Here is a 115,343-nt window from a genome sequence, read left to right as displayed (position 1 = left end):
GCGCCGGCATGGCGGTGGAGGTAGAACCCACGCGGCCCCAGGCGCCTAAGCCGAAGGCCGACGAGGCCGCCGAGGATGCCCCCGCCCCCCAGGAGGAGGCCGAGGAGCCGGCGCGCGATCTGGCCGTGCCCTCCACGGCCGGTGCGCTGCAGGTGCAGGGTTCCCAGCTGGTGGACGCTGCGGGCAATCCCGTGCAGCTGCGCGGCGTTTCCACCCACGGTTTGGCGTGGTTTCCCCAGTACGTGAACCAGCCCCTGTTCACCGAGCTGCGGCAGGACTGGGGTGCCAACGTGGTGCGTCTGGCGATGTATTCCGCCGAGTCGGGCGGCTACGCCACGGCCGACGGCAAGCGCTCGGCCCTGCGCGATCTGGTGATGCAGGGCGTGGAATACGCCACGGCGGCCGATATGTACGTGGTGGTCGACTGGCATTCCCTGTCGGACGCGAACCCCTGGACCAACGAGTGGGCCGCCTCCGACTTCTTCGCCATCGTATCGCGCGATCTGGCCGACCGCAGCAACGTCATTTACGAGATATGCAACGAGCCCAACGGCGACACCACCTGGGCCGACATCAAGTCCTACGCCGAGACGGTCATCCCCGTCATCCGCGCGAACGACCCCGATGCCGTCATCATCGTGGGCACTCCCACCTGGTCCCAGGATGTGGAGGCGGCCGCTGCCGACCCGCTGGCGTTCGACAACGTCATGTATGCCATGCACTTCTACGCCGCCACCCACCAGGACGACCTGCGCAACCGCCTGCGCACGGTCGTGGAAGGGGGGCTGCCGGTGTTCGTGTCGGAGTTCGGCATCTGCGAGGCCACGGGCGACGGCGAGATCGACTACGATTCGGCCGATGCCTGGGTGCGTCTGATGGACGAGCTGAACGTCAGCTACATCTGCTGGAACCTGTCCAACAAAAACGAGGCCGCAGCCCTGTTCAAATCGGACGTGGGGAAGACCTCGGGCTTCTCGCTGGACGATCTGACCGACGAGGGCCTGTGGCTGGTGGACACGTTGCGCGGCCCCGGCTTCGACCGTAAGGAGGTGCAGCTGGCTCGGGCCGACAAGAAGCCCAACGCTCAGGGCTCGGCCATGATGGCCTTCGCCGAGGGCACCATCCAATGGCAGCTGGATATCGCCGAGACCTGGGAGCAGGACGGCCGCACCTTCTTCAAGTACGAGATGCTGGGCAACAACTACGGGGCCGGCGTGGAATCGTGGGCGGTGACCATCCCCTTCAGCGCCGATGTGACGTTGGAGGACAGCTGGAACTGCAAGGCCTCCACCACGGGCAACGAGCTAACCTTGACGAGTGATGCCAACAGCGGCAAAGTGGCCGCCGGCGCCTATGTGCGCGACGTGGGCTTCATCGTCAGCGGCCCGGCCAACCTGGCCGTGGTTGACCTGTAGGCTACGGCGGGCCCCGGGCGCAGCGGCACCACGGCCCTGGACGCAGCGGCACCACGGCCCTGGATGCGCTTACCTTCGGGCCTCTGCTGGCTTTTCTGCTGTTTCGCCGCTCCGTCGATTGGCCGCGCCCCGTTTCTCGTGTATGGTAATCCACGAGAGATATCGGTGTGGGAATGCGAGGCAGTATGGCGTTCGTCGAATTTCGCGATGTGAGCAAGATATACCAGATGGGCGAGGTGGAAGTGGCGGCCGTGCGCGCCATGAGCTTCCAGATCGAGCAGGGCGAGTTCGTGGTCATCGTGGGGCCCTCGGGCGCCGGCAAGACCACGCTTTTGAACATGCTCGGCGGCATGGACAGCTGCACCTCGGGCACCATTACGCTGGATGGCGCCGAGGTCAGCTCGTTTTCCCGCAAGCAGCTGACGAAGTATCGCCGCTACGACATCGGCTTCGTGTTCCAGTTCTACAACCTGGTGTCGAACCTCACGGCGCGCGAGAACGTGGAGCTGGCCTCCCAGATTTGCAAGAACCCGCTGCCGGCCGACGAGGTGCTGGCCTCGGTGGGCCTGGCCGACCGCGTGCGGAACTTCCCCGGGCAGCTTTCCGGCGGCGAGCAGCAGCGCGTGGCCATCGCCCGCGCTTTGGCGAAGAACCCCAAGCTGCTGCTGTGCGACGAGCCCACGGGCGCGTTGGACTATGAGACGGGCAAGGCCATTCTGAAGCTTCTGCAGGACACCTGCCGCGAGACCGGCCGCACCGTGGTGGTGGTCACCCACAATTCCGCGTTCTGCTCCATCGCCGACCGCGTCATCCACGTGCGCGAGGGCTCGGTGGCCGCTGTGGAAGTGAACGAGGCCCCGCTGTCGGCCGAGGTGCTGGAATGGTAGCGTGGTAGCGTGAAGGCGTTCAACAAGGACATCGCGCGCTCGGTGCGCCATTCGCTCGGGCGTTTCATTGCCATCGCCGCCATCGTGGCCCTGGGCACCGGCTTCTACGCGGGCCTGCGCATGACGGCGCCCGATATGAAGATGGCCGCCGATGCCTATTACGACGGCACGGCGCTGATGGACATCCGCGTGGTGTCCACCCTGGGGCTTACCGACGACGACATTCAGGCGCTGCGCGCGGTGCCGGGCGTGCAGCATGTGATGCCGGCCTACTCGGCCGACGTGCTGGCCACGCTGAACGGTGATCAGTACGTGGTGCGCGCGCACTCGCTGCCCGCGGCCGCGGCGACCAGCCAGAAAACTGGCGACGCCGCCATTGCCTCCGACGACGGCGACTATCTGAACCGTCTCGACCTGGTGGAGGGGCGCTGGCCCGAGGCTCCTGGTGAGTGCGTCGTGTTCAACGACAGGGTGATGAGCGGGCCGTCAGAATTGGGCGACACTATCACCGTGGACACCACGGTGGGCGATGTGGACGACACGCTGACGCGCACCGAGTTCACCATCGTGGGGCGGGTGCACTCGCCGCTGTACGTCAGCTCCACCTCCATGGGCACCACCACCATCGGCTCGGGCACCATTCAGCAGTTCATGTACCTGCTGCCCGAGGATTTCGGCCCCGATCTGCCCTATGTGGAGGCCTACGTGACCGTGGACGGCGCTGCCGAGCTGCCGGCCGACAGCGACGCCTACGAGGCGCGCGTGGCCGAAGTGGTCGAAGCCATCGAGGCCATCGCCCCCGAGCGCGAGCAGGCGCGCGTGGCGGGTCTGCAGGCCGAGGCCCAGGAGGATTTGGACGAGGCCCGTGCCGAATACGAGCAGGAGGAGCAGCGGGCCCAGACCGAGCTGGCCGACGCCCGCGCCCAGCTGGACGACGCGAAGGCCCAGCTGGACGAGGGGCAGCGCAAGCTGGATGCGGCGGCGGCCACGCTGGCCAAGAGCGAGCGCGACATCAGCGACGGCGAGAAGGAGTACGTGCAGGGCGGGGAAGATCTGAAGGATCGCCGCGCCCAGGCCGACGCCCAGTTCGCCGAGGCCCAGGCCGCCATCGACGCCAACGAGGCCAACCTGAAGGAGGCCCAGGCCGCCTTGCCCTCGATGCAGGAGGCGCTGGCCCAGGTGACGGCTGCCCTGGCGTCGCCCGATTTGCCCGCCGACCAGCGCGCGGCCCTGGAGGCCCAGAAGGCCGAGCTGGAGAAGAACATCGCCGATATCGACCAGGCCGCCACGGCTCTGGCCGAGGCCAAGCAGCAGATGGCCGCCGAGCGCGCCCAGGCCGACGCCCAGTTCGCCGCGGCCCAGAAGAAGCTCGATACCGCCCAGCTGGATATCGAGGAGGGCAAGAAACGCCTGGAAGAGGGCAAGGCCACCTACGAGCAATCCAAGGCCGACCTGGAGGCCGCCCGCGCCGAGTACGAGCAGGGCGTGGCCGACTACGATGCGGCGGCCACCGAGGCCAACGAGCAGCTGGACGCCGCCGAGCGCGAGCTCGCCGAGGCCCAGCAGAAGATCAACGACATCGAGCCGCCCGATTGGCTGGTGATGGATCGCAGCAAGAATTTCGGCGTGGTCAGCTTCGAGAACGACACTGAGCGCATCGATGCCATCGCGTCGTTTTTCCCGTTCATCTTCTTCCTGGTGGCCGCTTTGGTAGCGCTCACCACCATGACGCGCATGGTGGAGGAGGAGCGCATGCTCATCGGCACCTTCAAGGCCCTCGGCTATTCGCGGGCGCGCATCACGTCGAAGTACCTTATCTACGCTGCCCTCGCCGCCGGCGTGGGCAGCGTGGTGGGCATCGCGGTGCTTTCGCAAGTGCTGCCCTGGGTGATTATGGAGGCCTATTCCATCGTGTACTACGTGCCGCGCGGCGCCATGCCCGTGGACGCTCCCATCGCCGCTGCGGCTGCTGGTTTCGGTGTGGGCATCACGCTTTTGGCCACCTGGGCCGCCGCCGCGGCCACCCTGCGCGAGACGCCGGCGGCGCTCATGCGCCCTCCGGCGCCGAAGGCGGGCAAGCGCATTCTGCTGGAACGCGTGGGGCCCCTGTGGCGGCGCCTCTCGTTCTCGTGGAAGGTCACCTTCCGCAACATCTTCCGCTACAAGCGCCGCCTGGTGATGACCTGCGTGGGCATCGCGGGCTGCACGGCGCTTCTGCTGACGGGTCTGGGCCTGCAGAATTCCATCAACGACATCATCGACGTGCAATACGGCGAGCTGGTGGACTACAACGTGGTTATCACCGAGAAGGACGAGGCCACCGAATCGCAACGTGCCGAGGCCGCGGCCCTGATGGATGATCGCGGCACGTTGCCGGTGTGCGTGCGCGCCACCGAGGAGTCGATGATCGCCCAGGGATCCGACGGCACCGAGGCCATGACTACCATCGTTGCACCGGCCGACACCTTGGCCTTCGAGGGGCTGTGGACCTTCCGCACCCGCGAGGGCCGCGAGGCGGTGCCGCTTACCAACGACGGAGCGGTGATCACCGAGAAGCTGGCATCGAAGTTGGGTCTTAGCATCGGCGGCATGCTCACCTTCGCCGAGCAGGACGACCTGGGCAACGCCACAGCGAAAACCTACCAGGTGCCAGTGGCCGGCATCATCGAGAACTACATCGGCGACTACGCCTTCGTGACTTCGTCCACCTTCCAGCGCGTGTTCGGCCACGCGCCCGAAAACCTGACGGTGTACGCCCAGGTCACCGATGACGAGGCCGCGCGCCAAGCGCTCAGCGAGGCGCTGCGGGCCACGGGCGCCGTGGACACGGTGGCCTACAACGACGAGGTGATTTCCTCGTACAAGCAGATGCTGAGGTCGGTGAACATGGTGGTGATCGTGCTGGTGGTGGCCGCGGCGGCGCTTGCCTTCATCGTGCTGTACAACCTCACGAACATCAACATCACCGAGCGCGCCCGCGAGATAGCCACGCTGAAGGTGCTGGGCTTCATGCCGCGCGAGGTGAACGCCTACATCTTCCGCGAGATCGTGCTGCTTACGGTGCTGGGGGCGCTGGTGGGCCTGGGGCTCGGCGTGGTGCTGGAGGGCTTCGTGGTGGTCACCGCCGAGGTGGACCAGGTGATGTTCGGTCGCGCCATCCATTGGGACAGCTTCGTCATAGCGTTCGCGCTCACCATGGTGTTCACCGCCGTGGTCATGCTGGTCATGCGCCCCAAGCTCGCCCACATCAACATGGTGGAAAGCCTGAAGAGCAACGAGTAGAACTTCGCCGGACAACACCCCGTCATACCCGAGCTTCTCGTAGGGGCGGCCTTCAGGCCGCCCGGTAGTCGGGGAGCGCTCCCCGGGTCTGTTGGGGCCGACGGGCGGGGTGAACCCCGCCCCTACGGTTCGGCTCGTTCGCCACGCCCGAACCTCCTCGTAGCCGGAGCTCATCCACCGACCCGAGTCTCCCGTAGGGGCAGCCTTCAGGCCGCCCGACAACCGGCCCGCGCTCCTCGGGTCCGTCGCGACTGACGGGCGGGGTAAACCCCGCCCCTACGGTTCGGCTCGTTCGCCACGCCCGAACCTCCTCGTAGCCGGAGCTCATCCACCGACCCGAGTCTCCCGTAGGGGCAGCCTTCAGGCCGCCCGACAACCGGCCCGCGCTCCTCGGGTCCGTCGCGACTGACGGGCGGGGTAAACCCCGCCCCTACGGTTCGGCTCGTTCGCCACGCCCGAACCTCCTCGTAGCCGGAGCTCATCCACCGACCCGAGTCTCCCGTAGGGGCGGCCTTCAGGCCGCCCTTTCCCGCGTCACGTGGCTTCCGCCGCGAATCTGGCGCTGTTTCGCTTTGCCAGAAACCCAACGCCGTTAAGAATTGGGAAAGATTCGGGTAAGGGAAACTAAGGATTCCAAGCATGGTGATTAATAGTTGTGGTAAGTACTCTTTGTCTCGTATTCGAAGCATTGGCTTCGAGGGGAAGGCGAGAAGAAGGAGGAACCATGACGGGCTTGCTCGATAAAGTTCGCGCATCATCGGAGGTGAGTCGTCGCAGCTTCGTGAAGGCGTCGGCTGTGGCGTCGGCTGCCTTGGCAACGGGGGCGATGGCCGGCTGCTCGAACAAGGTGGGGATGGCCGATACGGGCGTTGTGACCGGCGACGAGAACACGTCCGAGACCGACTACGGCCGCAATCTCACCGAGGGCGCGTGGGTCAGCGCGGCCTGCTGGCACAATTGCGGCGGTCGCTGCATGAATAAGGTGCTCGTGCGAGACGGCGTGGTCATTCGCCAGAAGAGCGACGACACCCATGAGGACAGCGCGGACTACCCCCAGCAGCGCGGCTGCGTGCGCGGACGTTCCCAGCGCATGCAGGTGTTCGGGGCCGATCGTTTGAAGTACCCCATGAAGCGCAAGAACTGGAGCCCTGAAGAGCCCCATGGCGAGCTGCGCGGCAAAGACGAGTGGGAGCGCATCAGCTGGGATGAGGCTTTCAAATATGTGGGTGACCAGTTGAAACGCGCCTACGATACCTATGGTCCGCGCAGCATTTTGGCCCATTCCGGCAGCTATGTGAGCTACAACGCCATGCGTCCGCTGCTGGCGCTGGGCGGTTATGTGGGCATTACCGATACCACTTCCATGGGCACCTACAACCTGGATACCACCAAGTTGGGCCTGCCCTCGAAAGACGGCGGCGCCGCCTCGTCCAACGACCGTTACGACATGCTCAATGCCGAGACGATCGTGTTGCAGGGTTGCAATCCTGCTTGGGCCTCGGCAGGTTCTACGTGCCTGAGTTTCTTGAACGCCAAGGCGGCCGGGGTGTCGTTTGTGGTGATCGCCCCCAGCTACAACGCCACGGCGCAACTGCTGAATGCCCGTTGGATTCCGCTGCGCGCCGGCACCGATACCGCCTTTATGATCGCAGTGGCCTATGAGATGGTGAAGTTGGACGAGGAGCGCGGCGATGTGGTGGACTGGGACTTCCTGAACACCTACTGCGTCGGATTCGACGCCGAGCATATGCCCGCGGATGCCACCACCAACGAGAATTTCAAGGACTATATTCTAGGCGCCTACGATGGCACGCCCAAGACGGCCGAGTGGGCGAGCGAGATCTGCGGAACGCCTGTGGAGGACATCCGCTGGTACGCCGAGGCCATCGGCAAGCAGCATAAGGTGATGCTGCTGCACAGCTACAGCTTCGCCCGCTGCCACGACTCCGAGGACGTGCCTCAGATGTTCATGACCCTGGGTGCCATGGGCGGTCACTTCGGCAAGAGCGGCCATGCGTGCGGCACCGCCTACTACGCCCAGGCGGGCAACGGCGGTCCCTCGTTGGTGGCGGCCGGCATGGCGAATGTGCCGCCTATCGACAACGGCGTGGACGACCTGGTGGCCGGTCCTATTCTGTGGAAGAGCGTTCTGGAGAAGAAGTACCCCTTCGTGGGCAATATCTGCGCCGTGACCCAGCCGCGCGAAGAGCGCGATTTGGATATCCATGTCATCTTCTGGGAGCATTCCGCCCGTCTGCAGACCACGCCCGACCTGGTTCGCGGCATCGAGGCCCATCGCGCGGTGGACTTCGTGTTCTGCAACGCCCAGTTCCTCACGACCCAGGCCAAGTACTCCGACATCGTCCTGCCGGTGACCACCGAGTGGGAGCGCCCGGGCCGGTTCGGCCAGCTGAGCAACCGCGAGACTCTGCTCATCTACTCCCAGGTGATCGAGCCCCTCTTCGAGGCCAAGACCGACCAGGAGATCGGCCGCGGTATCGCCGAGGCCTGCGGGCTCGATCCCGATGAGGTGTACCCGCTTTCCGAGAAGCAGCAGTTCATGAACGAGATTCTGGGCGCTACGGTCGCCGAGGGCGGCGAGATGGTGCCCCTGGTAACGGTAACGGCCGACGATCTGGCAAGCTGGGAATGCGAGGGCGAGCCCCAAGAGGGCAAGGTGCCGCTGGCCGAGTTCATGGAGCGCGGCTCCTATCAGGTGGAACGCTCCGCCGGTGACGAGCACAGCTTCATCGCCTACGCCGATTTCGTGGCCGATCCGGTGGCCAATCCGCTGCCGAGCAACTCCGGCAAATTCGAGATCTACTGCCAGTGGAAGAAGGACACGCTGGATTCCCTGGGCTTCTCAAGCAACTTCAAGCCCTATCCGTCTTACCATCCGGCGGTGGAAGGCTGGGAGACGCGCAGCGACGAGTATCCCTACGTGGTGTACAACCCCCATTACTACCGTCGCTCTCACAGTGTCTACGACAATGTTACCTGGCTGCGGGAAGCGTGGCCGAACCCCGTGTTCATCAGTGCTCAGGATGCGGCCGACAAGGGCATTCAGACGGGCGACGACGTGGTGGTGTATAACGCCTACGGCAAGATCGTGCGCACTGCCAGCGTGCTGCAGACGCTGATGCCCGGCATGGTGGGGCTGCCCCACGGCGCTTGGGTCGACTTCGACGAGAGCGAGGAGTACGACCTGGGTGGTGCCGACAACGTGCTGTGCGGTCCCACCGTCAGCGGCATGGCCGTTTCCGGCTACAACAACTACAACTGCAATTTCGAAAAATACACTGGCGAGCCTTTGGTGCCCGACTGCGAGCAACCGCAGCGCATCATCGAGCTGTAAGGAGGAATGAGCCATGGCAAACGAGACTGCTGCGCGCAAGGGGTTCTTCTTCAATCAGGATAACTGCATCGGCTGCCGCACCTGCCAGATCGCCTGCAAGGACAAGAACGACAACGAGATCGGCGTGATATTCCGACATGTCGACGACTACGAGGTGGGCGCCTATCCTGCGGTGAAGGGCTTCCACTATGCCGCCACCTGCAACCACTGCGAGAATCCCGCTTGCGTGGAGGTGTGCCCCAACGGGGCGACCTATGTGAACGAGGCCGACGGCACCGTGCAACACGATGACAGCAAGTGCATCGGCTGCGAGTACTGCGTGAAGGCGTGTCCCTACGGCCATCCGCAGCTGGTGGAGAGCCTGCATGTCGTGCATCGCTGCAATGCCTGCATTCAGCTGCGCGAGGCGGGGGAGAAGCCGGCCTGCGTGGCGGCATGCCCCATGCGCGCCCTCGAATTCGGCGATATCGAGGAGCTGCGCGCCGCCCACCCCGAAGGCGTGAACGAACTTCCCTTCCTGCCCAGCGCCTCCCAGACCAACCCGTCGGTGGTGATTGCTCCCAAGGAGGCGGCCACCGAGGCCGGCGCCGTGCCGGTGGTTCTGTAAGCGAAGCGGCTCTAACGGGCGGCGGCAAGTCCCTCCCCTCGGTTGCCGCCGCCCGCGTTCACAAGAGAGGTCCAGGATATGGGATACAGTCGAGAGGTTGCCGCGGACGATACGCGCGATGCCGTGGCGGAGTTGCTCGCGTTGAGGCAGCTGCTTTATGCGCTCACGGCGCGGGTCTTCGCCGCCGAGCCCGACGAGGAACTTGCGACATGGTGTGCGACCGACGAGGTGGGTGCAGCGTTGGCGTTCCTGGCGGAGGCGATGGCCGACGCCGGCGGCGGAGCCGAGCTGATGGACGGAACGGCGATCGCCGCCGCGGCCGCCTCCGGTATTGGGGATGGAGCGCTGGCCGCCGAATACATGAAGCTGTTCGTGGGGCCCGCCACACCTCTGGCCCCTCCGTGGGAGTCGGTGTACCGTAGCGCCGACGGCCTGCTGTTCCAGGCTTCCACGCTGGCGGTGCGCGACGCTTACCGGGCGGCGGGTTTCGCTGCGGCGGGCTACCCCCACGAACCCGACGACCATCTCGGCACTGAGCTGGGATTCATGGCCGCGTTGGGGGAGCGCGCGCTGCGGGCATGGCAGGTGGGGGATATCTCACGGGCCCTCGATGATATGCAGCATCAGGCGGCGTTTCTGGAGGAGCATCTGTCCCTGTGGGCGTCCGCTCTTCGCGACCGCTTGATGGCGGCGCATGCGGCGGCATCGGCGGGGTCGTTCTATGCCGCCTTTGCCGATATTGCCTGCGTCTTGGTCGCATGCGATGATGCTATGATCAACGAGTTGATGGCAGAGATGGAACGGCATCTCGGTGCAGCTGAGTGACGCTGATCGCATGCGGACGGGGGAGCGTATGGGCGCAAGGGGACTGGGAAATATCAGGTTGAAGACGAAATTCGGCCTGCTGATCGGGTTGCTCATCGCCGTGTCGCTGGTGACGAACATCGGCTGGACGTCGATGAACGCCCGTGCCCAAATGGAAAACGAGCTGCGCGAGAAGGGGCAGGTGCTGGCTCAGCAAATGGATGCCGTGTGGGAGTTCATGGCCTCCAACCAAGAGCGCCTGGAGCAGATTTCCTATACGAGCGAAGGAGTCTACCAAGGCCTCCATTGCGCCATCGTGGGCCGCAGCATCGGCGCGCTGTTCACCTCCCAGTCCACCTATTCCACGAAGTTCGTCAACTTCAACCCGCGCAATGCGGCCGACGAGCCGGATTCCTTCGAGGCGGCGGCTCTTACTGCGTTTAACGAGGGGTCGGCGGCCGAGTACTACGAGATCGCCTCGGTAGACGGCGAGGAGGTATTCCGTTACGCGGCGCCCATGCGCATCGAGGAGAACTGCCTGGAATGCCATGGTGAGCCGGCGGGCGAGATCGACGTGACCGGCTTTCCGAAGGAAGGATGGCAACTGGGCGATGTGGGCGGTGCCATTTCCATCGTCATGCCGTTGGACGTGTACACCGAAAGCGAGCGCTCCTCGGTGGTGCAGGACGTTATCTTTTTCTCGGGTATGTTGGTGGTGTGCCTGCTGGTGGTCTACCTGGCGCTCACCTATCTGGTCACCCGCCCCCTGGCGCGCATTCAGCGAGGTGTGGAGAGCATCCAGCACGGCAATCTGGACGTGCGCTTCGCCTACTCCCAGTCGTCGCGCGAGATGAACGACCTTATGCAGGAGTTCAACGCCATGGCCGCCGAGCTGTCCGACAGCTACGAGCATCTGGAAACGCAGGTGGCCGATCGTACCGAACAGCTGGCCCGCACCAACGAGGTGCTGGAGCGCCAACGCGCCCAGTTGGAGGAAGTGAACCAGCGCCTTCGCGAGGACAACCAGTACAAATCGGACTTCCTGGCTATGATGAGCCACGAGCTGCGCACGCCTCTGACGAGCATCATCGCCTTTACGGAGCTGTTGAACAACGAGAGTGCGCCGGCGAGCGAGGAGGAGGCCGAGACGCGACGGGAGATCGAGGCTAACAGCCGGGCGCTTCTGCTGATGATCAACGACATTTTGGAGATGAGCCGACTCGATGCGGGAAGGACGGAGATGGCCGTCGAAGTGACCGATTTGGGGGACGTGGCCGGTATCGTGGCCGACGTGGTGCGCCCCCTGGCCCAGCGCAACGGCATTGCGTTCATCTGCGAGATTGAGCCCGATGTGCCCTTGGTACGCGCCGACTTCGAGAAGATACGCCATGTGGTGGAGAATCTGTGCGGCAATGCCATGAAGTTCACGCCGGCCGGCGGCACGGTTCGTCTGTCTATTGAACGCGCACCCGAGGAGAGCGCGGTGCTCATTCATGTGGCTGATACCGGCATCGGTATAGCCGAGCAAGATCAGGAGCGCATTTTCGAGCGGTTCGTGCAGGTCGATTCCTCGGTGTCGCGCAAGTACAGCGGCACGGGGCTGGGGCTGGCCCTGGCCCGGGAGTATGTGGACATGCACGGGGGCAAGATTGAAGTGGAAAGCGAATTGGGCCGGGGCAGCGTGTTCACCGTGACGTTGCCTGTGCGGGCGAAGGAGGCGTGATATGGATCAGGCGGCTACGGCGGGCGCGCGAGGCGCGGCTAAGGTGATGCTCATCGACGACGACAAGAGCCTACATGTGCTCATGCGGCGCATCCTGGAGAACGCGGGCTACCGGTTCTGCGGCGCGATGGACGGAGCCGCGGGCCTTGAGCTGTTGGCGGCCGAGAAACCCGACTTGCTGCTGCTGGATGTGATGATGCCCGGCATGAACGGCTTCGAGGTGTGCCGCACCATGCGCGAGAGCGGGCGGCGTATCCCCGTCATCTTTCTGTCGGCGAAAGGCGACATCGTCGATAAGTCCATCGGGTTCAACGCCGGAGGCGATGACTATGTGGTGAAGCCCTTCAGCTCCGATGAGCTGCTTCTGCGGGTGCAGGCGCATCTTCGGCGCCATCGGGACGATCTGGCTTTCGCCAAGGCCATTAGTCGCGAAGGTGCCAGTTGCACGGGCGATCTCGAGATACGGTTCAACCAGTACGAGGCCTATCTGCGCGGCGAGCCGGTGAACCTGACGGCCAAGGAGTTCGAGATCCTGGCGCTTCTGGCGGCCAACCCGGGTCAGGTGTTCACGCGCGCCCAAATCTACGAGCATATCTGGGGCGAGGACTCGTCGGTGGACGAGAACACCATCACTGTGTTCATGCGCAAGATTCGCGAGAAGATAGAGGACAATCCCTCCCAGCCCAAATATCTGCTCACCGTTTGGCGCGTCGGCTACAAGTTCGTGGAACGCGTGTAGGGGCGGCCTTCAGGCCGCCCGACAGCCGGGGAGCGCTCCTCAGCTCAGCGCGCGGTGCAGCAGGGGTGGCACGCATAGCTCGGTGAAGCGTGCCAGCTCGTGGGGCGGCGTGGCGTAGCACTCCTTGAGCCAGCGATGGAAGGCGGCACGTTCCATGACAGCGCACATGTGGGCGAATCCTCGGTACTCGTCGGTGAAGTCAACCCCGCGTTCCTTGAAGGCCGCTTGGAATGCGCTTATGCGCTGTTCGGCAATTCTCCTCTCTCCCTCATCGTTGAACCTGCTCTTTGAGGCGTTTTCGAAGAGCAGCCGCTGCTTTCCTAAAAGGGTGTACCATCCTTCGTAGGCTTCGCGCCAGCCGAGCGACCGACCGATAAGATCGAGAGTGAAGGTGTCGCAATGCGAGGCATACCATGGTCCGATGGCGTACTTCGACTCGAAATAGCTGTAGAAGGTTTGCCGAGATATGTCGGCTCGGCGGCATATCTCGGCAACAGAAAGCTCCCCGATGGGTTGCGTGATGGTCTGCACGACGCGCATCCGCACATCGAAGCCTGCCGGCTTCTCCACATATTGTACCCTCATGTGCATCTCCCTCCTGCGGGGGCCATCATACTTGCGGATCTAAAAGGCTGTCCAGTCGCGCTTGACAGAACGGCATTTCTGTCAGTCTATATTTGACACTCCGTTAAAACTGCGAATCAGACGCCGAGACCGTTCGTGCCATTCTCTTCTTGTCTTGCAACGAGCAGAGAGGAAAGGGGATGGCTATGGACGATGCCACCATGCTCGACGACGGTTCTGTCGGATGTTCCCGGCGCAGTTTCCTGAAGGGCGCCAGCGCTGCGGCTGGCTTCGCTTTCCTGGCGGGCGCCGGCTTGAGTGCGGCTGGTTGCACGCCGGCAGGTGAGGAGGCCTCGCTGGCAGCAACTGGGCAGGAAGTGGTCACGCCGAACGGTACCTACGAGGTATACGAGACCGACCTTCTGGTGTGCGGGTGCGGTTATGCGGGTATGTCCGCGGCGGCCAATGCTGCCAAGAGCGGCTTGAACACCATGGTGGTGGAGAAGGGACCCTTCGGTTCTGGCGGCGTTGCCGGCATGAACTTCGATTTTCTGACCACCTGGATTTACGATCCTAATTTCTATCAGTTCGACTCCCAGGTGGGACCCGTGCTGAACCAAGAGGTGAACTTGGCGGCCCGTCGCTATGCCGAGCAGTGCAACGCAGCCGATCCGTCTCGTTCGGGCCAGGGCCATCAACTCGACTTGGAGGTGCTGAACAAGGGGCAGATGTTCCCCGAGCGCAACGAGGATGGCAGTTACCACGTCTTCTCAGATATCGAAGCGATAAAAATGTACATGGTAGAGGGCTCGTTCCCGCGTCACGAGATGGATGCCCTGACGGCGTCGCCGTGGCTGAGCATCGTCGATCAGACCATGCTCACCGATCTTCTCGTTAAGGACGGCGTGTGCCAGGGTGCTATGGGCATCCACTTGCCCACCGGCGCATTTCGCGTGTTCCGTGCGAAGGCGACGGTTCTGGCCACGGGCGGTACCTGCTGGCTGAACGGCTGGAACACGGTGGCGCCCATGTCGGGCAGCGTGCCGGACAACACCTCCGATCTGGAGATGGCTGCCTTCCGCCACGGCGCCCCCATTGTGGATTCCGAATGGGCCGACTACGATCTCATCACCGTGTATCCCACGGGCATCGCCTGCGGTTACCCGGCTGGCCTGGGCGCCGACAGTATGTCGGTGGGCTATATCAAGGACCGAAACGGCGACTTGTTCCTCGTAGATGAGGAGAACCCACTGAAGTACCAGGAGAGCCGCACCCTGTTCCTCCAGACCGTCGGTCAGGCCATCGCCGAGGGCCGCGGATCCGACGCCGGCGGGGTGTACGTCGACTACACGACTGATGAGGCGCGCTCCCAGATTCGCTATTTCTACCGCCGCAACATCGACCTGTTCCGCGACACCTTCGGCATCGATCCCACGAGTGATGTGATCGAATGCGGCTTGGAGATGATCGAGCACCAGGGCAGCGTGCTCACCGATGAGAAGGCCATGAGCCGTGAGTTCGCGGGTCTGTTCTGTGCACGTGGCGGTGGTATGACTGGTGCGGCGGGAAGCCCCGGTGTCGAACACAATTATCTGTATGGAAATTACGCCATGGACTGCGCCATCCAGTATGCGCGCATGGCCGAGCTCGGCGAGCTGGACCTGTCGCTGGTCGATGCCGAGAACGCGCGCCTGACCGCCATTCGCACCAATGCCGAGGGCGGCGACATGCGCCCCGTGACCATCCGTCGCGCCATCCAGAAGGCGGCGGGCTCCGCCATGGGCATCATTCGCACCACTGAGGCGCTGGAGGCAGCCCGCGACGAACTGGCTCGCATTCGCAAGGAAGATTTGCCGCGCCAGGCCGTGGGCAGTCCGACCCTCGCCTACAACATGGAGTGGAAAGAGGCCATCGAGAACTACAACCTGCTCACCATTTCTGAGCTTTCGGTGCTGGCTTCGCTCACCCGCGAGGAGAGCCGCGGCAGTTACTTGCGCCCCGAGTTCCCCGAGAAGAGCGATGAGTGGGCTTGCTCGTTGGCCATTGGCGGTGCCGAGGGCAGCTACGAGATCGAGAAAGTCGAAATGCCCGCTGTCGATTGGGAGTCCATCGACTGGACGCCGGCGGCGTAGATTCCAAAGAGGAGGATTCAATGAAGATTACCGTCACGCGCTTCGATCCGTCTCAGGACGCCGCGCCCTATGACCAGACGTTCGAGGTTCCCCATACTGATAAGATGACGGCGCTCGAGGCCCTGATGTACATCTACGAGAACGAGGAGCCCATCGCGTTTGATTACGCGTGCCATGGTCGCAGCTGCGGTCGATGTGCTATGTTGGTGGACGATGAGCCGAAGTTAGCCTGCATCACGCCAATCGACGACTCCGATCATACCATGGCCCCGCTGCCGGGATATCCCGTGCTGCATGATCTTATCGTCGACAAGACGCGGCGCCATTTGGCCACGTCGGCGCGATACAATCGCGTGCGTTTCGACGACATGAATCGCGACGAGATCAACCAGTTCGACATGGCAAATCAGGAGAAGGTGTACTCCATCGAGTGGTGCACGCGCTGCGGTCGCTGCAGCTCGGTGTGCCCGGCTATGGAGGTGAACGCCGACTACGTGGGTCCTATGACCATGCTGGCCACGGCATACCGCCACTATGATCCCTATGATCAGGCCGACCGCGTGGTGGAGGCGGTGCGCGACGGATTGTACCGCTGCATTTTGTGCGGCCAGTGCACCGAGATCTGCGATTCGACCGAGGTGGACCACCTGACCTATTGGAATGATTTGCGCGCCGCTGCTGAAGAGCGCGGGTTGAAGCCCCGCTACGCGAAGTAGCTATCGCGCAATCAGTCATCGCCCTCCCTTTCATGGCGCGTTCCGTCCTTCGCGGCGGGGCGCGCCATGCTTGTGAATTGTGGGCTTCCCGCTGCGTGGCGAAGGCCTCGCAGGCAGCGGGAGACGGCTGTGCTACCATAGCGCCCAAACCTTTGAGGGCTCGCAGAAGGCGGGCCCCATTCATGAAGAAGGAGCACCGAACCCATGAGAGTAACCGAGAAGAAGCTGGCTGACGGCGTTATCAAGCTGGACTGCGAGGCCACGGCCATCGAGGTAAACAACGCCCTGAAGGAGGCCGGCGAGGCCTTCGCCATGCAGATGGGCGTGCGTCCGCAGCCGGGTAAGACCATCGAGCAGCTGTGCCAGGAGTCTCTGGGCATCGCCGATCTCGACAAGGTGGTTGAGGCCAGCGCCATCGAGGTGCTGATGCCCCGCGCCCTAGACCGGCGCAACCTGGTGCCGGCCTTCCCGCCGAAGGTGGTGCCCACGGTGAAGTTCGAGCGCGGCAAGAAGTTCACCTTCACCATGGATGTGACGGTGAAGCCCGCCTACGAGCTTTCCTCCTATGAGCCGGTGGAAGTGACCGTGCAGCCCTTCGTGTTCGACGAGACGCCCATCAACCAGCAGATGGAGGATCTGGCCGCCAACGCGGTGGTGTACGAGGTGTGCGACCCGCGTCCGCTGCAGGAGGGCGACGCGTGCTCCATCGCCATGAAATGCATGGACGGCGACGAGGAGATAAAGGCGCTCACTTGCGACGATCGCACCTATCCTCTGGGTCGCGGCTATATGCCCGAGGGCTTCGATGCCGCGCTGATCGGCATGGAGCCGGGCCAGACCAAGGAGTTCACGTTCGACGCACCGATGGGCGTGGAAGACGGCAAGCCCGTTATGAAGCCCATCCAGTGCACGGTGACGGTGAACAACGTGCAGAAGGAGGTCACGCCCGTCATCGATGACGCGTGGGTGAAGGCGAACATGCCCATGTTCGCCAGCGTGCAGGCTCTGCGCGACGACATGCGCCGCGTGTTCGAGGCTCAGCAGCGCGAGGCCTACGAGGGCTATGTGCAGCAGATGGTGGTGGGCAAGCTGACCAGCCGCTTCAACGGCCGCATCGCCGACGAGATCTACGAGGCAACGCGCGATCACTTGGTGCAGAACCTGCGTATGGAGCTGCAGCAGCAGGGCATGACCTGGGAGCAGTTCATCGCGGCCAACGGCGGCGAGCAGCAGTTCGGCATGATGCTGATGATGCAGACGCGCGAGGTGCTGGTGCAGGGCTTCTGCCTGGACGCCGTGTACCGCCACGAGCGTCTGACGCTGACCGACAAGGATATGGAAGACGCCTGCTATGGCATGAATCCCCAGGCGAACCCGAAGATGATGCGCCAACAGCTGGAGGATTCGGGCCGCGGCTTCGCCCTGCGCGAGACTGCCGAGCGCCTGAAGGCCGCCCGCTACGTGACCGAGCACGCGAAGATCACCACGGCCGAGGTGCCCGCAGATGCCGCCGATGCTCCGGCCGCCGAGGCTGCCGCGGACGCCGATCCTCAGGCCGAGTAGCGTTTTGCAGGGCAAGGGGCTCTGTCCCTGCCGCTTGATGTCAGATTTGCAACCAGGGCGGGGAGCTTCCCCGCCCGTTTCTATGAAGGACGTGTTACCTGTGTCGAAGAAGCCCGCGTCGAAATCTCCGAAGAATCGCGCCGCCAAGGCGCCCCAGGCTGCGCTGCCGGCTTCAGCCTTCCTGCCCACCACGCGTGAAGAGGCGCTCGCGCGCGGCTGGGACCAGCTCGACTTCGTTTACGTGTCGGGCGACGCCTACGTGGACCATCCCTCCTTCGGCAGCGCCATCATCACGCGCGTGCTGGAATCGCACGGCTACAAGGTGGGCTTCATCGCCCAGCCCGACTGGAACGACCCGGAGAGCATCGCCGTCTTCGGCGAGCCGCGGCTGGGCTTCCTCGTGTCGGCGGGCAACATGGATTCCATGGTGAATCACTATACGGTGAACAAGAAGCGCCGCCACGACGATGCCTATACCCCCGGCGGTGCGGGGGGTGCCCGGCCCAACCACGCGGCCGTGGTGTATTCCAACCTCATCCGCCGCATCTTCAAGAAGACTCCCATCATCTTAGGCGGCATCGAGGCGAGCCTGCGACGGTTGGCCCATTACGACTACTGGTCCGATTCCCTCAAGCGCTCCATTCTGCTGGATTCCGGGGCCGACCTCATCTCCTACGGCATGGGGGAGCGCTCCATCGTGGAGATTGCCGACGCGCTTGCCGCGGGCCTTGCCGTGGAGGACCTCACGTTCATCGACGGCACGGCGTTCCGCACCCGCTCGCTCGAGCATGTGGTGGACTATCGGATGCTGCCGAGCTGGGAGGACGTGAGCGCCAGCAAACGCGCCTTCGCGGAGAGCTTCGCTGTGCAGTATCGCGAGAGCGACCCCGTTACGGGCGGCCGCCTGGTGGAGGAGTACCCGCACGGCGTGTACGTGGTGCAGAACCCGCCGGCCGCGCCCCTGACCCAAAACGAGATGGACGCGGTCTACCGCCTGCCCTACACCCGCACGTGGCATCCGAGCTACGACGCGGCCGGCGGCGTGCCGGCGCTTGCCGAGGTGAAGTTCTCGCTCACCTCCTGTCGCGGCTGCTTCGGCGAGTGCGCCTTCTGCGCGCTCACCTTCCACCAGGGTCGCATCGTGACGGGCCGCTCCCACGAGTCGCTGCTGGAAGAGGCGCGCCTTATGACCGAAGAGCCCGACTTCAAAGGATACATCCACGACGTGGGCGGCCCCACGGCGAACTTCCGCGGGCCGGCCTGCGCCAAGCAGCGCACCCGCGGCGCCTGCGCCGACCGCCGCTGTTTGGGCACGAGGCCCTGCCCGGCGCTGAAGGCCGACCATCGCGATTACACGGGCCTTCTGCGCAAGCTGCGGAAGCTGCCGGGGGTGAAGAAGGTGTTTGTCCGTTCCGGCATCCGGTTCGACTACGTGATGGCCGACCCCGACCCCGAGCGCACCTTCCTGCACGAGCTGGCGGCCCACCATGTGTCCGGCCAGCTGCGGGTGGCCCCCGAGCACGTGTCCGACACGGTGCTTTCCGCCATGGGCAAGCCGCCGCGGGCCGTCTACGACGCCTTCTGCGAGGCATTCGACGAGGCCAACCGCGCGGCGGGGAAGAGCCAGTTCGTGGTGCCCTACCTCATGAGCTCGCATCCGGGCAGCACGCTCGCCGAGGCGGTGGAGCTTGCGGAATACGTGCGCGACATGGGCTTCAACCCCGAGCAGGTGCAGGACTTCTACCCCACGCCGTCCACCATCTCCACCTGCATGTACTACACGGGGCTGGATCCGCGCACCATGGAGCCCATCTACGTGCCCAAGTCGGCCCGCGAGAAAGCCATGCAGCGCGCGCTCATCCAGTACCGCAACCCGGCCAACTACGACCTGGTGCGCGAGGCCCTGGTGAAGGCCGGCCGCACCGATCTCATCGGCTGGGACGAGCAGTGCCTCATCCGCCCCATCCGCCCGAAGAAGCGCGACGAGGACGGCGGCGCCCCGCGTAAGGGAAAGGGCAAAGCCAGCGCCTTCAAGCCCGCGAAGGGCCGCGGCCCGGCCCCGAAGCCCCAACGAGCTGGCAAGCCCCCAAAGGCCAACGGCCGCAAAGGCGGTATCCGCAAGGGACGCTAGCGCTGCCGGGCGTACTCTTCGAGCGACGCGCGCAGGGCGCTCACCGTTTGGCGGAATGTCGGGCTGCCGTAGTCGTCGGCGAAGAGCCGCGCGAGCATGGAGTCGGTTTCCTCGGCGAGGCTCGAGGCGCACTGTAGGCCGCTTGCGGTGAGCGCGACGTTCGTCTCTCGGCGACTGGCGCCCTCGACGCGCTTTGCGAATCCTCGCTCGACGAGGCGCGAGACGGCGCGGGAGAGGGTAGGGGCGTCCAGGCACAGCTTCTTGCGCAGCGCTTTCATTGAAGCGCATTCGCTCTGGCCGATGGCGAGGAGCGTGTGGCCCTGAATCTCGTTGAGGCGGTACTGCCGGCAGAGGTGACCGAATTCGACGGCGATTTGCTGGCAGGTAATGATGAAGACGCTGTCTCCGCGCACCAAGTTGCCCGCCATTCGCTTCTTGCCGAGTCGGACGCATACCTCGTAGAAGAGGCGCAGCCCCTGCACGCGCCTTTCTCCCTCGAGGGGAGCGAGGGCGTCTTTCGCAACTGACACGAGGCATCGATCCAGGGTGTCCATCAGATGCTCGCCCGCCTTGGTTGTGGTGATGAGAGCGCAGCGACTATCGTCTTCGGATTTGGTTTTCTCAAGAGCTCCCACGGAAACGAGCTGCGCAGTGCACTCGGCAATAGTCGTGTAGTTCAGTTCTAGTATGTTGGCCGCTGCGGCTACAGGCATTGCTGGCTTACCGCTAGTGACAAGAAGCATCCAGAACTGATTTATGGTAGATTCGCGTTCCGCTCTCAATCGGCTTGTGATAATTCTCATCCACCGATCGAACACCAAAGCCGCATCGCTGCCGTCGCTCCAACCCTCTCCCGCACGCTCCATCGTTGCCCCCCGTCTCCTCCGTTGCATCATATGATACGCGCGAGTATCTCGCGCCTGACGATATTCCAAATGCGCAACAATTATCAGGCGCATTGTCGGGCATAAGAAGGTCAACGATTGTTCCGATAACGCAACTTTTGCTGCCGACGTTGACGATGCGTAATCTCTTCCTCGTCTGATCCCTATTTGAAAGGAGAAAGAGGGATGGGGAACACGCAAGGAGAGAAGGCGGTTCGCAGCATGGACCGACGTTCGTTCTTCAAGCTGGGCGGTCTGACGGCCGGCGCGGCGGCTTTGGCGGGCGGTGCGCTTGCAGGTTGCGCGCCGACGAGCCAGAGCGAGATGGCGGATACTGGAGCTGAGAGCGCCGGCACCGTTGCCGCGGCGGAGGTTACCGCGAGCGTTTTCGATACGGACATCTTGCTCATCGGCGGCGGTTTCGGCGCATCGTTTGCTATGGAGCAAGCCTGCCGAGCGGGTCAGAACCTTATCGTGGTGGATAAGGCGCCCTATGGCTTCGGCGGCGCGTTCGGCATGAACTTCGACATCATGCACACCTGGACACCCGAGGCCTACTACGAGACCGCCGACGAGGTGCCCGAGGGCACGTTCGTGCGTGACTGGAGCCTGTTCAAGCAGATGAAGGTCCAGGACAAGGATGAGATGTATCCCGAGGTGGCCATCGCCAATATGGGCGAGATCCTCTCGCCGCGCAACGACGACGGCACGCCGTTCTACCTTTACGACTTCCCGACGACGCGCGGTATCGAGCATTCCATGACACGTCATTGGTCCGACTATTTCCGTTCGAAGGACTACGTCACCGTTCATGACAAGACCATGATCACCGACCTCATCATCGAGGACGGACGCTGCCTGGGCGCGGTGGGCATCTACCTTCCCACGGGTGAATACCGCGTGTACCACGCCAAGGCGACGGTAAGCGCCACGGGCGGATCTACCCAGTTTTTCGGGTGGAATTCCACTTCCTGCACTTCGAACAACTGCCTCGACAACACGGCTGAGGTGGAGATGTCCATCCTGCGTCACGGCGGCCGCATTGCCGACAACGAGTTCTGCACCTATGACCTCATGACCGTCTACCCGCGGAGCTTTGCAGCTTCCGAGGGCGCCATGATGGGCGCCGACTCGGTACACTCGGGCGATTTGGCCGACGCCGACGGCAACCCGCTCACCGCCTACGTCGATCCTGAAGTTCTTACGACCCAGGAGGGCGTCATTCAGGCGATGGCCCTGGCCAACGATGCCGGCAAAGGGTCGGAGAACGGCGGCGTGTACCTCACTGTCACTGAAGAGTCCATGCCCACCATGCGCTGGATGTACCAGCGTAATGCGGCCCTGCTCAAGCGAAACTTCGGCTTCGATTTCCTGAAGGAGACTGTGGAGGTTGTTCCGGAGATGTACGAGCATGGCGGACAGCCCCTGGTGGACGAGAACGCCATGTGCCGCGACTTCGAGGGCCTGTTCGTCGTGCGAGCCAATTCCGGCAGCCAGGGCGGCAACGTGAACAACACCAACCGCGGCATGGGTCGCTACGCTATGAAGAAGGCCATGGAGTACGTGCAGTCCTACGAGCCTCTAGAGGGAGCGACTTACGCTTCCGTTGCTGACGAGATTTCTCGTCTCGAGGATCTGCGCATGCGCGAGATCGACGATCCTCTGCGGCCCATCACCGTACGCCGCAATGTTCAGTACGCCTGCGCCGAGGCAGGTCGTCCCGTTCGTCCCGTTGCGACGCTGGAGGCTGCGCGAGACGAGCTCGAGCGTATCCTCGCCGAGGATGTGCCGCGTATGGCCTGCGCCGACAAGTCGCGCACTTACAACCTCGACTGGAAGGATGCCATCGAGACGCTGAACCTTCTCGACGAGGCGCGTTTGTTCGTTGCCGGCTCGCTGGAGCGCGAGGAGAGCCGCGATTCCCTCATTCGACCGGAATTCCCAGATGTTGATGACGTTAACTGGAAGTGCTCGCTGGCCTACACGCGTGCCGAAGACGGCACCCTGACGAGTGAGAAGATCACGTACTAGCAAGAATGAAGGAGAGTTCCAATGAAGATAACCGTCAAGCGCTACGATCCCGAAAAGGACGCGCAGCCCTACGAGGCCACCTATGAGGTTCCCCACGACGACGAGTACATGACCCTGCTGCAGGCGCTCGTGTATATCCACGAGAACGAGGAGCCGCTGGCTTTCGACTACTCCTGCCGTGGACGCATGTGCGGCCGCTGCGCCATGATGCTCGACGGCGAGCCCGTGCTCGCTTGCGTGGTTCCGCTTGAGGACGGCTCCCATACGGTCGAGCCGCTCGCCGGCGTGCCGGTGGTGAAGGACCTCGTGGTGGACAAGAGCCAGGTGCAGGAGAAGATCGCCGAGACTTACAAGCGCGTGCGCGTGGCTCCGCTGACTATCGACGACGTTCAGACCTACAACATGGAGGACGCCGACGAGCTGTTCGGCATCAACTACTGTGCCCGCTGCCAGGTGTGCACGGCCGGCTGCCCGGCTCGCGCCATGAACCCGGAGTACATTGGGCCCTCCCATATGCTGGCTGTGGCCTTCCGCCACTTCGATCCCTATGACCAGGCCGACCGCATCGTGGAGGCCGTCCAGGGCGGCCTGTGGGACTGCACCATGTGCGGCACCTGCACGGCCCACTGCAACCAGCTGGAGATCGATCACCTGGCCATTTGGCAGAAGCTGCGCGACGCCGCCGCCGAGCGCGGTCTCGTGAAGCAGGACTAGCCGTTTCGGGAAGGCGCCCCGCACCCCTCCCTCCCTTCGCGGTTGCGCCTTCGTCTTCTTGCAGCGTCCCTCGGGCACGCAGCCTCGTCTGCGGCCGAGGGGCGCTTTTCGTTTGCCAGCGTCGCGCTCGCACCATTCAGGCCTCTCGTCAGAATAGTGAGGTTTGGTACCCCAAAACTGGTGGGTTTGGTACCCTGGCCCGAAGAAATACCAGGTGGGAATTTTGGAGAAAGCGCGCTCAGGGTACCAAACTCGCGATTTTTGGCGACGAGAGCCGATGGCTTAGGCAAGATTGTCTGGTTTGGTACCGAGTCGCAGGTGTCATTTCTGCTATTGCCTTGATCATGCTCGCAGCGGGATAAGCGCGAAGTCGGCTGCGGAGCGAAGCCTCATCCCCGCGGATGCTCAGATGCCTGCGGAACGGGACTCTCATCCTTCCCGGTGGTCCTCTATTCGCCCCGTATGTGCGGGAAATGTGAGGGCGCAGCCGTCGGCGAAAAACTTCTTGAACCCGCCCAAACCCACGCCTATAATGCATCTTTGCGTCTGTGTGACCGTCGATGGATACACCCGGGCGCGTGGTTAGACGGCGTCGCGGCCCCGAGCCTCCATCGCGGCCGATCGGCAATCGCCTGACCACCAAGGCAAGGGAGCTTCCGGTGTGCGGAGAGGCGCGCGAGCGGAAGATCCGAGGTAAGGGACGGATCCCGGTGCAGGTTGCCCTACCAACCGGCAGTGGGAAAGGTCCGAAGTCAAGAAAGGTTGTTACTGTGGGAATCAAACAGTACAAGCCGACGAGCCCCGGCCGACGTTTCCAGACGGTCTCCGACTTCGCGGAGATCACCACGTCCAAGCCGGAGAAGTCTCTGCTGGCCCCGAAGCCGAAGAAGGCCGGTCGCAACATGTATGGCCGCATCACCACCCGTCACCAGGGCGGCGGCAACAAACAGCGTTACCGCATCATCGACTTCAAGCGGAACAAGGACGGCGTGCCCGCCAAGGTCGCCACGATCGAGTACGATCCCAACCGTTCCGCCCGTATCGCTCTGCTGCACTATGTTGACGGCGAGAAGCGCTACATCATCCACCCGAAGGGCCTGAAGGTGGGCGACATCGTGGTCTCCGGTCCCGATGCCGACATCAAGCCCGGCAACGCGCTGCCCCTGGCCAACATCCCGGTCGGTACGCTGATCCACAATGTGGAGCTGCAGCCCGGCAAGGGTGCCGCCATCGCTCGTTCCGCCGGCACTTCCATCCAGCTCATGGGTAAGGAGGGCAACTACGCCATCCTGCGCATGCCCTCTTCCGAGATGCGTCGCGTGCTGATCACCTGCCGCGCCACCATCGGCGAGGTGGGCAATGCCGAGCACTCCAACATCAAGATCGGTAAGGCCGGCCGCAAGCGTTGGATGGGCGTCCGTCCGACCGTTCGCGGTACCGTCATGAACCCGGTCGACCATCCGCACGGCGGTGGCGAGGGCAAGAACAAGTCCGCCGGTCGTCATCCGGTTACCCCGTGGGGCGTGCCGACTAAGGGCCATCGCACCCGCAACAAGAAGAAGGCCTCCAGCCGTCTCATCATCCGTCGTCGCAAGAAGTAGCGGAATAGAAGGAGTCTTAAGTGAGCAGAAGTTTGAAAAAGGGTCCTTTCGTAGAGCCGCGCCTGCTTGCCCGTATCGAGGCAATGAATGCGGCTGGCGAAAAGAACGTCATCAAGACCTGGTCCCGCGCCAGCACCATCTTCCCGGAAATGGTGGGTCACACCATCGCCGTGTACGATGGCCGCAAGCACGTGCCGGTCTACATTACCGAGTCTATGGTTGGCCACAAGCTGGGCGAGTTCTCGCCGACCCGTACCTTCAAGGGTCACGCGGCCGACAAGAAGAAGCGATAGGGCATAGGTGAGAAGTTACATGGAAACTAAAGCAGTATCGCGTTACGTCCGCATCGCTCCCCGCAAGGCCCGCATCGTGGTCGACCTGGTGCGCGGCAAGTCCGTCGCCCAGGCCCGCGAGATTCTGGCCTTCTGCGAGCGCGCTGCCGCCGAGACCGTCGCCAAGACGCTGAACTCCGCCGTGGCCAACGCCGAGCACAACAACCACCTTCGCGCCGACAACCTGGTCGTGAAGACCGCGTTCGTCGACGAGGGTCCCACCCTGAAGCGCATTCGTCCCCGCGCCAAGGGTTCCGCGTCGCGCATCAACAAGCGCACGTGCCACATCACCATCGTCGTCGCACCCCGAGAGGAGGCATAAGGTAATGGGTCAGAAAGTCAGCCCTACCGGATTCCGCCTCGGTATTACCGAGGATTGGCGCAGCCGCTGGTACGCCGGCAAGGACTACGCCGCCACGCTTGAGAACGACATTGCCATCCGCAAGTTCCTCGACAAGCGTCTCGCCCGCGCCTCCGTCTCCAAGGTGGAGATCGAGCGTGCCGGCGACAAGATCAAGGTCGTCATCACCACCGCCCGCCCCGGCGTGGTCATCGGCAAGAAGGGCGCCGAGATCGACGCTCTGCGCAAGGACCTGGAGAAGGTCGCTAACGGCCCGGTGTCCATCGACGTGGTGGAGGTGAAGCGTCCCGAGCTGGACGCCGAGCTGATCGCCCAGTCCGTGGCCGAGCAGCTGGAGGGCCGCGTGGCCTTCCGTCGCGCCATGCGCAAGGCCGTGCAGTCGGCCATGAAGTCGGGCGCCAAGGGCATCCGTATCCAGTGCTCCGGCCGTCTGGGCGGTGCCGAGATGAGCCGCCGCGAGTGGTACCGCGAGGGTCGCGTGCCGCTGCACACCCTGCGTGCGAAGATCGACTACGGCTTCGCCACCGCTGCCACCACCATGGGTTCCATCGGCGTGCAGGTGTGGGTGTACCACGGCGAGGTGCTGCCGGGCCAGAAGGCTCCCCAGCCCGCGCTCGAGGGCTCTTCCCGCCCGAACCGTTCCCGTCGTAACGATCGCCGCGAGAGGGGTGACAAGTAAATGCTCGTACCTAAGCGCGTGAAGCACCGCAAGGTGCAGCGTGGTTCCATGAAGGGTAAGGCCAAGGGCGGCACCCGCCTGAACCACGGTGAGTACGGCATCCAGGCCCTGGAGGCTCACTGGATTACCAACCGTCAGATCGAGGCTGCTCGTATTGCCATGACCCGTCACATGAAGCGTGGCGGTAAGGTGTGGATCACGATCTTCCCCGACAAGCCCATCACCTCCAAGCCCGCCGAGACCCGCATGGGTTCCGGTAAGGGCAATCCCGAGGGCTGGGTCGCTGTTGTGAAGCCGGGCCGCATCATGTTCGAGATCGCCGGCGTGGACGATGAGACCGCCCGCGAGGCACTTCGTTTGGCCATCAACAAGCTGCCCATCAAGTGCAAGATCGTCACTCGTGAAACGGAGGGGCAGCAATAATGAAAGCAGCAGAGATTCGTGAACTTTCTGCCGAGGACCTGCAGGTGAAGCTGAAGGAGGCCAAGGCTGAGCTGTTCAACCTTCGCTTCCAGATGGCCACGAGCCAGCTTGACAACACCGCCCGCGTGAAGCAGGTTAAGAAGGACATCGCGCGCATCATGACTGAGATGCGGGCTCGCGAGCTGAGCGCGTAGATCAAGGAAGGTGCAAACAATGACTGAAGAGCGCAATTTGCGTAAGGTTCGTCAGGGCATCGTGGTGAGCGACGCCAATGACAAGACCATCGTGGTGGCCGTGGAGGAGCGCAAGCCCCATCCCATCTACAAGAAGATGATCACCTCCACCAAGAAGTTCCATGCCCATGACGAGAACAACGAAGCCGGCGTCGGCGACACCGTTCAGATCATGGAGACGCGCCCGCTGTCCAAGATGAAGCGCTGGCGTTTGCTGAAGATCGTCGAGAAGGCCAAATAGTTTTGGTGCCCTGGCACGAAAGCTATTGATAAGGAAAGTAGGAACATCACATGATTCAGATGCAATCCATGCTCGCCGTGGCCGACAACTCCGGCGCTCGCAAGGTGCAGTGCATCAAGGTCCTGGGCGGCTCGAAGCGCCGTTACGCGGGCCTCGGTGACGTGATCATCTGCAGCGTCAAGGAGGCGATGCCCAACGGCAACGTCAAGAAGGGCGAGGTCGTGCGCTGCGTGATCGTGCGCGTGAAGAAGGAAGTTCGTCGCAACGACGGCTCCTACATCCGCTTCGATCAGAACGCCGCCGTGCTGATCAACCAGGACGGCTCCCCGCGCGGTACCCGTATCTTCGGGCCCGTCGCCCGCGAGCTGCGCGACAAGAAGTACATGAAGATCGTGTCTCTGGCACCGGAAACGCTGTAGGGGAGGTGTCAGAATGGCTCAGAACAAGATGACGATCCGCAAGGGCGACACCGTGAAGGTGATCAGCGGCAAGGATCGCGGCAAGACCGGCAAGGTGCTGCGCTCCGTTCCCGAGAAGTCCCGCGTGGTGGTGGAGAAGGTGAACATGGTCAAGAAGGCCATGCGCCCCACTCAGCAGAACCCGCAGGGCGGCATTTCCACCGTGGAGGCCCCCATTCACGTGTCCAACGTGATGCTGGTGTGCCCCTCCTGCGGCGAGGCCACCCGCGTGGCCCGTCGCCGCGACGAGGGCAAGCTCGTCCGCGTGTGCAAGAAGTGCGGCAAGGACATTCCCGCTGCCGAGTAAATGCCACCGTTGAAATCCGCTTCCTGTGAAGGAAGCGGATTTCTTCTTGGATAAAGGCCCGTACTGTGGGACAATATCCAATCGCGCGCGTGCGCGCTATGGCCCCGGGAAGGTCCCGGGGACGCGGGGTCGGAAATCCCGCGTTTAATCCATCGAAGAAAGGCAAAGACTGATGGCTGAAACTCCTCGTCTGAAGGTCAAGTACCAGACCGAGATCGTGCCGGCGCTCGTTGAGCAGCTCGGCATCAAGAACATCAACTGCGTGCCCCGCCTCGAGAAGATCGTGGTGAACATGGGCGTTGGCGCCGCCGCCGGCGACTCCAAGCTGCTCGATGCCGCCATGAACGACATGCGCATCATCACCGGCCAGCAGCCCTGCGTGACCCGCGCCAAGAAGTCCATCGCCGGCTTCCATGTGCGCGAGGGCCAGGCTATCGGCTGCAAGGTGACCCTGCGTGGCGACCGCATGTGGGAGTTCCTCGATCGTCTGCTGGCCACCGCTCTTCCCCGTGTCCGCGACTTCCGCGGTATCTCGCCGAAGAGCTTCGACGGCCGCGGCAACTACACGCTCGGCATCACCGAGCAGCTGATCTTCCCCGAGATCGAGTACGACAAGATCGACCGCACCCGCGGCATGGACATCACCTTTGTCACCAATGCCGGCGAGAACGAGGGCGCCTTCGCGCTGCTGACTGCGCTGGGCTTCCCGTTCAAGAGCAAGTAAAACGACAGGCGCAAAGCCTCGTCGCGTAACCTCAGGTTTTAAGTCCGCGAAAGGAATGCGGGCTTGAAGGCATAAGAAAGAAGGAATGCATGGCTAAGAAATCGATGATCGCCAAAGCCAAGCGCGAACCGAAGTTCTCGACGCGTCAGCACAACCGCTGCACCCGTTGCGGACGTCCCCGCGCCTACTATCGCAAGTTCGGCCTGTGCCGCATTTGCGTGCGTGAGTTGGCTAACAAAGGCGAGCTGCCCGGCGTGACCAAGGCTTCCTGGTAGGAAACCCGCCCACGTTTCAGGGTGTGCCCACGTTACAGGCGGAGGCGCTATGGGCGCCGACGAACCGGACGTGCGGTTCATCACGGATCAAAGGAGAAACACAACATGACAATGACCGACCCCATCGCAGACATGCTGACGCGCGTGCGCAACGGCCAGTCTGCCGGCAAGGCGACGGTTTCCATGCCGTCGAGCAAGAAGCTCGTCGAGATCGTGCGCATCATGGAGCAGGAAGGCTACATCCAGCGCTTCGACGTGATCGACGGCGAGCCCCGCGCCACCCTTGAGATCACTCTCAAGTACGGCCCGAAGAAGGCCAAGACCATCCGCGGCATCAAGCGCATCTCCAAGCCCGGCCTGCGTATCTACGCCGGCAAGGACGAGCTGCCCCGCGTGCTCGGCGGTCTCGGCACGGCCATCATCTCGACGTCCCGCGGCGTTATGACCGACCGCGATGCCCGCAAAGAGGGCATCGGCGGCGAGGTCATCGCCTATCTGTGGTAGGAAAGGAAGGTAGAGCATATGTCTCGTATCGGTAAGATGCCCATTCCCGTTCCTGCCGGCGTCGATGTGACCATCGACGGCCAGACGGTGACGGTGAAGGGCCCCAAGGGCGAACTGACCCGTACGTTTTTGCCGTCCATGACCATCACCCGCGAGGGCGATGAGCTTATCGTGACCCGTCCCGACGACACTCGTGAGTCCAAGAGCGCTCACGGCCTGACCCGTACGCTGCTCGCCAACATGGTTGAGGGCGTGTCGGCCGGCTTCTCCAAGAAGCTGCAGCTCGTCGGCGTCGGCTACCGTGCCGCTCTCAAGGGCAAGGACCTTGAGATGCAGCTGGGCTATTCCCACCCGGTGCTGGTGGAGGCTCCCGAGGACATTACCTTCGAGGTGCCGTCCCAGACCGAGATCGTGGTCTCCGGCCCCAGCAAGGAACAGGTCGGCCAGGTTGCCGCGAACATCCGCAAGTGGCGTAAGCCGGAGCCCTACAAGGGCAAGGGCATTCGCTACGAGGGCGAGCATGTCCGCCGCAAGGCTGGCAAGGCCGGCAAAGACTAAGCCTATTCGGTAGCTGATTGAAGGGATTAACCTATGAATAAGCAACAGGAGAAGCAGGCCCGTCTTGCCCGTCGCCATCGTCGCGTGCGCGGCAAGATCTCCGGCACTGCAGCTCGTCCGCGTCTGTGCGTGACGCGCAGCAACAGCAATATCTACGTGCAGGTCATCGACGATGTGGCTCACACCACCATCTGCGGCGTTTCCACCCTTGGCGAGGCCTTCAAGGCCACCGGCAAGAGCGGCTCCACCGTGGAGGGCGCGGCCGAGCTCGGCACCATCGTCGGCAAGTTGGCTCAGGAAAACGGCGTGACGGAAGTTGTGTTCGACCGTGGCGGCCACCTGTATCATGGGCGCGTGAAGGCTCTGGCCGAAGCTGCCCGTGAAGCAGGTTTGAAATTCTAGAAGGAGTTTTAGCTTATGGCTCGTAACAACAACCGTCAGCAGGAGAGCACTACTCCCGAGCTGCAGGAGCGCGTTGTATTCATCAACCGCGTGTCCAAGGTCGTCAAGGGCGGCCGCCGTTTCGGCCTGACCGCGCTGGTGGTCGTGGGCGACGGCAACGGTCGCGTGGGCGTGGGCATGGGCAAGTCCCAGGAAGTGCCCACCGCCATCAAGAAGGGCGTCGAGGACGCGAAGAAGAACATGTTCACGGTTCCGCTGACCGCCGAGGGTTCCGTGCCCCACGAGATTCTGGGCGAGTACGGTGCCGGCCGCGTGCTGATCAAGCCGGCCGTTCCCGGTACCGGCGTGCTCGCCGGCGGCCCGGTGCGCGCCATCATGGAGCTCGCGGGCGTGCAGAACGTCATCACCAAGTCGCTGGGCACCGACAACGCCATGAACATCGTTAAGGCTGCCGCCGAGGGCCTGAAGGGCATGGAGAGCCCCGCCCAGGTTGCCGAGCGTCGTGGCATCTCCGTGGCCGAGATGTTCGGTGGGAAGGAGAACTAATGGCTGAGACTAAGAAGACCCTGCGCCTCACCCAGGTGAAGAGCCCCATCGGCCGCAAGCCGAATCAGGGTCGCACCCTGCGCGCCCTGGGCCTGCATCGCATTGGCGACAGCGTCGAGCAGGTGGACAACGAGAGCGTGCGCGGTATGATCTTTACCGTCAAACATCTGATTGAAGTGGAAGAAATTTAAATTTCTCCCACTTCGGAGCCTCCGCTGCGGCTCCGACAGGCACCTGGCAGTTCTGATCAGCTGCGCTGCTCAGAACGCGCCCTCTCGGGCGCCTAGGCAGTGCTCAACAATCCGCTGGATTGTTGACTGTTCGGGGCGCGGCGCGGCACGAAGGCCGCTTGGCCCAAAGGCGGGCCAATTGCAGGCACCTGTCGAACCCTCGCTGTCTTTTCCCCACCTGGGGTAAAAAGATAAAGAGGAATTAGGATGACAATCGGCGTGGACCGTGGGGTTCGCGCCGTTGCCATGATAGAAGGTAGTTGCTAGCGGCGAGCTGCTAGCACTGGCTGGCGAGAAGAAAAAGCGCCGGTCAGAGAGCGAAAAGGAGATTTACGTACATGGAACTCAAGGATCTGCGCCCCGCTGAGGGCTCCACGAAGAACCGCAAGCGCGTGGGTCGCGGCCCCGCCTCCGGTACCGGCAAGACCGCCGGTCGCGGCATGAACGGCCAGAAGTCCCGTGCCGGTGGCGGCAAGGGCGCCGGCTTCGAGGGCGGCCAGACTCCGCTGGCCCGTCGTCTGCCGAAGCTGCCCGGCTTCCGCAACATCAACCGCGTCGAGTACCTGCCGGTGAACGTGAGCCGTCTCGAGGCCAAGTTCGAGGCCGGCGACGTGGTGGACGGCGATTCCCTGAAGGCCAAGGGCATCATCAAGCATGCCGACGCCCTGGTGAAGGTGCTGGGCGACGGTGAGATCACCAAGGCCCTCACGGTGCGCGTCGACAAGGTGTCCGCTTCCGCCAAGGCGAAGATCGAGGCGGCCGGAGGAAAGGTCGAAGAGCCTTGCTAAGGTCAATTCTTGACGCATTCAAGGTTCCGGAGCTGCGCAAGAAGATCCTCTTCACGCTGGCTATTCTTGCGCTGTACCGCTTCGGTGCCTACGTGCCGGTGCCGGGCATTCCCTTCCATGAGTTTGCCTCGGCCTTCCAAGACACCGGTGTGGCCATGACCATGCTGGACTTGTTCACGGGCGGCGCGCTTTCGAATTTCTCGGTGTTCTCGCTGGGCATCATGCCCTACATCACGGCATCCATTATCATGCAGCTGATGCAGGGCGTTATTCCCGCCGTGGGACGCTGGGCGCGCGAAGGCGACACCGGCCGTCGCAAGATCACCCAGGTGACCCGCTACCTGACGTTGGGCCTCGGCCTCATCAACGCCATCGGCTACCTGCTGCTGTTCAAGTCGCCGGCTTACGGTGTGCAGTTCTCCACCGAGGTGCCCGAGCTTCTGACCGACGCCATCATCGTGTTCACGCTGGTGGCCGGCACTGCCTTCATCATGTGGATGGGCGAGCTCATCACCCAGCGCGGCATCGGCAACGGCATGTCGCTCATCATCTTCGTGAGCATCGTGTCGCGTGTGCCGTCCGCTATCTTCTCGTCGGCCACGCTGACGAGCGACCTGGGTACGGGCATCGCGCTGACCCTCGTGATTTTGGCGGTGGTGCTGGTGTGCATCCCGCTGATCATCTTCGTGGAACGCGCCCAGCGCCGCATTCCGGTGAACTACGCCAAGCGCGTGCAGGGTCGTAAGATGATGGGTGGCCAGTCCACCTACATCCCGCTGAAGGTGAACGCCGCGGGCGTTATCCCGATCATCTTCGCGAGCTGCATCATTTACTTCCCGGCTCAGCTGGCCGCCATCTTCAATGTGGGCTGGCTGACCACGTTCGCCGATTGGTGCTCCACCGGTTGGCTGAACTGGGTGCTCACCATCCTGCTCATCGTGTTCTTCGCGTATTTCTACACCTCCATGGTGTTCAATCCCGAGGAGACGGCGGACAACATCCGCAAGCAGGGCGGCTTCATTCCGGGCGTGCGTCCGGGCACGGCTACGGTGCAGTACATCAAGAACGTGATCAACCGCGTGACACTGCCTGGTGGCATCTTCATTGCACTGATCGCCGTGGTGCCCACGATCATCTTCTTCTTTACGGGCAATCAGCTTATTCAGGCGTTCGGCGGCACGTCCATTCTCATTATGATCGGCGTTGCCCTCGACACCATGAGCAAGATCGAGAGCCAGTTGAAGATGTACAACTACGAAGGCTTCTTCAAGTAGGGAAGTGCATTCGGCGCATGTCGAAGGGGCGGGAGCAATCCCGCCCCTTTTTGCTTGTAAGGCGTTGAAGTGCTGCGGGAGGGGATCGTAATGCGTCCCCGTTCCGCCACGAGTGCGCCGTTCTCTTGAAATCCTCGGCGGGTCTTGGGCTGGTTTGCTACAATGACCCCATCGACGAGAGCGAGTATCTTTGAAAGGAAACAACATGAACATCGTGCTTCTGGGAGCTCCCGGTGCTGGCAAGGGTACCCAGGCGGCTAAGCTGGTGCAGGAGTTCAGCTTGCCCCACATCTCCACAGGCGATATGCTGCGCGCTGCCGTGGCTGCCGGTACCGATCTGGGGCTGAAGGCCAAGTCCTATATGGATGCCGGCGATCTGGTGCCCGACGATGTGATCATTGGTCTGGTGACCGAGCGCCTGCAGGACGGCGACACCGCGAACGGCTTCATCCTGGACGGCTTCCCCCGCACCTCGGCCCAGGCCGTGGCGCTGGATGCCGAGCTTTCCAAGCTGGGTCGCCCGCTGGATGCCGCTCTGCTCATCGATGTGGATCCCGAGGTGATCGTGGGCCGTCTCACGTCGCGTCGCATGTGCCGCGCTTGCGGCTACATCGGCAGCGCCGCCGACGGCGACACCTGCCCGAAGTGCGGTGGCGAGATGTACCAGCGCGACGATGACAACGAGGCCACCGTGCGCAACCGCCTCGATGTGTACGAGACGTCCACCAGTCCGTTGATCGACTACTATCGCGGTTGCGAGCTGCTGGTCACCATCGACGGTGATCGCGATCCGGAAGTGGTGTACGCCGACGTGAAGGAAGCGTTGAAGCTGTAATCCCAAGGCGCTTTGCGCGCCATTCCGGGGCGCGTGATGGGGTTCATGCATTGGAGCCCGTAGGGGGCGGCTTGAGCCGCCCCTTTTTCATGCGGTCCATTTCCACTTAATCGGGCGGTCTAAAGGCCGCCCCTACGATCGGGGTATGACCGTTTTCGCTTTCGGGGCAGATTGAAATTCGCTCTGGCGGAATAATGTTCTGCGGCGTAATTCCCTACGGTATAATTCTCCTCATGCCCACCGTGCGCGAGAACATAGCCTATACCTTCGAGCATTTCATGCTGGTGTACCGCGGCACCCTGCTGCGGGTGGCGCGGGTGGTGGCCCTGCTGGTGCTGGTGGCCGCCTTGCTGGAAGTGTTCGTGTTCAACTACAACTTCTTCGCATCGGCGGGATACCAGACCATCAATCTCGAGAACCGCCTGGATATGCCGGCGGAGGACGGGGCCTATCCGCTCACCTCCATCGACCATGTGCTGGAGTTCTCCCACCTGAATACCGAGATCCACAACATCAAGGTGGACTTCGCCGCAGATCAGCCGGCTCAGAACGTGACGCTGAAAATCCAGTTCACCGATGCGGCGCACCAGACCTACTTCGATTCCACCGAGTATACGGTGGGGGTGCCGCTGGTGGATGTATCCACTCATGGCGAGCGCACGAAGTACATCAACCTGCAGACGGCGGGCCTCGTGGAGAATCTGCGCATCGAGGTGGTGGGCGACGATGTGTCGTATCCCATTATGCTTGACGGCATCTACTTGAACGCGCACCGCCCCTTCGAGTTCAGCTTGCTGCGCTTCGGCACGGTGCTGGGCATCATGCTTTTAGGTTACGCCTTCCGGCCGAAATCGGCCATCTACCGCATCCGCATCGTGGAGAATCCCCGCAAGTCGAAGGTGGGCATCGTATGCGCCGTGGCCGTGGAGGTGGTGCTGCTTACGAGCTTCCTGCTGTTCGGGTCGAATCTGGTGGGGGTGGCCACGGCGTCCTACAACTACGGTTCGTGGGATGGCACCTCGCTGGTGAACACCTTCGAGGTGGGCGGCGACAACGCCCAGCAATATGCCGAGCTGGCCCGGTCGATGGCCGAGGGCAAGCTGTATCTGGAAGAGGAGCCGCCCCAGTGGCTGCAGGACATGAGCGATCCCTACGACAAGGGCGCCCGCGATGAGCTGCAGAAGGAAACGGGGGAGAAGTACCTGTTCGATGTGGCTTACTACGACGGACGCTACTATGTGTACTTCGGCGTGGTGCCGGTGCTGCTGTTCTACCTGCCCTTCTATTTGCTCACGGGCGCGAACTTTCCCACGGCCATCGGCGTGCTGATCATGGCCATCGCCTTCGTGCTGGGGGCCACGGCCTTGCTCGATCGCTTCGCGCGCTATCACTTCCGCGCCGTCAGCCTGGGTGTGTATCTGCTGCTGCAGATACCCTTGGTGGCCTGCAGCGGCATCTTGTATCTGGTGAAGTTCCCCACGTTCTATTCGCTGCCCATTATGTGCGGCCTGGCCTTCTCGGTGTGGGGCCTGTACTGCTGGACGCGCTCGCGCCTGTCGAGCCACCGTTGCGCGTGGCTGTTCGCGGGCTCGCTGTGCATGGCGCTCGTGGCCGGCTGCCGTCCGCAGTTGCTGGTGCTGTCGCTTTTGGCCTTCCCGCTGTTCTGGCGCACCTACATCACCGAGCGCCGCCTGCTCACGGCGGCGGGCGTGCGGGAGTTCGCCTGCCTGGCGGCTCCCTATGTGCTGGTAGCTGCCGGTATCATGGCCTACAACTACGCGCGGTTCGGCTCGCTTACCGACTTCGGCGCCAACTACAACCTTACGGTGAACGATATGACCAAGCGCGGTATGAACGTGGGGCGCCTGGCACCGGCGTTCTTCGCCTATTTCCTGCAGCCGCCGTGCATGACGGGCGTGTTCCCGTTTTTGCAGCCGGCACCCTTCGACACCACCTACATGGGGCAGACCATCAAGGAGGTCACCTTCGGCGGCATCTTCGCCTGCCTGCCCATTCTGTGGATCATCGCGTTCTCGCGCCGCATTCTGGGCATGCGCGCCCGTCAGCGCTTCACGCGCACCATCATGGGCGTTATCGTGGTGTTGCTGGCGTCGGGCGTCATCGTGGCTTTGGCCGATGCCGAGCTGGCGGGCATTCTGCAGCGCTACTATGCCGACTTCAGCTTCATGTTCCTGGCCGCCGCCATGTTGCTGTGCTTCGTGGTGAACGAGCAGGTGCCTGCCGAGGGCACGGCGCGCCAGCTGATGCTCAGTGTGTTTCTGGTGTTGGTGGGCGTGTCGGTGATGTACAGCACGCTGTTGTGCTTGGTGCCCGAAACAGGTTGGTACGCCGATGTGTACCCCTGGGCTTACCAGAACGTGCTGGATACCTTCCTGTTCTGGAAGTAGCCCCCGCCGCCCTCGGCCGAACGCGGGGCCTCGGCCGGAGTTGCGCCGCTCCTACAGGGTGTCGGTTTCCTTCATGGGCGTGGTGCCCAGGAACAGCAGTCCCGTGGCCGAGATGGGATCGTAGCCGTCAAGCTGCGCCTCGTAGTAGGCGGTGGCCGTCTCGCGGTGGAACAGCGGGTACAGCGGGGCCTCGGCTGCGATGAGGTCGAAGCATTGGTTCCACAGTTCCTGCTGCTCGGCTTCGTCGGTGGTCACACGCGCATCCTGCACCAGCTGCGTCAGCGTGGCGAACGGCGTTGAGGCGGCCCAACAGCTGCGGGCGCGCGTCCACACGTTGTCGCCGTACCACCAGTTGATGAGCAAGTCGGGGTCGTTGCCGAAGCAGGACGGATCGCCCGGCGACAGCACCACATCGAAGGGCAGCACGGCATCGGCTTCGGGTGCGGTGGAGATGTCGGCGAACAGCTCGGCGGTGTCGTAGGGCACCACCTCGGCGGTCACGCCGATGGCTGCCCAGTCCTCCGCGAGCGCGGCCGCCAGTTCGCTTACCCAGTTGTCGTTGCAGCGCAGGGTGAGGGCCAGCTCTTCTACCCCCGCATCGGTCAGCAGGGCGCGGGCCTTCTCCTTGTCGTAGCTGTACACGGTGGAGGCGCGGTGGTAGCCGCGGAAGTAGTCGGGCAGCAAGCTCGTGCAGGCCCGGGCGTGCCCGGCGGTGATCTGCGCGATGAGGGAATCCACGTCCAGGGCGTACAGCAGCGCCTGGCGCACCCGCACGTCGTCGAAGGGCGCTTTCAGGCAGTTGAACATGAGGAAGGGGGCCGCGAAGCCCGGTACGTACTCGATGGTGGCGCCCGCGGCGGTGATCTGGTCGGCCAGCACTTCGGGGGCGGCCTCGATGCACAGGGCGCGCTTTTCGGTGAGGGCGGCGGTGCGCTTCTCGTCGTCCAGGATCACCGACCACTCCATGCGCTCGCAGGTGGCGGGGAAGGCGCCGGCGTAGTAGGGGTTTGGCGTGAATGTGATGCGCCCGCCTTCCACGAGGTCGATGGCATCGTAGCGCCACGGGCCGCTGCCCACGGGCGCGGTTTCCAGTTCCTCGGGGGTGAGGTGCGCGGGGAACACCCGCACGAGGGCCAGACGCTCGCGCAAGAGCGAGCCCATAGGCGAGCTGAGGGTGAACCGCACCGTTTGCTCGTCTTTGGCGACCACCGCCTGGATGAACGACAGCAGGGCGCCGTAGGTGTCGCTTTCCATGTTCAGGCGGAAGGCATTGCACACGTCTTCCACGGTGAGCACGGAGCCGTCGGAGAAGCGCAGGTTGTCGCGCAGCGTCACCTCGTATTCCAGCTCGGACACCTGCATGGGAATGTCGGCGGCCAGCCCCAGCTCCGGGCGGTAGGTGTGCAGATCCAGCTCGTAGAGGCCCTCGTACACGTGCCACCCCGCCGCGATGAACAGTGCCGAGGAGGCGCCCACCGGATTGCAGCTGCCGCCCTCGTAGGGCAGCACGGCCGTCAGCGCCGCGGCCACCCCGCTGTCGGGCGGCGTGGCACCCGGCTCCGGCTCGCCGGATGCCGCGGAGCCCGCCTCGTCGCGCGCGCACCCGCCCAGAGCGAGCGTCGCGGCGATGGCGGCGCTGCCGGCTACGAAGGCGCGTCGGGACAGGGACGGGCGGGCGGTGGGCTGCATGGATATCCTCCTGAGGGCGTTGCGACTTTCGCTTCATTATAGGGAAAGCCGCGCCCCGCATTCCGCTTTCCAAAAAACGCCTCGATTTCCCGATTTCCACCGTATCTCGCATCTCGTCGGGCGAACGCGCTTTCTTATGAGACCGTGACCAGGCGTTTTACCGGTCACACCGCAGCACACCCGTGCTTCCCCGTCCTCAAACGGTGGAAAACCGGAAATCGAGGCAGGTTTTCGCTGCGGCCGGCGTCTGGGAGTTCAGGTATTCTTTCAAGCATGAGAGGGGAATGCTCTCGTTGTCTTTCTTGAAAACAAGGTAAGTGGGGAGGAGGATCTCCTGCTTCTTCCTCGGGTGTTTTTTGCTGTGGCCTTGTTGCTCGATCCGATTACGAGCATAATCATCTTGCTTGTGATTCCTAAGCGGAACGATTCTGCAGAGAGTGTTTCTACCGCCGCGAATGAGTGTGGCGATGCGGGCGTGTCCTCTGTGCACTAGGCTGAGAGGCCGAGAGTCTGGTGGATTCATAGGGGGCGCCCTGGGTGCATCGCCTGGCGTGTTTGGTGCGGAGCGGGATCGCTTTCGGGCGGCCCCGCTTTTGCATTGATGCTAGGAGGATGGCACAAGGGGGATGGTGCGGTTGCTGCCGGCGGTGGAGTCGGATGCCTCGAGGGCGGCTGCCGTCTCGGAAAGAGCGGCTGGATCGCAGGTGAGACGAGCGAATTCGTTGGTAGTTCTGATTTCAAACATCGCCGATGCCAGCATCTCAAGGAATGCCTGCTGCGGTTCGCCGGGATGGTCTTTGTTTGTTACGTAGGATTCCACGATGTCCGTTGCGACAACCTCGTAGCTCACTATTTGGGTCGCGTCCGCTGCATCTTTGGGGCCACGGGGCTCTTCTACCTTGAGATTTGGAGCGCCTTCTACGGCAAGTTGAGGCCATTGCCTTGTGCTCGCGGGCAGCTCAATCATGATGGTTCCAACAGACCACCGCTTGTGTCCTCCCTCTTCGGTAAGGTGGGGCTGAAAGAACAGCTCTGCGGAAATGGCAACCCCTTCCGCCTCGTTGCTGGATTCTGCTGTGGTGCCGGCATCGGGTACTTCGGATTCGCTGATGGCCCCGGCCGCGCTATCGGTGCCTGACATGCCGGTTGTATCAATGGCCCCGGCCGATATGTCTTCGTGGACGGGTGTCGCTGGCTGTGCGGATAGAGAGGCCGCAGTGGCGATGCCGGCGAGGACAATGCAACAGGCGGCCGCACTGCTGATAATGATGCGTTTTCGTCGTGTGGACGGTGTAGTTCGCGCTCGTACGTGCGGTTTTGTGTCGGAGGGCATCGTGGCTTGCGGACAGTCCATTCCTTGGAACAGCCGCTCCTCCTTAAGGCGCTCCATGATGCGCTTCTCAAGGTCGTCGGGCGTGCGAATCGATCGCATTTGCTCGCGATAGACGCTAAAGTCAAGCTTGCTCATGAGGCAACTCCCTTCAAGGAGCTCCGCAGGTGCGCACGGGCGCGAAAGAGACGGGCGTGGACGGCTCCGGTCGAGATGCCGCAAATGGCGGCGATGCTTTTCGTGTCCAGGTCTTCTACGTACTTAAGGTGTATGACTTCGCGCAAGTCAAGGGGAAGTCGTTCGACGTGCTCCCAAAGGATCGCTTTTTGCGCCTGGTCTTGCTCGCGCTGCTCGAAGGCGGCATGGCGCATTTCCTCAATGGACGCGCGTGACTCGTCGAACGCGAGGGAAGGGTGGCGCGTTCGGCTGCGAATGATATTGCGGCACCGGTTGGCCGCCACCTTCAAAAGCCAGTTTCTCACATGAGCGTCGCTTGCGAAGGTGAGTTGGCTTTGATAGAGAGCGATAAACGCTTCCTGGGTTACATCATCAGCCTGGTCGGTGGAGCCGAGCATACTGACGGCGAGGCGATAGACGGCCTCTTTGTGGGCGGCGATGGTCTTTGCTATGTTCGGCGATCCGCGAATCGGTTCCAGCCCCTTCCTCTTGGTGACGTTAAGCATAACGGGAGGACGGGGCTGCTGGCAAAAACTTTTCAAAAATTTTTTGGAGGATCCTGTAAGAAAGAGGGGCTTTGCGGTGTATAGCAGATGAAGGGCGATGCAGTGAGGGGGCGAGGAGGGGCTGTCAGTGTGTATTGCGACGGTTTGAGGAGTTCGTCGCTTGTCGTCGCGATATCGTGATCGGGGCGGATGCGGTTTGCGGCATCGGTGTGGAGTATGGAGGTGCGTCGGGGGCCGACCCCGTGACTCTGTCCGGGAGGATTGAATCCGCGGCCGTGCTGGCGCGCATCCTCTCCGAGGTGGAGGTCTCCGACTCCTCGGTGTACATTCCGTTCACGTTGGAGGGCTAGCTTTCTGACGGAGAGTATCACGGTCCGTTTCGCCGCTCGTTTTGCTCGAGGATAGTGAAGAGGCGAAGGCGAGCGGCTGAGTATATGCGAAAAAGACCACGCCACGATGTGGAGGGCCAGAGAGTGGGAGGATGGTAGGAGGGGCGTGGCAACGGGTGATGTTAATCGAATCGGCGTGTTGGAGTTGGCGAAGGAGGGAAAGAATGATAAGAGGTGGTGGTAGGGCAAAAGGTCGCTATAGGGCATTTTTTATAGTGGTGGTCTTTCTGATGACGCTGACGATTCTTGGTTGCTCGGGATCAAAGGTACGAGAAGAGCCGACGGGACAATTCGATTGGTGCTATGACAAATATGGTGAGTACGTTTTAAGCGATGTTGAATCCAGGGAATTCGCGTCTTCTCTTGCCAAGGAGGAGGTTTCGCAGGCGACCTTGCCGGAGTATTGCCTGGGAAACCCTATACCCGCTTATCGCATTTTGCCAGATGGCGCTATTGAGGAGTATGTTGCGGTTTACCCCCGGTTCAGGGGAGATACACTGACTGCGCTGATTTACGTATCGAAGGTTATGCATCGGGGAGCTGCGGGGGAGGCTTTCATTCAGGTGAATGGCTTGGATCGATTTGCTGATATTCTTGAGAGGGGGGATCCGTGTTATCTCGTGGAATGCGATGCCTGGGATGTGGGAGGGCTTTTGGTATCCCGCAGGGGTGAAATGCGCGACGTTGGAAACCTGGCGGCGTCAGACAGCGCGTTCGATGCCGCCCAAAAGGATTGGGGAAGCAAAATGGGCGAATATGCCGACAAGCTTTCATGGTGGGAGCCCATTGGGCGGACTTGTCTCTTGGCGAAGTGAACTGGTAGTAATGATAGAAGAGAGGAGCTGTCATGAGGGGTTTGAAGAAGCTCATAGCGATCATTTGGCTGTCAGTGATGGTGGCGTGCGCAGTAAGGATACCCGCGGTTGCGGATGACTTCGCAGCAGATAGAGAACGGTCGGATATTGTAGCGGCTGCCTCCATGGTGGAGGCCATGATGGGAGATGCAAATTACCAAGAGGATTACAATTTCCCCGATGTCAGTATTGACTTGTTGCGGCTGGGGAGCCCCATTCGTGCTTATGGCGGTGACCCTTCCGACTACTCTATAATTTGCAGGCCTATTTATGCTGAGGGGAGCGTGGTAGCTTGTTTGCTGGCGTTTGATGACGGCCAAGATATCTTGTATCGTCTAACAACTGCCGAGATCGGAGAAGTCGATCGGCTTATGAAAGAGGACAGCGCCTATCTAATTTCGTTGAGCGATTCAGGCGCTCATTTGCGTGCAATAAACGGAACAAGTGCAGATGTCAGTTCATTGGTTGATACTCGTCTTCTAGGTGGCGTCTCTTCTGTTTCTGAGTTGCGATCATTTGCCGAGCAAAATCAGTTTCAGAAATATGGTGATGATAGCTTTTTGACTCAAGCTTCGAAAAACGAGATCCCTTTCTTGTTTTCTGACGAAAAGGCCGGAGAGCCTCTTGCTGCAGGGGTTAACGCAAGTGTGCGCACATGGAGGGTGAAGCAGCAGGGGAGTCTTACTTGTTGGGCTGCCTGTTCCTCGTCCGTGGGCGGCTATCTCACAGGTGTAAACCGGTCTGATACGCAAATTTGTCGTCAAGTTCTTGGCGTTGATAATAAGGCCGGAACAGATGCAAATGTGGTGACTGCTCTCGGATTATTTTGCTATTCAGGTGGCTCAACAAAGGTTGATGGGTTTGTTGTAAGTGGGACTATGACAGATTTAAATGTGCGCAATTGGGTCGGTAGCGGAATCCCGATAATTGCTCATTTGGCTCGCAGCGGAGGAGGGACTGGGCACGATGTTGTAGTTTGCGGGTATTCTACTGACAGCAGCGGTAAACAGTCGGTTACCATAATGAACCCTACGACTGGCTCTTACGAGGAGATGAGAAAAGATTCGATTGGGGTGCCTGCAATTGGAAGTAGTCCCTCTTATCAATGGAGGTATAGCTCCATTGTGCCTATACGCTGGCAAAAGCCCTACGGTGGCTCAAGCTGGGCCTACATGAACTCGAACGGTACGAGGACTACTGGCTGGAAGCAGGTGGGCGGCTCCTGGTACTACTTCAGCTCCTCGGGGTACATGCTGACCGGGTGGCAGAAAGTCGGAGGGAAGTGGTACTACCTCCAGGCCAGTGGTGCGGCTGCTGCGGGTTGGCAGAAAATAGGGAGTTACTGGTATGCCTTCGACTCCAGCTGCGCCATGCGCACCGGCTGGTTTAAGGACGGCAGCACCTGGTACTACTTGCGGCCGGCCAAGGATGTGCCCGGCGCTGGCCCAGAGGGCTCGATGCTTGCTGGCGGTACGTGGACGATCGGCGGGAAGGCCTACCGCTTCAATTCCTCTGGAGCGTGCCTCAATCCTTAGGAGCGCTGCCGCCGTGGCTCATCGGCTTCGACGGCTTCAAATGCTGACTGGCCGTGTAAACTGAACAGGCGATTGACGGCCGTGCGCGCGATCCGAGAGGGAGCCCTTTGCTCGAGGGCTCCCTCTTGCGTGTGCCCGCCGACCGACTGGTCGGGCCGTGTCGGGGGCGGGGAGGGGGTGACGCGGTGTCAGCCGGTGCGGGGCTGCTAATATTCAAAAGGTATTTCTGTTCGCAGAGCAAATCCGACCCGCGTCGGGTGCGCTTCGTCCCTCGACTCTCCCGCGACAGTACCACCCCGCGCGACGAGCGACGAGGGCCGCGAAGCCGGTCGCCATCGGTGCGGGCCACTGCAAAGGAGAGGAACATGACGAGAGAACTCAAGTCGATGGACGGCAACAACGCCGCGGCGCACGTGTCCTACGCGTTCACCGAAGTTGCCGGCATCTACCCGATCACTCCCTCGAGCCCCATGGCCGACTTCGTCGACATCTGGGCAGCCCAGGGCCGCAAGAACATCTTCGGCACCACGGTGAAGGTGTGCGAGATGCAGTCCGAGGGCGGCGCAGCGGGTGCGGTGCACGGGTCCCTCGCCACGGGCGCGCTGACCACCACCTATACGGCCAGCCAGGGCCTGCTCCTCATGATCCCCAACATGTACAAGATTGCCGCTGAGTCGCTGCCGAGCGTCTTCCACGTGTCGGCCCGTACGGTGTCCACCCAGGCGCTGAACATCTTCGGCGACCACTCCGATGTTATGGCCTGCCGCCAGACCGGCTTCGCGATGCTGGCCGAGGGCAACGTGCAGGAAGTCATGGACCTGTCCGCGGTGGCACATTTGGCCGCCATCAAGGGTCGCGTTCCCTTCCTGAACTTCTTCGACGGCTTCCGCACGTCCCACGAGGTGCAGAAGATCGCCGTGTGGGATTACGACGCTCTGGCCGACATGTGCGACATGGACGCCGTGCGCGCCTTCCGCGAGCACTCCCTGAACCCGGAGCGCCCGGCCATGCGCGGTTCCCACGAGAACGGTGACATCTTCTTCCAGCACCGCGAGTCCTGCAACCCCATCTACGACGAGCTGCCCGCCGTGGTGGAGGAGTACATGCAGAAGGTGAACGAGAAGCTGGGCACCAACTACCAGCTGTTCAACTACTACGGCGCTCCCGACGCCGACCGCGTGATCGTGGCCATGGGCTCCATCTGCGACGTGGCCGAGGAGGTCATCGACTATCTGAACGGCCAGGGCGAGAAGGTGGGCCTGGTGAAGGTGCGCCTGTACCGTCCGTTCGTGACCGCCAAGTTCGTAGAGGCGCTGCCGGCCACGGTGAAGAAGATCGCCGTGCTCGACCGCACCAAGGAGCCCGGTTCCATCGGCGAGCCGTTGTACATGGACGTGGTGAACGCCCTCTCCGTGGAGGGCCGCGACGGCATCGTGGTGACCGGTGGCCGCTACGGCCTGGGTTCCAAGGACACCCCGCCGTCTTCCGTGTTCGCCATTTACACCGAGCTGGCCAAGGACGAGCCGCGCCGCCAGTTCACCATCGGCATCGTGGACGACGTGACGAACCTGTCGCTGCCCGAGGTTCCCGCTCCCAACACCGCCGCCCCCGGCACCATCGAGTGCAAGTTCTGGGGCCTCGGCGGCGACGGCACTGTGGGTGCGAACAAGAACTCCATCAAGATCATCGGCGACCACACCGACAAGTACGTGCAGGCCTACTTCCAGTACGACTCGAAGAAGACCGGCGGCGTGACCATCTCGCATCTGCGCTTCGGTGATGCCCCCATCCGCAGCCCCTACTACGTGAACAAGGCCGACTTCGTGGCCTGCCACAACCCGTCCTACATCACCAAGGACTTCCCCATGGTGCGCGACGTGAAGCCGGGCGGCGCCTTCCTCATCAACTGCCAGTGGACGCCGGAGGAGCTAGACGAGCACCTGTCGGCGGCGGCTAAGCGCTACATCGCCGAGAACGACATCAAGCTATATCTCATCAACGCCATCGACCTGGCCATCGAGATTGGCATGGGCAAGCGCACCAACACCATCTTGCAGTCGGCGTTCTTCGCCCTGGCTGGCGTGATGCCCCAGGCCGAGGCTATTCAGTACATGAAGGATGCGGCCACGAAGTCCTACGCCTCCAAGGGCCAGGACGTGGTCGACATGAACCATAAGGCCATCGATGCCGGTGCCACGGCCTTCGTGCGCGTCGAGGTGCCCGCGTCGTGGAAGGACGCCCAGGACGAGACGGCGGCCGTGACCATCGAGGGCCGTCCCGAGACGGTGAAGCTGGTGGAGGACATCATGTTCCCCGTGGGCCGCATGGACGGCGACTCGCTGCCCGTGTCTGCCTTCGTGGGCTACGAGGACGGCCAGTTCCCGCTGGGTGCGGCGGCCTACGAGAAGCGCGGCGTGGCCGTGTCGGTGCCGTCGTGGACGCCCGACACCTGCATCGAGTGCAACCAGTGCGCGTTCGTGTGCCCGCACGCCACCATCCGTCCCTTCGCGCTGACCGACGCCGAGATGGCGGCAGCGCCTGCTCAGACCAAGCACATCCCCGTGAAGGGCAAGGTGGGCGCCGACATGCAGTACGTGCTGGCCGTGTCGCCGCTCGACTGCATGGGCTGCGGCCTGTGCGTCATCCAGTGCCCGACCGACTCGTTGGCCATGCAGCCCATCGCTGACGAGCTGGATGAGCAGCCGGTGTTCGACTACTGCGTGAACGAGGTTGCCCGCAAGGAAGAGCTGGAGGGTACTTCGGTGAAGGCCAGCCAGTTCAAGCGCCCGCTGCTGGAGTTCTCCGGTTCCTGCGCCGGCTGCGCCCAGACTTCCTACGCGCGCCTGATCACCCAGCTGTTCGGCGATCGCATGTACATCGCCAACGCCACGGGCTGCTCGTCCATTTGGGGCGGCCCGGCGGCTACGTCGCCCTATACGGTGAACGCCGACGGCCACGGCCCGGCGTGGAGCAACTCGCTGTTCGAGGACAACGCCGAGCACGGCATGGGCATGCTTCTGGGCTACGAGGCCGTGCAGGACAAGGTGGTCGTGGACACCGAGGCCCTCATCGAGTGCGGAGGCGCGGCCGGCGAGCTGGCCGATGCGGCGCGCGCTTGGCTTGAGGTCCGCACCGACGCCGAGGCTTCCAAGGGCGCTGCAGCGGCCTACATCGCGGCCCTGGAGGGCGCGGCCGAGGGCACTGGCGAGGTGGCTGAGCTTGCTGCGGGCATCCTGGCCAACAAGGAGTATCTGACCAAGAAGTCCGTCTGGATCTTTGGCGGCGACGGCTGGGCCTACGACATCGGCTACGGCGGCCTGGACCATGTGCTCGCCTCGGGCAAGGACGTGAATGTGTTCGTGTTCGACACCGAGGTGTACTCCAACACCGGCGGCCAGGCCTCGAAGGCCTCGAATCTCGGCCAGGTGGCGCAGTTCGCCGCCGCCGGCAAGGATGTGAAGAAGAAGAGCCTCGCCGAGATCGCCATGACCTACGGCTACGTGTACGTGGCGCAGATCGCCATGGGCGCGAACCTGAATCAGACCATCAAGGCCATCACCGAGGCCGAGGCTTATCCGGGTCCCTCGCTCATCATCGGCTACAGCCCCTGCGAGATGCACTCCATCAAGGGCGGCATGGCCAACTGCCAGACCGAGATGAAGAAGGCCGTGGACTGCGGCTATTGGAACCTGCTGCGCTTCAACCCCGAGGGTGCGCCGGGCAAGAAGCTCGTCATCGACTCCAAGGAGCCGGTAGAGGGCGAGTACCAGAACTTCCTCATGAACGAGGCTCGTTACAGCCGCCTGACCCGCGAGTTCCCCGAGCGTGCCAGCGAGTTGTTCGCCGAGAACGAGCAGGCTGCCATGGACCGCTGGGATCACCTGCAGAAGCTGAAGGATCTCTACGCCGCTGAATAACGCGTTTCAGGAATCAGGTTGTTCGAACGGCTTGGTTCGACCGGTATCGTTCAATGGAGGAGGGGACCTGGATTTAGTCCAGCCCCCTCTTTTTTGCCCTGAGACCCCCTTGTCTCGTGATCCCCCTCGCCCCCCGCGCCCCTCTGACCTCCTTGCCCTGGGCTCTCCCCCGACCCCTTGCCCCGCGACCCCCCCCTGATCCCCCTGTCCTCCGACCCCCCTGATCCCCCTGTCCTGCGACCCCCCTTGCCCTGTGACCCCCTTTTTTGCCCTGTATTCCCTTCCTGTAGTCCTCTCTATGGGTGATGGTGGTCAAATACGCACAGATTTATAAGTGTTTTAATGACCAAGAGGCCGGTTGTGGCCAAAAACGGATACGTTTATAAGAAAAAACGAACCGACTTGGTGCTGCTGGCTGGTTTTTCGCCTTCAGAAGAGGTGAAACTTGCGAAAATTCCCGAACCGTTCCGGAGAACGCGTATAGATCTTCGTTTGATTGACCATTATTTGGCTCATAGAGTGAGAAAGCCTTAGACAACGTTGGTTTTTTGGCCATTGGTGGCGACGGCGCCCCGATGTCTGCGCTTGTGCGTCATCTCGAAACGCAGGGACTTCACGCGCTGCCTGCCGCATTGACGGCCGAAGGGGGGGTGAGGGGTGGATGAACGGGGTCTTCGGCGTTGGGTGCCTCCAGATCGCGATTGGAGGTGCGAAAGGCGGCGGCGTCCCACTCGGATACAAATAAAACCTGAGGGAGCCTCGGCGGCCTTTGTTATACAGGGCGTATTGACGCTGGTAACCTTGGCTATGGGAAAAGAAACCGATTGAAGGAGGGCTCCCATGACCGAGGAGAAGGGCATTGTCGAAGAGGCTATCAGCGAGGGTATGTCCCGTCGTTCGTTTTTAGGCCTGGGCGCGTTGGGCGCCGCGGGTCTGGCGGCACTGGGGCTGGCGGGCTGCGCCCCGCAGGCGGGGAATACGGAAGAGGCCGCATCGGATGCTCCGGCCATCGAAGAGCTGCCGCCGGCCGATGCAGAGGAGACGTGCGATGTCGTGGTGGTGGGTCTGGGCACCAGCGGCCTGGTGGCTGCCTCTGCTGCCGCGAAGGAGGGGGCGAAGGTCATCGGGCTTGACCGCTCCTCATCCATGGGCGCCACGAATGCTTCCATGGTATCGGGTGTGTGGGCCGTGGAATCGAGTCCCGAGCTTGAGTGGGACAACCACTTGACGACCAAGGACATGTTCGATTTCATCTGGACGGGCACGCACTACCAGACCAACGCTCCGCTGCTGCGCAACGTGCTGCCGGCCTCGGGCAAGGGCATCGATCTCATGATCGAGGGCGGCGTGCCCTTCATGTTCGCCTTCGAAGGCGCCGACGAGAACACTCTGATGCTGAATCGCGGCGGCCATATTTACGCGACCAGCGGAGCCGAGCGCGCCGAGGCCCTGCAAGGGATGCTGGACATGTTCGGCGTCGACTCCCGCTGGGATGCCAACGTCACCAACCTCTTGATTGAGGACGGCGCTGTGGTGGGCGTGCGCTACGAGGACGGCTCCTCGGTGGTGGACGTGAAGGCCAAAAACGTCATCGTCGCCACAGGCGGCTTTATTCAGAACGAGGACATGCTGCGCGAGTACTATTCCGGTTCGGTCATGTATGGTACCGGTAACCAGTACAACGACGGCGCGGGCATTAAGCTGGCCCAGTCGGCGGGTGCCCAGATGGGCAAGAACTTCAGCACGTCTATCAACGAGTCGGGCGCCTGCAACATGAAATCGAGCGCGCGCTTCGTGAGCCTGGAGGACTGCAACGCCACGCCCGTGTTCAGCCTGCCTCTGTTCGGCGGTTTGATGGTGAACAAGCAGGGTCTGCGCTTCATGGACGAGGGCACTATGGCCAAGCACACCATGTACTGCGGCGAACCGCTTTTGCGCGAGGGCGTGTACTACATGGTGATCGACGACGGGCTCATCGACGCGCTCGCCACGACGCCCATCATGGATTTCATCTCGGAAGACGCCTTCGGCAACATGGCCCCGGGCGTGCAGATGGGCTTCATGGGAAAGACGCTGACCGCTCTGCCCGACATGGTGAAGCAGGGTATCGACGAGGGCTGGATATGGAAGGCCGACACCGCCGAGGCCTTGGGCGAAGCCTGCGGCATGGAGCACCTGGCTGCCACGGTGGAGACCTACAACGGCTATTGCGCCGCCGGGGTCGACGAGGAGATGTTCAAGGAAGAGCAGTTCCTGCGCGCGGTGGACACGGGCTCGCTGTACGTCGTGGAATTGGACATTGCCGCCTGGGTGACGCTGGGCGGTATCAAGACCGATGGCTTCTGCCGTGCGGTGGACGCTGACGCCAACCCCATTCCCGGTCTGTTCGTGGCCGGTGTGGACGGGGATTTCTGGGCTGTACCCTATTTCGAGGGCGGCTCGGCCCAGGGATTCTGCGTGGGTTCGGGCTATCTGGCCGGCGTGACGGCCGCCCAGGGTTAGCTTGCGAACTCGGGGCTGACTTCACTGCAGGATCGGCTTGGCTTATTGTGCCTCCCCTTCACGGAAGGGCGTTGCCTTCGGGTGGCGCCCTTTTGCGTGTTGGACGGCAGCGCGCGAGAAGGTATCATAGACGGGAAAGGGGAGAGGAGCGCCTGTGGATTTGCGACAAATCGAGTATTTCTGCCTGGCGTCGAAAGCAGGTTCGTTCTCGGCGGCGGCTAAGAGCGCCTTTGTTGCGCAACAGACTTTGTCGGCATCGGTGGCGGCGCTTGAGGGGGAGCTTGGAATGCCGCTTTTTCACCGCCGTCGCCAGGGGATTCAGCTGACCGACTTTGGCGGTGCGTTTTTACCTAAGGCCGTGGCAGTGCTTGAGGCGGCTCGCTCTGCTGAATCTTTCGCCGCTCAGTGGAAGGAAAGCACCCATGGCGCTGTAGCCTTTGCCTACGCCACGGCCAGCCTGCAGGATGAGGGGACGGGTTTCACGCTGGCTACACTCAGAGACTTTAGGGCGACCCATGCCGGGGCGGATCTGCGCGTTTTCGAGCTAACGAGCGATTCCTGCTTGGCGGCCGTCGAGCGTGGTTCGGTGGACATGGCTTTTGTGGTGGGGCGTCCCGATCCATCGGTGTTCGAGTTCGAGCAAATAGCCGAGGGCAGCTTGCTGGTGGCGGTACCCGCGTCCCATCCGCTGGCCGAGCGTCAAGCGATTAGTTTTGCTGATTTGGCCGAGGTAGATTTGTTTCCCGTTCCCGACTTGAACATTTCCTACCATCGCATCGTGGAAGGGTTTGCCCGTTACGGGCTGGCGCCGCGTTATGCCCCGGTGCCCTTCAGTCTCGATCACGCGCGCGAGTTCGTGAGATCGGGCCGAGGGGTTGATTTCTCGCCGGCGCACAATGCCGAGATGCCCCACGAGGGCATTGCGTACGTGCCGCTGACGGAGGAGGATTCCTTTACCTTGCCCTTGGGGTTGGCGAGCAAATTGGGTGTTCCCGAGAAGCCTCTGGTCGGGGAGCTGAGGGAGGCCATCAGAAGAGCGGCTTGCGAGGAGAATGGCAGGGCAGGGAAGCGATAGAGTTGCTTCATCCCGAAAACGCAGGGGCTTCGTGGGAGGCCCCTGCGTTTTCAGTCGGTGGGGAATGTTAGGCGGCGGCCGATTCCAGGTCGAGGTCGGCGGTGCGGGCGGCAGCGGTGCTGCCGGCTCGATCGCCCAGCGCCTTGGCCACGCGCAGCACCGCGTAGGCGCTCACGATAACGGAGTACACCGCGATGCTGATGACGGCCACCTGGTTGCCGGCCAGGGCGCTGGGCATCAGCAGCAGAGCCAAATGCACGTACATCAGCAGGTAGAAGGGATAGGCGAGGCGCTGCACGCGTTTCCAGGCCGCCGCGCTCATGCCGTGCTTGACGATTTGGAACGAGGTAACGCACAGCACCGCCATGAGTGCGGTGATAAGCGCCGCCAGCCCTAGCGAAAAGGCGAGGTTGCCGCTGAAAGCGCTGCTGAGCCGCGGAACATAGGAAGACCCGTAGAACACGATGTGCCCCGCGGCGAAAATGCAGCCCAGAATGGACAGCTGGCGTCGAATGGGCATCAGCCGCACGCGCAGGGCCGATTTCTCGCCGAGCACGCCCACGAACACGACGATGGAGAACAGCAGGAAGGCCAGGGCGCAGCGCTGCATCAGCGGCTGGAACATCGACCACATCTCGCCGCGAACACCGACGGACGTACCCCAAATGTACAGGCCCACCAGCGCGATGGCGCCCACGTAGAACGGGGCGGGATGCTTTTTCAGGGGTTTAGCACATGCCCAAATAAGGGCAAAAGACAACACGAGGGCTACGATAAATCGCATAAGGTTCCTCCAAAATAGATAGATCGATTACAACGACTATCTCCCTCTGCTATCACCGTACCACAGGATGGAATGTGCAGCAACGAAAATTATCCTGGGCGGAGGTTGATTCAGGACGCGTCGCCGGTTTGTCTGTCCGTGGTTTTCGAGGTAGGGAAGAGGCGGTGCGAGGGAGCAACCTGTGACCCTTTCGTGAACCTTTTCAAAGCTGAGACAAACCGTTCGCAAGTCTGTATAATCCCACTTGAGGCGGGTACCGGACAGATTCATCCCCCCTCCCTCCCGATTTGCCCGGTGCCCCGCCCTTTTCTTTTTTGAGACATCCTCCCTTTTATTTTTTGCAGCTTGGCTTGATGCGTTTGCGCATGATGCAAAGTCGCTCTCTCAGATGTGGCGGTCAATCCCACCCTCGATAGCCTTAAAAGTAAGACGGGTCCCTCCAATTCTTACCAGCTGGTAATCGACCTTACTGGATTACCACGGAGGTTACCTTCGTGGTATCTTGTGGCGGGAAATTTCGCTCCGTATATTTGATCTTGTCAGAGGTCGGTCGCGTACGGTCGGCCGCAGTCGATAAGATGGAATGAGGGGGATGCAATGAGCGATTCTCGCAACGTCTTGAAATCCGGTGCCCTGACCCGCCGCCGGTTCCTGAAGGGGAGCGCCGCTGCGGCTGTGTCCGCCGGGGCGTTCGCGTCCCTTGCGGCCTGTACACCGCAAGGAGCAGGCGATGGGGAGCTGGCTGCCACCGACGGTGGCGCCGTCGACGGGGGCACGTGGATATCGGCGGCTTGCTGGCATAACTGCGGTGGCCGCTGCGTCAACCGCGTGCTGGTGAAAGACGGCAAGCCCGTGCGCCAGGGCAGTGACACCTCGCACGAGGACAGCTTCGAGTGGTTGCAGCAGCGCGGTTGCCCGCGCGGACGCTCCCAGCAGCAGCAATGCTTCGGCGAAGACCGCCTGAAGTACCCCATGAAGCGCAAGAGCTGGCAGCCTGGCGGCGGCGAAGCCTCCCACGGCGATCTGCGCGGCCGCGACGAATGGGAGCGTATCAGCTGGGACGAGGCCATCGACCTCATCGCCGGCGAGGTGGAGCGTATCTACGGCACCTACGGCCCGCGCGCGGTTATCGCGAACTACGGGCCCGGCGTGGACACGGTGCTGGCCAAAATGGGCGGCTACATCTCCATTTCCGACACCAGCTCGTGCGGCGTGTATGCCTTCAACATGACCTCGCTGGGCCTGCCTGGTTGCGATTTGGGCGAGACGAACGACCGCTTCGACAACAAGAACGCCGAGACCATTGTGCTCATGGGCGGCAATTCTGCGTGGTCTTCGGGCGGTTCCACCATGAACAACTTCAACGAGGCGAAGGACGCGGGCGTGCAGTTCGTGTACGTCGGTCCTTCCTACAACGCCACCGCCGCCTACTTCGACGCCCGCTGGGTGCCGGTGTATCCCGGAACTGATACGGCGTTTCTGCTCGGTGTTGCCTACGAGATGATCCAGCAGGGCGTGGTCGACCAGGAGTTTCTCGACAAGTACTGCGTCGGCTTCGATGCGGCGCACATGCCGGCGGACGCCAAGCTGGACGAGAACTTCAAGGACTACCTGATGGGAGCCTATGACGGCACGCCCAAGACGGCGGAGTGGGCGAGCGTCATCTGCGGCACGCCGGTGGACGATATCAAGTGGTTTGCCGAGACCATCGGCAAGGATCATGCCGTCATGCTGCTGCACAACTACGCCCTGGCCCGCTGCTCCAGCGCCGATAACGTTCCCCAGCTGTTCATGACCGTGGGTGCCATGGGCGGCCACATGGGGAAGTCGGGCCATGCCTGTGGTGGCGCCTACAAGACCTTTGCCGGCACCAACGGGCCCGAGCTTGCCTACTATGGCGATTCGGGCGGGGCTTGGGTGGAGAACCCCATCACCGACAGCATTTCCGCGCCGCTTCTGTGGCAGAGCATTTTAGACGGCTCATTCAACAGCACAGGCTTCGCCTATTCAGAGGAATTCCACGCACAAGACATCAAGCAGGCCGATATCAAGTACCTCTCCTTCGAGGGAAGCTCCATGGTGCAGTGCACGCCCGACGCGACTACGGCCATTGAGGCCATTCGCTCGATGGAACTCGTTACCTGCTCCAGCCACTTCTTCAACGCCCAGGCCAAGTACGCCGACATCGTGCTGCCCATCACCACGGAATGGGAGCGTGTGGGCGGCTTCCCCGGCCATCAGCGCAGTCGCGAGACCGTGATCGTATACACCCAGGTGACTGATCCGCTGTTCGAGGCCAAGACCGATCAGGAGATCGGCATGATGCTGTCCGATCGGTTGGGTCTTCCCACGGCGGAGATGTGGCCGCTCAGCGAGAAGCAGCAGTTCTTCAACCAGATTCTCGGCGCCGGCTACATGGACGAGACGGGCGAGTACGTGCCGCTGGTTACGGTAACCCAGGAAGACATCGACCAGTGGGGCTGCGAGGGCGAGCCTCAGGAGGGCGCCGTGGAGCTGGCCAAGTTCCTCTCTGACGGCTGCTTTACCGTCAGGCGCTCGGAGGGCGACAGCTATGGCTACATCGGCTATGCCGACTATATCGCCGACCCCGAGGCCAATCCGCGGCCGAGCGCGTCAGGCAAGTTCGAAATCTACTGCCAGTACAAGGCCGACACGTTGAACTCCATGGGCTACAGCCCCGATGGCACGTTCAAGCCCTATCCCACCTATGTGGAGGCACCCGAGGGTCGTGAGGGCATGTTCGCCGATCGTGCGGTGGGCGGTGCGCCCAGCGAGTATCCCTTCATCGTGTACAACCCGCATTACCTGCGCCGTGCCCATCCTGTGCTGGACAACGCACCCTGGCTGCGCGAGGCGTGGCCGAATCCGGTGTTCATCAGCGCGACTGACGCGGCGGCCCGAGGCGTGGCCGACGGCGACACGGTGCGCGTGTACAACGCCCACGGCTCCACGTTGCGCACTGCCTCGGTGACCGAGATTCTCATGCCCGGCTGCGTGGGCCTGCCCCATGGTGCCTGGATGGACTACGACGAGGACGAGGGCGTGGACCGCGCCGGTATGGACAACATGTTGTGCGGCTCGGTGACCAGCGGCATGGGCACCTCGGGCTACAACAATTACAACTGCAACTTCGAGAAGTACGACGGCGAGGCGCTGGTGCCCGACTGCGAGCTGCCCCAGCGAATCGTGAACGTGGGCTAAGGGGGCACTCATGACACAGATCGGTTTCTATTTCGACCAAACGCGCTGCGCCGGCTGCAAAACCTGCCAGGTGGCCTGCAAGGACAAGAACCGCCTGGGCGTGGGCCCGGTGTTGCGGAAGGTGGCGAGCCGTCAGGTGGGCAGCTTCCCGGCTGTGAAGATGTACCATGTGTCGGCCTCCTGCAATCACTGCGAAACGCCGGCTTGCATGGCGAAATGCCCCACCGGCGCCCTTACCAAGACCGAGGACGGTGCGGTGGTGCGCGACGCCGAGGCGTGCATCGGATGCTCTAGCTGCGTGGGGGCCTGTCCCTTCGGCCATCCGCAGATCGATGAGGTGTCGGGCTTGTCCGTGAAGTGCGACGCCTGCTCCGAGTGGCGCGAGGCGGGATATCTTCCCGCGTGCGTGGAGGCTTGTCCCTACCGTGCCCTCGACTTCGGCGATGTGGACGAGTTGCGCGAGAAGTACGGCGACAACCTGGTGAGCATCTTGTCTGTCATTGGCGAGGACACCACGGGGTCGCACACGCTGATTCGGGCCCGCGCTGTGGCCATGGAAGACGAGGGCGTGCCCATCACGCTGTAGTTCGGCGACCCTCCCGCGTGCGGTGCCGCAAGCCCGATTCGGGCTTGCGGCCCGCTGTGGTTTGGGGGTAGGCTGACAAGGTGTCATCGGAATGCGGTCGATTGTTCGGGAGGCATGCATGGGGGAGGGGAAAGCGCACCAAGGCCGTCCTCTGGTGGTGCGCTATATCGTTCTCATGACGGTGGTGGCCGTGGTGCTTATCGGCCTGTTCGGCGAGCTGTCGTACCGCGAGCAATCGCGGCAGATGGAAGCCCAGATGCTGGCCGAGGCCCGGGTGCTGGAGAAATCGGTGCGGGCCACCTGGGACTTCATCGATTACGAGCAGCCTAATATCAACTACGACCGCGACGGGTCCTACAATTTCAAGGGGCTGTACTGCTCGCTGGTGGGCAAATCGGTGGGCAAGCTGTTCACCATGAGCACCGACAACCAGTACGTGCTGCGCTATACGCGCCTCGATCCCCGCAACGCTCTGGACGAGCCCGACGCGTTCGAATCGGCTGCCCTGGATGCCTTCTACGACGAGGGCGTGTCGGAGTATACCGGCTTCGTGGAAAACGAGGCGGGCAAGCGGGAGTTCCGCTACGTGGGCGCCATCTATCTGACTGAGAGCTGCCTGGATTGCCACGGTGGCCCGGCAGGCGAGCTGGACGTGACGGGCTTTCCCAAAGAAGGCCTGCAAGTGGGGGATATTGGCGGGGCCGTCAGCATCAGCATGCCCACCGATTTGTACCAGGCGGGCATCAACCGCAACACGCTGCTCATCATCGGGTTCTTCGTGCTGTTCCTCACTGTGACGTTCGGTACGAGCCTATTGTTCTTCCGCCGCCGGGTAACCGGCCCACTGGCCGGCCTGAAGATGGCTGTGGGACAGATGGGTCGGGGAAATTTTCGGGCACCCGTGCCCGAAACGGGCCATGTGCGCGAGATTGACGAGCTGACGCGCGGCGTGAAGGCGATGGCAGGCGAGTTGGAATCGCTGTACACCACCCTGGAGGAGAAAGTGGACATGCGCACGCGCCTGTACCGCGAGACCAACCAGATGTTGGAGGAGCAGCGGGAGGCCCTGGCACGCGCCAACGCGCTTTTGGAGGAAACGAACGGCAAGCTGGCTCAGGAAAACGAGTACCGCACCAACATCGTGGCCATTTTGAGCCACGAGCTGCGCACACCCCTCACCTCCATTCTGGCTTTCGTGGATCTGTGGGAGACCTCGGGCGAGGAGCATAGCCGCGAGAGCCGGGAGTGCCTGGAGAAGATAAAGACCCAAAGTCAGGTGCTGTTGGAGATGGTGAACAACGCGCTGGACATGGTGCGCGTCGAATCGGGTGCCGTGGAAGTGGCACGCGAGCCAATCGACGCGGTGGACCTGGCCGCGGCGGTAGTGGGCGCGATCGAGCCGGTGGCCCAGCGCAAGGGGGTGGACGTATCCTTCGAGGTGTCGCCCGATGTCCCCCTCATTCGGGGCGATTGGGCCCAGATGGAGAAGATCCTGGGCAATCTGTTGAGCAATGCGGTGAAGTTCACCGATGCGGGCGGCAACGTGCGCTTCGAGACGACGTTTCAGAGCGAGGGCGCACGGCTGGTGTTCACGGTAGCGGATACGGGTATCGGCATTGCTTCCGATCGCCTGGAAGGCATTTTCGATCGCTTCGTGCAGGCCGACGCCTCCATTTCCCGGAAGTATCGCGGCAGCGGGTTGGGGCTTTCCCTGGTGAAGAAGACGGCCGAGGCCCTGGGTGGCACGGTGTCGGTGCAAAGCGAGGAGGGACGCGGCAGCACCTTCACGGTGAATCTGCCGGTGGAGTTGCTGGAAGAGGTGGACGATGAAGATATTGATTGCCGATGACGAACGCGACATTTGCGAGGCGGTGCGCAAGATCGTGGAGCGGGCCGGGCATACCTGCTTTGCGGTGTTGGACGGCGCTTTGGCCCTGGAGGCCTTCGAGCGCGAACAGCCCGACGTAGTCATTCTGGATGTGATGATGCCCGAGGTGAACGGGTTCGATTTGTGCCGCCAGCTGCGCGAGCGCGATACCCGAGTGCCCATTATCATGCTGTCGGCGAAAAGCGATATCGTGGACAAGAGCGTGGGGTTCGCCGCCGGTTGCGACGACTACATAGCCAAGCCCTTCAACAGCCAGGAACTGGCCATGCGCATCGAGGCCCAGCTGCGTCGCGCTCGCTTGCAGGCGGCCCCCGAGGAGCCTCGTCGCAATCGGTCGGTGGTGAGGCTGGGCGATATGGAGGTGCGCCTGAAGCGCAACGAGGTGCTGGTGCACGGGAACTACGTCAACCTTACCCCGAAGGAGTTTCAGATCGTCGCCTTTCTGGCCAACCATGTGGGCGAGGTGTTCTCAGCCCAGGATATCATCGAGAACGTGTGGGGTGAGGCCTATGCCCCCGATGCGGCGAGCATCGCCGTGTTCGTGCGTAAGATTCGCGGCAAGATCGAAGACGATCCGGCCAAGCCGCGCTATCTGCAAACCGTCTGGCGTGCCGGCTATCGCCTCGGCGACGAATCGATGATCGAGACGCCTGACGACTAGCCGCGCAAAGGGCGCTCGGCGTGGGTGATGACGGCTTCGACGAGTACTTCCAGCGGGTCGACCACGGCTATGCGGTGGTGGGCGGCGTCGCTGCCGAAGGCGAAGGACAGCTCGGTGCACCCCAGGATGAGGGCCGTGCAGCCCTCGTCGGCAAACAGGTCGGCCAGCTCGTCCAGGGCGGCGGGATCGGTAGGGCGCCCGGCCTTCACCTCGTCGTAGATGATGGCGTTCACGCGCTGCTGCACCGGCAGCGACGGATATACGCAGTCCACGCCCCAGTGCGCGCCCTCGCGGCCGAAGATGTCCACCTGCATGGTGCCGATGGTGCCCAGCACGCCCACGCGGCGATGGCCGGTGTGGGCCAGGTGTTCCATGGTCGCGCGCACCATATTCACGATGGGCACGTCCACGGCGGCCTGGATGTCGTCGAAAAAGTAGTGGGCTGTGTTGCAGGGCAGCGCCAGCACATCGCAGCCGCAGCGCTCGAGGGTTTGGGCGCAGGCGCGCAAAGGACCCACGGGCGACACATCGCTCTCGCCCAGGATGAAGGCGGTGCGGTCGGGGATGGAGGCGTCGTTGAACACCAGGGTGCGCACATGGTCCTGATCGCGGTCGGCGTCCGTGCGTTCCACGAGCCGCTGCTCGAAGTACACGGTGGCCGCCGGGCCCACGCCGCCCAGAATGCCTACGAGATGCGCCGGGGCCTCGCTCATTGCAGCGACTCCGCCGCCTGGTTGTTGGCGAAGGCCTCGGTGAAGGCCTTGCGCTGCTTGCGCGCGAAGATGCGCGGGTAGATGCGGCGCAGGAACTTCTTCTCGGCGTCGTAGTCCAGCGGGTCGTGGGCCTTGCCCTCGGCGAACAGGCGCTTCACCTCGGCGCGCAGCTGCGGGTCGGTCACGTAGTCCAGAATGACGCTCTCGGGCACTACGGTGTACAGCGAGTCGGTGTTGTCGGCGATGACCATCTCGCCGTCGAACTCCTTGTGGCGCACCAGGTCGTCCACAATCCAGCGCACGGTGTTGAATCCGCTGGAGGTGACGTAGAAGTTGCTGCGGCCCAGACGCGTGTTGATCTCGAAGAAGCGGTGACTGCCGTCGCGCGGGTCGGTCTTGATGTCGAAGTTGGCGAAGCCCGTGTAGCCCACCGACTCCAGCAGCTTCACGGCCTCGGCCACGATCTGCTCGTCCACACGGTTCACGATGGCCACGGGGTTGCCCACGGCCATGGGGCGCTTGTCTTCCAAAAGCGTCTGGCCGAACGAGGCGAGGCGCACCTTGCCGGTGCGGTCGGAGTAGGTGGTGAGGATGCGCATGGCGGTGTCGTCGCCGGGAATGAACTCCTGAATGAGGAAGGCATCCTGATAGTTGGAGGTGCGCAGGTTGGAAAGCACCTCTTCCAGCTCTTCGCGGGTCTTCAGGAAGAACACTTTTTTCTTGCCGGGGAACTGGGCGTAGTGATAGGCCGCCGACGAGGCCGGCTTGGCCACCACGGGGAAGTTGAAGGGCAGCTCCAGGTCGGCGGGCTCTTGGTCGACGTGGTAGTAGGCCGTGCGCGGGTAGGGGACGCCCACCTCGTCGCAGATGGCGTAGAAGCTGTCCTTCAGCACCAGGCGGTTCAGCAGATCCTCCTGAATGTAGGGGAGGATGTAGTGCTTCTCCAGTTCGGCCCGGTTCTCCACAATGAGGCGCACGTACCAGTCGCCGCAGGCCATCAGGATCAGCTTCTTGCCGGGATGCTCCTCGGCAATGCGGGCCAGAGCCGGCAGGAACACGTCCAGATTTTCCATGCCTTCCACGATTACGTTGTCGAGGATAGTGGAATCGGCGCACATATGAGACGACACCTGGCTGACCACGAGCGACTTAATGCCGTACTCCTCATGGAAGGTGCGGGCGAGGCTGTAGGCCGTGATGTCGCCGCCCAGGATGACGGGCAGAAAATCCTCTTCCTTGTATTCCATTCGTTCCTCCTGATGGGGCTATGGCACAACGACCAAAATCATAGCAGAAACCGCCGCGCGCCCTCGGCGCTTCACGAAATACTCCTTGTACCGCGCGCGATGGCGGCCGATTGTCGCCGGTCTTTGCGCCGCTCGCGGTCCGATGCCACGGGTGGAGCCGAAACGTTATCTGGAAGCATGACTTACTGTATCTTGTATGCGGCGGCAGATGAGGGGGCGCTCAGGTCGCTTATGTTGATTTTCCTGGTCATTCTTCCCTCGCGGTGGCTTGTGAAGCCTGTTTGGAAGGAACGTGGAGACGACTTCCCGCATGCTATTATGCCAAGACGAGTTTGCACTGAAACGCACCCAATGCTCAACCCAGGAGGATACACTATATGAGTGAGCATACACGCCATCTCAGCAGACGGACCTTTGTCGGCGGTGCCGCTGTTCTGGGCGCATCATTGTGCCTGCCCGCCGTTACCCCCTTCGAAGCCCACGCGGTTACGGCCGCCGAGAAGCAGGCCGAGGCCAACGCCGCCCTCGAGAAGCTGAACGCCCTTGAGGAGAAGCAGAACATGGCGTCGGACGCCTACTACACCGCGCTCGGCGACCAGGAGGCCGCCCAGAAGCGCATGGACGAGGCCCAGGGCCGCATTGATGACGCTTCGGCGCGCATCGGCGAGTTGCAGGATCATCTGGGCACCCGCGCCCGTTCCATGTACCGCTCCGGTTCCTCGTCGTTCCTCGATCTGCTGCTGGGTGCCACGTCCTTCCAGGCGTTCGCTTCCAACTGGGATCTGCTGAACGACATGAACGAGAACGACGCCGATATGGTGGAGGAGACCAAGAGCCTGCGCTCCGAGGTGGAATCCGAGAAGGCCGTCTACGAGGAGCAGCGCAACGTGGCCGCGCAGAAGGCCGAAGAGGCCGAGGCCACCAAGAAGGAGGCCGAGAAGCTGGTCGAGGAGACCCAGGCGGTGTACGACTCGCTGTCCGCCGAGGCCGCCGAGCTGCTGCGCCAGGAGGAAGAGGCCCGCGAGGCCGCTGCCCGCGAGGCCGCCCGCCGCGCCGAGGAAGAGGCCCGTCGCCAGGCCGAGGAAGAGGAGCGCCAGCGCCAGCGGGAGGAGTCTCGCAACAACAACTCGGGTTCGAACTCGGGCGGCGGTTCCTCGTCCTCCAGCGACAAGAAGAAGCCCTCCGGCAGCTCTAACAACTCCAAGCCGCAGACCGTCACGGGCAATACCGTGGTCGATCGTGCCTATGCCCAGCTGGGCAAGCCCTACATCTGGGGCGCCGCCGGCCCCGACGGCTTCGACTGCTCGGGTCTGGTGGGCTACTGCCTCACCGGCAAGATGGGCAACCACTGGTGCACCACCAGCACCATCGAGGGTTGGACGCGCGTGAGCAATCCCCAGCCGGGCGACATCTGCATCCGCCCCGGACACACCGGCGTCTACATCGGCGACGGCCAGATGATCCACGCGCCCCACACCGGCGACGTGGTGAAGATTTCCAGCGTGAAGTCGAACATGTGGTACGTGCGCTACTAAGCGCGCGCAAGTGATCTGATGTTCCACGAAGAAGGGCTCCCCGCGGGGAGCCCTTCATACTGTGCGAGCGGGGGAGGCTAGGCGCCCAGCAACTGCTCCAGGGCGGCCAGCTTCACGCAGCAGGTGAATACGTCCATGGCCTCGTCCAGCTCTTCCAGGGGAGGCAGCGATGGCGCGATGCGGATGTTGGAATCGGCGGGGTCGTCGCCGTAGGGCCAGGTGGCACCGGCGCCGGTCATCACCACGCCGGCGGTGCGGGCCAAATCCACGATGCGACGCGCCGTACCGGCCGGTCCCTCGAAGCTGACGAAGTAGCCGCCGCGCGGATTCGTCCAGGTGGCAATGCCGGCACCGCCCAGCTCGGCTTCAAGTCGTTCGGTCACCAGGCGGAACTTCGGCTCCATGAGGGCCCCGTGGCGCGCCATGTGCTCAGCAAGGCCCGCGCCCTCGTTCAGGAAGCGCGCGTGGCGCAGCTGGTTCAGTTTGTCGTGGCCGATGGCCTGGGCGTTCATGTGGCGCTTGATCTCGGCCACGTTGGCAGGGCTTGCCGCCGCGGCCGCCACTCCGGCACCGGGGAAAGTGATCTTCGAAGTTGAGCCGAACTTCAGGTAGCGATCGGGGTTGCCCGCGTCGCGGCAGGCAACGGCGATGTCGAGCACGGCGTCCTGCTCGGCGGGATCGTCGGAGAAATGGTGCACGGCGTAGGCGTTGTCCCAGAAAATGCGGAAATCAGGGGCGGCGCATTCCATGGCCGCCAGGCGGCGTACCACCTCGTCGGAGTAGGTGGCGCCCGTAGGGTTCGAGTACTTCGGCACGCACCAGATGCCCTTCACGGCGGCGTCGTTGGCCACGAGGCGCTCCACCTCGTCCATGATCGGGCCGTTCTCGTCCATGGGTACGGGAATCATCTGGATGCCCAGGGCCTCGCAGATGGTGAAGTGCCGGTCGTAGCCCGGCACGGGGCACAGCCACTTCACCTCCGGCAGCTGGGCCCATGGCGTGGAGCCCTGGGTGCCGAACAACATGAGGCGCACCATGGCGTCGTACATGGCCGTGAGGCTGGCGTTGCCCAGCACGATAACATTTTCGGGCTCATCGTCCAGCAGCGTCGCCATGAGGCGCTTCGCTTCGGGAATGCCGTCGAGCACGCCGTAGTTGCGGCAGTCGGTGCCGTCCTCGGCGGTCAGGTCGGCGGCGGCATCCAGAATGTCCAGCATCGGCAGCGACAATTCTAACTGGGCCGCCGACGGCTTGCCGCGCGCCATGTTCAGGGAAAGCCTGCGGGCCACCATCTCGTCGTAGCGGGCGCGCACCTGCGCCAGCTCTGCCTCTAATTCCGCTTTCGACATATCTGCGTAGCGCGGCATGTCCCATCCTTTCGCCGTTAAACTGTTCGCCCGCACAAGATGCGGCCGCCTACTCCAGTACGGTAAAGTATAATCCCGAAGATCGGAGGAATATCCGTCAATGTGGGACTTCAGCACGATCAATGGTTGATCGGAGTCGGAGTTGGCGGAGGGGTTCGCGCGGAGTTCCGCAGCGAACGGAACAGTCCGGTGGGCTGTTCCGCCGAGCGAGGACTGTTTGAGCGCGATGCCCCTCCGCCAACTCCGACCCCCGGGGAGTCGCAAGAAGAACCTGAAAAGGGGGAAACATGATCGAAAGCGATATGCAAGTCGTACTCGCCATGCTGCTCTACTTCGTCGTAGTAGTGGTCATCGGCTTCGTGTACGCCAAGCGCTCCAACTCGTCGAGCGAGGAGTACTTCCTCGGCGGCCGCGGCCTGGGCCCGTGGCTCACGGCCCTGTCGGCCGAGGCCTCGGACATGTCGGGATGGCTTTTGATGGGCCTGCCCGGTGTGGCCTACTTCACCGGCGCGTCCGATGCCATGTGGACGGCCATCGGCCTGGCCATCGGCACGTACCTGAACTGGAAGTTCGTGGCGCGGCGCCTGCGCAAGTACTCCGAGAAGGCTGGTAACGCCATCACGGTGCCCGACTTCTTCAGCAACCGCTTCCACGATACGAAGCACATCCTCATGACCATTGCGGCGGTCATCATTCTGCTGTTCTTCACCATCTACACGGCGTCGTGCTTCGTCACCGTGGGCAAGCTGTTCGCTACGCTGTTCGGCTGGGACTACGGCGTCATGATGGTCATCGGTGCCATCATCGTGTTCCTGTACACCTTCATGGGCGGTTATCTGTCGGTGTGCACCACCGACCTGGTGCAGGGTACGCTCATGTTCCTGGCCCTGGCCACGGTGTTCGTGGGTTCCGTTACGGCGGCTGGCGGCGTGGAGAACACCGTCACGTTCCTGCAGAACATTCCCGGCTTCCTGTCGGGCACCGAGATCGCCACGCCGTTGCTCGATGAGGCGGGCAACCAGCTGGTGGAGGGCAACGAGCCTCTGTTCGGGCCGGCCGGCACCTACGGCCTCATCACCATCGTGAGCGGCTTGGCGTGGGGCCTCGGCTATTTCGGCATGCCCCAGGTGCTCATCCGCTTCATGTCCATCCGTCACTCCGACGAGATCAAGAAGTCGCGCATGATCGCCATGATCTGGCTCGTGGTGTCGCTGTCCTCGGCGGTGTGCATCGGCCTTATCGGACGCGCGGTCATTCCCACCGAGTTCCTCAGCCAGTCGGCGGCCGAGAGCGTGTTCATCGTGCTGTCGCGCATGCTTCTGCCCAGCTTCTTCTGCGGGCTGGTGGTGTCGGGCATCTTCGCGGCGGCCATGAGTTCGTCGTCCAGCTACCTGCTCATTTCCGGTTCGGCCGTGGCCACCAACATCTTCAAGGGCCTCATCAAGCGCGATGCCACCGACAACCAGGTGATGATCGTGGCCCGTCTGACCCTGACCGCCGTGCTGCTGCTGGGTATTTTCCTGGCTATGGACCAGAACTCGTCCATTTTCGACATCGTGTCCTACGCCTGGGCCGGCTTCGGCGCGTCGTTCGGCCCGCTTATGCTGTGCTCGCTGTACTGGCGCCGCACCACCCTGCCCGGTGCCATTGCCGGCATGCTGACCGGTGCGGCCACGGTGGTCATCTGGAAGAACCTCATCGCGCCTCTGGGTGGCTGGTTCGCCGTGTACGAGCTGCTGCCCGGCTTCGTGCTGGCGCTCGTCGTCATCATCGTGGTGTCGAAACTGACCAAGGAGCCTTCGAAGGAGGTCACCGACGACTTCGACACCTATATGGAGTTGGACGTGTAACGAGCGCGTTAAAGCAGGGGCGTCGGAGTGTCCGGCGGTGCCCGCGCGCAGGTTGCGCAGCGAACGGAACAGGACTAAATGTCCTGTTCCGCCGAGCGAGCCATTGCTTGAGCACGGGCGTTGCCGGACACTCCGGCGCCGCGGACAAAACGATTTCTCAACGAGGCATCCCGAGCAGAGGGTGCCTCGTTTGCGTTGGAGCTACCATGTTGTCGTAATCCGTACAGGCGAGGAGACATTATGCTGAAAGCAGTCGAGATCAAGCCGGATGTGTTCTGGGTGGGCGGCGTCGATTGGAACGAGCGCAATTTTCACGGCTACACGACCGAGCGCGGCAGCACCTACAACGCCTACCTGATTCTGGATGAGAAGATCACCCTCATCGATACCTGCAAGCGGCCCTTCGTGGACGAGCTGGTGGAGCGCATCCGCACCATTGTCGACCCGGCCGCCATCGACTACATCGTGTCGAACCATGTGGAGATGGACCATTCCGGCGGCCTGCCCGCCCTGGCCGCCATCGCGCCCAACGCCACCATCATCACCGGAGCGCCGAAGGGCGTGCAGGGTCTGGTCGCCCATTACGGCGAGGGGTTGAACCTGGCGGGCGTGAAGACGGGCGACACCCTGGACATCGGCAAGCGCACGCTTTCCTTCGTGCAGACGCCCATGGTGCACTGGCCCGACTCCATGGTCACCTACGACGAGTACGACCGCATCCTCTTCTCCAACGACTCCTTCGGCCAGCATTACGCTTCCTCGAAGCGCTTCGACGATGAGGTGGGGCTGCCCGAGGTGCTGGTGCAAGCGCAGAAGTACTACGCGAACATCGTGATGCCCTACGGCAAGAACGTGGAAGCGGCTCTGAAGGCCCTGGCCCCGCTCACGTTCGACATGATCGCTCCGGCTCACGGCATCATCTGGCGCAGCCACGTGCCTGAGATTCTGGAGATGTACCGGAAGTGGAGTTCGGGCACGCCCGACGAGTACGCGCTCGTGGTGTACGACTCCATGTGGCACACCACCGAGGCCATGGCGGTGGAGATCACCGAGGCCTTCGTGGAGATGGGCATTCCGGCGCGCCTGTTGGATTTGAAGGTGAACCATATCTCCGACATCATGGCCGAGGTGCTTTCCGCCCGCTACATCGCCGTGGGCTCGCCCACGTTGAACAAGACCATGATGCCCACGGTGTCGGCTTTCCTGTGCTATATGCGCGGGCTGGCGCCGGCCGGGCGCGTGGGCATTCCCTTCGGCAGCTACGGTTGGGCGCCCATGGGGCCCAATGAGGTGTACCAGGCCTTGGAGAGCTGCAAGTTCACGCTGCCCGAGGCTCCCTTCACCCATCAGTGGGTGGAAGATACCGAGGGCCTGAACCGCCTGCACGATGCCGTGGTGGAGTATGTGAGCCTGTTCCACGAGAAGGAAGCGTAAGCGTACATCTCGCGAGCCTGCGATCAGCTGTAACGAAAAGGGGAATCCCCGTCGGGGATTCCCCTTTTTCCTATCAAGCGTTTGAGATGGTCGGCTCTAGTAGCGCACGTACCACATGTTCGACTTCACCGATCCGACGATAACGCCGGTTTTGGGCGTGGAGGCGTGGATCATCTGGCCGCCTCCGATGTAGACGCCGGTGTGGCCAGGACGGATGCAGATGTCGCCCGGCTGGGGGTTGCTCACGCGCGTCCAGCCCTCGATGGTGCCCGTGGTGCACCAGCGCTTGTGCTCGCCGGTCAGGCAGTAGCCCACCAGACCCGAGCAGTCGTAGCTGTCGGGGCCCACGCCGCCGCGCACATAGGGTTTGCCTAGCTGGGCCTGGGCGCGGCTGACCACGGTACCGCCGGAAACCGACTGGGGCTTGGAGTTGTTGGAGCTGCCCGAGCTGGAGCTTCCGGAGCCGGAGCCGGAGCTGCTGGAGTTGGAGCCGCCGGAGTTCCCGGAATTGCCGCTATTGGAATTGCCGCCGTTGCCCGACGAGGAATTGCCGTTGTTGTTGCCGCCGTTGCCGCTGCTGGAGTTCGAATTGGAGCTGGAGTTGGAATTCGAGTTCGAATTGCCCCGGTTCGCCTCCTCGGCAGCCGCTTGGCGGGCCGCCTCCTCCTCGGCGCGGCGCGCAGCCTCCAGGGCGGCGGCTTCGCGAGCGGCCTCCTCCTCGGCTAGCAGCTGGGCCGCCTCGGCGGACAGGGAGTCGTACACGTTTTGGGCTTCTTGCACGAGAGCGTCGGCCTTGGCGGCGCTCTCCTCGGCCTCCTGAGCCTTCGCGGCGGCCACGTTGCGCTGCTCCTCGTACACGGCCTTCTCGGATTCAACCTCGGCGCGCAAGGTCTTCGTCTCGCTGACCATGGAGGCGTCGTTCTCGTTCATGTCGTTCAGCAGGTCCCAGTTCTGGGCGAAGGCCTGAAACGACGTGGCGCCCAGCAGCAGGTCGAGGAAGGTGGTGGACCCGGAGCGGTACATGGAGCGGGCGCGGGTGCCCAGATGGTCCTGCAGCACCCCGATGCGCGCCGAGGCCTCGTCGATGCGGGTCTGGGCCTCGTCCATACGCGATTGGGCCGCCTCTTGATCCATCAGCGCGGCGTTGTAGGTTTCCGTGGCGTGGTCGAACTGCTCGTTGAGGGCGTTCAGCTTCTCCAGGGCCGCGCTGGCCTCCGCCTGCTTCTCGGCGGCGGTAACGGCGTGGGCCGAAAGGGGAGTGATGGCCGGCAGGCACAGCGAGGCGCCCAGCACGGCAGCCCCTCCCACAAAGGTGCGGCGGCTCAACAGATGGTTTTGCTCGGTCATAGCGTATATCCTTCTGCCCCGTCGGGCATGGGCGATGAATTTGCCCTATCATAGCACGCGCGGAGGGAATTAGATGAGGCGCCCGACAGCTATATATAAGGTAAGCGCAATTTTGGGGAGGAATGATGGAGACACGCCCGGGGGCGTGTAAACGGTTGACACGTTCGTTGCCGTAGCGTATTATTCCGTTCGCTCGCTTTTCACGGGATTCGTGAGCAGCGAGTGGCAGCTTGAAAAGTACACATGAATTCAGCGCCGAAATGGGCGTGTGCCCGAGTGGTTAAAGGGGACGGGCTGTAAACCCGTTGGTTATGCCTACCTAGGTTCGAATCCTAGCGCGCCCACCATTTCTCGCCTGTGTAGCTCAGTCGGTAGAGCACTTCGTTGGTAACGAAGAGGTCACCGGTTCAAGTCCGGTCGCAGGCTCCACTTGGCGGTGTAGCTCAGTTGGTCAGAGCACACGGTTCATACCCGTGGCGTCACTGGTTCAAATCCAGTCACCGCTACCATTAGATTTACCGCGTCCTTTTTGGGCGCGTTTATTTTGTTGAAATTCGTTTCGCAATCACCCTTGAAGGAGGATGAAACATGGCTAAGGAGAAGTTCGAGCGTTCCAAGCCGCATGTTAACATCGGTACCATCGGTCACGTTGACCACGGCAAGACGACGCTCACCGCCGCCATCTCCAAGACCCTGTCTGAGAATGATGGCTCCCACGGCACCGCTAACGCGGACTTCACCGCCTTCGACATGATCGACAAGGCTCCCGAGGAGCGCGAGCGCGGCATCACCATCTCCATTGCTCACATCGAGTACGAGACCGATACCCGCCACTACGCTCACGTGGACTGCCCCGGTCACGCCGACTACGTGAAGAACATGATCACCGGTGCTGCTCAGATGGACGGCGCTATCCTGGTCATCGCTGCTACCGACGGCCCCATGGCCCAGACCCGCGAGCACATCCTGCTCGCCCGTCAGGTGGGCGTGCCCTACATCGTGGTCTTCCTGAACAAGTGCGACATGGTCGACGACGAGGAGCTCATCGAGCTCGTCGAGATGGAGGTTCGCGAGCTGCTGGACTCCTACGAGTTCCCGGGCGACGACACCCCGATCATCCGCGGTTCTGCTCTGAAGGCCCTGGAGGGCGACAAGGAGTGGCAGGAGAAGGTCTGGGAGCTCATGGCTGCCGTCGACGACTACATCCCCACCCCCGACCGCGACGTCGACAAGCCGTTCCTGATGGCTGTCGAGGACACCATGACCATCACCGGCCGCGGCACCGTTGCCACCGGTCGTGTGGAGCGTGGCGTGCTGCACGTGAACGACCCGCTGGAGATCGTGGGTATCCGCGAGACCCAGAACACCGTTTGCACCGGCATCGAGATGTTCCGCAAGCTGCTGGACGAGGCTCAGGCTGGCGACAACATCGGCTGCCTGCTGCGCGGCATCAAGCGCGAGGAGATCGTGCGTGGCCAGGTTCTCTGCAAGCCCGGTAGCGTGACCCCGCACACCGAGTTCGAGGGCCAGGTCTACATCCTGACCAAGGAAGAGGGCGGCCGTCACACCCCGTTCTTCGATGGCTACCGTCCGCAGTTCTACTTCCGCACCACCGACGTGACCGGCGTGGCTCACCTGCCCGAGGGCACCGAGATGGTTATGCCTGGCGACAACGTGACGATCAAGGGCGAGCTCATTCACCCCATCGCCATGGAAGAGGGCCTGAAGTTCGCTATCCGCGAGGGTGGTCGTACCGTGGGCTCCGGTCGTGTGACCAAGATCTTCAAGTAAGTTCAGCTTACTGATTGATTTGACGGAAGGGGCTGTTCCTTCACCGAACAGCCCCTCTCCTTCCTGCGTTTCATGTGTATGATCAACCCTGCGTTTTCGTTTTATAGGTAAAAGGAGAATTCATGCGTACTCTGGTCACTCTGGCCTGCACCGAGTGCAAGCGCCGTAACTACACGACCAAGAAGAACAAGCAGAACAATCCCGACCGTATCGAGCTCAAGAAGTACTGCAAGTGGTGCAACAAGCACACGGTGCACAAAGAGACCCGATAAGAGGTTAGGTTCGAAACAGGCATAGGCCAGTAGCTCCAATTGGTAGAGCGGCGGTCTCCAAAACCGCATGTTGGGGGTTCGAGTCCCTCCTGGCCTGCCAGCTTGTTTACGTGAGCAGCCAATGGCTGCTTTTTTGGCGATTAGACAGAGAATGTCTTGTAAGGAATTCCATGGCTAAGAAATCAAAGACACAGAAGGCAAAGGCTTCCGCTGCTCGCCAGCAGCGCAAAGCCGAGCGCGAACTTGAGGCGGCCAACCCGCAGGCAGCTCAGGCTGCTGCGGCCGAACCCGAGAAAAAGGGCCTGTTCAAGAAGAGCGCCGATGCTGCCTCTGAGTCCTCCGATAGCGGCAAGCCCGCGAAGAAGGCCGATGAGAAGCCGAAGAAGAAGCGCTTCCAGTTCTTCCGCGATGTGAAGGCCGAGATGAAGCGCGTCACGTGGCCGACCCGTACCGACGTGCTGCGTTGGAGCGGTGTGGTCGTGGTGGCCCTGCTGTTCTTCGGCGTCTTCGTGGCAATTCTCGACAACGCGATCATCACGCCTCTGCTCGTGCTGATCTCTGGGATTGGGGCGTAATCGATGGCTAAGAAGTGGTACGTTCTGCACACCTACTCGGGCTACGAGAACAAGGTGAAGTCGAACCTCGAGCAGCGCATCGAGGCTATGGGCCTGGAGAACAACGTCTTCGGCATCGAGATCCCCACCGAGATGGTCACCGAGATCAAGGAGGGCGGCCGTCGCGTCGAGAGCGAGAAGAAGGTATTCCCCGGTTACGTGCTGGTGCGCATGGAACTTGACGACCGCAGCTGGGCTGCGGTGCGCAACACGCCCGGCGTGACCGGTTTCGTGGGCAGCCAGGGCAACCCCCAGGCGCTGACCCGCGACGAGTACAACAAGATCATGAAGCGCACGAGCCGCGAGGCCCCCAAGAAGACCTCCTCCAACCTGGAAGTCGGCCAGTCGGTGAAGGTGACCCACGGCCCCCTCGCCGAGTTCGACGGCACGGTGGCCGAGGTTATGCCCGAGGCCGGCAAGGTGAAGGTCATGGTCTCCATCTTCGGCCGCGAAACCCCCGTCGAGCTGTCGTTCGACCAGGTGGCGAAGATCTAATTTTGCAAGCACTTTGACTCGAGGGGCTGTGCCCGCGTGGACCGGGGCTTCTCGCGAACCTCGAGTTTTTAGTGATAGAGAAGTAGTAGTCGATACATCTGAAAGGTAGTCACAGATGGCTGACAAGAAAGTCACTGGATTTGTAAAGCTGCAAATCCCCGCCGGTGCCGCGAACCCGGCTCCTCCGGTCGGTCCGGCCCTTGGCGCCCAGGGCGTCAACATCATGCAGTTCTGCCAGGCGTTCAACGCCCAGACGCAGGACCAGTCCGGCACCATCATCCCCGTCGAGATCACCGTCTACGAGGACAAGTCCTTCACCTTTGTGTGCAAGACCCCTCCGGCGGCCGTGCTCATCAAGGAGAAGCTCGGCATCAAGAGCGGTGCCGCCATCCCGCAGATTCAGGTGGCCGGCACGCTGACCGAGGATCAGCTGCGCGAGATCGCCGAGATCAAGATGCCCGACCTGAACGCGAACACCATCGAGGCCGCCATGGAGATCGTGGCCGGCACCGCCCGTTCCATGGGCGTGCGCATCGAGGGCCGCGAGATGAAGAAGAAGTACGTGCCCAGCCGCAAGGTGGCCGCGATGCTTCAGGGCAAGGCCGTCGATTAATCGCGAGTAAGTTAACAGTGGAAGGGTGAGAAGCGCCCGCCATTACCACGAAAGGAACGTTCAATGACTAAGCATGGCAAGAAGTACGACGCGGCTGAGAAGCAGATCCCGGCTGAGCCCGTGGCCCCGCTGGCGGCCATGGAGCTGCTGAAGGAGATCTCCACCGCCAACTTCGACGAGACCGTGACCGGCGACTTCCGCCTCGGCATCGACACCCGTCAGGCCGACCAGCAGCTGCGTGGCACCGTGAGCCTGCCCAACGGCTCCGGCAAGACCGTGCGCGTGGCCGTGTTCGCCGAGGGCGAGGCTGCCCGTGCCGCCGAGGAGGCCGGCGCAGACATCGTGGGCACCGACATCCTCATGGAGCAGATCCAGGCCGGCGAGTTCAACTTCGACGCTGCCGTGGCTACCCCGGATCAGATGGGCAAGGTCGGTCGTCTGGGCAAGATTCTCGGCCCCCGCGGCCTTATGCCGAACCCGAAGCTGGGCACGGTGACCAACGACGTGGCCAAGGCCATCGGCGAGCTGAAGGGCGGCCGCGTGGAGTACCGCGCCGACCGTTACGGCATCGCCCATGTTATCCTCGGCAAGGTGTCCTTCACCGCCGAGCAGCTGGCCGAGAACTACGGTGCTGTGTACGACGAGATTCTGCGCATGAAGCCGTCGGCTGCCAAGGGCAAGTACGTGAAGTCCGTGACCGTGTCGGGCACCATGACCCCTGGCGTGCCGGTGGACTCCTCGGTGACCCGCGCCTACACCGAGGCTGCCGAGTAGCGACTCGCTTCTCTATCAAAGGCAAGGCCCCGCGATCATCGAGATCGCGGGGCCTTTCTCCTTTTGAAGAAGGAGAGGGGCTATTCGCCGAAGAAGTCCCGCGAGATGCGCTCGTAGAAGCCGGCGCCGCTCGCACGCAGCAGGGTGACGGGGAAGGGGGCCACCTGCACGTAGAGCTTCTCGATGGAATGCTCGAAGGGCACGATCTCGCCGTCGACGAACAAGGTGGCATCGCGGTAGTCCTCGGTGTCGTCGAAGGTGATCTCGATGACGTCGCTCGTGTCGGTGACAATAGCGCGCGAGCGCAGCGTGTGGGGCGCCAAGGGCACCGCCACCATGCCGCCGAAACGCGGCGAGATGAGGGGGCCTCCCGCCGAGAGCGCGTAGGCGGTGGAACCGGTGGCGGTGGCCACCACCAGGCCGTCGCCGCGCATACGAGCCACGTGTGTGCCCGAGATGTCCAGCGAAAGCTCGATGATGCGGCCCAGGGCTCCGCGGGTGATGGCGATCTCGTTCAGGGCGATGAACCGGCGGATGCCCGCCATACCGCGCAGGTTCACCCCGAACTTGTCGGGCGGCATCATGGTTCCGCCCACGAAGGCCGCATCGGGGTCGATGGTGGCCGCGTAGTCCTCCTCGGTGACGATCTGCGGATAGTCCACCTCCACCGCGTCGTCGCCGTAGGGGTCGGGCTCTCCCTCGCAGGCGATATCGATGGACAGCAGGCTGCGGCGTTCGGCGGTCAGCTCGTCGGCCAGGGCTTCGGCCACCAGCGATATGAGGCCGTCGCCGTCGGCATTCGCCAGAAAGCCCAGGCGCCCGAAGTTCACGGGAAGGATGGGCACTTGGCGGTTGTTCAGCAAATGCACGGTGTGCAGCACCGTGCCGTCGCCGCCCAGCACCACGACCATATCCAAGGTTTCAGGCAGCTGGGCCCGAATGGCCGCCCGTCCTTGGTCGTTGCCGAGGGAGGCCGAATCCACCACCAGCGCGTTAATGTTCTGGCTCGTCAGATACGTGACCAGCAGCAGTGATGCGTCGATGGCCTGGGGATTGGAATTATTGCGTACGACCAGTGTGTTCATGGGGCCTGACTTTCCGACTTTGCTATGATTATCGATTATACCCGAACCTGTGCGAGGCGCATCCATGCCAGATAAGCTCGAACGAGCCCGACATATTCGCCGAGAGATCCCCCGCGAGCATCCCGGCACGGGCCCGACGGCGCAGCCTGGGCGACCCGAACCTGGCGGGACCTCTGCAGATTTCCGTGGCCAGGGGGCACAGCGTACCCGTACGGGCTCTGATGCCCCGGTGCTGCCCGACACCAACAACCCCCGCTGGCTGAAGGAAGCGAGCGAAGTGGTGCGCGGCCGTCATGGCGGCGTGGACAAAACCGTGCTGAATCCGCCGCCCGACCCCGGCGCAACGGGCCTTATTCCCGTGATGGGGTCGCATGTGGGCGTGGACCGCACGGCGCCCGCGGCCCTGGTCGATCCGTCCCAGCAGCAGGCGTCGCCCGTCGGCGAGGTGGAGTCGGTGGAGTCGCGCGTGGAGTCGGCGGGGGCTTCCGCCGCTCTCATCAGCATCTGCGTCATCATCTCCCGCATCACCGGTTTCGCTCGCACTTGGGCCATGGCCTTTGCCCTGGGTTCCACCTTCGTGTCCAGCTCCTACCAGGTGGCCAACAACCTGCCCGACATGCTGTACGAGATGGTGATCGGCGGCATGCTGGTCACCGCGTTTCTGCCGGTGTACCTGTCGGTGAAGAAGAAGCTGGGCCCCGAGGCCGGCAACGCCTACGCGTCGAATCTGCTGACTATCGTGGTGGCGATGCTGACCGTGGTTTCGGTTCTGTGCATGGTGTTTCCGGCTCAGATCATCTTCACCCAGAGCTTCTATTCCGACCAGGAGCAGATGGCCCTGTCGGTGTTCTTCTTCCGCTTCTTCGCCGTGCAGATTCTGTTCTACGGCGCATCGGCCATCGTGTCGGGCCTGCTGAACGCGAACCGCGAGTATTTCTGGTCGTCATTTGCGCCGGTGTTCAACAACATCATCGTTATCATCGCCTTCGTGAGCTACGCCTTCATTGCCCGCTACGATCAGAATCTGGCCTACTACGCCATTGCCATCGGCAATCCTCTGGGCATCCTGGTACAGCTGGCCTTCCAGTTGCCAGCCCTGCGTCGGGTGGGCATTCGCCTGCGCCCGCGTATCGATGTGCACGACCCGGCTCTGCGCGACACGGTGCGCCTGGGGGCGCCGGCCATCTTCGTCACGTTGTGCTCGTTCGCCACGGTGTCGGTGCAGAACGCCGCGGCTTATTGCCTGGCCGACAACGGCCCCTCGGTCATCGCCTACGCGCGCCTGTGGTTCACGTTCCCCTATTCGTTCATCGCGGTGTCGGTGACCACGTCGCTGTTCACCGAGTTGGCCGATATGCACGCCGATGGCAATCGCACCGGTGTCATTCGCGGTGTGGTGGAAGGCACGCGCCAGATTCTGTTCCTGATGATTCCGTTCGCCATGTACCTGGTGGTGTTCGCCACACCTCTGGTCACCCTGTACCACATCGGCGCCTTCACTGAAGACGCCATCGGCCAGATTGCCCGCTACCTGGCGGTGATGGCCATCGCGCTGCCGTTCTACAGCCTGAACTCCTACATGAACAAAACCTTCAGCAGCATTCGTCGCATGGGCGTGTTCTCGATTATCTACTCGTTGGCCGTGGTGGCTCAGATTGCCGTGGCCATGGGCGCCGCATGGGCCTACCAGCACGGCATGCCGGTGACGCTGGAGGCCATCGCCGCCAGCACCATCGTGTCCTACGTGCTGGCGAACACGGTGTCGTTTATCTACCTGCGCTGGCACTTCGGCCCCATGGGTTTGGGGCGCGTTCTGCTGTCGCTGGTGCGCGGTCTTTTGCTGGGAGGCGCCGGCGCGTTGGCCGGCTGGGGAGTGCTGACGGCCCTGGGCCTGTTCGCGGGCCCGTTGAACGGTGGCATCGGCCAGGCCTTCGCTTATTTGGTGGCCGGCGGTTTGGTGGCCCTGGTGGTCACCTTCGCCCTGCCCATCGCGGCGCGGTGGCCCGAGGCGGTGTTCATTACCAGTGCCGTGCAGAAGGTGAAGCGGAAGCTGGGACGATAGGCCTCCGTGCTGTCTCGGCTGGTGCGCTGCTCGGCGATCCGGGGTTGGCTCGGGGGAGTGCTCGGTCGGACGCGTGCTGCTTTAACTCAGGCGGCCAGGCGAGCGGGTCGCCGCACGCGAGGTACGCAGCGCGAAAGCGAGAGTTTTCCGGACGCGACAGGGCAACAGGGCGATAAAGGGAAGTGTGATGCCATGGCAGTGAAGTTGAAGTCTCCAGCGCAGATAGACGCTATGCGGGAAGCGGGTCGCGTTTCGGCCCTCGCGTTGCGGTGCGTAGGCGAGGCCGTGGAGCCGGGTATTACCACGCGCGAGCTGGATGCTATTGCCGAGCGGGTCATCCGCGCCGAGGGGGGCATTCCCGCTTTCAAGGGCTACGGCGGGTTCCCGGGCAGCATCTGCGCGTCGGTGAACGATCAGATCGTGCACGGCATTCCCTCCAAGAAGGTGCGCCTGCGCGAGGGCGACATCATCTCCATCGACACCGGAGCCATCGTGGACGGTTGGGTGGGCGACAACGCCTGGACCTATCCGGTGGGCGCGGTGGCGCCCGAGGTGCAGCGTCTTTTGGAGGTGGGGGAGCGCTGCATGTGGGAAGGGCTCGCCCAGGCGGTGCCGAAGAAGCGGCTGGGCGACATCGGGCATGCGGTGCAGTCGCTGGCCGAGGCGGCCGGCTACGGCGTGGTGCGCGAGTACGTGGGGCACGGCATCGGACGCGATATGCACGAGGAACCCAACGTGCCGAACTTCGGGCGCCGCCGCACGGGGCTGAAACTTCTGCCCGGCATGGTGCTCGCCATCGAGCCCATGGTGAATATGGGCACTCGCAAGACCGTGCAGGGCTCCGACGGTTGGGAGGTGCGCACGCGCGACGGCAAGCCCTCGGTGCACTTCGAGAAGACGGTGGCCGTCACCGAGGACGGCCCGGTGATTCTCACCACCGAGGAAGGCCACGAGCGACCGGTGTAGCCGCATTGGCTGCGTCTGCTCTCTTCGTCATCGACGTGCTCGTAGGGGCGGCCTTTAGGCCGCCCTCTCCGTCGATGGTTGGGCGCGCTTGCGGTGAGGGACGGCTGAAGCCGTCCCCTGCGGGCGCCTGCGGCCTGCACCTGCTTCTCAACAGCCGCGTTCTCCGAGGGGCGCGCAGAGGTCGCCGGAGCGGCCCCGGGCCCTCCGGCGCTCACCGCTGCCGTCCCTACTGGATCGCTGCGTCCTGCCCCGCCTTCGCCGCCTCTATGAAAGCCCTGAACAGGGGATGCGGGCGCGTGGGGCGGCTCTTGAACTCGGGGTGGCCTTGGCTGGCCACGTAGAAGGGGTGGTCGGGCAGCTCCACCATCTCCACGAGGCGGTCGTCGGGGGAGAGTCCCGCTATAACGAGTCCCGCCTCGGTCAGTTTGTCGCGGTAGGCGTTGTTCACCTCGTAGCGATGGCGGTGGCGCTCGTATACGATGGGCTCGCCATAGGCCGCCTCGGCGCGGGTGCCCGGCACCACCTTGCAGGGGTAGGCTCCCAGGCGCATGGTGCCGCCCTTATCTTCAACATCCTCCTGCTCGGGCATGAGGTCGATGACGAAAGGCGCGCCTTCGGGGGCACCGTCGGCGAACTCGGCCGAGGTGGCGCCCTCCAAGCCGCATACGTCGCGGGCGAACTCGCAGACGGCCGCCTGCAGCCCCAGGCAAATGCCCAAGAACGGTACGTTGTTCTCGCGGGCGTAGCGGGCCGCGGCGATCTTGCCCTCGAAGGCGCGCTGACCGAAGCCGCCCGGCACGAGAATGCCGTCCATGGCGCCCAGCACCCCGGCGGCGTTCTCAGCGGCGAGCGCCTCGCCGTCGACGAGATGCACGTTCACGGTGCGCCCCGCGGCGATGCCGGCGGCCACGAGCGCCTCGTGAATGGAGAGGTAGGCGTCGGGCAGGCTCACGTACTTGCCCACCACGGCGATGTCCAACGCGCCTTCGCAGGCATCCTTTGCCTTCAGGAAGGCGCGCCACGGCGCAAGCTTGATCTTGCGGGGTGCGAGTCCCATCTTCGCCAGGGCCGAGATGTCGAAGCCCTGCTCGTAGAGGCTTATGGGCACCTCGTAGATGGAAGGCGCATCGGGGCAGGCGAGCACGTCGTCGGTGTCCACGTCGCAGAACAGCGCGATCTTCTCGCGCACGCCGTCTTCTATCGCGTGGTCCGACCGGCACACGATGAAGTCGGGCTGCACGCCGAGGCTTCGCAGCTCCTTCACCGAGTGCTGGGTGGGCTTGGTCTTCACCTCGTGGGCCGCCGTAATGTAGGGCACCAGCGTCACGTGCACGAACAGCACGTTGCCCGGCCCTGCTTCCTTCTTGAACTGTCGTGCTGCCTCGATGAAGGGCAGGCCCTCGATGTCACCGATGGTGCCCCCGATCTCGGATATCACGATGTCGGCGCCCGACTGCTCGGCCGCGCGGCGGATACGCTCCTTGATGGCCTCGGTCACGTGAGGGATCACTTGCACGGTGCCACCGAGGAAGTCGCCGCGCCGCTCGCGGGCGATGAGCGTCTGGTAGATGGAGCCCTGCGTGAAGTTGCTCTCGCGGGAGAGGTTCTCGTCGATGAAGCGCTCGTAGTGCCCCAGGTCCAAGTCGCCCTCGTGGCCGTCCTCGGTGACGAACACCTCGCCGTGCTGGAACGGGCTCATGGTGCCCGGGTCCACGTTCAGGTAGGGGTCCATCTTCTGCATGGTCACCTTGTACCCGCGCGCCTTCAGAAGCTGGCCGAGCGAGGCAGCCGTGATGCCTTTGCCGAGCGACGAGACGACGCCCCCGGTAACGAAGATGTGCTTGGCCATGCTGTGCTCCTTCCGCCCGTGGGGCTTCCGAACAAAAAAATACGCTGGGACGGGCAGCCCGCTCCTCCCAACGTTGCTCCATGATGCGCTGCGAATGTTTCCAATGCGAAACGCGCACAGAATGTAACGCGTCCGAAACATGGGGGAAGGGCGCATCGTCGGCGCGTGACAGCCCGACAACGGCGTATCCATCGCGCGATGACGGATGCTATGCGCGCAGCCCTTTGTGGAAGGGTCATCTTTAGACTGGGCGTCAATCTTGTTTCCGAGAGAAAGGACGCGCTTATGTCTACGCTGCTCGTTTTGGGCTATCCCACCGAGGAGAAGGCCAAAGAGGCCTATCAGGAGGTGCTGAACCTCGGCGACGACTTCATCGTGAACCTCCAGTCGGTGGCTGTTGTCGCCCGTCGCGACAACGACAAGTTCGACGTGGTCACACCCGGCCAGCCCATCGGCAACTCCACGGTGTGGGGCCTGTTCTGGGGCATGTTGTTCGGCCTCATCTTCCTCATTCCCTTCTGGGGCGCCGCCATCGGTGCGGGGCTCGGCGCGCTTACGGGCTTCTTCGTGAAGCGCGGTGTGGACGAGGACTTCCAGAACCGCGTACGCAATCTGCTGACCCAGAAGGACGAGGCGGCCGTGTTCATGGTGGTCAGCTCCATGACCGAGGACAAGTTCGCCGAGGCCATGCGTCCCTTTGGCGGCGACATTCTGCAGACCTCGCTGTCCATCAAGGACGAGGAAGAGCTCAAGTGCGAGCTGGGCAAGTGCTAGGAGCCCTCTGATCTTTGTGCTTTTCGGGCCCGCGCGGTGCACGCTGCGCGGGCCCTTTGCCGTTTCGGCCCGAAAGAAGCCGTCGAATCTCCATGAAGGGGGCGGGGCACGGTGCGCTATACTGATTCGGTTAGATTGCCGCCGCCCGTTCATTGAAGGAGTGCCCGTATGCGCGAAGGTTTCGACAACGACAAGTACATCCAGCTGCAGGCGGAGCGTATCCGCGAGCGCATCGGCCAGTTCGGCGGCAAGCTGTACTTGGAGTTCGGCGGCAAGCTCTTCGACGACTACCACGCCTCCCGCGTGCTGCCCGGATTTCTGCCCGACACGAAGATCTCCATGCTGCAGTCCATGAAGGACGAGGTGGAAATCGTCATCGCCATCAACGCCAACGACATCGAGCGCTCGAAGGTGCGCGGAGACTTGGGCATCACCTACGACGAGGACGTGCTGCGCCTCATGGACATCTTCCGCTCCATGGGCTTCAAGGTGGGAAGCGTGGTCATCACGCGTTACGCCAACCAACCCAACGCCGATCTGTTCCGCCGACGCCTCACGGCCATGGGCATCACGAGCTATCTGCACTATCCCATTCCGGGCTATCCCAACGACATCGACCACATCGTCTCGGACGAGGGCTTCGGCAAGAACGAGTACATCGAGACCGAGCGCCCGCTCGTGGTGGTAACGGCCCCGGGCCCCGGCTCGGGCAAGATGGCCACCTGCCTCTCGCAGCTGTACCACGAGCACAAGCGCGGCGTGACGGCCGGCTACGCCAAGTACGAGACCTTCCCCATTTGGAACCTGCCGCTCACGCATCCGGTGAACATCGCCTACGAGGCGGCCACGGCCGATCTGGACGACGACAACATCATCGACCCGTTCCACCTGGAGGCCTACGGCGAGACCACGGTGAACTACAATCGCGACGTGGAGATCTTCCCGGTGCTGCGCGCCACCATGGAGCGCATCGCGGGGGAGTGCCCGTACCTGTCGCCCACCGACATGGGCGTGAACATGGCGGGCCTGGCCATTTCCGACGACGAGGCTTGCCGCGCCGCCGGCAACAACGAGATCGTGCGCCGCTACTTCCAGACCGCCGAGGAGATCAAGCGCACCGGCGTGGGCGAGGAGGCCCTGAAGAAGATCGAGCTTCTGATGAATCAGGCGGGCATCAACCAGAATCTGTCGCCGGCCCGTTCGGCGGCGCTGCTGAAGGAGGAGACCACCGGCGGCCCGGCCGGCGCCATGGTGCTGCCCGACGGGCGCGTGGTCACCGGCAAGACCGGCAACCTTCTGGGCGCGGCCTCGGCCCTGCTCATGAACGCGCTCAAGGGTGTGTCGGGGGTGGATGACGAATTGTACGTCATTTCCGACGACGTGCTGGAGCCCATCTGCCACCTGAAGACCGCGCATCTGCGCAGCCACAATCCGCGCCTGCACTCCGATGAGACCCTGCTCGCGCTGTCCATCTCGTCGGTGAGCAACCCGCTGGCGGAGAAGCTCATCGACAACATCGACAAGCTGCGCGGCTGCGACGCCTATTTCTCGGTCATCATCTCGGCGGCCGACGAGAAGCTGTACAAGACCTTGGGCATCAACGTGTGCTGCGAGCCGAAGTACGAGCAGCACCGCTACTACCACAAGTAGGCCGAAAGCCGCACCATGGAACAGCTCTTCGCCGACGGGGCGCTCACCGTGCCCTTCGGGGCCGACTTCTTCAGCGTGGCGGTGGGCGTCATCACCGGCGCCATGTTCGCCTGCGACCGCAAGCTCGACATCGTGGGCACCATCGTGCTCGGCCTCATGACGGCTTACGGCGGCGGCATCATCCGCGACCTTCTGCTGCAGGACGACGGCGTGTACTTCATGCAGTATCCCAACGTCATCCTCATCTGCATCGGGCTGGCTGTGTTCGTGTTCTACTTCCGCGGGCTGTTTCGCCACTCGGGGCAGGTGCTCTTCTTCGCCGATGCGCTGTCGGTGGCCCTGTTCGCCCTGGCCGGCGCCAACAAGGCCTTCGCCTGCGGGGAGGGCTTCGTGATGGTGGTCATCCTGGGCGCGCTCACCAGCGTGGGCGGGGGCGCCCTGCGCGACATCAGCGTGGGGGAGACGCCCGGTGTGTTCCAGCGCTCGAACTTCTACGCGGTAGCCGGCTTCGGGGGCGCGCTTGTGTTCGCCGCCATGGCCTTTGCCAACGCCCCGCTGGTGCTTGCCGGTTGCGCCTGCGTGTTCACCGTGGTGTTCCTGCGCTACCTGTCGGTGTTCTACGATTGGAAGACGGCCGACGAGGCCGACCTCACGCCGAAGGTGTCCCACGGGGCGCGCAAGGCCAAGGGGGTCGCCGCCGAGCTCTTTCGTCGTGCCACCTTGCACCGCAAAAAAGCGCCCACCACCCGCACCTCCCGCTTTCGGCGCCGGTAGCACGCTGTTCGCAACCGGTTGTCGCAGGTGCGCAGGGTCGATGTTTGTCGATCATGGCACGATGTGCGGAAAATTGCGATTGGGAGAGTCTTCGGCATGGTTTATGTGCAAAAAAATGCGATAGGAAGAGCCTCCAGATGGTACTTACTGTTCCTGCGCTCTACCTATCGTAAAATCCTGCACAAAAGGGGAGCCCTCGCGAACACGAGCCGTCGCCAGGACCATCGCTGGCGCCCTCGCCTGAGTGCTCCTACGGAATTTCAACGGGAAGATTAATGGGGAGAAAAGGATGAGGCGGCTTCCTATAATTGCTTGGAAAGCCGATTCCGTTTAAAGGAGCGTCTATGGCCAATCAAGAAACCGTACCGCGTATTCTCATCGTGTACACCGGAGGCACCATCGGCATGACCGAAGACTTGTCCACCGGGGCGCTTGTGCCTTTCAGCTTCGATCACCTGATGAAGAACGTGCCCAAGATCGGCCGGCTCGGTTACGCACTCGACCATGTGGAGCTGACGCCGCCCATCGACTCGTCGAACATGAACCCGGATACGTGGGCGAAGGTGGCGAAGATGATTGCCGACGCCTACGACCGCTTCGACGGCTTCGTGGTGCTGCACGGCACCGACACCATGGCCTACACGTCAAGCGCCCTGTCGTTCATGCTGCCCGGCCTGGCCAAGCCTGTCATTCTCACGGGCAGCCAGCTGCCCATTGGCGAGATCCGCGAGGACGGCACGGAAAACCTCATCACCGCCCTGCAGATCGCCGCAGCGCGCACGGCCGATGGCGCGCCCATGGTGCAGGAGGTGGCCATCTCCTTCGGGCGTCACCTGTGGCGCGGCAACCGGGCCACCAAGGTGAGCTCCACGAACTTCGGCGCCTTCGAGTCGTTCAACTACCCGCCCTTGGCCGACATGGACCTGCATATCGTGTACCGCCAGAAGCTGCTGGCACGCCCGCCGGTGGGGGCCGCCCTGGCGCCCGATTATGCCATGGACGACGCCGTGAGCGTGGCCTTCCTGTTCCCGGGCATCACCGAGGCTGTGCTGCGACCGCAGCTGACCGCGCCGGGTGTGAAGGCTGTGGTGCTGCGCACCTTCGGCGCCGGCAACGCGCCCACCGATACCTGGTTCACCGAGTTGGTGGCCGAGGCCGTGCGGGCGGGGAAGGTGATCGTGAACGTGACCCAGTGTCCCGCCGGCGGCGTGGAGGAGAAGCGCTACGCCACCGGCGACGCGCTCGCCCGGGCTGGCGTGGTGTCGGGGCTCGACATGACCTGCGAGGCGGCGCTCACCAAGTTGATGCACCTGCTCGGCCACGGCCTCACCTCTGCCGAGGTTGCCGCGGCCATGGGGAAGTCCTTGGCCGGCGAATTGACCGTGGGGGAGTAGGTTTTCGGCCGCAACCGCCTCATCGCCGGTTGGGCCGCCCGTCAGCCTTGGCCGATCGGGCGGGCTAAAGCCCGCCCCTACGAGGTTTGCGGGGGGGGGCTGACCGCAGGTTGGGCTGCATTCCCTGTAGGGGCGGGCTTCAGCCCGCCCGCGGCTCCTGTCACATCTTGTCGCGGGGGTGGGCGTGGGCGTACTCCTCGTGGAGGTGGGTGCGATCGAGGTGGGTGTACACCTGCAGGGTGGACATGTCGGCGTGCCCTAGAATCTCCTGCAGCACGCGCAGGTCGGCGCCGCCCTTCAGCATGTGGGTGGCGAACGAGTGACGCAGGGTGTGGGGGTGCAAGTCGTAGCGGTTGATGGCCCGGCCCGCTTTGCGTACCAGGTTGAACACGCTCTGCCGGCCCAGGCGGCCGCCCCGCTGGTTCAGGAACACCGCGCCGGCCGCTGCAAGGTCGCAGCCGCCTCCCTTGCGCGCCAGCGTCGGGCGCCCTTCAGCTAAATACCGGCGCAGGGCGCGGTCGGCGGCGCCGGCGATGGGTACGATGCGCTCTTTCGCTCCCTTGCCGAACACGCGCAGAAAGCCGTCGTCCAAATACAGGTTGTCCATATCGAGGGCGCAGATCTCGCTTGCCCGCAGACCGCAGCCGTACAGCACCTCCAGCAGCGCGCGATCGCGCAGGCCGCTCGGCCGCTCGTCGATGTAGGCGTCCAGCATGCGCCCCACCTCCTCGATGGACAGCACGTCGGGCAGCCGCTCGGCCGTCTTGGGGATGTCCACGGTCTCGGCGGGGTTCGCGGCGGTGAGGTTCTCCCGCACGAGGAAACGGTGATAGCCCCGCACGGCCGAGATGCGCCGCCGCACGGTGGTGACGGCCAGCTGCTGGTCGGCCAGGTCGTGCTCGTAGGCGGTGACGGTCTCCCGCTGCACGTCCTCGAAGTCCTCTACCCCCTGGCCGTCCAGGAATGCCAGGTAGCCCTCCAGATCGCGGCGATAGGCCTCCACGGTGCGCGGCGAGGCTCCCTGCTCGATGCGCAGGTAGGACATGTACTCGTCCAGGGCGTTCTCGAATGCGAACACGGCGCTCCTTTCGTCGGCGTCCATTGTAGCGCCCTCCGCGTGCTGCGGGGCGCTCGCCTTTGGCCCATCGGGTGCCCATCGTGGGCCGTTGCCGTTCGCGGCTGCCCCTGCACGGCCTCTCCAAATCTCGCCCACACCTTGTCCCACCGTGGTCGGTGGAAAAGTTATCCACCGGTATTGCACGGTTTGGGCATATCTAGTGGTGGGTCGTTCGTTTCCTGTAATACGAATACAAGATATTGAAATTCAATTCAGCGCCCACTGCTTTTTCGCCATATCTTGCGAGTAACAAGTGGGGCAAAAAAGTGGCAAAAGTGGAGTGAAATGTTGCGAAGTGGGGCATTGTGGGGTAATATGCATGCCGTGGAAAACGACCGAGCGGGATTTCGAAACGCACTACCAACACACTTGAATCCCACTCAAAACGCAGCAGGGGAAAGGAAGCCTTGGCCGCCACCGACGACAACGAAACCGCCGAGACGCTGCCTCGCCACGAGGTAGATCTGAACGGCGAGTTCCGCTTGAAGGTCGATGGCAAGGGCCGTGTGACCCTTCCCGCGAAGTTCCGCAAGGTTCTTTCCAAAGATCTCGTGGTTACCCTGGAGCCCACCAACGAATGCGTCTACGTGTTCGAGGCCCCGGACTTCAACCAGTGGGTGGAGAAGCTCATGCGCAGCAAGTTCCCCGAGCTTAAGGAGAACAATCGCGAGCAGGAGTGGCTGCACCGAGCGCTGAAGAGCCGGGCCCGCGATGTGGAGGTGGATTCCGCCGGACGCATCATGCTGTCTGCCGATACGCGCAGCGGCTGCGCCATCGACAAAGAGGTGGTGCTGGTCGGCAACGGGGAGCGCTTCGAGATCTGGGACGCCGAGCGCTACGAGGCCCGGATCGCCGAAGTCGATCTGAGCCTGCTGTTCACCTAGGGCAGGGCGTAAGGCGAGCGAACCGTGACAAGCGAATATCGGCACATACCTGTTCTTCTGACCGAGTGCATCGATTACCTCGATCTGCCGGATCATCCGGTGTTCGTGGACGCGACGCTCGGTTTCGCGGGGCACTCCTTTGAGGCGGCCAAACAGCTGGGCCGTGACGGCCTGCTCATCGGCATCGACCAGGACGAGGTGGCGCTTGCGGGCGCGACCGAGCGCTTGGAGACGATTCCCGAGGCGCAGCGTCCGGAACTGGCGCTTCTGCGTGGCAACTTCGGAGACCTCGACGAGCTTCTGGCATCCTGCGAGATTCCCGGGATCGATGCGATCCTGTTCGACTTGGGCGTCTCGTCGGTGCAGATCGACACGCAATCACGCGGCTTCTCCTTCAAGGAGAACGGCCCCCTCGATATGCGGATGGATCCGGGGAAACAAACCCTTACCGCACAAGAGATCGTCAACACCTACAACGCAGCAGATCTCACTCGGATCATTCGCGCCTATTCGGACGAGAAATGGGCCAGCCGCATCGCCGACTTCATCGTGGCGGCGCGGCAGCAGGCCCCCTTCGAAGAGAGCGGGCAGCTGGTCGACGTGATAAAGGCAGCCATTCCGGCCTCGGCCCGGCGCGCGGGGGGACACCCTGCCAAGCGCACCTTCCAAGCCCTTCGGATTGAAGTCAACTCGGAGCTAACCGTTCTGCGCCACGGGCTGGACGCGGCGGTACGCTGGCTTAATCCGGGCGGCATCATCGCGGTGATCAGCTACCACTCCCTCGAGGACCGCATCGTGAAGGACACGTTCGCATCGTTTGCGAACCGCTGCACCTGCCCGCCGGAGCTTCCGGTGTGCGCGTGCGGCAAGCAGCCGATACTCGACATCGTCACCCGCAAGCCCCAGCTTCCCACGTCTGGGGAGATTGCGCGGAATCCGCGGGCCCGCAGCGCCAAGCTGCGTGTGGCGGTGAAGCGCTGAAATGGGTTTTCATCAGGGAAAACCCGCTGAAATGAACGATTGCACGGACAAGCCCGACGACGCAGGTCATCGGGCTTGCCTGGCCTAGTGGCCCCCGCGGCCGTGAGGAGGAACGTGAGGTGAGCGCATCCATGACATCGCGCGCGCACGCCTACGGGCGTTCCTCTTCGGCGGCCTCGCGTGGCCGCGCGGGCTCTTCCTTCGCCGCGGGATATCGGGGCGCGCGCTACGTGCCCACCTCGGTGGCCGAAAAGCTGCCCCTGTACGACGAGCCCTCCATTGCGGTGGTGCCCGGCGCAGGCCGGCGTGCCCAGGCCCAGGAGGGGCTGTCGGCTGCCGCGTTGACGCTGGCGAAGGTGTGCGCCGTCGCGTGCATCGCCCTCGCCCTCATTGCCGTGGCCCGCGTGGCCATCACCTCGGCGGCTGCCACCTGCGCCCTGGAGACGCGGGAAATCAGCCAGAGCATCGAGGAGGCCCGCGCCCAGGGCAACGAGCTGGAAGTGGCCCAGAGCGTGCTTTCCAATCCCACGCGCATCAAAACCCAGGCCCAGGCCATGGGCATGATGGCCCCCACCCCTGCCTACTCCGAGCAGCTGGTGCTGCCCCGCGACATCGTGGCAACCGACGAGGCAGGCAACCTGTCGTTGTCGGAGAGCATGGCCGCCCTGGCGGCCCGATAGGCGGCGGCGATGGATGCCCGACAGCGCTCCGGCCGGCAGGGACGGCCCGGTCACGGCCGCGCTCCCCAGCGCCCGCGCAACCCCATCGATGCGGCGCTGCCCTCGGTGGGCGGCCGCGCCCAGGCGGTGCTGGTGATTTTCGCCCTCATCGCTGTGGTGTTCTTCCTTCGTCTGGTGTTCCTGCAGGTGATCGTGGCCGATCAGTACTCGGCCCAGGCCGAGGAGTCGCGCACCATCAGCTTCACCACCACGCCCCATCGCGGCACCATCTACGACCGCAACGGCATTGTGCTGGCCACCAGCGTGGACGCCACCACCATATACGCCAATCCCGTCGAGGTGACCGACGTGGCCGCCGAGGCTCGGTCGCTGGCCGGCGTGCTGGGCGGCGAGGCGGCCGATTACGAGGCCCTGCTGTCGAAGCAGGAGACGTCGTTTGTCTACATCAAGCGTCAGGCCGAGGTGAGCGAGGCCGAGCGGGTGAAGGATCTGAAGCTCGACGGCATCTACTTCATTGCCGATACGCGCCGCGAGTACCCCCACGGCTCCATCGGCGGCCAGGTAATCGGCTACTGCAATGTGGACGGCGAGGGCATTACGGGCCTGGAGCTGCAGTACAACGACATCCTGTCGGGCACCCCCGGCACCTACACCGCCGAGCGCGGCGAGAAGGGCTTTCCCATCCCGGGGGGCGTGAAGGAGGAGACGCCGGCGGTGGACGGCCAGGACATCATGATCTCCTTGGACATCAAGCTGCAGGACACCGTGGAGCAGGCCGTGCTGGAGGGCATGGAGCAGATCGAGACCGACGAGGGCAGCGCCATCGTGATGGACGCCTCCACGGGCGAGATCTACGCCGCCTGCTCGCTGCCGTTCATGAACCCAGCCGACATGGCCTCCTCCGAGATCGGCAGCGAGCACGTGAAGGCCATCACCCAGGTGTACGAGCCCGGCAGCACGTTCAAGTCGGTGTCTGCCATGGCCATTCTGGAGGCCAAGGCCATGACGCCGGAATCCACCATGTTCTGCCCGAGCACCATCACGGCCAACGACTACGACGTGTCCGACTCCCATGAGCGCGACGACGAGGTAATGACCCTGCGTGAGATTCTGAACCACTCGTCCAACGTGGGCATCTCGCTGGCCATGGACAACGCCGGCTTCGACCACCTGTACGACGCCATCGGGCGCTACCACCTGACCGAGCGCACCGGGGTGGACTACCCCGGTGAGGGTTCGGGCCATGTGGAGGAGTTCAAGAACTGGAGCAAGATCATCGGCTACAACGTCAGCTTCGGCCAGGGTATCTCAGTGACTCCTCTGCAGATGGTGCGCTTCTACGGCTGCATCGCCAACGACGGCGTGATGGTGACCCCGCACTTCCTCATCTCGAAGCCCCAGACCGGGGAAGTGGCCGATTACGCCACCGAGGTGGTGACCGAGGACGCCGAGGCTCTGGCCGACATGCGCTCGATGCTGCGCACGGTGGTCACCGACGGCTCGGGCGCGGCGGCCGACGTGGAGGGCTATCCGGTGTGCGGCAAAACCTCCACCGCCGAGATTCCCTCGGAGCTGGGCGGCTACAAGAAGGGCATCTACAACCTGGGCTTCTGCGGCTTCATCGACGGCGCTTCCACCAATTTAGTTTGTTTTGTAGGTGCCAACGAGGTTCCCTATCAGCGCAAGACCACCCAAGTGTTTAGCGCTATAATGGACAACGCTGTCAAGCAGTACAACATTACCTCGTCGTAAAGGGAATCACCGGCTATGACCAAAACTTGCGCTGAGCTTTTCCAGGGTATGGAATGCACCATTATCGGTAATGCCGACGAGGAGGTGGCCGGGCTCGCGTTCCGCAGCGATGGCGTGGGGCCGCACGACATGTTCTTCTGCATCGTGGGCAACGTGGTGGACGGCCACTCCTTCGCCCAGGATGCCATCGACCGCGGCGCCACGGTGCTCGTGGTGGAGCGCAAGGTGTACCTGGCCGATGCCACGAACGTGACCGAGGTGGTGGTGGCCGACTCCCGCAAGGCCATGGCCCATGTGGCGGCGAACTTCTACGATCACCCCTCCCGCGACTTCTCGCTGGTGGGCATCACCGGCACCAACGGCAAGACCACGACCACCTATCTGGTGGAGCATATCGCGAACGCGGCGGGGAAGCGCTGCGGCGTTATCGGCACCGTGGGCAACAAGATCGGCGGCGTGCTGGAGAAGTCGGAGCACACCACCCCCGAGTCGCCCGACCTGCAGAAGCTGTTCGCCCGCATGCGCGATGCCGGCTGCGACGTGGTGGCCATGGAGGTGAGCTCGCATGCGCTCGATTTGGTGCGCACCTGGGGTTCCACCTTCGCGGTCACGGCGTTCACGAATCTCACCCAGGATCACCTGGACTACCATCATACCTTCGACGACTACTTCGAGGCCAAGGCCCTGCTGTTCTCGCGGGACTACCCGGCCCGGCGCGTTATCAACATCGACGGCGCCTGGGGCCGCGAGCTGCTGCGGCGGGTGACCGAGGCGGGCGATGAGGTGATCACCACCGGCTTCGATACCACGGCCCAGATTCACCCGGTGAACGTGGCCTACGAGGCCGACCGCACCGTGGCCGAGCTGGAGGTGCGCGGTCAGCGCATCACCGTCACCTATCCTCTGGTGGGTCGCTTCAATGTTGAGAACGTGATGACGGCCTTCGGCTGCGCCCTGCATCTGGGGCTGCCCGCCGAGGCTATTGCCGCTTCATTGGCCACCATGGAGCCGGTGCCCGGGCGCCTTGAGCGCGTGGCTGCCGCCGTGGAGGCTCCCATCAGCGTGTACGTGGACTACGCCCACACCCCTGACGCCCTCACCAAGGCCATCGATTCCATTAAGGCGCTGTCCTGTGGCCGCACCTGCGTGGTGTTCGGCTGCGGTGGCAACCGCGACGCCAGCAAGCGCCCCATTATGGGCCAGGCGGCGCTGGCCGCCGACCATGCCGTGGTGACGAGCGACAACCCGCGCCGGGAAGACCCGCTGGCCATCATCGACGACATCGTGGCGGGCATGGACGGGGGCTCCACCTTCGAGGTGCAGCCCGACCGCCGCAGCGCCATTGCCGCCGCCATCGCCTGGGCACGCCCCGGCGACGCGGTGCTCATCGCGGGCAAGGGCCACGAGGATTATCAGATCGTGGGCACCGAGACCCTTTCCTTCGACGACCGCCAAGTGGCCGCCGAGGAGCTGGAGCGGGCCTTCGGTTTGAAAGGCCAGGACTAGCGAAGGGAACATCGTGCGCCTTAACGCAAAACAAATCGCAGCATACACAGGCGGCCAGTTTCTCATCGATCCCATCGACCCCAGCGCGCTGATGGGCGGCATCACGTGGGACTCCCGCGAGGTGCGCCCCGGCTGGCTGTACGTGGCGCTGCCCGGCGAGCGCGTGGACGGCCACGACTTCGTGGAGGCGGCCCTGCGCGCCGGCGCCCTGGGCGCCCTGGTGATGCAGAGCCCCGGCCAGGCGGCCTGCCTGCTTGCCCGCGAGATGGGCGCCGCCATCATCGAGGTGGCGAATACCGCCAGTGCCATCACCGATTTGGCGCGGGCCTGGCGCGGGCATTTGCGCGGCCGCATTATCGGCCTGACCGGTTCGGTGGGAAAGACCACCACGAAGAACCTCGTGCGCGATGTGTGCGCGGCCTACGGCAGCGTGGTGGCCACCCGCGCCAACCAGAACAACGAGCTGGGCGTGCCCCGCACCCTTCTGGCCGCCGATCCTGAGACCGCCGTCGTGGTGGTGGAGATGGGCATGCGCGGCGCGGGTCAGATTGCCGAGCTGTGCGATTTCGTGCGTCCCGATTGGGGCCTTGTCACCAATGTGGGGGAGAGCCACATCGAGCTTCTGGGCTCGCGCGAGAACATCGCCCGGGCCAAGGCCGAGCTGTTCGCGGCGTTGCCCGCGGGTACGGGGCGGGCGTTTCTGAATCTGGACGACGCGTTCGTCGATCTTCTGATGGACGCCGGCGATCTGCGCGAGCGCCCTCTGGCGCTGACGGGCTTCGCGGGGCATCCCGACGAGGCTACCTGCGAGCTTCTGGGGCGCGACGGCACGGTGTGCGAGGAAGTGGTGTGGGCCGAGGACGTCACCTTGGACGCCGAGGGGCGCCCCCGCTTCACGCTGTGCGCCCGCGACCACGCCGACCACGATGAGCTGGCCCTGTTCGCTCCGGTGGAGCGTTGCGCCTGCACGCTGGCGCTGACGGGGCGGCACAATGTGGACAACGCCTGCGCGGCCGCCGCCGTGGGCTTCGCGCTGGGGCTCGATCTGGAGACCATCGCGGCGGCCCTGGGCGCCTCGGTGCCCGAGCCGGGCCGTCAGGAGGTTATCGCGGCCCGCGGGGGCTTCACCATCGTGAACGACGCCTACAATGCGAGCCCCGATTCCATGCGGGCGTCGCTGTCCACGTTCGCGGCCACCGAGGTGGCCGGTCGCCGCATCGCGGTGCTGGGGGATATGGGGGAATTGGGGAACTTCGCCGAGCCGTGCCATCGCGGGGTGGGGGCCCATGCCGCTCGCCTTCCCCTCGATCGGCTCATCTGCGTGGGTGCTTTGGCGGAATTTATCGCCCAGGGCGCCGCGGAGGCGGGCATGCCGGCGCAGCGCATCAGCCGCGCGGCCACCGTCGCCGATGTGTTGGAAGAGCTTGATACCCTGTTGGAGCCCGGGGATGCCGTGCTGGTGAAGGCGTCCCATTTCATGGGCCTTACCCGTGTTGTCGAAGGATTGGTTCACTGATGTTCTCTCTGTTCTCCGCCTATCCCACGTTCATGGTGTTTCTTGCCGTGGTGCTGTCCATGGTGTTCACCATGGTGCTGATGCCCGCCTGGATTCGCTTCCTGAAATCGAGCCATATCGGCCAGCAGGTGCGCGCCGACGGCCCGCAGAGCCATCTGGTGAAGCAGGGAACGCCCACCATGGGCGGCGTCATCATGCTGGTGGCGGTGATCGCCTTCACGCTGATCGCCTCGGTGGGGGCGCCCACTGTTGAGCTGTGGCTGCTTTTGGGCGCCACGGTGGCCACCGGCGTGCTCGGCTTCATCGACGACGCCTCGAAGGTGGCCCACGAGCGCTCGTTGGGGCTCACGCCCAAGGCGAAGCTGGTGGGGCAGTTCCTCATCGCGGGCGTGTTCGTGCTGGCCGCAGTGAACCTGCTCGGCGTTGAGCCCACGGTGGAGATTCCCTTCGTGTGCACCATCGATCTGGGTGTGCTCACCACGGTGGTGCCCGTGGGCGGGGGCATCGAGATTCCGTGGCTCTATCTTGTCTACTGCCTCATCCTGCTGGTGGGCCTGTGCAACGCGGTGAACCTCACCGACGGCCTGGACGGCCTGGCGGCGGGCACGGTGATGGTGGTCATGCTGGTGATGGCGGCCATCGCCTTCCGCGTGGGCGCGCTGGAGCCGGCCCTGTTCGCCGGCGCGCTCGCCGGCGCGTGCATCGGCTTTCTGTGGTTCAACTCCCATCCGGCCGACATCTTCATGGGCGATACCGGCTCGCTTGCCCTGGGCATGGCCCTGGGTTGTCTGGCCGTGGTCACGAAGGTGGAGTTCGTGGTCATCATCATCGGCGGCCTGTTCGTGGCCGAGGCCCTGTCGGTGATGATCCAGGTGTTCTACTACAAAAAGACGAAGAAGCGCATCTTCCTGATGGCGCCTCTGCACCACCACTTCGAAAAAAAGGGCTGGTCGGAGACGAAGGTGGTCGTGCGCTTCTGGATTGTGTCGGGCATGCTGGCCGCCTGCGGCTTCGTGCTGCAGTTCGCCTCGTCGCTGGCGGTGGCCTAACATGGCGGCGCGGGAATATGTGGCCGGACGCAAGCTGGCACCGGTCTCGCTCGGCCGGGTGCTCGTGCTGGGCCTGGGGAAATCGGGCAAGGCGGTGGCCGACTACTGCCTGGAGCGCCTGGGCGGCCGGGTGAGCTCGCTGGCTGTGGCGGCCGGCGCCCCGAGCGCCGAGGCCGAGGCCTGGGCCGAGGAGGCCCGCGCCCGGGGCGCGGTGGTGCTGTTCGAGCACGAGGCCATCGAAGGCACCTACGACCTGTGCATCGCCAGCCCCGGCATCTCCGAGTTCTCCGATTTCTACCGCAGCGCCGCCGAGGCGGCCGGCGAGGTGATCAGCGAGGTGGAGTTCGCCTGGCGCGAGAGCGCTGCCGACGCCCGATGGGTGGCCATCACCGGCACTAACGGCAAGACGACCACCACGGCGCTGACCTGCCATCTGCTGCGGGCCGCCGGCTTTGATGCCGTCAGCGTGGGCAACATCGGCGACACCTGCATCCAGGCCGTGGCCGCCGACGCCGCGGCCGTGTATGTGGCCGAGGTGTCCAGCTACCAGCTGGCCTCCACCCGCGATTTCGCCCCCGATGTGGCCGTGGTGCTGAACATCACCCCCGATCACTTGGCGTGGCATCGAAGCCATGAGAACTACGCCGCCGCCAAGTGGAAGGTGCTCGCCCAGGCGGACGCGTCTACCACGGCGGTGCTGAACGCCTGCGATGACGCCGTGCGCGAGCGTCTGCGCGCGCTGCGGGCCCAGGGCGCTCCCTGCGCCATCGTGCCCATCGGCACGGCGGCCGGCGTGGGCGGCGACATGCGCGCGGCCTGCGGCGCCGATGCGGCGGCCTTCCGCGGCCCGGGCGGCAAGCTGGTGGTGGCCCAAGCCGGCGAGGTTTCCGAGCTGGTGTACGTGGACAATCTGCAGATCAAGGGGGAGCACAACCAGGTGAACGCCCTGGCGGCCGCGAGCGCCGCCCTGGCTTTGGGCGCCACCGCCTCGGCGGTGGCCGAGGGGCTGCTGTCCTTCGCCCCCCTGGAGCATCGCATCGAGCCCGCCGGCACGGTGGCCGGCGTGGCCTGCTACAACGATTCCAAGGCCACGAATGTGGACGCCACGTTGGTGGCGCTCACGGCCTTTCTGCCCGCGCGTCCCATCGTGCTGCTGGGCGGTCGCGACAAGGGCACCGAGCTGGCGCCCTTGGTGGCGGCCTGCGAGCAGTATGCCCGGGCCGTGGTGTGCTTCGGGGAGGCCCGCGAGCGCTTCGCGGCGGCCTTCGCCGATTCCTCGGTGCCCGCGATGGAAGCTGACAACATGGAGGGTGCCCTGGATGCGGCCCTGGCCGCGGCGGTGCCCGGCGATGTGGTGGTGCTCTCGCCCGCCTGCGCCTCCTTCGACGAGTTCAGCTGCTTCGAGGAGCGCGGCGATGTGTTCAAGGCCCTGGTGGCCGCCCGGGCCGGGAAGGCCGGGGCCTAGGGGCCGTGGCGGCTCGGGCCCGACAGAACGCACCGCAGACGGGCCCCTCGTTGCAGGGGCCCCGTGTTCTGCTGCTGCTGTGCGTGCTCGCCCTGGTGCTTATCGGGCTGGTGATGGTGTTCTCCGCCTCGGTGGTGAAGGCCCTGGAGAACGGGGCTCCGGCCGAGACGTTCTTCCGCAGTCAGGTGATCTTCGCCGTGCTGGGCGCCATCATCGCCTTCGTGCTGTGGAAGGTGATTCCCTATCGGTTCTGGATGGGGTCGGCCGTCTGGCTCGTGTGGGCCGTGGCGCTCGCGCTTATTCTGGCCGTGTGGCTGGTGGGCGTCGACCACTACGGCGCCAAGCGCTGGCTTTCGGTGGGCGGCTCGGAAATGCAGCCCTCGGAGTTCTGCAAGATCGCGTTTCTGCTGGTGGCCGCGCGGCTGCTGGTAGACTACCGCAGCGGCACCGTGGAGTTGAAGACCACGCTTCTGCGGGCCTTCGTGCTCATCATCGTGCCCATCGCCATCATGTACCGCACCCAGTCCGACTTGGGCACCACGGCCATCTGTTTCGTGGGCATTCTGGCGGTGATGTGGATGGGGGGCGTGTCGAAGCGCGTTCTGGCAGCCTGCCTGGTGGTGGCGGTGGCCGGCGCGGTGATGGCCGTGTTCGGTACGGGCTACCGCGCTGACCGCATGGTGTTCCTCGATCCGTGGAACGACGGCGAGGGCGGCTACGGCAAGGGCTACAACATCATCCGCTCGTTCTACGCCCTGTCGGAGGGCGGCATCTTCGGCGTGGGGCTGGGCAACTCCCATGAGAAATTCCAGTACCTGTTCGCCTCCGAGAGCGACTTCATCTTCGCCATCATCGGCGAGGAGCTGGGCTTGGTGGGGGCGCTCGTGGTGATCGCGCTGTTCTTCGGCGTGCTGTTCGCGGGCCTGTCCATCGCCGAGCGCGCCTCCGACGATGTGGGGGCGATGATCGCCGGCGGCTGCACCGTCATGCTGGTGTTCCAGGCGTTTCTGAACATCGCCTGCGTGATCGGCGTGTTTCCCACCACGGGCAAACCGCTGCCCTTCATTTCCTCGGGCGGTACGTCCATGCTGGCTTCGTTCATTTTGGTCGGACTGATTCTGTCGGTGTCGGCCGCCGACCGCGAGCCGAGCGTGTACGAGCAGCGCCGCGCCGATCTGCGCCTGGTGAAGCAAGAGCGGGGAGGTGCCGACCGCGGACGCGGGGGCGCGGCCGACCGCGGGCGCCCCTCGCGTTCCCGCAGCCGATCAGGCGGTCGTTCCGGCGGCGCTGCGGGCAGTCGGTCGCCGCGTGGCGGCAGCTCCCGTCGCGCAGAGGGCCTGCGGGCGGCGCCCTTCCGCCCCGCAGTGCTGCGACCCTCGGCCGCTCGTTCTTTCAGGAGGTAATTATGCTGGCAGTTCTTTCGGGCGGTGGCACCGCCGGACATATCAATCCCGCGTTGGCCCTGGCCGGCGTGCTGCAGGACCGCGGATGGGACGTGCGCTTCGCCGGCACGCCCCACGGGGTGGAGGCGCGGCTCGTGCCGGCGGCCGGCATTCCGTTTACCGCCTTCGAGGCTTCGGGCTTCAACCGCAAGCATCCCACGTCGCTGGCGAAGGGGGTGGCCAAGATCGCCGCCTCCACCCGCAAGGCCGAGCGGTGGTTCCGCGAGATCAGGCCCGATGTAGTGGTGGGCTTTGGCGGCTATGTGTCCATTCCCGTGGCCCGCGCGGCCGAGAAGATGGGCATTCCCGTGGTGCTGCATGAGCAGAACTCGGTGATGGGCATGGCCAACAAGTACCTGGCCAAGAAGGCCGATGCCGTGTGCCTCACCTATGAGCACTCCCTGCAGTGCCTGGCGCCCGGGGCGCCGTGCCGCGTGACGGGCAATCCCGTGCGCCGCAGTGTCATCGAGGCCGATCGCTCGGCCGGCCGTGCCCTGTTCGATCTGACCGACGACGACCTGATGCTGCTGGTATTCGGCGGCTCGTTGGGCGCCCGTCACATCAACGAGGCCGTGGTGGCCCTGAAGGACCAGCTTTTGGCCCGGCCGCATCTGCGCATCGTGCATCTGACGGGCCCTAAGGAGCTGGACGCCGTGACGGAGGCCTTGGCGCTGACCGAGGACGAGGCCGCCCGCTGGACGCTGATGGGGTACCAGGACCGCATGGGGGAGACGCTGGCCGCCGCCGATGTCATCGTGTCGCGGGCCGGTGCCACGTCGCTGGCCGAGATATCGGCCCGCGCCATTCCGGCGGTGCTCGTGCCGTACCCCTACGCCACCGAGGACCATCAGACCATCAACGCGCGCTCCTACGTGGAGGCCGGCTGCGCCTTCATGGTGCCCGATGCCGCCCTCGATGGCGATGAATTCCCTCGTGCGCTGTTCGCGCTGGTGGACGATGAGGGGCGCCGCGCATCCCAGACGAGCGCCGCCCGCGCCCAGAAGACCGCCCAGGCGGCCGAGATGTTGGCAGATGTTGTGGCGGAGGCAGCCGCGGGGCGCTGCTCTACGGTACAATAGCGAAGTTTGAACCGGAAACAGAGGGGCGGTAGGTCCATGAGCACAGATACAGTTCACTTCATTGGCGTCGGCGGCGTCGGCATGAGCGGCATCGCGCGCGTCGCCCACGACCAGGGCATGCGCGTGTCCGGCTCCGATTTGAAGGAGAGCCGCTACACCAAGCAGCTGCGTGATGCGGGTATCACGGTGTTCATCGGCCAAGACGCGGCCAACATCCCCGAGGACGAGCCCATGGTGGTGGTGTCCACGGCCATTCTGGAGAACAACCCCGAGCTCATCGAGGCTCGGCGCCGCGGCCTGCCCATTCGCCATCGTGCCCAGATGCTGGCGCACCTCGGGCGCAATCTGGACACGCTGGCGGTGGCCGGTACCCACGGCAAGACCACGACCTCTTCCATGCTGGCCAGCACCTTGGACGCCATGGGGTGCGACCCCACCTTCCTCATCGGGGGCATCGTGCGCGCCTACGGCACCAACGCCCACTCCGGCACCGGCTCGTACTACGTGGTGGAGGCCGACGAGTCCGACAAGTCGTTCACCTACCTGTCGCCGGCGGCGGCCATCGTCACCAACATCGAGGCCGACCATCTGGACCACTACGAGGGCCTCGACGAGATCTACGAGCAGTTCCGCATGTTCCTGTCGGGAGTGCGCGAGGGCGGTCCGGTGGTGGTGTGCGGCGACGACGCCCGATTGGTGGAGGTGGCGGCCTCGGTCGGCCGCCCCGTGATCACCTACGGGTTCTCGGAGCACTGCGACGCCCGCATCATGGCCGCCGAGCCGGCCGGCGTGGGCACCGCGTTCACCCTGCGCCTGCCCGGCGGGCGCGTGGTGGAAAGCCGCATCAAGCAGAATCCCGGCATGCACAACGTGCTCAACGGCGTGGCCGTGCTCGCGCTTATCGACGCCTTGGGCCTCGATGTGGCCGACGCCGCCGAGAAGCTGGGCTCGTTTGCCGGTGTGCGCCGTCGCTTCGACGTGGCGGGCGAGGCCGGCGGCGTGACTGTGGTGGACGACTACGCCCATCATCCCACCGAGATCGCGGCCACCATCACGGCTGCCCGCGCCCTCGATTTCAAACACGTGCACGTGCTGTTCCAGCCCCACCGCTATTCCCGTGTGGCCCTGTTCACCGAGGTGATGCGCGACGAGTTCGGTGCCGCCTTCGACGGCGCCGACACGGTCACGTTCATGGACGTGTACTCTGCGGGCGAGGCCCCGGTGCCCGGCGTGAGCGGCAAGACCTTCCTGGAGCCGGTCATCGAGCACGGGCATGCCGGCGCGCGCTACGTGCCGCGCCGCATCGACGCGGTGCCGGCCATGATGGACATCGCCGAGCCGGGGGATCTGATCATCACCATGGGCGCCGGCGACGTGACGGCTATCGCTCCCCAGCTCGTGGACGAGCTGGGCCGATAGGAGCCAGGGCATGGCGCGTCACGCTTCTCCGCTTCAATCGCTTTTGGTGGACGATCGCTTCGACGGCGATGTGTACCCCAACGAGCCCATGAGCCGCCATACCACCTACCGCATCGGGGGGCCGGCCCGGTTCTTCGTGCGGGTGAACTCGGTGGGGGCCCTCACGGGGCTGGTGGACGTGTGCGCGACCGAAGGGGTGCCGTGGGTCGCGGTGGGCCGCGGCTCCAATGTGCTGGTGGCCGACGGGGGCTTCGCCGGCGTCGTCGTTGCCCTGGGCCGCGACTTCCGCACCACCCGCTTCGAGGACGGTCGGTTTCTGGCCGGTGCGGGGGCGAGCCTGTCGTCGGTGGTGCAGGACGCCTTCCGCCGCAACCTGGGAGGCTTCGAGTTCGCTGTGGGCACGCCGGGCACCATCGGGGGCGCCCTGCGCATGAACGCCGGCTCCCGCGACGAGTGGATCAGCTCGCGCGTGGTTACGGTAACCACCTACCGTCCGGGCCGCGGCCTGATGCGCCTGCGCGGCGACGACATCGCGTGGGGCTACCGCACCAGCTCCTTTGCACCCGACGAGGTTATTTTGGAATGCGAGCTGGCCGCCGAGGAGGCCGATCCGTTTGTCGTGCGCGACAAGATGGAGGCGAATCTGGCTCGGCGCCAGCAGAGCCAGCCCCTGTCCGAGCCGACCTGCGGCTCGGTGTTCAAGAATCCCGAGGGAGCCTCGGTGGGCCGTCTCATCGACGAGCTGGGGCTGAAGGGTACTGCCTGCGGCGGGGCCTGTATTTCCCCGCTCCACGGCAACTTCATCGTGAATCGCGGGGGCGCCACGGCTGCCGATGTGCGCACGCTGATGGATCATGTGCGCGCCCGCGTGCAGGAGGCTCATGGTATCGATCTGGCCTATGAAGTGCGTTTAGTGGGCTTTGACGAGGGCGCCCGTGGATAAGCGCGGCTCCAACAATCCCCGCTACAACAAAAGCGCAGCCCGTCGCGCTGTTTCGGCGACCGATCGCCCGGCCCGCCCGGCTGCCGGCCGGGCAGCCCGTCGTGCGGGCGTGAGCACGCCTACGGCCCGCGCGAAGCGACCGGGCGTCGCCCGCGCCGCCAAGCCGGCCCAGGTCAGCTCGGTGCGCCTGGGAGATCTCGATCGTGTGCACCGCCAGGCCAGTCGCCGTGAGGCGGTACGGCAGTCGCGTTCGGCCGCCTTCAAGGCCATCATCGCCGTTATCGTGGTGGCGGTGCTGGGTGTGGGCACCTATGCGGGGCTGTACTTCTCGCCGGTGTTCACCATCGAGGAGGTAACGGTAACGGGTGCCGACCACCTGACCAGCGAGGAGATGGCCGTGCTGGCGGCGGTGCCCCAGGGCACCACGCTGCTCAATGTGGATGCCGGCGCCATCGAGGACAGCGTGGTGCGCGACTCCTGGGTGGCCGATGTGGATGTGCGTCGCCTGTTTCCCGGCACGCTGGAGATCGTGGTGACCGAGCGCGCCATCGCCGCGGTGGTGGACGTGGTGGCCGACAATGCCAAGACCACCCAGCACTGGGCCATCGCCTCCGACGGCATGTGGCTCATGGAGATTCCCGACCAAGATTCCGAGCTGGGGCAGTCCATCAGCCCCCAGATCTACGAGGACGCCGCCAACGTGCTGCACATCAAGGACGTGCCCTTCGGGCTTACTCCCGAGGTGGGCACCTACTGCACCGACGACAACGTGAACAACGCCCTGGCCATTCTGGACGGGCTTTCCACCGATCTGGCCGACCAGGTGAAGACCGTGTCCGCCACCGATGCCGCCTCCACGCAGCTCACGCTGGACAACGGCATCGAGATCGCCTTCGGCACCGCCGACGACATCCGCGACAAGGAGCGCATCTGCCTGAAGATCATGGAGGAGCATCCCGGCAAAGTGGCTTATATCAACGTGCGCGTGGTGGACCGACCCACCTGGCGTGCGGTGTAGTAATGTCGTATTCGTGGATGCGGGGAATCCTTTAGCCGCGCCAGTCGTTGCAAAGGTTACGTCATCGTGTACAATATCCCCACATAAATGCCGTCCTCGGGGGCGGCACGGCAAGGCGCGTCTCTCGGACGCGTGAAATCGATTTCAAACGCGGCAGAGAAACGCAGCTAGTGTGGAGGAAACAACAATGGTGAATATCCCGGGCGGAGAGCATCTGGCGGTCATCAAGGTCGTCGGCGTCGGCGGCGGCGGAACCAATGCGGTGAACCGCATGGTGGAGGCCGGCGTGCGCGGCGTGGAGTTTATCGCGGTCAACACCGATCGTCAGGCCCTTCTCATGTCCGACGCGGACAAGACCATCCACATCGGCGAAGAGCTCACGCGCGGCCTGGGCGCCGGCGCCAACCCCCAGGTGGGCTGCCAGGCGGCCGAGGAGAGCCGAGCGGAAATTCGCGAGGCGCTGGCCGAGGCCGACATGGTGTTCGTCACCGCCGGCGAGGGCGGCGGCACGGGCACGGGCGCGGCCCCCATTGTGGCCGAGATCGCCCGCGAGGAAATCGGCGCCCTGACGGTGGGCGTTGTGACCAAGCCCTTCTCCTTCGAGGGTCGCCTTCGTCGCAACCAGGCCGATCAGGGTATCGATCTGCTCTCCCAGAAGGTTGACACCCTCATTGTGATTCCCAACGACCGCCTGCTCGAGATCGTCGACAAGAAGACGTCCATGATCGACGCCTTCCGCATCTGCGACGACACGCTGCGCCAGGGCATCCAGGGCGTCACCGACCTCATCACCATCCCCGGCCTCATCAACCTCGACTTCGCCGACATCCGCACCGTCATGAAGGATGCGGGCACGGCCATGATGGGCATCGGCGTGGCCACGGGCGAGAACCGCGCGCTGGATGCGGCTCAGCAGGCCACGTCCTCCAGCTTGCTGGAGTCTTCCATCGCCGGCGCGTCCCGGGTGCTGTTCTCCATCGCCGGCGGTCCCGACCTCACCCTCACCGAGGTGTCCGAGGCGGCCCGCACCGTGGAGGCTTGCGCCGACGAGAACGCGAACATCATCTACGGCCAGATCATCGACGAGGAGCTGCGCGACGCCGTGCGCATCACGGTTATCGCCACCGGCTTCAAGGTGGGCGCGGCTCAGTCCTCCATGGACTTCTCGCCCCGCAAGGACCTGTTCGCCGCCACCGAGGCTCCCGCGCCCCAGCCGCAGCAGCAGGCGCCCGTCACCTTCAGCGCCCCGGCTCCCGCGAACCGCTTCGCCGACGAGGATTACATCCCCGACTTCCTGAAGCGCTCCCGCTAGGAGGCGATTGCGCTTCATGGCACTTCCGCAGCCAACATTGCAGGCCCGCGTTTCGGCGGGCCTGTCCTTTTTAACCGACGAGCCGCTGTTTCGGGCCACGGGCGTGCGCATGGGGTTCTCGCGGCGCCAAGGTGGTGTCAGCGAGCCTCCGTACGACGGACTCAACCTGGGCACCCACGTGGGTGACGATGCGGCGGCTGTGGCCGAGAATCGCGTGCGTCTGCAGGGCGCGGCTGGCTTGGGCGGCACCGCGCTGCTTACCTTGAACCAAGTACACGGCAATCGTGTGCTCGCATTGCCCGAGCGGGATGCTGCCGTCTTCTCGTCGGTGACCGCCGCGGCCGAGGAGGGCGCCGACGGGGTCGCCGTGGCTGCGCCGGGCGTGACGGCGCTTTTGTGCTTCGCCGATTGCACGCCGGTTATCGTGGTGTCGCCGACGGGCGCCTTCGCCGTGGCCCATGCCGGTTGGCGCGGTGCCTTGGCGGGCATTCCCGCCGAGGCGGTGCAGGCGTTGGTCGCCTTGGACGACCAGGTGGGCGCGCAAACGAGCCCCGCCGACTTCAACGCCTATATCGGGCCCCATATCTGCCCGTCGTGCTACGAGTGCGGTGCCGAGCTGGTGGGCCGCTTCGTAGACCGCTTCGGGCCGGCCTGCGCGCACGAGGGTGATCATTTGAACCTGGAGGCGGCGGTGCGGGCCAGCCTGGCCGAGGCGGGCGTCGCGTGCGACCGCATCGCGGCGGCGGGGGAGTGCACGGCCTGTTGCGATGATCGGTACTTCTCGTATCGAAAGAGCGGGGGCTGCTGCGGCCGTCACAGCGCTTTCGCCGGACGAAAGGAATAGCAGCCATGGGTATTGCCGAACGTTACCGTCAGGTGGCCGACGAGGTGGCCGCCACGGCCCGCGCTTGCGGGCGCGCCCCCGAGGAGGTGCGCCTCGTGGCCGTGTCGAAGACCGTGGGGCCCGACGAGGTGGCCGCCGCCGTGGCGGCGGGTGCGCGGGATTTCGGCGAGAACCGCCCCGACCAGCTGATGGCCAAGGCACCGGCGTTCCCCGAGGCCCGTTGGCACTTCATCGGCAACATCCAGTCGCGTCGTATTCCCGACATTGTGGCGAATGCCAGCCTTATCCACTCGCTGCACGAGGAGCGCCATGCCCAGAAGATCGATCGCGCCGCTGCGGCCTTGGGGAAGGTGCAGGACGTGCTCGTGGAGGTGAACGTGTCGGGGGAGGCGTCGAAGAGCGGCGTGGCCCCGGCCGACGCCCTGGCACTGGTGCGGGCGGCCGGAGCGCTTTCCCATGTGCGCGTGCGCGGCCTGATGACCATGGCGCCCCAGGGCGATCCGGCGGCTGCCGAGGCGACGTTCAAGGGTCTGGCCGACCTTGCGCGCGAGGTGCGCGCGCAGCTTCCCGCCGACGCGGCGGCCGACTTCACCGAGCTTTCCATGGGCATGAGCGAGGACTGGCGATGCGCCGTCGCCTGCGGCGCCACGATTGTGCGCATCGGCCGTGCTATCTTTAGCGAATCTTTCGAGGAGTAGCGGCGAACCTGCTATGATGGGGGACGACTTTACCAGAGCGCGCCCGCGACCTGCGACTGCCGAGGCGGTTGGCAGGCCCGACGCCCGGTGCGGCGCGCGGGAAACGAAGCAGGAGGCCCCATGGACCTGAACGACGGCAAGCGCATGTTCGGCGATATTAAGTCGAAGCTGGGCTTCGGTCGCAAGGACGACTACGAGGAATACTACGACGACTACGAAGAGTACGACGAGGAAGATTACGGCGAGTACGGCTACGATGAGAGCTACGAGCGGTCTTCGTCCTCTTCGTCTTCGCGCTACGATCCCTACAGCTCGGTGACCACCCGCGAGGTGGGCAGCCGTTCCACGGGCCGTTCCTCCATGCCGCGCCTCGTCTCCATCGACGATGTGCGTGCCCGCACGCAGGTGCCGTCGTTGGGCGAGCGCGAGAGCGTATCGTCCAGCCGCCGCACGAGCGGCTCCAATTCCTTCCGCACCATGGTCGATTCGTCGCTGCCGCCCCAGATGACGCCCGAGGGTACCGCGGCCGCCTCCGCTGCGGCCAGTGCCACCCATGCGGCCCGCTCCGAGGGGTTGAACTCGCTGTTCGAGCCCACCGCTCCCGCCTCCTCCTCCGAGGAGCGTGCTGGGTCGACGCGCTCGTCGTTCGGAGCTGCGGGCACGTCGCGCACCGCCCCTTCCCGCACTTTGAAGGTGATCAAGCCCATGGCCTACAACGATGCCGAGGCCATTTCCACGGCGCTGAAGCTGGGCGATGCCGTGGTGCTGTGCCTTACGGGCACCCCCGACGCCCTGGCCAAGCGCATCCTCGACTTCTCCTTCGGCGTGGCCAGCGCTCTGGATGCCAACGTGGAAAGCGTGGGCAACAAGGTGTTCGCCCTCACGCGGGTGAACGAGCTGTCCGAGGGCGAGCGTTCCTACCTGCGCAGCCAGGGCCTGGCCTAAACGGCCGCGTCCGGGCACGTTACCCTCTTATCTCCAAAGGAGTTCCCCATGTTAATGTCCCTTATCGTGAAGTTGGCCGATGCCTACTCCATGATCATCTTCGTCTACGTGATGATGTCGTGGCTGCCCAACACCCAAAGCGGCGTGATCGGCGATATTTACCGAGCGCTCGGGAAACTGTGCGATCCATTCCTCAACTTGTTCAAAAAACTTATTCCGCCCCTTGGAGGTATGGTGGACGTAACTCCCATTATCGCCTTGCTTGTATTACAATTCGGGGTACGTTTGCTGGCAGTGCTCTTCTAGTCAAGCGACCGGCATACAGACAACAACGGCAACGTACGAAGGGCCAGGGTACCATTTATGACTATTACCGCTTCCGACATCCACAACCAGAGCTTCTCCATCGACCGCAAGGGCTACGATGTTGACGAGGTGGATGTGTTTCTCGAGCATGTCGCCGACGAGATCGACGTGCTGAACGACACCATTGCCCACCTGCAGGCGCAGCTGGAAGAGGATCGCTTCAGCGGCTTCGACGCGGCGCCGTCCTCCACGGTGGCCATCACCGAGACGGCGGTGGCTGCGGTGGATACCTCCGAGCTGGATGCCCAGCTGGCCCAGAAGGATGCCATCATCGGCGATCTGGAGCGTCAGCTGGCCGACAAGCGCGCCGACGACAATGCCATCGCCCAGGCCCTCATCATTGCCCAGCGTTCGGCTGACGAGATTCTGGCCAAGGCCAACGCGAACGCCACCGAGACTATTCAGGATGCCCGCGACGAGGCCCAGCGCATTATCGATCGTGCCAACACCGATCGTCAGGACGTGGTGGACGCCATCCGCAAGCTGCAGGACGACCGCGAGGATGCCCGCGAGGAGTACGCCGATCTGCTGAAGGATATCATCGCCGACGCGTCCCGCAAGCTGGCCGATATCGGCGCCAATGTGCCGGCCGCTGCGGCTGCCGCAGGCGACGGCGAGTACGATGTGGCCGCTGGCCTTACCGGCAACTTCGAGATCGACGAGTATGTGGCGCCGTCCTCCTACGTGACGCCCGCCGCCCCGGCCGCCCCGGCCGCTTCCGCCGGCATTGCCGTGGCCGCTGCCACGCCGGTGGCCTCGCCCTACGAGAAGGATCTCTCCGGCTTTGGCGACGCCGACGACTTCGAGTTCGAGGAAATCGACTAATCGGCCGAGGAAAACTTCCAAGCACACAAGAACCGCCTCCGGGCGGTTCTTTTTATATCTTATTTTGTCATGGGGATTCGCCCAAGGAAGTCAGCGAGGTTCCGAAAGGTGCCTGGAATTCGCTTGAAAAGCGGCGCAGCGTACTTCGGTACGAGAAGGCCAGGTGCCTTTCGGAACCGCAGCGTCGGGTTCGTTCGTCGTTGCGTCAGCAACGACGAAACAGAGAAGCGAGCGGGTCGATAAGCCGGGTTCTGTCTTGGGACGGCCATTTATCTCGAACGCGAGTCGCCTCGCGCCTCTAGCACGCAACCCGAGCGCACGGCGGGCCACCGTATGGCGCTCCTATTTGCGCTTGCTCCAGATGGGGTTTACCAAGCCGCGACGTTGCCGCCGCGCTGGTGCGCTCTTACCGCACCGTTTCAGCTTTTCTCCTGTGTCGCGCATGCTGCACAGGGCAGCATGTTCCGAGCAGGGGAGTCTTCTTTTCTGTGGCACTTTCCGTCGGGTCGCCCCGCCCAGCCGTTAGCTGGCATCTTGCCCTGCGGAGCCCGGACTTTCCTCGCACCCTTACGGGTACGCGGCCGTCTGGCCCGCTCGCCTGTGGTATTGTAGCAGAACAACGAGCAACATTCAGAAGGGATTCCCGTGACCACCTACGCTCTCGTCGGCGCCTCGGATTTCAATGCCGAGCACTTCGCGCAGCGCGCCGATGCAGGCGCCTTCGATGCCGTCATTGCCGCCGACGGAGGCTACGCATCGCTTGCGGCGGCGGGGTGCACGCCCGATCTCGCCATCGGCGATTTCGACTCGCTCGGCTATGTGCCCGAAGGCGTGCCCGCGAAGGCCTTCCCGCCCGAGAAGGACGCCTCTGATATGGAACTAGCGCTGGAGGCGGCCCTCGCGCGCAGTGCCGACGCTGTGGAGGTGTACGGGGTTCTGGGCGGCCGTCTTGACCACACGCTAGCGAACCTGCTGCTGCTCGCCTCCTTTGCCGAGCGCGGTCTTGCGGTGACGGCGGTGGGGGAATCTGAGCGCATCGCCTTCCTCGCAGGTCCGGGTGAGCTGGTGCTACCGGCGGCTGATGCGGGCATTGTGTCGGTGTTCTCGCTCACCGACGTCTCCACGGGGGTCGTGGAGGAGGGCTTGAAGTACGGCCTTGACGGCGTGGCCCTCACGAACCGCACAAGCTGGGGCCTTTCCAACGAGCTTATCGGCGCGCCCGCGCGCATTGCCGTGGAAAGCGGTACCTTGGCGGTATTCCTGCCCCTGTAGGACGCCCGCCCGCGCTCGCGCCGCTCGCGCCGCGCCCTTCCTTCCCTATACTGTTCCCACAACCTCATACCCGGGGAGCTTGCAGCCGCGCGGCGGCCGGGCAGGCTGAGAGGGGGCGCCGCACACGCCCCGACCCGAAGAACCTGATATGGGTAATGCCAACGAAGGGAGTCTTCATGACCGACACCGCATCGCGCGGCGCCGCAACCGGCCCGCAAGCCCCCGTCACCCAGATCGACTTCGCCCGCGCGGGCATCGTCACGTCGCAGATGGCCGCTGTGGCCGCCGCCGAGGCGCGCGACCCTGAGGCCGTTCGCGCTGCCGTGGCTGCCGGGCGCATCGCCATTCCCGCGAACATTCACCACGCAAGCCTCGCGCCAGCCGGCGTGGGCTCCACGCTCGATGGCGTGCCGTTGACCACCAAGGTGAACGTGAACCTGGGCATTTCCGGGGATCTGGCCGACGAGGCCGTGGAATGGGAGAAAGTGGCGGTGGCGCACGAGCTGGGCGCCGACGCCATCATGGACCTGTCGAATTCGGGCAAGACCCGCGCCTTCCGTCGGCGTCTTATCGAGCAGTCGCCGGCCATGATCGGCACCGTGCCCATGTACGACGCCATCGGGTATTTGGAGAAAGCGCTCGTCGCCATCACCCCCGAGGACTTTCTGGAAGTGGTGCGGGCACACGCCGAGGACGGCGTGGACTTCGTCACCATCCACGCGGGTATGAACCGCCGGGTCATCGAGTCGTTCAAGGAAACGGGGCGCCTCACCAACATCGTGTCGCGTGGCGGTTCGCTCATCTTCGCCTGGATGGAAGCCACGGGCCGCGAGAACCCCTTTTACGAGTACTACGACGAGGTGCTCGCCATCCTGCACGAGCACGACGTGTGCATTTCCATCGGTGATGCCATGCGCCCGGGCAGCGGTTACGATGCGACGGACGCGGGTCAGATCGCCGAGCTTATCGAAATCGGCAAGCTCACCCGCCGCGCCTGGGACGCGGGCGTGCAGGTGATGGTGGAGGGCCCTGGGCACATGGCCCTCGACGAGATCGCCGCCAATATGAAGCTGCAGAAGCGGCTGTGCCACGAGGCGCCTTTTTATGTGCTGGGGCCACTCGTCACCGACATCGCGCCTGGGTACGACCATATCACCGCGGCCATCGGCGGCGCGGTGGCGGCCGCATCGGGCGCCGACTTCCTCTGCTACGTGACGCCGGCCGAGCATTTGCGCCTGCCCGATGCGAACGATGTGCGCGAGGGGCTCGTGGCCACCAAGATCGCGGCTCACGCCGCCGACATCGCCAAGGGCGTGCCCGGGGCCCGCGACCGCGACAACCGCATGAGCGACGCGCGCCGCCGCGTGGCCTGGGACGAGATGTTCGATTTGGCGCTCGATCCGGCTCGCGCTCGCGCCGTTTTCGAGAGCGCGCCGCCCTCCACCGAGGGCACCTGCACCATGTGCGGCAAGATGTGCGCCATGAAAACGGTGAACGACATCATGGACGGCCTCGTGGTCGACCTGGATGCAGGCTGATCGCGCGCAGCCCTTCAATGCTCGTCTTGGCGGCGCTGCATTTGCCGGTTAAGGCATTCGGCGTCGGGCGGTTGTTTTGTCGTGATCTTCGGCCCGCTTCTGAGTTTTTAGGGAAATTCGTCGTGTAAAGTGCGTTTGTTAGCATGGGATAGGGTTTGTGGCGGCCTTCTAGTCTCAAATGCGACATGTTTTGAATAGTTTTGCCTGGTTAATCCATTGGATGACAATGCCTTTCCGGGAATTTGGCCGCGCGGTATGCTAACAAACGCACTTTTGGCTACAAAAAAAGAAAACGGTAAGGAAGGAGAGGGAGAATGCCCGCACAGCAACGAGGAATGTGGTCGCCGCAGGACATCCGCGGCGCGCTCAAATTGTACGCCGTCACGGACAACGCGTGGCTGGGGCAGCGCACGCTGGTGGAATGCGTGGGGGAGGCGCTTGCTGGCGGAGCGACCTTCGTGCAGCTGCGCGACAAGCGCGCGGGCGCGGAAGAGCTGCGTGCTGAGGCCGCCGAGCTGCTGGCCCTCTGTCGGCCGACCGGCGTTCCCTTCGTGGTGAACGATGATGTGGAGTGCGCCCTGACCGTGGGTGCCGACGGGGTGCACGTAGGCCAGGACGACATGGCTTGCGAGCGAGCTCGGGCGCTGCTCGGCCCCGATGCCATTGTGGGGGTGAGCACCCAGACGGTGGAGCAGGCCCGGGCGGCCGAGGCGGCCGGGGCCGATTACCTGGGTGTGGGGGGCGTTGCCGGCACGGCCACCAAGCCCGAGGCCGGAGTGCTCACCCCCGAGGAGTTCCGCGCGATTGCCGCAGCGGTGGACATCCCCATTGTGGCCATCGGCGGCGTGAATGCGAAGACGATGCCGCTCCTGACCGATCTCGACGTGGATGGAGCCGCCGTCGTGTCGGCCATCTTCGCCGCCGACGATATTGAGGCTGCCACCCGCGAGCTTTCCCGTATTATCGGGGAGACCCTCTAGCGCATCATCCGAGGCAGTATCCCCGGTCGTCTTGAGCGGTCGCGCTCGCTCCGTGTCATCCTGAGCGGAGGCACACGGCGCCGGAGTCGAAAGATCCTCAAGAAAGGAAGGACCCCCATGCTGGGAGATGAGAACAACAACGATCTGGTTGACCTTTCCGCCATCGACCGCTTGAGATGCGCGCTCCTCGTCATCGACGAGCTGGGTGACCCCACGGGCACGCCGCTGGAGCCGGTGCTTCTGCCCTCCATCCAGCAGACGGCCAAGCTTGCCGAGGCCGCCCGCAAGGTGGGCATGCCCGTCGTCTTCACCAACGATGCGCACATCCCCGGCATCGACCGCGAGTTGGCGTTGTGGGGCACCCACGGCATCGCCGGCACCCCCGAGGCGCAGACCTCGCCGCTTTTGAACCCCCAGCCCACCGACTACGTGGTGGAGAAGCGCCGCTACAGCGGGTTTTTCCAGACGGGGCTCCTCCTGCTGCTGAACGAGCTGGGCGTGGACACCCTCATCTGCTGCGGCATGGACACCAACATCTGCGTGAAGCACACCGTGGCCGACGCCTACTTCAACAACTTCAACATCATCGTGGTGGGTGACGCCACGGCCACCTTCCTCGTGGGCGATCAGGCGGAAGGCCTCGACTACATGCGCACCTGCTACGCCGCCAAGATCATCGACACCGACGAGGCCGTGAAGCTCATCGAGGCGTAGCCCGCGCGTGACGATTGACTGTCAGAAGGAGGCGGCCGTGCGGGGTCGCCTCCTTTTTATGAAATGATAGGCGCACTTGTATGTGCGGAGAAAGGAGCGCCATGAAAGCGGTTCTCACCATTGCCGGGTCCGATTCCAGCGGGGGAGCGGGCATCCAGGCCGACTTGAAGACCATCGCCGCCCACCAGCTGTTCGGCGAGAGCGTCGTTACGGCGCTCACGGCCCAGAACACCACGGGCGTGTTCGGCGTGATGGATGTGGACCCTGCCTTCGTGGGCGCCCAGATGGACGCCGTGTTCGACGACATCCGCCCCGATGCGGTGAAGATCGGCATGGTATCCTCGCCGGCCATCGTGCGCGCCATCGCCGACGGGCTGCGCCGGCACGGGGCCGAGAACATCGTGGTGGACCCGGTCATGGTGGCCACCTCGGGCTCGGCGCTCATCGCGGATGCGGCGGTGGATGCGCTTGTGGCCGAGCTGTTTCCCCTTGCCACAGTGATCACGCCGAACATACCCGAGGCCGAGGTGCTCGCGGGCATGGACATCAGCTGCGCCGACGATGTGGAGCGCGCCGCCGAGCTCATTGCTGCCCGCTGTGTGGCGGCGGTCGAGACCTCGCCCAACCCGGATGCGGCGCCCCGCGTGCCGGCCATCATGGTGAAAGGGGGACACGGGGTGGGCGATCCCGATGCGGCCGACGACTACCTGCGCATGGCCGGCGGCGAGCACGTGTGGCTGCACGGCAAGCGCGTGCACACCGAGAACACCCACGGCACGGGCTGCTCGTTGTCCTCGGCCATCGCCTGCGGGCTCGCCCAGGGCTTCTCGGCGGATGTAGCCGTGCGCGAAGCAAAGGCCTACGTGGCCGGCGCCCTGGCGGCCGGTCTGAACTTGGGGCGGGGCAGCGGCCCGCTCAACCACATGTGGCGCTACCCGGGCCCCGCACCCTGCTAGGGTTCTGCCAGTATACGTTTTCCAGAGCCCCGCCGGCGTACAGTGCGCCGGCGGGGCTCTGCGTTCGAGGAGAAAAGTTCTTCCTGAATACTTTACAATGTAAAGTAAAGCAGTTATGATTTGCCTCGCATCGAACTTTACGATGTAAAGTTCGCGTAACGAGGTGTTATGCGAAAAAATGAGCGGCCCGTGAGGTGGGCCCGATGCGAAGGAGGAGCTATGGAGGGAACGAACGTATCACGTCGCGACTTCCTGCGCGGCGCCGGGGTTGTGGGCGCGGCGGCAGGAGCCCTCGTCCTGGCTGGAGGCGCGCAGACGCCCGCAGCTGTAGCCGAGGAGACCGAGGGCGCGGTCCCGGGTATTGCGAAGCTGGCTAACGAGACGGCGTGGATTCCGGTGCAGAAGGCGGCCTGCCCGGGCCCACGCGGTCCTATCGGTTTTGTTGCCGATGCCATTCCGTCCGATCAGATTGCGGCGACCGAAGATCACGACATCGTCGTGGTGGGGGCGGGTATCGGCGGCCTCATGGCTAGCCTGAAAGCGGCAGACGAGGGTGCCGATGTCGTTTGCATCGAGAAGATGACTTTCGGTCGCGCTTGCTTCGAGGCTTTTGGAGCGGTGAATGCGAAGTGCCAAGAGGGGCTTGATATCCAGCCGCAGTTGCTGCTTGACGAGATTTACCGGAGTGCTTACTGGCGCATTCGCCCCGAACCGGTACGCACTTATGTGCGACGTTCCGGTGAAGTGACCGATTTCTGGCAGGCCGTGCTGGACAAGGGGTCTAACGGATTTACCATCAGCCATGTTCAGGAATACCCTTCGACGTGCGGCATGCCCTGTCTCACCGATCTTATCCCCACGGAGCTCGGCTTCGGCGATAGCCCTTGTCTGCCGCCTGATGCCGGCATTCGTCCCGGTTATGCGGGTATGTACGTGTGCTTGGAGATGCAGGAGGTGGCAAGCCAATACGACAACCTCGACATTCGCTTTGAAACGCCTGGCGTGCAGTTGGTGCGGGAGGGCTCGGGACCGGTGGCCGGCGTGATCGCTAGGAACGCCGAAGGCTCTTACGTCAAGCTGAATGCCCGCAAGGGAGTTATTCTGGCCACGGGCGGCTACGACGCCAACCCCGATCTTATGGAGGCTTGGTGTCGTCCCGAGGATTATGCGTCATCGAGTTGGTGGAATCCCGGGTGGGGCACCACGGGAGACGGCCACCTGATGGGAATCCAGGTGGGAGCCCAGATGGATCCGTGTCCCCAGCCGGTCATGAACTTCCGCTGGGGTAGCCCCGATTCCTTTTACGATTCACGAGCTTGGGGCGCTATCTCCATTGCCATTCTCGTGAACGGCAACGGAGAGCGCTTCGTACGCGAGGACCTTCCCTTCCAGCCGGTGTCCAACGCGCAGAACGCCCAGCCCGATTACGGCGCGAATTGCTGGGCTGTTTTCGACGAGACCATGATGGGTGGCATGGACGACGCTGCCGTCGCGGATTACAAAGAGAGAGGGTGGCTTTTTGAGGGCGGAACGCCCGAGGAACTGGCCACGGCCTGCGGCATGAGCCCCGAGGGCCTGTCGATCACTATCGGACGCTACAACGGGTTTTTCGAAAAGGGAGTCGACGAGGACTTCGACCGCGATCTGTCCGCCGCGATTCCGTTCACGGGCAAACGCTATTTCGCATTGACCACCAATAGCTGCGTGCTCGCTACGGTGGGCGGCCTGACCATCGATGGCAACGCTCAGGTTCTCGACACGGAAAACAAGCCCATCGGCGGCCTGTACGCCACAGGCAACGTTTCGGGTGGCTTTTTCGCGGGGAATTACCCGCGCCATATTCCTGGAACATCTATTGGCCGTGCCGTCACTTTCGGATATGTGGTCGCCGAGCATGCCATGAAGGGGGAGTAGGATATGAAAAAGAATGTATTGAGCCTGGCTGTGGCGGCCTGCGTCCTTGCTCTGGGATTCGCTCTTTTTGCCTGCGCCCCACAGCAGCCTTCCGGTGAGGCGGATCGGGCTGCAGGAGGTGCAACCGAGGAACAGATTGACACTGCGGCTGGAGAGGGGCTGTACCAGTCCGACGAGCAGTGCTTGTCTTGCCATGGCGGCTCCTACGAGGCGCTCGCCGCGACGACGGCGGACTACGGTCTCTCTAATCCGCACAACTCCATACACGGTGGCTACAACTCTTGCGTGAACTGTCATGCCCGGGACAAGGAGATCACCGACAATAAGTGCGACAATTGCCACGCTTGGCCTCATAACCCTGAGAACGGGCCGGGAGCTTCCTTGTAGCCAGTCGGGTGCTCTGGATTTCAAATGTCGATGGGGCGGCGTATCCAATGCGGGTGCGTCGCCCGTTTATACTCATTTATATAGAGGATGCTTTTTGATGGCAAGGAGGGAGGGTTCATGGCGCGGGGGTCAGTGCAGGAAAACCGCCCTCCTCTTTCTCGCGACGCTATTGTCGACGTGGCGACGGAGCTTATTGAGCGGGAGGGCCTGCCTTCTTTCACCATGCGGTCGCTTGGACGAGAGCTGGGGGTCTCCGCGATGGCGATCTATGGCTACTTCGAATCGCGTGGCGATGTTCTCACTGCTGTGCTCGAGCGCTTCATGGCCACGATAGATGCCGACCCTGTGCCTGGGGAGCGCTGGGACGATACCCTTCGGCGCATCATGACCTCGATCTATGTTGAGGAGATGGCCCATCCCGAGTTGGCCTCCATTGAAATTACGCCCGGTGCGGGAAACGAAGGTCTGGCTCGTCATACTGAGAAAATTGTCGCGTTGCACCTGGATCAGGGCATCCCTGTGCCCGTGCTGAAGCGTGCGTGGGCCATGGTGGACGCCTTTTTGGCGGGTTTTACCGACAATGCAATCGAGGAGCGGGCAATCGCCAACCTCCCTGGAGGCGCGCACGCTCCATCATCGGAGCACGATCTTGCCTTATGGGAGGAAATCGTTATGGATGCCCATTCGGACGAAGCTTTCGCCTGCGGCATTGAGATCATCATCGAGGGCATTCGCGGCTTGGCGGCTCCGGATCCCTGCGATTGGCGGACGCCCGAGTAACACCTGCGTCAGGCGCCCCGCCACGCCCCAATGCCGCTCTCCGCAATTTTTGAAATTCCTGAAAGAGGGGGCTTGACGCAAGGGGGTCCCTTCCGTAATATACTCACTTGCGCTTACCGCTTTAGCGGTACGGGCGAAGAAGTATCGTTGGGGTGTCGTCTAATGGCAGGACAGCGGTTTCTGGTGCCGTATGTGAGGGTTCGACTCCTTCCACCCCAGCCATTCTTTGCGCGAACGCTATGTGGCTCCGTCGTCTAGCGGTTTAGGACGCCGCCCTCTCAAGGCGGAGGTCGCCGGTTCGAATCCGGTCGGAGCTACCAGGGAAATCGGGCCGGGAGGCAACCATCCTCCCGGCTTTATGCAGCGCGCTATGTGGCTCCGTCGTCTAGCGGTTTAGGACGCCGCCCTCTCAAGGCGGAGGTCGCCGGTTCGAATCCGGTCGGAGCTACCAGGGAAATCGGGCCGGGAGGCAACCATCCTCCCGGCTTTATGAAGCGCGCTATGTGGCTCCGTCGTCTAGCGGTTTAGGACGCCGCCCTCTCAAGGCGGAGGTCGCCGGTTCGAATCCGGTCGGAGCTACCAGGGAAATCGGGCCGGGAGGCAACCATCCTCCCGGCTTTATGCAGCGCGCTATGTGGCTCCGTCGTCTAGCGGTTTAGGACGCCGCCCTCTCAAGGCGGAGGTCGCCGGTTCGAATCCGGTCGGAGCTACCAGGAATCTTCAGGGTCGTCTGCGGGCGGCCCTTTTTCATGTTCGGCGGTCGTCGGCGAAGGCCAGCAGGGCCTCCCGCTCGTTGGGCACCGTGCCGTCGATGACGGCGCCCAGGCACTGCTCCAGCAGCTGCCCCACGGCTGGGCCTGCCTTCACGCCAAGCCCCATGATGTCGTTGCCGTTGATGGCCAGCTGCTTTACGGTAAAGGCATCCCCCTCGGCCACGATCTCCCTCATAATGCGACGCAGCTCCTCGGCGGTGTCGGCTCGCGGCGCGCAGAACGGCGCCTGGCTCAGGGCGTCGGCCCGCTTGATGTCGCAGAGCGCTTCGAACAGATCGGTGCGGCCTCCCAATCGGTTGAGGGCCCGCCGTACCGCGCGCGGCTCGGGGGGCACCACGTCATCATGTACGCGCACGATGACGGGCACATCGCGCCGCAGCCAGGCGGGGAAGGGAAGACGTCGCATGATGCCCTCGGCCAGCGTTACGCTCACAGCGGCATGGCCGTAGAAGTGCTCCACGCGCTCGCCCTCGCGCTCCTCGAAGAATGCTGCGGCTGGCTTGCCCATGTCATGGAACAGCGCGCTCCAGCGCTGGAGCGGTTCGGGCGGGGTGTGCTGCACAACCCAGGCCGTGTGTTCCAGCACGTCATATATATGGTATTTCGTCACCTGCTCGCATCCCTTCATGGACACCAGCTCCGGCAACACAAAGGCGAGCACATCGACGCACCCCATAAGAGCATCGTGCACGTAGTCGCCGCATACGAAACGCTCCAGCTCGCGGTACACCCGCTCTCCCGATATCTTCCTCAGAAGATGCTTCGATGCCATCATGGCGTTGAAAGTGGGCCCGTCAATGGCGAATCCCAGCTGCGAGGCGAAGCGGCAGGCGCGCAGGATGCGCAGGGCGTCCTCGGTAAAGCGCGTCGAAGGATCGCCCACGCATCGGATGACGCCTCGTTCTAAGTCGGTTGCGCCGCCGTAGGGGTCGATGAGTCCGCGTTCCGGATGGTAGGCGAGGGCGTTCACGGTGAAGTCGCGCCGCTGCAGGTCCTCCTCGATGCTGGATGCGATGGTGATGGCATCGGGGTGCCGCCCGTCGCTGTAGGCACCATCGCAGCGGTACGTGGTGATCTCGAAAGGCTCGCCGTCCTTCACGACGGTGAGGGTGCCGTGGGCGGTGCCCGTCTCCACGGTGCCCCAGCCCGCGGCGGCGAATACGCGCTGCACGGCGGTCCAGGGAAGGCTCGTGGCGATATCCACATCGTGAACGGGACGATCGATCAGGGCATCGCGCACGCAACCTCCCACGCACCAGGCCTCGCCATGCGCGCCCTCTATAAGGGAAAGCGCCTCCAGCGCAAGAGCCGGCAGCGGTAGCAGGGGAGAAGGGCGCGCGCCACCGGAATCGGGGGCCATGCGGAAGGGACGGGCACTTGTGTTGGGATTGCGGTGGGCGCGAGCCATGGGGCTTCCTTACTTTTGAGTGGTTGTTTTGCCTCAGTATACTGGTCTTTCTTGCCAACGGCCCCATTGTTGTCGAGCAGCTGGGCAAAAAATTTCAAGAAATTTGAAATTACCCCTTGCGCGAAATGCTGAAGGCTGTATTATATGCAAGCTGTCTTTTTCGGAAGTACGAAAGGCAGTCTCGGCGAAGAGCTTTTGGCTCTGTCAAGCGAGAAAGCAAAATTGTCAAGATTTTGTGAACGAGTTGACAAGCCATTCGAAACCGAGTAAAGTATTTCCTTGCGCCGCTCGCGAAGGGCGGCGGCGGGCAAGAGGCCCGCGGAACCTTGACAA

Annotated in this window: 101 protein-coding genes, 9 tRNA genes, 1 other RNA gene and 1 riboswitch (1 of these 112 running past the window's edge); of the genes, 96 read left to right on the top strand and 15 right to left on the bottom strand. The window is 63.7% G+C overall.

Annotation, left to right across the window (positions count from 1 at the left end; translation table 11 throughout):
* The 8 genes from VIN30_RS08535 to VIN30_RS08500 form a co-directional block, all read left to right on the top strand.
* On the top strand, positions 1–1,415 hold the 3' portion of the coding sequence (locus VIN30_RS08535) for a cellulase family glycosylhydrolase (RefSeq protein WP_338210815.1). Its footprint begins 133 nt before the window's first position; only the last 1,415 of its 1,548 coding nucleotides appear in the window; the start codon falls outside the window, past its left edge; the stop codon is at positions 1,413–1,415.
* 185 nt (positions 1,416–1,600) lie between these two features.
* Entirely contained in the window at positions 1,601–2,302 is a 702-nt protein-coding gene (locus tag VIN30_RS08530; RefSeq protein WP_326425117.1) for an ABC transporter ATP-binding protein, read from the top strand.
* A 9-nt stretch (positions 2,303–2,311) separates the two neighbouring features.
* The gene (locus tag VIN30_RS08525; protein WP_338210812.1) at positions 2,312–5,584 is read left to right on the top strand and encodes an FtsX-like permease family protein; all 3,273 of its coding nucleotides are present in this window, start codon (positions 2,312–2,314) and stop codon (positions 5,582–5,584) included.
* Positions 5,585–6,308: 724 nt separating this feature from the next.
* On the top strand, positions 6,309–8,939 hold the full coding sequence (locus VIN30_RS08520) for a molybdopterin-dependent oxidoreductase (RefSeq protein WP_338210810.1): 2,631 nt from the start codon (positions 6,309–6,311) through the stop codon (positions 8,937–8,939).
* Between the two features lie 13 nt (positions 8,940–8,952).
* Complete coding sequence (locus tag VIN30_RS08515; protein ID WP_326425123.1) at positions 8,953–9,546, top strand: 4Fe-4S dicluster domain-containing protein; 594 nt, start codon at positions 8,953–8,955, stop codon at positions 9,544–9,546.
* 78 nt (positions 9,547–9,624) lie between these two features.
* A complete protein-coding gene (locus tag VIN30_RS08510; RefSeq protein ID WP_338210808.1) occupies positions 9,625–10,371 on the top strand; it encodes a TorD/DmsD family molecular chaperone in 747 nt (248 codons plus the stop codon).
* Between the two features lie 28 nt (positions 10,372–10,399).
* Entirely contained in the window at positions 10,400–12,073 is a 1,674-nt protein-coding gene (locus VIN30_RS08505; RefSeq protein ID WP_338210805.1) for a c-type heme family protein, read from the top strand.
* 1 nt (position 12,074) lies between these two features.
* Positions 12,075–12,812: a response regulator transcription factor gene (locus VIN30_RS08500; RefSeq protein ID WP_326425128.1), complete on the top strand. Its 738-nt coding sequence runs from the start codon at positions 12,075–12,077 to the stop codon at positions 12,810–12,812.
* 39 nt (positions 12,813–12,851) lie between these two features.
* On the opposite strand, the gene VIN30_RS08495 is transcribed toward VIN30_RS08500, so the two are convergent.
* The gene (locus VIN30_RS08495; protein WP_326425130.1) at positions 12,852–13,397 is read right to left on the bottom strand and encodes a TetR/AcrR family transcriptional regulator; all 546 of its coding nucleotides are present in this window, start codon (positions 13,395–13,397) and stop codon (positions 12,852–12,854) included.
* A 179-nt stretch (positions 13,398–13,576) separates the two neighbouring features.
* Between VIN30_RS08495 and VIN30_RS08490 the strand changes: the two genes are divergently transcribed.
* From VIN30_RS08490 to VIN30_RS08475, 4 genes are all read left to right on the top strand, one after another.
* A complete protein-coding gene (locus VIN30_RS08490) occupies positions 13,577–15,508 on the top strand; it encodes an FAD-binding protein (RefSeq protein WP_326425132.1) in 1,932 nt (643 codons plus the stop codon).
* Between the two features lie 20 nt (positions 15,509–15,528).
* Complete coding sequence (locus VIN30_RS08485; RefSeq protein WP_326425134.1) at positions 15,529–16,224, top strand: succinate dehydrogenase/fumarate reductase iron-sulfur subunit; 696 nt, start codon at positions 15,529–15,531, stop codon at positions 16,222–16,224.
* 204 nt (positions 16,225–16,428) lie between these two features.
* The gene (locus VIN30_RS08480) at positions 16,429–17,787 is read left to right on the top strand and encodes a trigger factor (protein WP_338210801.1); all 1,359 of its coding nucleotides are present in this window, start codon (positions 16,429–16,431) and stop codon (positions 17,785–17,787) included.
* A gap of 100 nt (positions 17,788–17,887) precedes the next feature.
* On the top strand, positions 17,888–19,918 hold the full coding sequence (locus tag VIN30_RS08475; RefSeq protein WP_338210799.1) for a YgiQ family radical SAM protein: 2,031 nt from the start codon (positions 17,888–17,890) through the stop codon (positions 19,916–19,918).
* Here the strand turns inward: VIN30_RS08475 and VIN30_RS08470 are convergent.
* Positions 19,915–20,784 carry a MarR family transcriptional regulator gene (locus tag VIN30_RS08470; protein WP_326425140.1) on the bottom strand — a complete coding sequence of 290 codons (870 nt, stop codon included), beginning with the start codon at positions 20,782–20,784 and terminating at the stop codon, positions 19,915–19,917. The genes VIN30_RS08475 and VIN30_RS08470 overlap by 4 nt on opposite strands.
* Before the next feature lie 204 nt (positions 20,785–20,988).
* Here VIN30_RS08470 and VIN30_RS08465 point away from each other — a divergent pair, with 204 nt between their 5' ends.
* The 22 genes from VIN30_RS08465 (at position 20,989) to VIN30_RS08360 (ending at position 36,726) form a co-directional block, all read left to right on the top strand.
* A complete protein-coding gene (locus tag VIN30_RS08465; protein WP_326425142.1) occupies positions 20,989–22,833 on the top strand; it encodes an FAD-binding protein in 1,845 nt (614 codons plus the stop codon).
* 21 nt (positions 22,834–22,854) lie between these two features.
* On the top strand, positions 22,855–23,547 hold the full coding sequence (locus VIN30_RS08460) for a succinate dehydrogenase/fumarate reductase iron-sulfur subunit (RefSeq protein WP_326425144.1): 693 nt from the start codon (positions 22,855–22,857) through the stop codon (positions 23,545–23,547).
* Positions 23,548–24,317: 770 nt separating this feature from the next.
* A complete protein-coding gene (gene rplB, locus VIN30_RS08455; RefSeq protein ID WP_326425145.1) occupies positions 24,318–25,148 on the top strand; it encodes a 50S ribosomal protein L2 in 831 nt (276 codons plus the stop codon).
* 20 nt (positions 25,149–25,168) lie between these two features.
* A complete protein-coding gene (gene rpsS / locus VIN30_RS08450; protein WP_016309218.1) occupies positions 25,169–25,441 on the top strand; it encodes a 30S ribosomal protein S19 in 273 nt (90 codons plus the stop codon).
* Positions 25,442–25,460: 19 nt separating this feature from the next.
* Positions 25,461–25,802 carry a 50S ribosomal protein L22 gene (gene rplV / locus VIN30_RS08445; RefSeq protein WP_326425147.1) on the top strand — a complete coding sequence of 114 codons (342 nt, stop codon included), beginning with the start codon at positions 25,461–25,463 and terminating at the stop codon, positions 25,800–25,802.
* Between the two features lie 4 nt (positions 25,803–25,806).
* Positions 25,807–26,520, top strand: coding sequence for a 30S ribosomal protein S3 (rpsC, locus tag VIN30_RS08440; protein ID WP_326425149.1), 714 nt, complete (start codon positions 25,807–25,809; stop codon positions 26,518–26,520).
* Positions 26,521–26,943 (top strand): 50S ribosomal protein L16, encoded by a 423-nt coding sequence (rplP, locus tag VIN30_RS08435; RefSeq protein ID WP_016309215.1) that lies wholly within the window; start codon positions 26,521–26,523, stop codon positions 26,941–26,943.
* Positions 26,943–27,137 carry a 50S ribosomal protein L29 gene (rpmC, locus tag VIN30_RS08430; protein ID WP_016309214.1) on the top strand — a complete coding sequence of 65 codons (195 nt, stop codon included), beginning with the start codon at positions 26,943–26,945 and terminating at the stop codon, positions 27,135–27,137. Before rplP ends, rpmC begins: the two co-directional genes overlap by 1 nt.
* Positions 27,138–27,156: 19 nt before the next feature.
* Entirely contained in the window at positions 27,157–27,417 is a 261-nt protein-coding gene (gene rpsQ, locus VIN30_RS08425) for a 30S ribosomal protein S17 (protein ID WP_028026212.1), read from the top strand.
* A gap of 50 nt (positions 27,418–27,467) precedes the next feature.
* Positions 27,468–27,836: a 50S ribosomal protein L14 gene (gene rplN, locus VIN30_RS08420; protein ID WP_016309212.1), complete on the top strand. Its 369-nt coding sequence runs from the start codon at positions 27,468–27,470 to the stop codon at positions 27,834–27,836.
* A 13-nt stretch (positions 27,837–27,849) separates the two neighbouring features.
* Positions 27,850–28,182, top strand: a complete 333-nt coding sequence (gene rplX / locus VIN30_RS08415) for a 50S ribosomal protein L24 (protein ID WP_455423835.1) — start codon at positions 27,850–27,852, stop codon at positions 28,180–28,182.
* Positions 28,183–28,354: 172 nt separating this feature from the next.
* The gene (gene rplE / locus VIN30_RS08410; protein ID WP_326425152.1) at positions 28,355–28,906 is read left to right on the top strand and encodes a 50S ribosomal protein L5; all 552 of its coding nucleotides are present in this window, start codon (positions 28,355–28,357) and stop codon (positions 28,904–28,906) included.
* Positions 28,907–28,995: 89 nt separating this feature from the next.
* Positions 28,996–29,181, top strand: a complete 186-nt coding sequence (locus VIN30_RS08405; RefSeq protein WP_013980746.1) for a type Z 30S ribosomal protein S14 — start codon at positions 28,996–28,998, stop codon at positions 29,179–29,181.
* Positions 29,182–29,286: 105 nt separating this feature from the next.
* Positions 29,287–29,685 carry a 30S ribosomal protein S8 gene (gene rpsH / locus VIN30_RS08400; protein ID WP_016309209.1) on the top strand — a complete coding sequence of 133 codons (399 nt, stop codon included), beginning with the start codon at positions 29,287–29,289 and terminating at the stop codon, positions 29,683–29,685.
* Between the two features lie 18 nt (positions 29,686–29,703).
* Positions 29,704–30,243, top strand: coding sequence for a 50S ribosomal protein L6 (rplF, locus tag VIN30_RS08395; protein ID WP_338210791.1), 540 nt, complete (start codon positions 29,704–29,706; stop codon positions 30,241–30,243).
* 33 nt (positions 30,244–30,276) lie between these two features.
* The gene (rplR, locus tag VIN30_RS08390) at positions 30,277–30,645 is read left to right on the top strand and encodes a 50S ribosomal protein L18 (protein ID WP_326425158.1); all 369 of its coding nucleotides are present in this window, start codon (positions 30,277–30,279) and stop codon (positions 30,643–30,645) included.
* A gap of 15 nt (positions 30,646–30,660) precedes the next feature.
* Positions 30,661–31,191, top strand: coding sequence for a 30S ribosomal protein S5 (rpsE, locus tag VIN30_RS08385; protein WP_326425159.1), 531 nt, complete (start codon positions 30,661–30,663; stop codon positions 31,189–31,191).
* Entirely contained in the window at positions 31,191–31,382 is a 192-nt protein-coding gene (rpmD, locus tag VIN30_RS08380; protein ID WP_326425161.1) for a 50S ribosomal protein L30, read from the top strand. Before rpsE ends, rpmD begins: the two co-directional genes overlap by 1 nt.
* Before the next feature lie 377 nt (positions 31,383–31,759).
* A complete protein-coding gene (rplO, locus tag VIN30_RS08375; protein WP_275206793.1) occupies positions 31,760–32,209 on the top strand; it encodes a 50S ribosomal protein L15 in 450 nt (149 codons plus the stop codon).
* Positions 32,203–33,483 (top strand): preprotein translocase subunit SecY, encoded by a 1,281-nt coding sequence (secY, locus tag VIN30_RS08370; protein WP_326425165.1) that lies wholly within the window; start codon positions 32,203–32,205, stop codon positions 33,481–33,483. The genes rplO and secY overlap by 7 nt, the downstream gene beginning before the upstream one ends.
* A gap of 205 nt (positions 33,484–33,688) precedes the next feature.
* Positions 33,689–34,318 carry an adenylate kinase gene (locus VIN30_RS08365; protein WP_326425167.1) on the top strand — a complete coding sequence of 210 codons (630 nt, stop codon included), beginning with the start codon at positions 33,689–33,691 and terminating at the stop codon, positions 34,316–34,318.
* Positions 34,319–34,512: 194 nt separating this feature from the next.
* Positions 34,513–36,726 carry a cytochrome C oxidase Cbb3 gene (locus VIN30_RS08360; protein ID WP_338210785.1) on the top strand — a complete coding sequence of 738 codons (2,214 nt, stop codon included), beginning with the start codon at positions 34,513–34,515 and terminating at the stop codon, positions 36,724–36,726.
* A gap of 51 nt (positions 36,727–36,777) precedes the next feature.
* Here the strand turns inward: VIN30_RS08360 and VIN30_RS08355 are convergent, their stop codons facing one another.
* The 3 genes from VIN30_RS08355 to VIN30_RS11555 all read right to left on the bottom strand — a co-directional run bounded on the left by VIN30_RS08355 (position 36,778) and on the right by VIN30_RS11555 (position 40,320).
* Positions 36,778–38,415, bottom strand: a complete 1,638-nt coding sequence (locus tag VIN30_RS08355) for an ABC transporter substrate-binding protein (RefSeq protein ID WP_338210783.1) — start codon at positions 38,413–38,415, stop codon at positions 36,778–36,780.
* A gap of 604 nt (positions 38,416–39,019) precedes the next feature.
* Positions 39,020–39,883 (bottom strand): hypothetical protein, encoded by an 864-nt coding sequence (locus tag VIN30_RS08350; RefSeq protein ID WP_338210781.1) that lies wholly within the window; start codon positions 39,881–39,883, stop codon positions 39,020–39,022.
* A complete protein-coding gene (locus tag VIN30_RS11555; RefSeq protein ID WP_420915324.1) occupies positions 39,880–40,320 on the bottom strand; it encodes an RNA polymerase sigma factor in 441 nt (146 codons plus the stop codon). Before VIN30_RS11555 ends, VIN30_RS08350 begins: the two co-directional genes overlap by 4 nt.
* Between VIN30_RS11555 and VIN30_RS08340 the strand changes: the two genes are divergently transcribed.
* The 7 genes from VIN30_RS08340 to VIN30_RS08310 all read left to right on the top strand — a co-directional run bounded on the left by VIN30_RS08340 (position 40,258) and on the right by VIN30_RS08310 (position 50,700).
* Entirely contained in the window at positions 40,258–40,512 is a 255-nt protein-coding gene (locus VIN30_RS08340) for a hypothetical protein (RefSeq protein WP_338210776.1), read from the top strand. The two genes, VIN30_RS11555 and VIN30_RS08340, sit on opposite strands and share 63 nt — an antisense overlap.
* A 50-nt stretch (positions 40,513–40,562) precedes the next feature.
* Complete coding sequence (locus VIN30_RS08335; protein ID WP_326425178.1) at positions 40,563–40,778, top strand: hypothetical protein; 216 nt, start codon at positions 40,563–40,565, stop codon at positions 40,776–40,778.
* Positions 40,779–40,981: 203 nt separating this feature from the next.
* Positions 40,982–41,632 (top strand): hypothetical protein, encoded by a 651-nt coding sequence (locus tag VIN30_RS08330; RefSeq protein ID WP_338210774.1) that lies wholly within the window; start codon positions 40,982–40,984, stop codon positions 41,630–41,632.
* A gap of 32 nt (positions 41,633–41,664) precedes the next feature.
* Positions 41,665–43,206: a papain-like cysteine protease family protein gene (locus VIN30_RS08325; RefSeq protein ID WP_338210772.1), complete on the top strand. Its 1,542-nt coding sequence runs from the start codon at positions 41,665–41,667 to the stop codon at positions 43,204–43,206.
* A gap of 365 nt (positions 43,207–43,571) precedes the next feature.
* Complete coding sequence (nifJ, locus tag VIN30_RS08320; RefSeq protein WP_338210770.1) at positions 43,572–47,123, top strand: pyruvate:ferredoxin (flavodoxin) oxidoreductase; 3,552 nt, start codon at positions 43,572–43,574, stop codon at positions 47,121–47,123.
* An 840-nt stretch (positions 47,124–47,963) separates the two neighbouring features.
* On the top strand, positions 47,964–49,625 hold the full coding sequence (locus tag VIN30_RS08315) for an FAD-binding protein (protein ID WP_338210768.1): 1,662 nt from the start codon (positions 47,964–47,966) through the stop codon (positions 49,623–49,625).
* A 160-nt stretch (positions 49,626–49,785) separates the two neighbouring features.
* Positions 49,786–50,700 (top strand): LysR family transcriptional regulator, encoded by a 915-nt coding sequence (locus tag VIN30_RS08310; RefSeq protein WP_338210766.1) that lies wholly within the window; start codon positions 49,786–49,788, stop codon positions 50,698–50,700.
* Between the two features lie 67 nt (positions 50,701–50,767).
* Here the strand turns inward: VIN30_RS08310 and VIN30_RS08305 are convergent, their stop codons facing one another.
* On the bottom strand, positions 50,768–51,484 hold the full coding sequence (locus VIN30_RS08305; RefSeq protein WP_338210764.1) for a hypothetical protein: 717 nt from the start codon (positions 51,482–51,484) through the stop codon (positions 50,768–50,770).
* Between the two features lie 597 nt (positions 51,485–52,081).
* Here VIN30_RS08305 and VIN30_RS08300 point away from each other — a divergent pair.
* The 4 genes from VIN30_RS08300 to VIN30_RS08285 all read left to right on the top strand — a co-directional run bounded on the left by VIN30_RS08300 (position 52,082) and on the right by VIN30_RS08285 (position 57,841).
* The gene (locus VIN30_RS08300) at positions 52,082–54,706 is read left to right on the top strand and encodes a molybdopterin-dependent oxidoreductase (protein WP_338210762.1); all 2,625 of its coding nucleotides are present in this window, start codon (positions 52,082–52,084) and stop codon (positions 54,704–54,706) included.
* Positions 54,707–54,716: 10 nt separating this feature from the next.
* On the top strand, positions 54,717–55,292 hold the full coding sequence (locus VIN30_RS08295) for a 4Fe-4S dicluster domain-containing protein (RefSeq protein WP_338210760.1): 576 nt from the start codon (positions 54,717–54,719) through the stop codon (positions 55,290–55,292).
* Positions 55,293–55,410: 118 nt separating this feature from the next.
* A complete protein-coding gene (locus tag VIN30_RS08290; RefSeq protein ID WP_338210758.1) occupies positions 55,411–57,141 on the top strand; it encodes an ATP-binding protein in 1,731 nt (576 codons plus the stop codon).
* Entirely contained in the window at positions 57,119–57,841 is a 723-nt protein-coding gene (locus tag VIN30_RS08285; RefSeq protein WP_338210756.1) for a response regulator transcription factor, read from the top strand. The genes VIN30_RS08290 and VIN30_RS08285 overlap by 23 nt, the downstream gene beginning before the upstream one ends.
* Here the strand turns inward: VIN30_RS08285 and cuyB are convergent.
* The gene (gene cuyB, locus VIN30_RS08280; RefSeq protein WP_338210754.1) at positions 57,838–58,554 is read right to left on the bottom strand and encodes a cysteate racemase; all 717 of its coding nucleotides are present in this window, start codon (positions 58,552–58,554) and stop codon (positions 57,838–57,840) included. The two genes, VIN30_RS08285 and cuyB, sit on opposite strands and share 4 nt — an antisense overlap.
* On the bottom strand, positions 58,551–59,801 hold the full coding sequence (locus VIN30_RS08275; RefSeq protein WP_338210753.1) for a carboxylate--amine ligase: 1,251 nt from the start codon (positions 59,799–59,801) through the stop codon (positions 58,551–58,553). The genes cuyB and VIN30_RS08275 overlap by 4 nt, the downstream gene beginning before the upstream one ends.
* Positions 59,802–60,178: 377 nt before the next feature.
* Here VIN30_RS08275 and VIN30_RS08270 point away from each other — a divergent pair, with 377 nt between their 5' ends.
* Positions 60,179–61,336, top strand: coding sequence for a coiled-coil domain-containing protein (locus VIN30_RS08270; protein ID WP_326425202.1), 1,158 nt, complete (start codon positions 60,179–60,181; stop codon positions 61,334–61,336).
* 77 nt (positions 61,337–61,413) lie between these two features.
* Here the strand turns inward: VIN30_RS08270 and VIN30_RS08265 are convergent, their stop codons facing one another.
* The gene (locus tag VIN30_RS08265; RefSeq protein ID WP_338210750.1) at positions 61,414–62,703 is read right to left on the bottom strand and encodes an aspartate aminotransferase type Ic; all 1,290 of its coding nucleotides are present in this window, start codon (positions 62,701–62,703) and stop codon (positions 61,414–61,416) included.
* Between the two features lie 287 nt (positions 62,704–62,990).
* Here VIN30_RS08265 and putP point away from each other — a divergent pair, with 287 nt between their 5' ends.
* Both putP and VIN30_RS08255 read left to right on the top strand, forming a co-directional pair.
* Complete coding sequence (gene putP / locus VIN30_RS08260) at positions 62,991–64,553, top strand: sodium/proline symporter PutP (protein WP_338210748.1); 1,563 nt, start codon at positions 62,991–62,993, stop codon at positions 64,551–64,553.
* A gap of 240 nt (positions 64,554–64,793) precedes the next feature.
* The gene (locus VIN30_RS08255) at positions 64,794–65,987 is read left to right on the top strand and encodes an FprA family A-type flavoprotein (protein ID WP_338210746.1); all 1,194 of its coding nucleotides are present in this window, start codon (positions 64,794–64,796) and stop codon (positions 65,985–65,987) included.
* 96 nt (positions 65,988–66,083) lie between these two features.
* Here the strand turns inward: VIN30_RS08255 and VIN30_RS08250 are convergent, their stop codons facing one another.
* Positions 66,084–67,334 (bottom strand): C40 family peptidase, encoded by a 1,251-nt coding sequence (locus tag VIN30_RS08250; protein WP_338210745.1) that lies wholly within the window; start codon positions 67,332–67,334, stop codon positions 66,084–66,086.
* A gap of 262 nt (positions 67,335–67,596) precedes the next feature.
* On the opposite strand from VIN30_RS08250, the gene VIN30_RS08245 reads away from it, so the two are divergent.
* From VIN30_RS08245 to rplA, 10 genes are all read left to right on the top strand, one after another.
* Positions 67,597–67,681: transfer RNA gene (locus VIN30_RS08245), tRNA-Tyr, on the top strand.
* A 6-nt stretch (positions 67,682–67,687) separates the two neighbouring features.
* Positions 67,688–67,763 (top strand) — tRNA-Thr (locus tag VIN30_RS08240).
* A 3-nt stretch (positions 67,764–67,766) separates the two neighbouring features.
* Positions 67,767–67,843, top strand: a tRNA-Met gene (locus tag VIN30_RS08235).
* A 79-nt stretch (positions 67,844–67,922) separates the two neighbouring features.
* Entirely contained in the window at positions 67,923–69,125 is a 1,203-nt protein-coding gene (gene tuf / locus VIN30_RS08230) for an elongation factor Tu (RefSeq protein ID WP_326425210.1), read from the top strand.
* Positions 69,126–69,247: 122 nt separating this feature from the next.
* On the top strand, positions 69,248–69,397 hold the full coding sequence (gene rpmG, locus VIN30_RS08225) for a 50S ribosomal protein L33 (protein WP_326425211.1): 150 nt from the start codon (positions 69,248–69,250) through the stop codon (positions 69,395–69,397).
* A 23-nt stretch (positions 69,398–69,420) separates the two neighbouring features.
* Positions 69,421–69,497: transfer RNA gene (locus tag VIN30_RS08220), tRNA-Trp, on the top strand.
* A gap of 70 nt (positions 69,498–69,567) precedes the next feature.
* Positions 69,568–69,972, top strand: a complete 405-nt coding sequence (secE, locus tag VIN30_RS08215; protein WP_326425212.1) for a preprotein translocase subunit SecE — start codon at positions 69,568–69,570, stop codon at positions 69,970–69,972.
* Positions 69,973–69,975: 3 nt separating this feature from the next.
* Positions 69,976–70,506 carry a transcription termination/antitermination protein NusG gene (gene nusG / locus VIN30_RS08210; RefSeq protein ID WP_326425214.1) on the top strand — a complete coding sequence of 177 codons (531 nt, stop codon included), beginning with the start codon at positions 69,976–69,978 and terminating at the stop codon, positions 70,504–70,506.
* A gap of 115 nt (positions 70,507–70,621) precedes the next feature.
* Positions 70,622–71,119 (top strand): 50S ribosomal protein L11, encoded by a 498-nt coding sequence (gene rplK / locus VIN30_RS08205; protein WP_326425216.1) that lies wholly within the window; start codon positions 70,622–70,624, stop codon positions 71,117–71,119.
* A 63-nt stretch (positions 71,120–71,182) separates the two neighbouring features.
* Positions 71,183–71,893: a 50S ribosomal protein L1 gene (gene rplA / locus VIN30_RS08200; protein ID WP_338210740.1), complete on the top strand. Its 711-nt coding sequence runs from the start codon at positions 71,183–71,185 to the stop codon at positions 71,891–71,893.
* 80 nt (positions 71,894–71,973) lie between these two features.
* Here rplA and VIN30_RS08195 read toward each other — a convergent pair whose 3' ends face one another.
* Complete coding sequence (locus VIN30_RS08195; protein ID WP_338210738.1) at positions 71,974–72,978, bottom strand: NAD(+)/NADH kinase; 1,005 nt, start codon at positions 72,976–72,978, stop codon at positions 71,974–71,976.
* Between the two features lie 64 nt (positions 72,979–73,042).
* Here VIN30_RS08195 and murJ point away from each other — a divergent pair, with 64 nt between their 5' ends.
* Together murJ and map are read left to right on the top strand one after the other, a co-directional pair.
* Positions 73,043–75,040: a murein biosynthesis integral membrane protein MurJ gene (gene murJ, locus VIN30_RS08190; RefSeq protein WP_338210736.1), complete on the top strand. Its 1,998-nt coding sequence runs from the start codon at positions 73,043–73,045 to the stop codon at positions 75,038–75,040.
* A 192-nt stretch (positions 75,041–75,232) separates the two neighbouring features.
* Positions 75,233–76,006 (top strand): type I methionyl aminopeptidase, encoded by a 774-nt coding sequence (gene map / locus VIN30_RS08185; protein WP_338210734.1) that lies wholly within the window; start codon positions 75,233–75,235, stop codon positions 76,004–76,006.
* Positions 76,007–76,232: 226 nt separating this feature from the next.
* On the opposite strand, the gene VIN30_RS08180 is transcribed toward map, so the two are convergent.
* Positions 76,233–77,855: a CTP synthase gene (locus tag VIN30_RS08180; RefSeq protein ID WP_338210732.1), complete on the bottom strand. Its 1,623-nt coding sequence runs from the start codon at positions 77,853–77,855 to the stop codon at positions 76,233–76,235.
* Positions 77,856–78,140: 285 nt separating this feature from the next.
* Here VIN30_RS08180 and VIN30_RS08175 point away from each other — a divergent pair, with 285 nt between their 5' ends.
* The 4 genes from VIN30_RS08175 to VIN30_RS08160 all read left to right on the top strand — a co-directional run bounded on the left by VIN30_RS08175 (position 78,141) and on the right by VIN30_RS08160 (position 82,447).
* On the top strand, positions 78,141–78,629 hold the full coding sequence (locus VIN30_RS08175; RefSeq protein ID WP_338210730.1) for a DUF1269 domain-containing protein: 489 nt from the start codon (positions 78,141–78,143) through the stop codon (positions 78,627–78,629).
* 168 nt (positions 78,630–78,797) lie between these two features.
* Positions 78,798–80,279 carry a DUF1846 domain-containing protein gene (locus VIN30_RS08170; protein WP_338210728.1) on the top strand — a complete coding sequence of 494 codons (1,482 nt, stop codon included), beginning with the start codon at positions 78,798–78,800 and terminating at the stop codon, positions 80,277–80,279.
* 15 nt (positions 80,280–80,294) lie between these two features.
* Positions 80,295–81,053, top strand: coding sequence for a trimeric intracellular cation channel family protein (locus VIN30_RS08165; RefSeq protein ID WP_338210726.1), 759 nt, complete (start codon positions 80,295–80,297; stop codon positions 81,051–81,053).
* A 344-nt stretch (positions 81,054–81,397) separates the two neighbouring features.
* Positions 81,398–82,447 (top strand): asparaginase, encoded by a 1,050-nt coding sequence (locus tag VIN30_RS08160; protein ID WP_338210724.1) that lies wholly within the window; start codon positions 81,398–81,400, stop codon positions 82,445–82,447.
* A 160-nt stretch (positions 82,448–82,607) separates the two neighbouring features.
* On the opposite strand, the gene VIN30_RS08155 is transcribed toward VIN30_RS08160, so the two are convergent.
* Positions 82,608–83,525, bottom strand: a complete 918-nt coding sequence (locus VIN30_RS08155) for a site-specific tyrosine recombinase (RefSeq protein WP_338210722.1) — start codon at positions 83,523–83,525, stop codon at positions 82,608–82,610.
* Between the two features lie 446 nt (positions 83,526–83,971).
* Here VIN30_RS08155 and mraZ point away from each other — a divergent pair, with 446 nt between their 5' ends.
* From mraZ to VIN30_RS08060, 19 genes are all read left to right on the top strand, one after another.
* Positions 83,972–84,448 (top strand): division/cell wall cluster transcriptional repressor MraZ, encoded by a 477-nt coding sequence (gene mraZ, locus VIN30_RS08150; protein ID WP_326425241.1) that lies wholly within the window; start codon positions 83,972–83,974, stop codon positions 84,446–84,448.
* A gap of 24 nt (positions 84,449–84,472) precedes the next feature.
* Entirely contained in the window at positions 84,473–85,429 is a 957-nt protein-coding gene (rsmH, locus tag VIN30_RS08145; RefSeq protein ID WP_326425244.1) for a 16S rRNA (cytosine(1402)-N(4))-methyltransferase RsmH, read from the top strand.
* A gap of 119 nt (positions 85,430–85,548) precedes the next feature.
* Positions 85,549–86,109 (top strand): cell division protein FtsL, encoded by a 561-nt coding sequence (locus VIN30_RS08140; RefSeq protein WP_338210718.1) that lies wholly within the window; start codon positions 85,549–85,551, stop codon positions 86,107–86,109.
* Positions 86,110–86,118: 9 nt separating this feature from the next.
* A complete protein-coding gene (locus tag VIN30_RS08135; RefSeq protein WP_338210716.1) occupies positions 86,119–87,861 on the top strand; it encodes a peptidoglycan D,D-transpeptidase FtsI family protein in 1,743 nt (580 codons plus the stop codon).
* 15 nt (positions 87,862–87,876) lie between these two features.
* The gene (locus tag VIN30_RS08130) at positions 87,877–89,367 is read left to right on the top strand and encodes a UDP-N-acetylmuramoyl-L-alanyl-D-glutamate--2,6-diaminopimelate ligase (RefSeq protein ID WP_338210714.1); all 1,491 of its coding nucleotides are present in this window, start codon (positions 87,877–87,879) and stop codon (positions 89,365–89,367) included.
* A gap of 13 nt (positions 89,368–89,380) precedes the next feature.
* Complete coding sequence (locus tag VIN30_RS08125) at positions 89,381–90,883, top strand: UDP-N-acetylmuramoyl-tripeptide--D-alanyl-D-alanine ligase (protein WP_338210712.1); 1,503 nt, start codon at positions 89,381–89,383, stop codon at positions 90,881–90,883.
* The gene (gene mraY / locus VIN30_RS08120) at positions 90,883–91,932 is read left to right on the top strand and encodes a phospho-N-acetylmuramoyl-pentapeptide-transferase (RefSeq protein WP_326425252.1); all 1,050 of its coding nucleotides are present in this window, start codon (positions 90,883–90,885) and stop codon (positions 91,930–91,932) included. The genes VIN30_RS08125 and mraY overlap by 1 nt, the downstream gene beginning before the upstream one ends.
* 1 nt (position 91,933) lies before the next feature.
* Complete coding sequence (murD, locus tag VIN30_RS08115) at positions 91,934–93,397, top strand: UDP-N-acetylmuramoyl-L-alanine--D-glutamate ligase (RefSeq protein WP_338210711.1); 1,464 nt, start codon at positions 91,934–91,936, stop codon at positions 93,395–93,397.
* A 50-nt stretch (positions 93,398–93,447) separates the two neighbouring features.
* Complete coding sequence (locus VIN30_RS08110; protein WP_326425255.1) at positions 93,448–94,800, top strand: FtsW/RodA/SpoVE family cell cycle protein; 1,353 nt, start codon at positions 93,448–93,450, stop codon at positions 94,798–94,800.
* 2 nt (positions 94,801–94,802) lie between these two features.
* Positions 94,803–95,918, top strand: a complete 1,116-nt coding sequence (murG, locus tag VIN30_RS08105; protein ID WP_338210708.1) for an undecaprenyldiphospho-muramoylpentapeptide beta-N-acetylglucosaminyltransferase — start codon at positions 94,803–94,805, stop codon at positions 95,916–95,918.
* A 36-nt stretch (positions 95,919–95,954) separates the two neighbouring features.
* Entirely contained in the window at positions 95,955–97,337 is a 1,383-nt protein-coding gene (murC, locus tag VIN30_RS08100; RefSeq protein ID WP_338210706.1) for a UDP-N-acetylmuramate--L-alanine ligase, read from the top strand.
* 10 nt (positions 97,338–97,347) lie between these two features.
* The gene (gene murB, locus VIN30_RS08095; RefSeq protein ID WP_338210704.1) at positions 97,348–98,280 is read left to right on the top strand and encodes a UDP-N-acetylmuramate dehydrogenase; all 933 of its coding nucleotides are present in this window, start codon (positions 97,348–97,350) and stop codon (positions 98,278–98,280) included.
* The gene (locus tag VIN30_RS08090) at positions 98,273–99,298 is read left to right on the top strand and encodes a cell division protein FtsQ/DivIB (RefSeq protein ID WP_338210702.1); all 1,026 of its coding nucleotides are present in this window, start codon (positions 98,273–98,275) and stop codon (positions 99,296–99,298) included. The genes murB and VIN30_RS08090 overlap by 8 nt, the downstream gene beginning before the upstream one ends.
* Before the next feature lie 187 nt (positions 99,299–99,485).
* A complete protein-coding gene (gene ftsZ, locus VIN30_RS08085; RefSeq protein ID WP_326425265.1) occupies positions 99,486–100,610 on the top strand; it encodes a cell division protein FtsZ in 1,125 nt (374 codons plus the stop codon).
* A gap of 16 nt (positions 100,611–100,626) precedes the next feature.
* The gene (locus tag VIN30_RS08080) at positions 100,627–101,454 is read left to right on the top strand and encodes a purine nucleoside phosphorylase YfiH/LACC1 family protein (RefSeq protein ID WP_338210700.1); all 828 of its coding nucleotides are present in this window, start codon (positions 100,627–100,629) and stop codon (positions 101,452–101,454) included.
* 5 nt (positions 101,455–101,459) lie between these two features.
* Entirely contained in the window at positions 101,460–102,152 is a 693-nt protein-coding gene (locus tag VIN30_RS08075; RefSeq protein WP_338210698.1) for a YggS family pyridoxal phosphate-dependent enzyme, read from the top strand.
* Between the two features lie 120 nt (positions 102,153–102,272).
* Positions 102,273–103,097, top strand: coding sequence for a cell division protein SepF (locus VIN30_RS08070; RefSeq protein ID WP_326425270.1), 825 nt, complete (start codon positions 102,273–102,275; stop codon positions 103,095–103,097).
* A 48-nt stretch (positions 103,098–103,145) separates the two neighbouring features.
* Complete coding sequence (locus tag VIN30_RS08065) at positions 103,146–103,403, top strand: YggT family protein (RefSeq protein ID WP_326425272.1); 258 nt, start codon at positions 103,146–103,148, stop codon at positions 103,401–103,403.
* 57 nt (positions 103,404–103,460) lie between these two features.
* The gene (locus VIN30_RS08060) at positions 103,461–104,288 is read left to right on the top strand and encodes a DivIVA domain-containing protein (RefSeq protein WP_326425274.1); all 828 of its coding nucleotides are present in this window, start codon (positions 103,461–103,463) and stop codon (positions 104,286–104,288) included.
* Positions 104,289–104,512: 224 nt separating this feature from the next.
* Here the strand turns inward: VIN30_RS08060 and rnpB are convergent.
* Positions 104,513–104,885, bottom strand: an RNA gene (gene rnpB / locus VIN30_RS08055) — RNase P RNA component class A.
* A gap of 48 nt (positions 104,886–104,933) precedes the next feature.
* On the opposite strand from rnpB, the gene VIN30_RS08050 reads away from it, so the two are divergent.
* The 13 genes from VIN30_RS08050 (at position 104,934) to VIN30_RS07990 (ending at position 113,542) form a co-directional block, all read left to right on the top strand.
* Positions 104,934–105,560, top strand: coding sequence for a thiamine diphosphokinase (locus VIN30_RS08050; RefSeq protein ID WP_326426799.1), 627 nt, complete (start codon positions 104,934–104,936; stop codon positions 105,558–105,560).
* Positions 105,561–105,621: 61 nt separating this feature from the next.
* A riboswitch (TPP riboswitch) is annotated at positions 105,622–105,747 on the top strand.
* Positions 105,737–107,098, top strand: coding sequence for a phosphomethylpyrimidine synthase ThiC (thiC, locus tag VIN30_RS08045; RefSeq protein WP_338210694.1), 1,362 nt, complete (start codon positions 105,737–105,739; stop codon positions 107,096–107,098). Its footprint overlaps the riboswitch before it by 11 nt.
* A gap of 314 nt (positions 107,099–107,412) precedes the next feature.
* A complete protein-coding gene (gene thiE / locus VIN30_RS08040) occupies positions 107,413–108,078 on the top strand; it encodes a thiamine phosphate synthase (protein WP_338210691.1) in 666 nt (221 codons plus the stop codon).
* Between the two features lie 117 nt (positions 108,079–108,195).
* Positions 108,196–108,792, top strand: coding sequence for a cysteine hydrolase family protein (locus VIN30_RS08035; RefSeq protein WP_338210689.1), 597 nt, complete (start codon positions 108,196–108,198; stop codon positions 108,790–108,792).
* A gap of 101 nt (positions 108,793–108,893) precedes the next feature.
* Entirely contained in the window at positions 108,894–109,748 is an 855-nt protein-coding gene (gene thiD, locus VIN30_RS08030; RefSeq protein WP_338210687.1) for a bifunctional hydroxymethylpyrimidine kinase/phosphomethylpyrimidine kinase, read from the top strand.
* A 219-nt stretch (positions 109,749–109,967) separates the two neighbouring features.
* Complete coding sequence (locus VIN30_RS08025) at positions 109,968–111,662, top strand: FAD-dependent oxidoreductase (RefSeq protein ID WP_338210685.1); 1,695 nt, start codon at positions 109,968–109,970, stop codon at positions 111,660–111,662.
* 3 nt (positions 111,663–111,665) lie between these two features.
* Positions 111,666–112,049: a cytochrome c3 family protein gene (locus VIN30_RS08020; protein ID WP_338210683.1), complete on the top strand. Its 384-nt coding sequence runs from the start codon at positions 111,666–111,668 to the stop codon at positions 112,047–112,049.
* A gap of 117 nt (positions 112,050–112,166) precedes the next feature.
* Positions 112,167–112,829 (top strand): TetR/AcrR family transcriptional regulator, encoded by a 663-nt coding sequence (locus VIN30_RS08015; protein ID WP_338210681.1) that lies wholly within the window; start codon positions 112,167–112,169, stop codon positions 112,827–112,829.
* A 148-nt stretch (positions 112,830–112,977) separates the two neighbouring features.
* Positions 112,978–113,051: transfer RNA gene (locus VIN30_RS08010), tRNA-Gln, on the top strand.
* A 21-nt stretch (positions 113,052–113,072) separates the two neighbouring features.
* A tRNA-Glu gene (locus tag VIN30_RS08005) sits at positions 113,073–113,149 on the top strand.
* A 54-nt stretch (positions 113,150–113,203) separates the two neighbouring features.
* Positions 113,204–113,280: transfer RNA gene (locus VIN30_RS08000), tRNA-Glu, on the top strand.
* Between the two features lie 54 nt (positions 113,281–113,334).
* A tRNA-Glu gene (locus tag VIN30_RS07995) sits at positions 113,335–113,411 on the top strand.
* Between the two features lie 54 nt (positions 113,412–113,465).
* Positions 113,466–113,542: transfer RNA gene (locus tag VIN30_RS07990), tRNA-Glu, on the top strand.
* Positions 113,543–113,576: 34 nt separating this feature from the next.
* Here VIN30_RS07990 and VIN30_RS07985 read toward each other — a convergent pair.
* Positions 113,577–115,010, bottom strand: a complete 1,434-nt coding sequence (locus VIN30_RS07985) for a CCA tRNA nucleotidyltransferase (RefSeq protein ID WP_338210680.1) — start codon at positions 115,008–115,010, stop codon at positions 113,577–113,579.
* Positions 115,011–115,343: the final 333 nt, after the last annotated feature.

The sequence above is a fragment of the Adlercreutzia wanghongyangiae genome, from assembly GCF_035989245.1.
Lineage (GTDB): Bacteria > Actinomycetota > Coriobacteriia > Coriobacteriales > Eggerthellaceae > Adlercreutzia > Adlercreutzia wanghongyangiae.
The sequence above is the reverse complement of the archived record's forward strand: the minus strand, read 5'-3'. Positions and strand labels throughout refer to the sequence as shown.

Bases quoted from the DNA above. Each gene is read 5' to 3' on its own strand.
- VIN30_RS08180 (WP_338210732.1), bottom strand. From the start codon at position 77,855: ATGGCCAAGCACATCTTCGTTACCGGGGGCGTCGTCTCGTCGCTCGGC.
- rplE (WP_326425152.1), top strand. From the start codon at position 28,355: ATGGCTGAAACTCCTCGTCTGAAGGTCAAGTACCAGACCGAGATCGTG.
- VIN30_RS08060 (WP_326425274.1), top strand. From the start codon at position 103,461: ATGACTATTACCGCTTCCGACATCCACAACCAGAGCTTCTCCATCGAC.
- murG (WP_338210708.1), top strand. From the start codon at position 94,803: ATGCTGGCAGTTCTTTCGGGCGGTGGCACCGCCGGACATATCAATCCC.
- VIN30_RS08350 (WP_338210781.1), bottom strand. From the start codon at position 39,883: ATGAGCAAGCTTGACTTTAGCGTCTATCGCGAGCAAATGCGATCGATT.
- mraY (WP_326425252.1), top strand. From the start codon at position 90,883: ATGTTCTCTCTGTTCTCCGCCTATCCCACGTTCATGGTGTTTCTTGCC.
- VIN30_RS08480 (WP_338210801.1), top strand. From the start codon at position 16,429: ATGAGAGTAACCGAGAAGAAGCTGGCTGACGGCGTTATCAAGCTGGAC.
- VIN30_RS08460 (WP_326425144.1), top strand. From the start codon at position 22,855: ATGAAGATAACCGTCAAGCGCTACGATCCCGAAAAGGACGCGCAGCCC.
- murD (WP_338210711.1), top strand. From the start codon at position 91,934: ATGGCGGCGCGGGAATATGTGGCCGGACGCAAGCTGGCACCGGTCTCG.
- VIN30_RS08285 (WP_338210756.1), top strand. From the start codon at position 57,119: ATGAAGATATTGATTGCCGATGACGAACGCGACATTTGCGAGGCGGTG.
- VIN30_RS08325 (WP_338210772.1), top strand. From the start codon at position 41,665: ATGAGGGGTTTGAAGAAGCTCATAGCGATCATTTGGCTGTCAGTGATG.
- map (WP_338210734.1), top strand. From the start codon at position 75,233: ATGGCAGTGAAGTTGAAGTCTCCAGCGCAGATAGACGCTATGCGGGAA.
- rpmG (WP_326425211.1), top strand. From the start codon at position 69,248: ATGCGTACTCTGGTCACTCTGGCCTGCACCGAGTGCAAGCGCCGTAAC.
- VIN30_RS08515 (WP_326425123.1), top strand. From the start codon at position 8,953: ATGGCAAACGAGACTGCTGCGCGCAAGGGGTTCTTCTTCAATCAGGAT.
- rplV (WP_326425147.1), top strand. From the start codon at position 25,461: ATGGAAACTAAAGCAGTATCGCGTTACGTCCGCATCGCTCCCCGCAAG.
- VIN30_RS08490 (WP_326425132.1), top strand. From the start codon at position 13,577: ATGGCTATGGACGATGCCACCATGCTCGACGACGGTTCTGTCGGATGT.
- VIN30_RS08365 (WP_326425167.1), top strand. From the start codon at position 33,689: ATGAACATCGTGCTTCTGGGAGCTCCCGGTGCTGGCAAGGGTACCCAG.
- rplO (WP_275206793.1), top strand. From the start codon at position 31,760: ATGGAACTCAAGGATCTGCGCCCCGCTGAGGGCTCCACGAAGAACCGC.
- VIN30_RS08360 (WP_338210785.1), top strand. From the start codon at position 34,513: ATGTTCTGCGGCGTAATTCCCTACGGTATAATTCTCCTCATGCCCACC.
- VIN30_RS08130 (WP_338210714.1), top strand. From the start codon at position 87,877: ATGACCAAAACTTGCGCTGAGCTTTTCCAGGGTATGGAATGCACCATT.
- VIN30_RS08025 (WP_338210685.1), top strand. From the start codon at position 109,968: ATGGAGGGAACGAACGTATCACGTCGCGACTTCCTGCGCGGCGCCGGG.
- VIN30_RS08355 (WP_338210783.1), bottom strand. From the start codon at position 38,415: ATGCAGCCCACCGCCCGCCCGTCCCTGTCCCGACGCGCCTTCGTAGCC.
- VIN30_RS08075 (WP_338210698.1), top strand. From the start codon at position 101,460: ATGGGTATTGCCGAACGTTACCGTCAGGTGGCCGACGAGGTGGCCGCC.
- VIN30_RS08290 (WP_338210758.1), top strand. From the start codon at position 55,411: ATGGGGGAGGGGAAAGCGCACCAAGGCCGTCCTCTGGTGGTGCGCTAT.
- VIN30_RS08160 (WP_338210724.1), top strand. From the start codon at position 81,398: ATGGCCAATCAAGAAACCGTACCGCGTATTCTCATCGTGTACACCGGA.
- thiE (WP_338210691.1), top strand. From the start codon at position 107,413: ATGCCCGCACAGCAACGAGGAATGTGGTCGCCGCAGGACATCCGCGGC.
- VIN30_RS08275 (WP_338210753.1), bottom strand. From the start codon at position 59,801: ATGGAATACAAGGAAGAGGATTTTCTGCCCGTCATCCTGGGCGGCGAC.
- tuf (WP_326425210.1), top strand. From the start codon at position 67,923: ATGGCTAAGGAGAAGTTCGAGCGTTCCAAGCCGCATGTTAACATCGGT.
- VIN30_RS08505 (WP_338210805.1), top strand. From the start codon at position 10,400: ATGGGCGCAAGGGGACTGGGAAATATCAGGTTGAAGACGAAATTCGGC.
- VIN30_RS08015 (WP_338210681.1), top strand. From the start codon at position 112,167: ATGGCGCGGGGGTCAGTGCAGGAAAACCGCCCTCCTCTTTCTCGCGAC.
- murJ (WP_338210736.1), top strand. From the start codon at position 73,043: ATGCCAGATAAGCTCGAACGAGCCCGACATATTCGCCGAGAGATCCCC.
- rplA (WP_338210740.1), top strand. From the start codon at position 71,183: ATGACTAAGCATGGCAAGAAGTACGACGCGGCTGAGAAGCAGATCCCG.
- rplR (WP_326425158.1), top strand. From the start codon at position 30,277: ATGAATAAGCAACAGGAGAAGCAGGCCCGTCTTGCCCGTCGCCATCGT.
- VIN30_RS08070 (WP_326425270.1), top strand. From the start codon at position 102,273: ATGGACCTGAACGACGGCAAGCGCATGTTCGGCGATATTAAGTCGAAG.
- VIN30_RS08270 (WP_326425202.1), top strand. From the start codon at position 60,179: ATGAGTGAGCATACACGCCATCTCAGCAGACGGACCTTTGTCGGCGGT.
- VIN30_RS08065 (WP_326425272.1), top strand. From the start codon at position 103,146: ATGTTAATGTCCCTTATCGTGAAGTTGGCCGATGCCTACTCCATGATC.
- VIN30_RS08255 (WP_338210746.1), top strand. From the start codon at position 64,794: ATGCTGAAAGCAGTCGAGATCAAGCCGGATGTGTTCTGGGTGGGCGGC.
- VIN30_RS08250 (WP_338210745.1), bottom strand. From the start codon at position 67,334: ATGACCGAGCAAAACCATCTGTTGAGCCGCCGCACCTTTGTGGGAGGG.
- rpsC (WP_326425149.1), top strand. From the start codon at position 25,807: ATGGGTCAGAAAGTCAGCCCTACCGGATTCCGCCTCGGTATTACCGAG.
- VIN30_RS08315 (WP_338210768.1), top strand. From the start codon at position 47,964: ATGACCGAGGAGAAGGGCATTGTCGAAGAGGCTATCAGCGAGGGTATG.
- rpsH (WP_016309209.1), top strand. From the start codon at position 29,287: ATGACAATGACCGACCCCATCGCAGACATGCTGACGCGCGTGCGCAAC.
- murC (WP_338210706.1), top strand. From the start codon at position 95,955: ATGAGCACAGATACAGTTCACTTCATTGGCGTCGGCGGCGTCGGCATG.
- rplF (WP_338210791.1), top strand. From the start codon at position 29,704: ATGTCTCGTATCGGTAAGATGCCCATTCCCGTTCCTGCCGGCGTCGAT.
- VIN30_RS08080 (WP_338210700.1), top strand. From the start codon at position 100,627: ATGGCACTTCCGCAGCCAACATTGCAGGCCCGCGTTTCGGCGGGCCTG.
- thiD (WP_338210687.1), top strand. From the start codon at position 108,894: ATGAAAGCGGTTCTCACCATTGCCGGGTCCGATTCCAGCGGGGGAGCG.
- murB (WP_338210704.1), top strand. From the start codon at position 97,348: ATGGCGCGTCACGCTTCTCCGCTTCAATCGCTTTTGGTGGACGATCGC.
- VIN30_RS08485 (WP_326425134.1), top strand. From the start codon at position 15,529: ATGAAGATTACCGTCACGCGCTTCGATCCGTCTCAGGACGCCGCGCCC.
- rpsE (WP_326425159.1), top strand. From the start codon at position 30,661: ATGGCTCGTAACAACAACCGTCAGCAGGAGAGCACTACTCCCGAGCTG.
- VIN30_RS08295 (WP_338210760.1), top strand. From the start codon at position 54,717: ATGACACAGATCGGTTTCTATTTCGACCAAACGCGCTGCGCCGGCTGC.
- VIN30_RS08510 (WP_338210808.1), top strand. From the start codon at position 9,625: ATGGGATACAGTCGAGAGGTTGCCGCGGACGATACGCGCGATGCCGTG.
- VIN30_RS11555 (WP_420915324.1), bottom strand. From the start codon at position 40,320: ATGCTCGGCTCCACCGACCAGGCTGATGATGTAACCCAGGAAGCGTTT.
- nifJ (WP_338210770.1), top strand. From the start codon at position 43,572: ATGACGAGAGAACTCAAGTCGATGGACGGCAACAACGCCGCGGCGCAC.
- VIN30_RS08300 (WP_338210762.1), top strand. From the start codon at position 52,082: ATGAGCGATTCTCGCAACGTCTTGAAATCCGGTGCCCTGACCCGCCGC.
- VIN30_RS08170 (WP_338210728.1), top strand. From the start codon at position 78,798: ATGCGCGAAGGTTTCGACAACGACAAGTACATCCAGCTGCAGGCGGAG.
- VIN30_RS07985 (WP_338210680.1), bottom strand. From the start codon at position 115,010: ATGGCTCGCGCCCACCGCAATCCCAACACAAGTGCCCGTCCCTTCCGC.
- rpmC (WP_016309214.1), top strand. From the start codon at position 26,943: ATGAAAGCAGCAGAGATTCGTGAACTTTCTGCCGAGGACCTGCAGGTG.
- VIN30_RS08165 (WP_338210726.1), top strand. From the start codon at position 80,295: ATGGAACAGCTCTTCGCCGACGGGGCGCTCACCGTGCCCTTCGGGGCC.
- nusG (WP_326425214.1), top strand. From the start codon at position 69,976: ATGGCTAAGAAGTGGTACGTTCTGCACACCTACTCGGGCTACGAGAAC.
- cuyB (WP_338210754.1), bottom strand. From the start codon at position 58,554: ATGAGCGAGGCCCCGGCGCATCTCGTAGGCATTCTGGGCGGCGTGGGC.
- VIN30_RS08520 (WP_338210810.1), top strand. From the start codon at position 6,309: ATGACGGGCTTGCTCGATAAAGTTCGCGCATCATCGGAGGTGAGTCGT.
- thiC (WP_338210694.1), top strand. From the start codon at position 105,737: ATGACCGACACCGCATCGCGCGGCGCCGCAACCGGCCCGCAAGCCCCC.
- VIN30_RS08265 (WP_338210750.1), bottom strand. From the start codon at position 62,703: ATGCCGCGCTACGCAGATATGTCGAAAGCGGAATTAGAGGCAGAGCTG.
- VIN30_RS08195 (WP_338210738.1), bottom strand. From the start codon at position 72,978: ATGAACACACTGGTCGTACGCAATAATTCCAATCCCCAGGCCATCGAC.
- VIN30_RS08020 (WP_338210683.1), top strand. From the start codon at position 111,666: ATGAAAAAGAATGTATTGAGCCTGGCTGTGGCGGCCTGCGTCCTTGCT.
- VIN30_RS08330 (WP_338210774.1), top strand. From the start codon at position 40,982: ATGATAAGAGGTGGTGGTAGGGCAAAAGGTCGCTATAGGGCATTTTTT.
- putP (WP_338210748.1), top strand. From the start codon at position 62,991: ATGATCGAAAGCGATATGCAAGTCGTACTCGCCATGCTGCTCTACTTC.
- rplN (WP_016309212.1), top strand. From the start codon at position 27,468: ATGATTCAGATGCAATCCATGCTCGCCGTGGCCGACAACTCCGGCGCT.
- VIN30_RS08465 (WP_326425142.1), top strand. From the start codon at position 20,989: ATGGGGAACACGCAAGGAGAGAAGGCGGTTCGCAGCATGGACCGACGT.
- rplX (WP_455423835.1), top strand. From the start codon at position 27,850: ATGGCTCAGAACAAGATGACGATCCGCAAGGGCGACACCGTGAAGGTG.
- secE (WP_326425212.1), top strand. From the start codon at position 69,568: ATGGCTAAGAAATCAAAGACACAGAAGGCAAAGGCTTCCGCTGCTCGC.
- VIN30_RS08135 (WP_338210716.1), top strand. From the start codon at position 86,119: ATGGATGCCCGACAGCGCTCCGGCCGGCAGGGACGGCCCGGTCACGGC.
- VIN30_RS08405 (WP_013980746.1), top strand. From the start codon at position 28,996: ATGGCTAAGAAATCGATGATCGCCAAAGCCAAGCGCGAACCGAAGTTC.
- VIN30_RS08495 (WP_326425130.1), bottom strand. From the start codon at position 13,397: ATGAGGGTACAATATGTGGAGAAGCCGGCAGGCTTCGATGTGCGGATG.
- VIN30_RS08035 (WP_338210689.1), top strand. From the start codon at position 108,196: ATGCTGGGAGATGAGAACAACAACGATCTGGTTGACCTTTCCGCCATC.
- ftsZ (WP_326425265.1), top strand. From the start codon at position 99,486: ATGGTGAATATCCCGGGCGGAGAGCATCTGGCGGTCATCAAGGTCGTC.
- rpmD (WP_326425161.1), top strand. From the start codon at position 31,191: ATGGCTGAGACTAAGAAGACCCTGCGCCTCACCCAGGTGAAGAGCCCC.
- VIN30_RS08500 (WP_326425128.1), top strand. From the start codon at position 12,075: ATGGATCAGGCGGCTACGGCGGGCGCGCGAGGCGCGGCTAAGGTGATG.
- VIN30_RS08530 (WP_326425117.1), top strand. From the start codon at position 1,601: ATGGCGTTCGTCGAATTTCGCGATGTGAGCAAGATATACCAGATGGGC.
- rplP (WP_016309215.1), top strand. From the start codon at position 26,521: ATGCTCGTACCTAAGCGCGTGAAGCACCGCAAGGTGCAGCGTGGTTCC.
- rplK (WP_326425216.1), top strand. From the start codon at position 70,622: ATGGCTGACAAGAAAGTCACTGGATTTGTAAAGCTGCAAATCCCCGCC.
- VIN30_RS08305 (WP_338210764.1), bottom strand. From the start codon at position 51,484: ATGCGATTTATCGTAGCCCTCGTGTTGTCTTTTGCCCTTATTTGGGCA.
- VIN30_RS08470 (WP_326425140.1), bottom strand. From the start codon at position 20,784: ATGGAGCGTGCGGGAGAGGGTTGGAGCGACGGCAGCGATGCGGCTTTG.
- rpsQ (WP_028026212.1), top strand. From the start codon at position 27,157: ATGACTGAAGAGCGCAATTTGCGTAAGGTTCGTCAGGGCATCGTGGTG.
- VIN30_RS08175 (WP_338210730.1), top strand. From the start codon at position 78,141: ATGTCTACGCTGCTCGTTTTGGGCTATCCCACCGAGGAGAAGGCCAAA.